Genomic DNA, 112,717 nt, shown 5'->3' with positions numbered 1-112,717 from the left:
GATCCGGCCAATTGAAGGCGGTACCCTGTACCAGCAGAATCTTCTCCTGTAGCAGGAGATCGAGCACCAGTTTTTCATCGTCGTGGATATTGAATACTTTCGGATCGAGCCGTGGGAAGGCGTAAAGTGCGCCCTTGGGCACGGTACAAGATACGCCGGGAATGGCGTTGAGTTTCTCGACGGTGATATCGCGTTGTGCTCGTAGACGCCCACCGGGCAAGACCAGGTCATTGATCGATTGGTAACCGCCCAATGCGGTCTGAATGGCATGTTGTGCCGGCACGTTGGCGCACAGTCGCATCGATGCCAGCATATCGAGCCCCTGGACGAAGTCCTTGGCGTGATGCTTGGCGACGCCGCCGGAGAGGATCATCCAGCCACTGCGGAAGCCGGCACAACGGTAGCTCTTCGACAGCCCGTTCATGGTCACCACGAGTTGGTCGTCATCGGCTAGCGAGCCGGTGGATACGTGCTCGGCTTCGTCATAGAGGATCTTGTCGTAGATCTCATCGGAGAACACGACTAGCCGATGTTCACGTGCGATCGCCAGCAACTCGCGGATGACCTCAGGGGGGTATACCGCCCCGGTCGGGTTGTTGGGGTTGATCAACACGATGGCGCGGGTATGACTGGTGACCTTGCTGCGAATATCCGCCAGATCAGGCGCCCAATCGGCCTGCTCGTCGCACAGGTAATGAACCGGGCGCCCGCCGGACAGATTGGCGGCAGCCGTCCAGAGGGGGTAGTCCGGTGCAGGAATCAATACTTCGTCGCCGTCGTTCAGCAGTGCCTGCATGGCCATCACGATCAGCTCGGAGACACCGTTTCCGATGAAGATATCCTCAATACCAACGCCGGGAATCTCCTTGCGCTGGCACTCCTGCATGACCGCCTTGCGGGCCGAATATAATCCCTTGGAGTCGCAATACCCCTGGGCGGTGGGCAGGTTGCGCATGACATCCTGCAGAATCTCCTCGGGCGCTTCGAAGCCGAAGGGGGCAGGGTTGCCGATATTGAGCTTGAGTATTCGTTGTCCCTCGTCTTCCAGACGTTTGGCATGGTTGAGTACCGGGCCGCGTATGTCATAGCAGACGTTGTCGAGCTTGTGGGATTTGTGCAGTGAAGTATCCATAGGGGCGTCGAGATGAGTGTCCATTGCTGTCAGAGCGGCCTCGGCGATTATGTTTGAACGGTGTCTTTAGCGATACCGCCATTCACGGATTCCGGCGTCGGGATGTCCGCGGGCGTTTCCAGGGTCAAGCGCCCCAGTTTGCCATCACGCAGTTCATGTAGCAGCACTTCGGCGCCGCGGTGCAGGTCGACTTCGCCACCGGCGCGTAATCCCCCCCGTTTGGCGGCAATATCGCCGAGGATGGCGACTCCGTCGAATCCGGCCTGTGCGAGGAAGTCGATCTGCTGAGGCCCATCGCTGTCCACGCTTTCCGACTGCGGGTCCGGGGTATAGGGAGGCAGTGTCTTCAATTTGTAGCGTGTCGTCAGGGCGTCGGGATAACGCTTGGCTAGCTCGGCGGCGGTGATCGTGGCGACATCGACATAATCGATAGCGGTATCGCGGATCGCGCCACTAGCTGCCAGTCGGTAGGCGCAGGCCTGGTCTTCGATCTTCGGCCATAACACGCCGGGCGTGTCGGTGAGGGCAACTTGACCATCAATCCTGACCTTCTGCTGGCGCTTGGTCACTGCCGGCTCATTGCCGGTCTTGGCGATCTTTCGTTTGGCCAACCCGTTGATGAGCGTCGATTTACCCACGTTGGGAATCCCCATCACCATGACGCGCACGTCACGATCGGCCCGTACATGCCCGGCCAAGTCGCGGCACAGCTTGGGAATCTGCTTCAATTCCCTGGCGTTGGTGGTGGTGACGGCCAGCGCCCGCGTATGAGACTGGGCATCGAAGTGCTCGACCCATTCATTCGTGCGGGCCGGATCCGCCAGGTCGGCACGCGAGAGGATCTTCAACACGGGTTTGTGCTCGGTAAGTTCGGCCAGCATGGGGTTGGCACTGGAATAGGGGAGCCGAGCGTCAAGGACTTCAAGAACGACATCGATTTCGGGCAGTGTCTCCTGAATCTGACGTCGAGCCTTGTTCATGTGTCCCGGGTACCAGCCGAGCATGCTAACACTCCTCACGAGTCGCTATCGTCTCAATGCAATGGCCGCCCATCATAGCAGATGCGCGGCCGTTGGTATGGATTCCTAGTGGTGGTCATTCGTCGGGATGGAATGCAATGGCCACGGAGTTGATGCAATAGCGCAGCCCGGTCGTATCGGGTGGGCCATCAGGAAAGACATGCCCTAGATGGGCGTCGCAGTGGGCGCAAACGACTTCCGTGCGTTGCATGCCCATGGAGTCGTCAGAATGCTCTTCGATTGATCCACGCCCCAAGGGACGATCGAAACTGGGCCAGCCGCAGCCGGCATCGAATTTGTGTTCGTTCTCGAATAATGGCGCATGACAGCAGATACAGTGATAGATTCCCTGTTTCTTGCTGACTTGGAAGTCGCCACTGAAAGGCGGTTCGGTGCCTTGCTCGCGCGTGACCCGATATTGTTCCGGCGTGAGTTGATGGCGCCACTCGGCCTCGCTCTTTTCAATCTTCTTGCGCATGACGGCCCCTCTGGCTACGGACGAACGAAATAACTGACGCATAGGCGGTTGGCTGCGCCATTACTGCCCATAAAACAACGAGTGACGGTCCGATTTCCACCCCTCGTTGCATTAATCAGCGTAGCTCGTTATCACGTAATATCTCACTGTTGTAGTTGCTTGACAGCCCACAGGGGGCTCAGTAATATACGCGCCATCTCGAACGCGAGGTGTTGCGTCCCATTCGTCTAGTGGTCCAGGACACCGCCCTTTCACGGCGGTAACAGGGGTTCGAACCCCCTATGGGACGCCAATCGAGTCCGAGGTGCAGTAAGTGGTTCATGCGGGAATAGCTCAGTGGTAGAGCATCGCCTTGCCAAGGCGAGGGTCGCGAGTTCGAATCTCGTTTCCCGCTCCAGCTATGCTTTGCGAAGGCCGAGTTGGACAAGTGAGGGTCGCGAGCTGGTGCGCCAGCCCGGTCGTATCACGTTCCCGCTCCAGCTATGCTTTGCGAAGGTTGAGTTGGACGAGTGAGGGTCGCGAGCTGGTGCGCCAGCCCGGTCGTATCACGTTCCCGCTCCAGCTATGCTTTGCGAAGGTTGAGTTGGACAAGTGAGGGTCGCGAGCTGGTGCGCCAGCCCGGTCGTATCACGTTCCTGCTCCAGCTATGCTTTGCGAAGGTTGAGTTGGAAAGGTGAAGGTTGCGAACTGGTACGCCAGTCCGGTGAATCGACACCCAATCGAATCATGTTACCGCGCCAGATATCGGAACTTGGCTGCGTCCCATTCGTCTAGTGGTCCAGGACACCGCCCTTTCACGGCGGTAACAGGGGTTCGAACCCCCTATGGGACGCCATCCGTTACATCTCTTGCATGGTCAGATCGCGGGAATAGCTCAGTGGTAGAGCATCGCCTTGCCAAGGCGAGGGTCGCGAGTTCGAATCTCGTTTCCCGCTCCAATTTTCACTCAACGTTAGTCAAGGTGAGGGTCGCGATCTGGTGCGCCAGCCCGGTCGTATCTCGTTTCCCGCTCCAGCTATGCTTTGCGAAGGTTGAGTTGGACAAGTGAGGGTCGCGAGCTGGTGCGCCAGCCCGGTCGTATCACGTTCCTACTCCAGCTATGCTTTGCGAAGGTCGAGTTGGACAGGTGAGGGTCGCGAGCTGGAACGCCAGCCCGGTCGAATCACATTTCCCGCTCCAATTTTCACTCAACGTTAGTCAAGGTGAGGGTCGCGATCCGGTGCGTCAGCTCGGTGGTTCGCCTCCCGATCGACTCACGTTCCCGATGTTATTTCCTATCTTGCTTGCCGTCTTTTTCGTTGCCAGGTGATACGCTGTCGTGCGTTCAGGTGTGACGCTTTCGATGACGGAACCAGAAGGGCATTGATTTCTGGAATTCTGCCCGCATCCTTAGTGACCTAATTGTTTTATTCGCGGAATGATAGAGGTTCTTGATGGCCGAACCGGCGCTATCCATTCGTGGGCTGACCAAAGTCTACGGCAATGGTTTTCATGCCTTGAAAGGCATCGACCTCAATGTCGCTGAAGGCGATTTCTTTGCGTTGCTGGGCCCCAATGGCGCCGGCAAGTCGACCACTCTGGGCGTGGTATGTTCGCTAGTGCAGAAGACGGCAGGCGAGGTATCGGTCTTCGGTATCGATATCGATGAGGATTTTGCACGTGCCAAGTACCATATCGGTGTGGTTCCCCAGGAATTCAATTTCAATCAGTTCGAAAAGGTTGAGGACATCATCCATTCCCAGGCAGGTTACTACGGCATGTCGCTACGCGAAGCCAAGCCTCGTGCTGAACGGCTGCTCAAGGACCTGGGACTGTGGGACAAACGCAAGGGAAGTGCGCGTATGCTTTCCGGGGGCATGAAGCGTCGCTTGATGATTGCGCGTGCGCTGATGCATCGTCCCAAACTGCTGATTCTGGACGAACCAACGGCCGGTGTGGATATCGAGTTGCGTCGCAGCATGTGGGACTACATGCGGCGTATCAATCGTGAGGAAGGCACGACGATCATCCTGACGACACACTATCTCGAGGAAGCCGAAAGCCTGTGCCGTAACATCGCTATCATCAACCATGGGGAAATCGTTCAGAACACCAGCGTGCGTGAGTTGTTGGCTCAGTTGCATGCGGAAACCTTCCTGCTCGATCTGGCGCATCCCGTTGACACGGTGCCGACCATCGCCGGTTTCGACGTCACGCTGTCGGAGCCATCGCAGTTGTCGGTCTCGGTCAAGCGGGGGCAGCGACTCAATGACGTTTTCACGGCACTCAGCGAGCAGGGGGTGAATGTGGTGTCGATGCGTAATCGTGCCAACCGGTTGGAAGAAATGTTCGTCTCGATGGTCGAGGATGATAACGACCAGCATAGCGAATCGAGGCCTCGTATCGATGACGAGGAATCCGAGCCGGTTGAAGGTACGGAGGTGCGTCAATGAACCCCATGCAGATTGTTATCGCGCTGTGGACCTTGGTCGGCAAGGAAGTGCGTCGGTTTACTCGTATCTGGCCTCAGACGCTGCTTCCGCCATCGATCACGATGACGATGTATTTCATCATTTTCGGTAGCTTGATCGGCTCGCGCATCGGCGAAATGAGTGGCTTTGATTACATGGATTACATCGTGCCGGGTCTGATCATGATGTCGGTGATCACCAACAGCTACTCGAACGTTGCCTCATCGTTCTTCTCCAACAAGTTCCAGCGCAGTGTCGAAGAGATGATGGTGTCGCCGATGCCCAACTGGGTCATTTTGACCGGTTTCGTCGCCGGTGGGATGGCTCGCGGTCTGGGAGTCGGTTTGATTGTCACTGTGGTATCGTTGTTTTTCACCCGATTGCCGGTGGAGCATGCCTTGCTGACGCTACTGGTCGTGGTGATGACCGCCACGCTGTTCTCCATCGGGGGGTTCATCAATGCACTGGTGGCCAACAAGTTCGATGATATCTCGATTGTGCCAATCTTCGTGCTCACGCCACTGACCTACCTGGGCGGGGTGTTTTACTCGATCGATCTGCTGCCGGGATTCTGGCAGGGCGTGTCGATGCTCAATCCCATTCTCTATATGGTCAACGTATTCCGCTACGGCTTCCTGGGTGTTTCGGATATCCCGGTAGGTGCCGCATTGACTGCGATCGCGGCCTTTATCGTGGTGTTTTTCGCCGTTGGACTGTGGATGCTGGATAAAGGGAAAGGCATCAGGAACTGAGCTTGTCATGTTGCCCATCGCACATGTGCATTGAACGGAAACCATGACTATGAACCGACCATCCTCTCTGTCGGATGCTCCACTGGGGCGAGATTCCGCGTACCCCGAGCGTTACGATCCCGGGCTGTTATATCCGATTGTGCGCGATGACAATCGTGCCTTGTTGGGCATCGACGCTACGTCGTTGCCTTTCATCGGTGAGGATGAGTGGACCGCGTTCGAACTTTCCTGGCTGGATCGACGTGGGAAGCCCAGAGTCGCCATTGTCCGCTTCACGCTACCGGCGACGTCCAGCCATCTCATCGAGTCGAAATCCTGGAAGCTCTATCTCAATAGCTTCAATCAGACCGCCTTCGATGATTCCCGGGCAGTACGCGATACGCTGGCGCGCGACTTGACGACTGCCGTCGGAGCCTCCGTGTCGGTCGAGTTGTTTCGTGTCGACGATGAGGCGTTACAGACTCAGCGTTTGCCTGGCGATTGTCTCGACGATCTGGACATCACGATCGACCAGTACACCCCGACTCCCGCACTCTTGGCGTCGAGTGCCGAAATCGTCGAGGAGAGCCTCCATTCGCACTTGCTCAAATCCAATTGCCCGGTGACGGGTCAACCCGACTGGGGCAGCCTCTTGATTCACTACCGAGGCCCACGGCTGGATCGCGAAGGACTCCTCAAATACGTGGTGTCGTATCGCCGGCATCAGGATTTCCATGAAAATTGTGTGGAGCGTATCTTCTGCGACCTGATGGCTCATGCACAACCGGAACACTTGCTGGTGTTAGCGCGATATGTGCGACGGGGCGGTCTGGACATCAACCCGTGGCGAGCGACACCTGGAATGCAGCCACCCAGCGCATTGCGTCTGGCTCGACAGTAGGGCGCTAAGATAAGCTGGGCATCATTCGTATGAGGAGACGCCGATGGATGCCATGACATTGCTGGAAGAACGTCGTTCGATGGGCAAGTTGACCGGGCCGGCGCCAACCCGGGAACAACTCGATACCATGTATCGTGCGGCGTTGCGTGCTCCGGATCACAAGGAACTGACCCCGTGGCGTTTCATTGAAATCACCGGTGATGGATTGAGCCGCCTGGGGGATCTATTTGCGGAAGCCGAGTCGCGCAAGTCCCCAGGTATTGAGGCACAAACGCTCGATACCGCTCGCAAGAAGCCGCTGCGGGCGCCACTGATGATCGCCGTGATCGCCAAGGTCGCACCTGATGTCGAGAACGTTCCCAAGCAGGAGCAGGTTCTGTCCGCCGGATGTGCCGCCTATGCCATCTTGCTTGCCGCTTATGCCCAGGGATTGGGCGCCATGTGGCGCACCGGGCACTATGCTTTCGATCCCACGGTAAAGGAGGGCCTGGGTGTATCTGAACAGGATGAAATCGTCGGGTTTCTCTATATTGGCCAGCTTGGCGGACGTCATAAACTGCTGACCGAGCGTGACCCGGAAGAATACGTCGAGCGGTGGACGTGATACCGCACCCTTTGCCGTTGGCTGTCGAAAATCGACTTGCAATCCGAGAGTTAGCTCGCTACCATGTGCGCCGTTCTGACGCCGGGCGCGCCCTGGTCACCGGAACGCAAAAAAGACGGAGAGGTGTCCGAGTGGTCGAAGGAGCGCGCCTGGAAAGCGTGTAAGTCGAAAGGCTTCGAGGGTTCGAATCCCTCCCTCTCCGCCACAGAATTGAAAAAAGCCGCTGATTTCAGCGGCTTTTTTATTGGTAATCTATTTTTGATCCACACCTTGACCCACACCTTGCTCCTAGCTTCCACTAGCTCTTACAGGACGCTATTAGACTGACGTGATCAGACCTGAAACCTCTCCCTCCGCTAGCAATGGTGTCAGTGGGTAGCTCTGGGGCTGAATTAGGGCGGCGCTCCCGCCGCGAGAACCTACCAACTCGGGAAGAGTCTATTCTTCGCAGTTTATGTTTGTGTCCTGTTTACGCAATCGTGTCATGAAAATAGTGTCTACCGAGTCTATGGTTCTTGTAATCGGTTTCTCTATAACAGGTGGCTTACAACCGTTCTGTTGTGGTGAACCGCGTTGAGGCGATTCATCACGTGTTATGCCGATTAACGCTGAACCGAGAGATCCGGCACACTCACCGGTGTGCTGGTTGCCGGGTGGTATCCACGCGATGCAAAGGAGAATGACGATGTCCTTTACCTACAACCGCCTCGACAAGAATGATGTCGCTCTGTTGATGGTCGATCATCAAGCAGGCTTACTGTCATTGGTACGCGACTTCAGTCCGGACGACTTCAAGAACAATGTCCTGGCGCTAGCCGACATTGCCAAGTTTTTCGATATTCCCACGATCCTTACTACAAGCTTCGAGGACGGACCCAATGGACCGATGGTGCCGGAGCTCAAGGAAACCTTCCCGGATGCGCCATACATCGCTCGTCCGGGACAGATTAATGCCTGGGATAATCAGGACTTCGTCGACGCCATCAAGGCGACAGGCAAGAAGCAACTGCTGATCGCCGGCGTGGTGACTGAGGTCTGTGTGGCTTTCCCGGTCCTTTCCGCTCTGGAGGAAGGCTATGAGGTCTTCGTTGTCACCGATGCTTCCGGTACTTTCAACCAGACCACGCGGGATGCGGCATGGGATCGCATGTCCCAGGCCGGTGCCCAACTGATGACCTGGTTTGCGATAGGTGGAGAACTGCACCGCGATTGGCGGAATGATATCGAAGGCTTTGGTGGTTTGCTGGCTAGCCACCTGCCTGCCTATGCCAACTTGATGCAGAGTTACTCACAGCAGGCGAAGGTCTGATCGGCACCTGGGAGGCTATGTCAGATGAGCAACCTCGTGAATGATGGCGATCTGGGATCGTCACTTGACTGTCCGGTAGTCGACGGCACACGACAGATCCAGCATGTGTCGCCGCGCTCTGCTGAAGTCGGTGGAATTCCTATCAATCGAGTCTTGCCCTCCCGACAGCGTCGGCTGGTCGGGGCTTGGTGTTTTCTGGATCATGCCGGACCTGCAGTGTTCAAAGGTGATTCCCGCGGCATGAGCGTCGGCCCCCATCCCCATATCGGTCTACAGACCTTCACTTGGATGATTCAAGGCCGGGTTCTCCACCGCGACAGTCTCGGCCATGAACAGGTCATTCGACCGGGGCAGGTCAACCTGATGACGGCCGGTCGAGGAATCAGTCACACGGAGGAGTCCGTGCCGGGCGAAACGGATCTGCATGCCGCACAACTCTGGATCGCTCTCCCGGCGGCCTATCGTCATACCGAGCCCCGCTTTGATCATTACCCGACGCTTCCGCACTGGCAAGACACAGGGGTCGATATCACCTTGCTGACGGGAGAATTCATCGGCCGCCAGGCTCCCACGCTGACCTTTTCGCCCTTGGTGGGACTGGATCTGGCTTGCCGGGAAACCAGTTCGTTGCAACTGCCGTTAAGAGGCGATTTCGAATACGCAGTTTTGCCGTTGGAAAATACGCTGGATATCGAGGGCAGTGTCTTCGCGCCCAACGAACTGGCGTATCTAGGGCGGGGACGACAGGGCGTTACGCTCAGTCTTTCCGCGGGAAGTCGGGTCATTCTGGTCGGAGGGGAGCCGCTCGACGAGGAGATCCTGATCTGGTGGAACTTCGTCGGCCATAGCAAGGCCGAGATTGCCGAGGCGCAGCGTGATTGGGAGGCCGGCAGCGAGCGCTTTGGGAGTATCCCACACTATGTGGGTGATCCGTTGATGCCGCCCCCCTTGCCGTGGAAAACCTAACGTCAGTCCTCGGTGACACGAGGCCACTGTAACATCAAAGGTGAGCCAGCACGGTTTCGGCGCTGCTTGCTTCCACGCCCTTGGCATCAATGCCCAGATACTCGATGACACCGTCATTGGCGATCAGGGCGAAGCGCTTGCTGCGGGTTCCCATGCCACCGCCTGAAGCATCCATGTCAGTGCCCAGCGCTCGTGCGAACTCGGCATTGCCGTCGGCCAGCATGGTGAAGGCCCGGGCATTCTGATCTTTCTGCCAGGCATCCATGACAAAGGCGTCGTTGACGGCCATACAGGCGATCGTGTCCACGCCCTTGCCGAAGATCTTGTCGGCATTGATCACGAAGCCCGGCATATGGGTGTTCGAACAGCCGGGAGTGAAGGCGCCGGGGACGGCAAATAGCACCACACGCTTGCCGGCGAACAAGTCACCCGTGGAAATATCCTGAGGGCCTTCGGCTCCGTTGGTCTTGATCGTGACGTCGGGAATCCTATCACCTTTGGCGATTGTCATTGCAGCATCCTTATGCGGGATATGGGAGGCGAGCGAACCGGCCTTTGGTCGGTTGCTGCTTGCCCAGTGTGACGTTTTAGGACGATTTCGCCAACACTTGCGGCGGTGGCCCATGGTCCATCAACAGCCATGTGCACTCAGCAACATACGTCCCTGGGGGCACGAGCAGCCAGTGTCGGACGGCATGGGCACGGTATGGAGAGGCAGAGATAGTTTTTCGTTATGGACCTCGAATGTAACGATAGCTCTACTCAAGGTTCCAGCATCACGGCCGTTAATGCGTATAGAGCTAATGTGGGGATGCATGAGGCATGGCATGCATGATCCAAGGGATCAGCAATAGACAGTACGACGAGGAGCTAGGGATGCCAGAGGCACAAGTGGTTTGCCAACGCAACAATGTGCGGGTCGTCGGCCGTGGATCTCACGTGATGATGCTGGCGCACGGTTTTGGCTGCGATCAAAGCATGTTCCGATTCCTGCAGCCTGAACTCGAGCGGCATTTTACACTGGTCCTTTTCGACTACGTCGGCGCGGGCGGCTCCGACCTGGCTGCCTTTGATGCCGAACGCTACTCCTCACTAACAGGATATGCTCAGGATATCATCGACATTCTGGAATCCCTTGAATTGCACGACGTGACGTTCGTCGGACACTCAGTCAGTAGCATGATCGGCCTATTGGCAGCTCAGCGCGTCCCCACGCGTTTTGCTCGCTTCGTGATGCTGTCGCCTTCGCCGTGTTATCTCAACAAGCCGCCGGATTACCCGGGCGGCTTCGAATACGATGACCTTCATGACTTGATCGATCTGATGGACAAGAACTATCTGGGTTGGGCCAGTCACCTGGCACCGCTGGTCATGGGGCCGGAAGCGTCAGGAGAGCACGTCCGGGAACTGGCCAACAGTTTCTGCACGACGGATCCGTTAGCGGCAAAAGTGTTTGCGCAAGCCACGTTCTTCTCGGATTATCGCTATCTGTTACCTGAGACGCGTCACCCGGCGTTGATCTTGCAAAGCCGGCAAGACACGCTGGCGCCCCCGGCTATCGGGCGATACATGCACGAGAGAATGCCGCTCAGTGAACTCGAGATCATCGAGGGCGAGGGCCACTGTTTGCATGTCACGCATCCCGAGCGGGTATGGGCTGCGATGAATGATTATTTCAGCAACCATGAAGCGGGGAGAGAGAACAACGCATGAATGCCTTGCCTTTGAATCTGGATGCGTTTCCCTGTGGCTGCTTGATAACGTCCGGCACCAAGACATCGCAACAGCGTGAGGTGGCATACGCCAATACCTATGTCCATGAGGTCTTCGGCTTTCCTGACGAGGCCCTCATCGGTAAGTCGCTTGCGTCATTGCTCACTCCCGCATCCGTGATCTTGTTCGACAGCTATATGTTGCCGATGTTGATGAACGATGGGTACTGTGACGAAATCCTGCTCGAGATTCGTGCTTATCATGGCGAGAAAGTCCCCATCGTAGTCAACACCAGATTATATGATCCGCAGGGAGGTCGCATTCATTGGGCTCTTTTCAACGCTACCCAACGTAATCGACTGTATCAGGAATTGCTTGAACGTCGCCGGCAGCTCGAAGAAAAGGCAGCTCAACTAGAGACCCTATCGAGTCAGGATGAATTGACGGGGTTGTTGAATCGTCGTGAACTTCTCAAGCGTGCCGACATGATCCTGGCACAGGCCATTCGTGCGTATCAGACTGCCGGCGTGTTGCTCGTGGATATTGATTATTTCAAGGAGATCAACGACTACCTTGGCCATGCCGAAGGGGATCGGGTGCTGGCGGCGTTAGGCCGTCGGTTTCGCGAGCTGGGTCGTCAAGCGGATGTGATCGCTCGCTACGGTGGCGAAGAGTTTATCTTCGTATTGGGAAACACGCACCAAGATGGTATATGCGCCCTGGCCGAGCGTCTGCACGCCATCGCTCGTGACATCCCCATCGGGCATAGTACCCTGACCATCAGCATCGGCATCAGTCTGAGCGAGGGAGCCGAGGCTCCAACCTTTGATGAGTTGTTTCGCAAGGCCGATAGGGCCTTGTATCTGGCCAAGTCAGAGGGAAGAAATACGACCCGGCTGTATCGCGAATCGGCGTTCGGTTATGTTGACAAGACGCATGTCTGATTCAGAAGGGACGCTTCGCCTGGCACCACGCACTCGAACCAGGAATCAATACCGGCGCCATGGAAAAAGTCATCCGTATAGCACGTATCGGCGACGATTCAACTCACGTCGCTACCTTGGCCGAATGGGCTCATACCGAGTGGGGGTGTCTGCACCCTGAGCGATCTCTCGACACCGCCATCGCGGTATTTCGTACTCAGTGCGGTTCAGGGGGAGTTCCTTCAGTGTTTGCCGCCCTGCACGATGATACGCCGGTCGGTATGGCCAGCCTTGTCGCCGACGACATGAGCGATCGCCGCGACCTGAGCCCTTGGTTGGCCTCGGTCTATGTGCTACCTGCATGGCGTGGTCGGGGCGTCGCTTCGCAACTAGTACAACGCGTCGAGGAAGAGGCTTACGTGTATGGTCATGGGGGCTTCTATCTCTACACCCCGGACCAGCAGGCGCTTTATCGACGCTTGGGCTGGCGTGACCTGGAGAATCGCGACTACTGTGGCGAGAGGGTAACCATAATGCGCCGTACCCCATGACACCCTAGATAGTGCAGCCCAGCTATGCTCCCGGAGCTGCTTGCTCCAGAATCGCCTTGGCATGATTCCGTATTTCATCGCGCCAACCAGCGGGCTCGTTTACCTGGATGTTGACGCCCATCCCCATCAGCCACCAGAGGGGCTGCTGATCGTCGGGGACCTTGGCTTCCAGCCATTGCCAGTCGCTATCGGGGAGGGGTGTCAGTGTTTGCTCTTCGGTAAGAGGAGTTTTTCAATAGGGGGCGAAGGTGTCCGGAAACGGTCGTCAGGTCAATCCGGACACCGAACGTCATGTGTTGATGATGACTTCAGTCAGTCTCACGTAACTTTTTATATTCCTGCTGCATCCATACCCGGGGGTCAATGTTCCATAGGCTTTTGAAGCCTTTCAGGAACAGCCCAAGGAATATCAAAGGCAATACCAGAGTCTTGATGAAAAATATCGCCATCAAGTTGATTAACGATGAAATAGAGCTTTCAAGTTTGCTTTTTATTCTTCCTAGATCAGCGGCCTCTCTTATGCTATCGATTCGCCCTTTGAAGCCAGAGAGAAAATTGCCATCTCGTCCAGACAGGGCGCTTTCCTTGTGAGTTATCTCGTTTTCGATGGCTTCGAGCTGTTTCGTGGCACTATCGAGTCGGCTGGTACGTTGAGCGAGCTCATCTTCCCGCTGGGATTGTGTTTCCAGTAGTGACTCGTGTTTCTCCGTACGGTTGAAGACATTGACTTTGTCGATGACATTGAGGTCTTCCTCAAGCTCATAAACTGCATCTCGCGCTTCCGTGAGTTCCTTTCGCGATTTATCAACGCGCTCTTGGATTGCATTGATCTCTGATCGAACCTCCTGTTTATCAACAGAGAGTGATTCGATATCGGAACGTATCGCTTGTTTCTCCTCGCCGCTCAGGTCGGAGTCCATTTGTAACTGATTAAGGTCCTCTGACGCTGCCGCCGATTTTTGATCGACACTGTCAATTTCATTTTGTGCTAGATCATCGACAAATGCTTGGCTGACGATGCCATTGCATAGTACAACCAATACGATCAGAATACGTATGAGTGCAATGAATGAAAAAAATCGCATGAATAAAGAGGCATGCTTACCATTGCGGATATAAAGGCTAGCAATGAAAAGAGCACCAAAAATTGTTGTTGCGATTTTAAAGAAATTGGCTGATACGATTTCGATAAGAAGCTTTTGTCCAAAAAGAGAGCCGATTGCCAACTTCATGGCGCTTGAATATTGCTCTACCAAATCGTTGATCGGTTCAAGGGTTTGCCCGACCTGAATGGCAAAACCTCCTACAAAAGAGAATTCTACCTGAATCGATTGAAGTGTCGATATGATGGCATTCAGGCCTCTTGCCGTGGCAAAAGCGGCTAATGCCATGACAGTGGATGAGTCGATATATTCCTGAGCTAGTCGGTCCAGTATGCCGATCCAGGAAATCGCAATGATGAACAGCGCGACACCGGAAAGAAACCAGCATTTCTGATTATCATCGATTCTGGTATTCATGAAGACTCCCTTTCTAATGAACTGAATGCGGATATGAGGCGCTATCGGCGGAAGGGGGGATAACTGTAACTAGACCACGGTCATTGATGCTATATGCCCTGATCACCGCGATCGTCATGGTCGCGTTATCGTGACTCTGATGGCGTGGATCCGCCACCTCATCGACAAGGCGGTTTGATTGCCACTCCAGAATGAAATCCACATAGGGTGGCGGTGGCGCTTCTCCCGGCAGTAGCGAGTCGGGAGCGGGATCACCCAGCGGTTCGAGCGAGCGTATGTAGTGATACAAGGCCTGTGAGTCGTCCGCTGTCATGTGGTTCAGGCTGAACCAGGGCATGGGCGGTCGCGTGCGATGTATGCTCTGGTCGATGAGCCGGTCCGGATCGCACTCTTTCTCCGTACGTGCTTCCCCGGCTACACTGACTCGGCATATGTGACGACAGGAGGCGTTATGACGGGCAAGAGGATCGGCCCGATAGCCGTGGCCCTGGGCTTGGCCATGCTGTTGTTAGGAATTGTTGCTGCGCGTTTATTTCTTTTTGTAGGCGTTGCGGTCATCGTATTGGGATGTGTGCTCTGGCTGACACGACCCAACCGTACCAAGCACGAGGAATAGGTGGTGTCAGCCCGTTTGGGCTACCCTGAAAGCGTATAACTAGATAACCAACAATGCTGGAGGGGAGTCTCTCATGCGTCGTATCTCATGGATCGCGTCCGTAGTGACGGTCGCCGCCGTATGCCCGGTATGGGCCGAACCGGATGTGGAACCGGCCAACCTCGAACCGGGTCAGTGGGAATTCGCCAGCCACACCACGGTGGAAGGTGACATGCAGATTCCTGATCAGAACGATACGCAGCAGCAATGTCTGACTCAGGAAGAGATCGACGAGGCAAGCATCGTCATGGTAGACGATCGGGACGAATGCGAGCTGGTCGAGATGGATTCCCATGCTGATGGTATGACCTATCGCATGGAGTGTCAGGGCGAAGGGGCGGATGCCACGATCAGTGGAGAGATGCACTTTTCCGGTGACCGTGCCGAAGGCACCATGCTGGTCGAAAGCATGACGCCGGCGGGTGAACTCGTCATGAATACCCGCATTGAGGGGCGTCGAGTGGGTGACTGCTAGTTGTCACCCCGCGGTGGCCGTTGTCCCTACATCGGCACTATCCGGTGCTTCCGGCAAGTGTCTGACCCATTCAAGCGCGGGTTCCCGTTCGGCATTGGAGAAGGTCCGCACTTCCAGCGGTTTGAACAGCCGATTTTCCAGACGTGCAAGGGGACGAACCCAGTGTCGATCGGTAACGACTGCCGCACGATAGAAACGCCGCAGGTCGCCTAGCTGGGTGAGTCCATAACCCAGATCACGCAATACAGCGGTGAGCGTCATCCAACGCATCGCATCGATCTCGGCATAGAGGCTGATACGCGCTTGTGACTCCTTGAGTCCTTCAATGGCATCGATCACATGCTGAAGATCGCCTGCGGTGACACGACCGCTGGCGCGCAGCGCCACCACATGGGCGGCGCCGGGGGGAAGCAACTCGATCATGGGGCATCTCCTCCTGCAAACGATAGCTACCCTTAGCATAGCAGTCACTAGACGCCGCTGTGGTCGAGCTCGGAGTCGCTGTCCGGGGTGTCAGCCATCTCCTTTGCCAGGCGTCGTCTAACGGTGCCGGGCGAGCTGGTTCGCCGGGCCAGCAGGTCGTATGCGACCGGCACGACGAACAGCGTGAAGAGGGTGGCGGCTGCAACACCACAGAAGATGACGATACCGATCACCAGACGTGTCTCGGCGCCGGCACCGGTGGAGACGATCAACGGGATGGAACCGGCCATGGTGGTTACGGCGGTCATCAGGATAGGCCGAAGGCGGGTCACCGAGGCTTCCATCAAGGCGTCGCGGAAGTCGTTGCCTCGATCACGCAACTGATTGGCGAATTCGACGATCAGGATACCATTCTTGGCGGCCAGGCCGACCAGCATCACGAGCCCCACCTGGCTATAGATGTTCAGGGACTGACCGCTCAGGAAGAGGCCAAGCAAGGCGCCGAACATCGCCAGAGGGACCGTCAGCATGATGACGAAGGGATTGATGAAGCTTTCGAACTGGGCGGCGAGCACCAGAAATACCACCAGAGCACCAAGGACCAGCAGGAATCCGGTCGCCCCGCTGGCTTCCTGATAGTCACGAGACGCCCCCTTGACGTCGGTTTGTGCTTCACCGGGAAGTTCTTCGTCGGCGATCCGCTCAAGGTAGGTCAGGGCCTCACCCAGTGGGTACCCATCGACCAGTTCGGCCTCCAGAGTAATGGCCCGAACTCGGTTGAAGCGGTTCAGGGTGCTGGGGCCGGCGAAATTTTCCAGGCTGACCAGGCTGGCCAGTGGGATCAACTCCCCACTGCGATCCGAACGCACCCGGATATTGTCGAGTGCATCCGGGCTACGCTGATTGTCGCGCTCTCCCTCGAGAATGACTTCATATTCCTGGCCATCGTCGACATAGCGGGTGACGTTGCGGCCTCCGAGCAGCGTTTCCAGCGTTCGTCCGATCTCGCTGACCGTGACACCGAGGTCGGCCGCTCGCTGGTAGTCGATGTCGACACGTAACTGCGGTTGGGTCTCCTGGTAGTCGCTATCGAGAGCGGCCAGGCGTGGATTGTCCTCGCGGATTCGCGCGAACATGATATCTCGCCATTCGGCCAGTTCCTCGTAAGTGCCGCCGCCGAGCACGAACTGTACCGGCTTTTGTATGCGTTGGCCGAAGCCTTGAGGCATGATCGGTGAGGCTGTGACACCAGGCAGACCATCCAGCTTCCGACGAACGTCCGACATGATTTCCCAGGCCGAGCGTCTATCGCTCCAGTCGGCGAGGTTGACGATGGCGAAACCGTCATTGAAGTTTTCGATGTTGCCATAGCCACGGGGGGCACGGACGACGACACGCTCGATCTCGCCATCGTCGACCATGGACATCAGACGAGCTTCGATCTCGTCCATGTAGTCGACCATGTAATCGTAGCTGGCGCCTTCCGGGCCGTTGACCATGATGAAGAAGTTGCCACGGTCCTCCTGTGGGGTGTATTCGTTGGGCAATTCGTTCGCCAGCCACGCGGTTCCGGCAATCAATGCCACGAAGGCGGCCAACATCAACAGGCGTGCTCGGAGTACCCAACCGAGCAGGCGTCGGTAGAGGCGCTGGCTGAAATCCAGCAAGCCATGTACCGCCTTGGCCAGCTTGCCCTCGTGCATGTTCGGGCTGAGTATCTTGGAGGCCATCATCGGTGTCAGCGTCAAGGCCAACAGGCTGGAGATGGCGACAGCGGCGGCCAGTGTCAACGCGAATTCCGAAAAGAGACGGCCGATATCTCCCTGCAGAAAGCTCAATGGCACGAACACGGCAATCAGAACCAGCGTGGTGGCAATGACCGCAAACGAGATCTGACGCGTGCCCCGAAATGCCGCCACGAGGGCCGTTTCACCGTATTCATGCATTCGGCGGTTGATGTTCTCGAGCACGACGATGGCATCGTCGACGATGAGACCGATGGCGAGAACCAGCGCCAATAAGGTCAGCAGATTGATGGAAAATCCCAGCACGGCCAGGGCAATGAAGGCACCGATCAAGGCGATTGGAACGGTCACTGCGGGTACCAGGGTCGTACGGAAGTTGCCCAGGAACATGAAAATGACCAGTACGACCAGTCCCATGGCGATGAACAGTGTCATGACGACCTGATTGATGGCTCCGGACACGAATACCGAAGAATCGAAGTTCATGCGTAATTCCATGCCTTCGGGCAAGGTGCCCTTGAGCCGCTCCATTTCCGCCTGGACGCCTTCCGACAGTTCCATGACATTGGCGGTGGACTGCTTCATCATGCCGAGCCCCACCATGGGCACGCCATTGCCGCGGAATAACGAACGGTTCTCTACCGAGCCGATCTCGACGCGGGCGATATCCTCCATGCGTACGAGGTGACCCTCGTCGCCTTCATCGACCACTAACTGTCGAAACGCTTCCGGCGTCGCGAAGCTGCGTGGCAAGCGTACGATGAACTGCCGCTCCTCGGACTCGATGGAGCCTGCCGGCAGCTCGACGTTTTCATTCTGCAAGGCATCTTCGACGTCACCAGCGGTCAGGTTGCGAGCCGCCAAGGCGTTGCGGTCCAGCCAGATGCGCATGGCATATTCACGTCCACCGCCGACGCGTACCTGGGCGACGCCTGGTTGCACCGAGAATCGGTCGACCAGGAAACGGTCGGCATAGTCAGTCAATTCCGGGATCGTGTACGCCTCCCCCGAGAGGCTGAGCCAGACCACGACCTCACTGCTGCTATCCGCCTTCTGCACTTCCGGAGGATCGGCTTCATCGGGCAGATTGTCGCGCGCGCCTGAAATGCGATCGCGGATATCATTGGCGGCGGCATCGATATCCATATCGAGCCCGAACTCGATCGAGATGTCGGAACGACCGTCTTCACTGGATGACGTGATGATCCGGATGCCTTCCACACCGGCAATCCGGTCTTCCAGCACCTGGGTAATGCGAGTTTCCACGACACTGGCCGAGGCGCCGGGATAGCGGGTGTCGATGCTTACGACCGGTGGGTCGATGGAGGGGTATTCCTGCAGCGCCAGACGTTCGAGTGCCAGCAGGCCAAAGGCCACGATCAGTGCAGCAATGACGGTCGCGAGGACCGGTCGCTGGACGGAAAGATCGGACAGGCGCATCAGGTGTCATCCTCATCAGCGCGATGGCGTTGGAGAATCTCGCGGATACTGGTCTCATCGTCGGCAATGCCCAGCAGCTCGACCTGATCACCTTCACGAACGCGTTGTACACCGTGACTGACCAGTAGTTCGTCCTCGGTAACGCCCCCGGTGATCTCCACCTGACCTACGCGTCGCTCACCGATGCTGACTTCACGCTGTTCGATACGGTTGTCGTCGGCGCTATCGATCACCAGTACGTACTGCCGCTCCCCGCGCGGAATCAATACTGACTCGGGGACGACCAGCGCATCGCGAACCTGGCGTTCGAGCGTGGTGATCATCAGCATGCCGGGGCGCAACAGACGATCCGGATTGTCGATCTCGGCACGAATCATGACGCTACGCGTCGTGGGATCGATGCGGGTGCCAATGCTTGTCACTTCACCGCTGAAGGTCTGCTCATCATAAGCCGCCGTGGTGGCAACGATCTGCTGGCCCCGCTCCAGAGTGGAGAGAAAACTCTCGGGCACGCTGAAGTCGAGCTTGACCACATCCAGCTTGTCCAGCGTGGTCAGTTCATCGCCGGGGGTAACCAGAGTGCCGGGGCTGATGTTGCGAAAACCGATCACGCCACTGAAGGGCGCGCGTATTTTATGATCCATGAGTCGCGCGTCGATTTCATCGATTTGCGCCTCGATCTGGCGTAATTGAGCTTGATTGTCCTCGACATCGGCGCGTGACCCAAGATTGCGGGACTGCATCTGAGTCGCGCGCGACAGTGCGTTCTGGCGTTCATCCCGTTGGGCCTGGGCAGAACGCAACTGTGCCTGCTCCTCACCATCGGCAAGTTGAATCAGCAGGTCGCCGGCTGCCACCTCATCGCCACTACGGAAGTTCACCGTTTCAACCATTTCGGTCACGGTGGCGGAAATCGTGACGCTCTCGTCGGCACGCAGCGTGCCCAGCGCTTCCAGTGGGTCCGACCACTGGCTCATCTCGACCTGGGTCCCGATGACGGGAGTGCGGTTCCGTTCCTGCGCGTCGACGGATGCGGCGAAGAGTGTTGCCACGCACAGGACACTGGCCAGGCAAACGATACGGTGTGAAACGGTCGAAATCGGGGCGTACATAGAGTTCGTCGTCATGACTGTTATTTAGTGGGTTGCAGCATACTCTCTGCGCGGTGCAAACAATGTGATAAAAATGCACAGGTTTTGCGGCCAGTTATCTGTATAGCTATTGTACAGGTCGTGTCAGGCGGCGCGACTGTCTTGTATGAGGCATGCTCGACGAGGTTTCGGACAACGCTTAGACTGGCGGCTTCATGCCCCGGTCCGAGTGACGGGGAGCCGTTCGACAGGGGGGACTCGCCCTGCCAAGCATGCCGAGGGTACATGACGAATCCTGATGTCGTAGTGATCGGCGCCGGCGCCGCTGGGCTGATGTGTGCCTTGACAGCCGGCTATGCAGGGCGGTCTGTCATGTTGCTGGACCATGCCAACAAGCCAGGCAAGAAGATATTGATGTCCGGGGGCGGTCGTTGCAATTTCACCCATATGGCCACGTCGCCGGCCAACTTCTTCTCCACCAACCCGCATTTTTGTATCTCGGCACTGAAACGGTATCGGCCGGAACATTTTCTAGAATTGGTCGAGCGCCATGGCATCGACTATACGGAAAAGACACCTGGCCAACTGTTCTGTCGCGATTCGGCCAGGCAGATCGTCGAATTGCTGCTGACAGAATGCGAATGGGCGGGTGTCGACCTTCGGCTGAAAACGACGGTGGCATCCGTCGAACGCCTGGGTGAGGGCATGGTCCTGCAGACATCGCTGGGTCGAATCGAGGCAGGAGCGGTGGTGGTCGCCACGGGCGGCCTGTCGATTCCCACCATGGGGGCGACAGGGTTCGGCTACGATCTTGCGCGTCAGTTCGGGCTGGCTGTCACCGATACCCGCGCCGCATTGGTGCCCTTTACCCTGACGTCAGGCTGGAAAGCGCGGGCTGCGGACTTATCGGGTGTCAGTACGCCGGTAGTCGCTCGTTGTCGTGATGGCGAGTACCATGAACCGATGCTGTTTACCCATCGAGGCTTGTCCGGGCCGGCCATGTTACAGATTTCCAGTTATTGGCAACCGGGCGATGAGCTCGAGGTTGATTTGTTACCCGCGACGGATGCCGCTGAGGAACTGGCCGCTGCCCGGCAAACGACACCCAAACGACGACTGACGACCTGGCTGGGCGACCATGTGCCACGACGCCTGGCCTTGGCATTGGCAGAGTGGTATGGCAAAGACCCGCTGCTGGCCGAGTTGTCCAACGCGCAACTCGAGGCGTGGCGTGAATGTCTTCAGCAGTGGCGTATCAAGCCTGCCGGTACGGAAGGCTGGCGGACGGCTGAAGTGACCATGGGAGGCGTTGAAACGGCGTCGATCTCTTCGCAGACATTTGAAGTCAAGCATCTGCCGCAAATGCGTTTCATAGGGGAAGTGCTGGATGTTACCGGGGAACTCGGAGGATACAATTTCCAATGGGCATGGGCGTCGGGCGTGGCATGCGGTCAGGCGTTGTAATGGCCTACACGGGCACCACGACTAACCCAACAATTTTCGCATCCGCTTCATCAGCATCCAGACAGTGAAGCCTCGTCGGCCATAGCGCAATAGCGTGTTACGGTTTTTCACGCCCCGCCAGAGTACCAACCCGCTGATGGCATAGATGGGCGCCTTCCAGCGCATGGCCTCGTGCCAGACATCATCGATACTCCGGCTGGCGTCATGCCAGCGATGCGCATCGACCAGCATATCGATGCGCTGCTGCTCGATCCGCGTTTCCAGAGCCGCCTTGCGTTGTCGACGATGCTGAGCCGGCGATGAATTACGACTCACGGTCTGCCTCCATGAGGTCGCGGTCGGTAGCCAACTGCTTGAGCGTGCTTTTCAGCAGCGTGGGGCGGCGTGCCTGGCGACGTACCCATAGCGCCAGTCCGAGACCGCTGACAAGGAACACGGCGGCACAGCCGCCAATGGCTTCCAGACGGTAGCTTTCCCAGAAAATCACCACGATGAACAGGGTCAACACGGCCAGCCCGAGCAACAGGAGCAACAGGCTGATACCGGCCAGCAGTAACAGCGTAATGAGTCTGGCGCGTTCTTCCTCGAGCTCGACAACGGCGAGACGCAAGCGCGTCTCGCCGGAGCTCAGCAGGCTGCCGATCAACCGTTTGGTGGCGTCGAACAGACGCTCTGCCGGTCCTTGGCGATCCGTCATCAGCGCCGCCCGATCAGCATGCCGATGATGACTCCTGCGGCGGCCCCGACACCGACACTGGTCCAGGGGTTATCGTGAACATACTTGTCACAGGCGTCGACTTGCTCACGCATGCTGTCGCGGGCTTCTCCATAGACCTGTCCACCGCGTGCTTCGAGCCGAGAACGAGTGTCTTGCAGACGTTTTTCGGCGCGTTCGCGCAGCTCCTTGATGTTGTTGCGTGAGTCATCGGCGGTGGCGTTCACCAGCTCTTCGACGGTCTGGCTGAGATGGCGCAGATCGGCTTTGAGTTGTTCGGTACTGGCTTCGGTATTGGGCTTACGGCTTGCCATAAGAGTCTTCCTCTGACGGTGAATAACGTTCACAGCATAGCAGTTATGGCACTAACGTGAATGGGCGCCTGACGACGCTGGCGACGTCATCGAGCAATACTGCTGCCGCTGAACAGAGGGTTAAGGCTGAAGCCCAGACTGAGGCGATGGTTGCGATTGTCGTAATCGATCAAACTCTCGCCATAACCGTTGTAATACTGGATATGGCCGCGCACGTTGCCGAAGAGCGGCCATGAGTAATCCAGTTGTGCTCCCATATTCCCCGCACCGGGATTGCCCCGAACCATCAAACTGGCTTCATGATCATCATTGAGTCGTCGCGCCACGGTAACATCGCCATAGCCCATGTACTTCTCGATGTCCGGGTTGTCGTCGTTGCTACGCGACTCCGGTACGCGCCAGTGGGGCGCAACGCTGACTGACCACTTACCGCGCTGGAAAACGCTATCCAGGTAGACGCGGTTCCAACTGCGTGATTCGTCGCCCGATTGCCCGTTGGATTGGTGATTGATAGCGATGCGGTTCTGAGTGTTCGTCCAGCCCAGCCATTGCCAGTCGTTCTCGAAACTGATGAAGAACTCCGGTTCGAAGTTGGTTTCGCGAAATGGCGATGACGCCTCTGAATTGTAAGCTTGCCACCAGCTACGCTGGGTGTAGGCGAAGTAAAGGTCGCCATTCTCGCCAAAGATGTCGTCGGCCATCGAGAATTTTGCGCTGAACTGGAACATGACCTCAGCGTGATCGGCATCGACACCATCATTGGCAGCGCGAAATTGGGTGTCATTCGGATTGGTATTGTAACTCCACAGCATCAGGTAATTGCGCCGATAAGTGGTGATTGAGAACGGGTTGCGTTCCGACTGCTCTTCAAGAAATCGGCGTTGATTCGCTTCCTGTACCGCCTCATCCACTTCATCACTCTGCTGCGCCAAGGCAGGAAAGCAGGCAGTGAGCGAGATGATCAGCCCCAGAGAAAAAGTGAAAAGTGGCTTTACAGTGGCCATGTGAACATCCTGTCGTTAGGCAAAAAGCGTTGATGCCCTGTGTTTCTACCATGCCGTTACGTCAAGTCAATCATTGCCGTCGGGCATGCAGCAAGAATTCTCGATTGCCGTCGCCACCCTGGATAGGGCTCTCGATCCAGGCTAGCACATCAAGCCCGAGGTCACGGCAGCATTGATGAAGCTGTGACTCGACCGTGGCATAGGCAGCGCTATCCGTGACGATTCCGCGTTCATTGACCTGACCGGGTCCCAGTTCGAACTGGGGCTTGACCAACGACAAGAGTTGGCCATCCGGTCTCAGTAAGTTGGCGAGCTGTGGCAGGATTAATGTCTGCGAAATGAAGGAGACGTCCATGACCGCCAACTCGCAACCCCGAGGAGCATAGTCGGCCAGCAAGGCGTACACGCGTGGGTCGTCGCTCATACGGCGTGCGTTGAGCCCCTCCAGTACGGTGACACGCGCATCGGCAAGCAACGCGGGAACGAGCTGGTCGTGGCCGACTTCGATACCGATCACATGAGCGGCACCATAGTGAAGCAGACAGTCCGTGAAGCCGCCTGTCGATTGCCCGACATCCAGTGCCACCATTCCCGTCGGGTCGATGGACTGCCGCTCTATCAGGGCTTCCAGTTTCAGCCCGGCACGAGACACGTAACGGTCTTCCGGATCGTCGGCGATGTTCAGCCGGCAATTCTCATCCAGAGACTCACTGGCTTTGGCAAGGACACGGCCAGTGTCCGCCAGGCTGACTCGGCCATGGCGGATGAGGCGTTGGGCGCGTGCTCGTGAGCGTGCCAGACCTTGGCTCACCAGTAGTTGGTCGAGTCGCTGCATGCATCTCTCGTGAGTCGGCCAAAACACCATTATACCGATAACGTCCCGCTTGGCAGCCTTTTCATGCGATCATGAGGACCGTTAGGCAAGTAACAAAAGGAGAAGACGGGTGGCAAGTGCCTCAGTGGGAGCGTTGCTCAAGGCATTGGCCGTCGGGGGCGTTGGCGGTGTGATTTTCGATCAGACGGGATTGCCGTTGGCGTGGATGCTGGGGCCTCTGGTAGCCAATTTGATCGTCTCGGCGCGTGGCGTTGATGTCCGGGTTCCCGAACGATTACGGGAAGTCTTCCTCGGCGTACTGGGCATGGTGTTGGGAAGCCGGGTGACGCCTCAGTTGGCCGAGCGCGTACTGGATTGGCCGTTGTCCGCGGCCTTGCTGTTGGTCGGTGTCGCGATCTCGACGGGGGTAGCGTCGGCCTGGTATCGCTATCGTGGTTTCGATGCGGTCAGTGCCTGGTTCGCGTCATCGCCTGGCGCCATGACGGCGATGATCATGATGGGCGATCGCAGTGGCGGTGATCCGCAGCGGATCGCCGTCGCACAATCCCTGCGCGTGGTGTTGGTCGTGCTGATTCTACCGCCGCTGTTCTGGGCATTCGAGGGCGGCGAGGCCGCAGATAACGCAGTCGCCATGGCAACCCGCGATCTCTGGTTGTTGCTGATCCTGCCGATACTGATTCCCCTGGGGCGTAAGCTGAAAGTGCCGACCCCGGCCTTGTTGGCGCCATTGGCGTTCACGGCAATGCTCAGTGGCTTCGGCGTGGCTAGCCTTCAGTTACCGGACTGGGGCATGAATCTGATGCTCTGGGTATTGGGTAGCGCCATTGGGTCGCGGTTTCACGGCCTGTCGGGGGCCCGCTTCGGACGTTACCTGTTCGAGGCATTCATCGCGACGTTGCTGGCCCTGGCGGTGCTGGGCGTATTCGCGGAGTTGATTCATCGGAGCGTGGGGGTTCCGAGGGATGTGGCGTTGCTGGCGCTGGCCCCGGGCGGGATCGGTGAAATGGCAATCCTTGCCGTGGCGCTCGATCTCGACCCGGTGTTCGTGGCGTTTCACCATCTTCTCCGCATGGTCGCCCTGATGATGGTGGCGCCATTCTGGGCACGCTGGTTACAACGCCGTTTTCCACCATGAGGGTCGAATACGCGATGCCTCGTTACGCAGTCAGGGTCGATGGGAATTGTCGACGGCGGTTTGCAGTGACGCGGCCGGGACTCTATCGGCGCCCCAACTGCGGTGGACATAGCCGGTAACCCGGTCGAGTTCCTCTTGCGTAATGCTCGCCGGTTCGCCACTTTCCAGCGGGTCGTGGTGGAAGATGTAAAGTCGCGATGCAAATTGCTCGAAAGGCAGCGAGGCCTCTCCGAAGCGTTCACCATTGCCGGCGGTACTGACCTTGACACCATCGCCCCAATCCTGGCCGCTGTCGTTGTTGGGGTTGTAGAAGTAGGCACGCATCACATCGCTGGGATCCAGTGCCACACGCAGCAGGCTGATGGCGTGCCAGCCAATGAAACGCGCCGAGTTGTCGGTCACGGCAATACCGGCGGGCTGGGGGTGGATCAAGGGCTGATTGCCGTTGTAGTAGGGGTGGTAACTGGCATAGAAGTGGCGCAGAAAATCCTCGAGATCCGTGATCTGACCGGTTGCCACATCGACGTTGATGCGAAACCCGCGACCGGACCACCATCCATGAAATTCGGGATTCACCCAGCGGTGCGGATCGCCCTCTCGGCCGATACAGCGACGTCCCATCTCGGCATAGATGCGATCGAGGTGCGGAACGACCAATAGCGAGACCGGATCCAGGTCGATGGGCAATTCCTTGGCCACACCTGACAGACTGGCCATCGACGAAATCGGCTGCCCCTCGAAATGCATGATGATCTCGTCGTCGCGAGCCGCCCAGGCCACCATCTGCAGCAGGTAATCAGGATCGTTGTAGGCCCACATCGATAGTGCGCGTGCCGACTGGCAGGTCGGATTGTTGCCCTGGCCGATACCCAGCGGCATACCAAGCATGCATAGAACGCCTTCCAATAACCTGGCTCGGGGGGAGACGACATCGCCATAAGCGAGTGTCAGGCGTTCCTGAGACCAGGCAGACAACGGCAGGGCGACCTGGCGCCATAACGCTGGTGCCACGGGGGGTTGATAGAGAATGCCGCGTTCCAGCATCAGGGCCAGGCCATATATCCCCTGTGCCGTGGCTGGATGGACCGACTCCTCGATGATCGCTTGAATGAGCTGTCGGTAGCACAGCAGGCAATCACGCCCCGTCGACGAGAGGCCGAGGGCTTCCGACAGCAGATGGTCGCCCTGGTCGAGCAGGTGCCGGATCAGGATCGCATGGTAGGGCGATACCAGGCCAGTATCGTGCATGGCGCGTGCAAAGCCCGTGGCTTCATACTGCAAGGCACCATTGTCCATGCTGGCAAGGCGCTGTGCATAGACGTCGACGCCGGGATCTTCACGGCAGGCTTGCGTGGCCCCGAACAGGCTGCTGATCAATCGGTCGGCACCCTGTCCGCTGGTCCCCAGGTCGATATCCGGGTCGAGACGACAAGCGGCGATCTGGGTGATCATGCGCTTGACCGGTTCGACCTGGATGGGGCGTTGCTGGAGGATGCGCCATATCTCATCGATCAGCTTGTCCATGACATGTTCATAGCCAATACGCTCGGCCAGATGGGCGAACAGCGATCGGGTGATCGTGGCCAGGCGGCCTTGTGTCTCGCGTTCCGCTTCACTCGGGGCGGAAAACAGCAGCTCCAGGTTGATGGCGAGTACCTGGGTCAGGTAGTGGTGTGCCTGCTCGCTGGAGACTTGAGGGTGCGCGTATTCCCCCATCGCCACCTTGAGCAGGCGTAGTTCGCTCAAGGCTTCGAGTATGACGGTATCGGTGTCGGGACTCTTCAGCGAGAGTGTCGTCAATGAGGGAATCAATGTCTGCGGATGGGCCCAATCGGTTCCCGTGAAGAGACCGGCGTCTTCCAGAGTCTGGGCGCGTGCCTCGAGCGCCGTCCCCCCCCCTTCAAGCAGCATGATGCGCCGCGCGGTATCGAAAATCCGGCGTAACTTGCCGGGTTTGGCGAAGTCCGGGGCGTCCGCCAGGATGGCGATGGCGTCGTCGAGCTTGTCCAGCAACGGCTTGAGTCTGGCGTCATCGCTGGATGCGTCATGGTCATGCGTCGTCACGCCCACTCCTCGTATTAACAGGCTTGTTCTCTAGGATTATACATAGAAATCCAGAGACTCCTGATGTTTCAGCAGATCCCGCATCGTATGGGGATCTTCACCGAAGAAGTAGACTAGCCCCCAGTGGGTCCCGAAGGCCGTGCGTTTGGTTACGGTCTCCTCTTGCGGTGCCGTCAGTTCATGCGATTCGAAATAGAGGTGATCTTCGGTCTCTTCCGGGATTTCCAGGCGACTGACCACACGTCGGCGTGGGTAGACGCCGAAGCAGCCGGCATGCCCCTTGGCGTCGACCACCTCGCGGGGAAAGAAGGCCGTGATCTCCTCCTCGGTCGTCTTGGGATCGAACGCGAGGATCAAACCCTGGTAGGCATTGAAGCCGTAAGCCCGCTCCAGAAGTTCGAACACCTTGAAGCCGGGGGGCCGATAGGCCACTTCCCCGAAGTACATTTCGCCATCGCTGGTAACGAAGTACTCCGGATGGATGAAGCCGAAATCGATATCGAACGTCTTGATCAATTTTTCGATCTGGGCGGTGATCTGCGCACGATACTTCTCCAGCTCGGGCGTTGCCGGCACGAATACCGAGTATCCCAGCGTCACATACTCGGAAATGTTCAGGAAGCGAATCTTGCCATCGTGGATCCATGCCTCGACCGCGAACTCCCAACCGTCGAGGTGAGATTCCATCAGTACCGGAAACTCTTCCTCGGGGATGGTATCGACTTCATCAGGCGTGCGGATGACGCGGTGCCCGAGGCAGCCGGCCTTGTCGAATGCCTTCAGATGAATGGGATCGTTGGGGTCGCCGTCGAGCTTGAGTAGCGTCTGATTGACGCGCTTGAGGAAGCGGATGACATCGTCATGATCATGAGCTTCCTCGAAAATGCCGACACGAATGCCACCCAATTGCGCACGGCGTTTCATCAACGCCTTGTCGCGTAGCAGCAATGATTGGCCATAAAGACGGGGGTTGTCGAGCAGGACGGAATTGATGGCGCCGGCCCATTCGACGGTTTCCTCGAATAGTGGGATGGCGACGTCCACTCCCATATCCTGCAGCGTCTGGGCGATTTCCATGGAGCGGTCGTTGAGTCGCTCGAAATCCCACGGAACGTAGGGGATGTCGTGTTCCTGGCAGTACGCTTCCGCCCATGGCGGAGCGACGACGACATAGCGCCTGTCGAAGTTTTCGGCGGCTTCCACGGCATTGAGGCTCCAACCGAGAAACGCGACATAACCCTTGTTCGGATCCTTCTTCATGCTGTATGTCTCCCGATGGATAGCATTCAACAATCAAGCTACACCTCTTGGCGATGTATCGCCATGACGGTATCCCTTCAGGACGTGAGAGTAGCGTGGTCGGCAGCGACTTGGCGTCCGGCGGCGTTTGGGCTATTGCTCGTGCGGGAACCGACTGTTATAGTGCGCTTCCCTCGGATAAGCCGTTGATGTCGCGGCTATCCCCGAGAGCATTAGCCATCGGCTAATGGTGTTATGGTGGCCCTCGTCGGTCCTCCCGCAACGCTAAACCGCAAACCCCGCCAGGCCCGGAAGGGAGCAACGGTAGTGGTGGCTGCGTGTGCCGGGATGCGGCTGTCGGGGGCCGCCTCCTTTCAAGGCCGTTATCGCCTCTGGCTATTGGCTTGTTTACCTCCCTTTGCAAACGCATGATGCAGGCTTGTTGCCATGCATGGCGCAGTGGCTAGCGATCGACCGGCGCCAGTAGGTAAGTGAGTATTTCCTGATCAATCATGTCGGATTGGCAGGCGTGCGTCACGGCCAGATCACGCCAGTCACGAGCCACTGTCGGGTCGGGCGTGTGCGGCTGGAAGTCCGGATCGATGATGGCGATACGCGAGCCGGCGAGCCGTAGGTCTGGCCGGTGGATGTCCAGCGGCTGGTCACGACTCGGGCAGGGGTGGTGTGCCAGCCATTCGTATACGCTCACGATATCCTTGCCGGCTTGGGCAGGATACAGGATTGCCTGGGCCGGGATGTCGATACGTTCCAGTAACGCGAGATAGTTGACGGTATGTTCGCAGGCTAGCGTCCAGCGGTGCTTGTCCGGTTTGCTGGTGGGCAGAAAATGTCCTCCCACACAATGATAGGCGGCATGGGCCAGCAGGAACCGTCGCATCTTCGCCGAAAGACGGGCAATGAAGTGGACGTTGGCGAACAGGTGATGGCCATCGGTCATCAGGGTGGGTAGGCGGCTGTCGATCACGGGAACCGGGTCCAGCGACCGAGTCAGCGCCCCCGTGAAGGGATGCGCCGCGAGCAGGCTGTCGCAGTCGGCTTGCCACGCCGTTCGTTGTCTCTGTTTCACCATCCGTTCAGTGGCGGAAGGCGCACGAGGCGTCTCCATGCCGCCTTGGCGGTCCTTCAGTATGGTCGGTGCATTCTCGGGCATGATGATCTCCTGGTGACTGCAAGCATTCACATCTCGTTCCAGGCTCGTGTCATCGGCATGCGTATTCGCAGTTATCGGCGGGCGACTTCATGCCGATGGGCTGCTATTCTTTACGCTCATGTTGCCGCAGTACGTTGTCGTTATAGCGAGACGGCCAGATGGTGGCTGGGTCGACGCCGATCGCATTGGCGATGAGACGTTCGCCCTTGGGCCAGGGGCGATCCAGGGCCACGGATAACGTGGTCGCTTGTCGATAACCGTGGTGAGCGGCCAGCTTGCGCAGCGTCCAGCCGGCCTTGTGAAGGGCCGCTACGATATCGGCACGATGCCAGTCCCCAGAGGCCGGTTTTTTTACTCGCTGTTTTTCGTTCATGACGGAAACGGTGCAATAGTATGAAGCTCTATGCAATCACAAATAGATGTTTATTGCTATCCATATGCGTAATTCATTGATTGTATTTTTATTGATCATGATATATCAATGGCTTGGAGTCCGACGTGGCGCATCAATCCGTTAAGTCCCGCAGTCATGGCCTTCAAGCTTGGGATGTCGAGGGGTTCTGCCTACGCCTTCGTCAGGCGATGGGGGAGCGGTCGGCATACGCTCTCGAGCGAGACACCGGTATTGCACAAAGTTTGATAAGAAAATATTTGAGCGGATCGTCATTGCCAGGGGCTGACAAATTGGTGGTTCTGGCCAGTGCCCTGGGGGTCTCGGTGGGGTGGCTGGCGGCCGGTGAAGGCTCGCTGCCCGGCGAGGAGGCGGCGAACCGCTCGCTTCACGTACCGGAGGGCACACCGTCGGGTGTCTGTCAGCAAGGCCGGGAGTATCGTCCGGGCAATGATGCCGGGCAGGTGCCGACCGTCGTTTATGCGCGCATCATGGAGCCCTTGCTCGCATTGACCGACGACGAGGCCCAACGCGAGTGGGTATTGCAGCGCGCCATCAATGTCATCCGCGCTCTGACCCAGGATCGTCCCGCCTTGATGGAAGCATTGAACCGTAATGACCTGGAGAAAGCGGTATCGCTGGCGGTAACGGTGCATGCGGCATCAGATTCATGAAGCGAGCGTCGTTGCATCGAGAAGAGGAGCTTTCCGCCTTTGTTTCCAGTCGCTAGAATGACGGGTTATCGTTCGGCACGTCACGTTATCATCGACATTCGCCGTTTCACTGGGGCCGTATAGCGGCCGCATCGCTGAAGGATCCCGCGCCGCATGAGTTATCAGGTACTGGCACGTAAATGGCGTCCACGCACGTTTCATGAACTGGTCGGGCAGGAGCATGTCCGTCGCGCACTCGTCAATGCGCTCGACCAGGGGCGTCTGCATCATGCCTACCTGTTCACGGGGACCCGTGGCGTCGGCAAGACCACGTTAGCGAGAATCCTGGCCAAGTGTCTGAATTGTACGGCCAATGGACGCGGCGATGAAGGCGTTACGTCGATGCCGTGCGGCGAATGCGAAAATTGCCGCACGATCGACGAAGGGCGGTTCGTCGACCTGATCGAAGTCGATGCTGCCTCTCGCACCAAGGTCGAGGACACCCGCGAACTCCTGGATAATGTCCAGTACGCGCCGACCCAAGGGCGCTACAAGGTGTACCTCGTCGATGAGGTGCACATGCTGTCGTCGCACAGTTTCAATGCGCTGCTCAAGACGCTCGAAGAGCCGCCGCCCCACGTCAAGTTCCTGCTTGCCACGACCGATCCGCAGAAATTGCCGGTTACGGTACTGTCGCGTTGTCTGCAGTTCAGCCTCAAGAACATGCCGCCCGAACCGATCGTCGAGTATTTGCGTCAAGTGCTTGATGCCGAGTCGGTGCCCTGCGAAGAAAGTGCGCTCTGGTTGCTGGGCAAGGCGGCGAATGGCTCCATGCGTGATGCCATGAGCTTGACCGATCAGGCAATCGCCTTCGGTCAAGGGGAAGTACGGCATGCCGATGTGTCGGCAATGCTGGGGACTCTGGATCATCGCCACTTGCTGGCCTTGATCGAGGCGCTGGCCGATGTCGATGCGCAACGCGTGCTGTCTGAAGTCGCTGCATTGGCCGAACAGGGACCGGATTTTGCCGGTGTACTCGACGATCTGGTCGGCATACTGCATCGCCTGGCCGTAGCGCAGATGGTGCCTGAGGCTTTGGACAATAGTCATGGCGATCGTGATACCTTGCTGGCGATGGCGGCACGGTTCACTGCCGAGGATGTACAGCTCTACTACCAGATTGGTCTGCAAGGGCGCGGTGACATGGAACATGCCCCCGATCTGCGTTCGGCGCTGGAAATGACGTTGCTGCGAATGCTGGCGTTTCGGCCTCAAGGCGTTCCCAAGCCGGCCAAGACGCCACTACCGTTGAATGCGTCACCCAGTTCGACGCCAGCACCGGACAAACCGGCTCCCTCTGCGGAAGCCGATCCGGTGACGGAAGCGCATGAGGCGAACACGGAGGCATCGGATGCGCTGTCGGCGCCTGCCGACGAACCATTGCCGACATCGACTGTCAGCGAGTCGGAAGCCTTCTCTGCCGAACCGGAAACAGACGTATCGGTGGCGGAGAGCACAGGTGCCGAGGAGGCGGTGTCGGAGGGGCTCATGTCCGAAGTGGCGGCGCGCGAGCCACTGGCATCGGATGCCCCGGTGGCGGAACCGTCCGTGGCCGAGCCACTGTCCGACCCGGCAATGAGCGAACCGTCTGATGCCCAAGCTACCGACCCCACGATGACCGAGTCGGCGCTGGCAACGGTAGCGGAGCCCGAAACGGTCTCAGCGGAACCCGCGTCGGCGTCGGGCGAGTTTGGTCACGACGACTGGCTGACACTGTTCCAACGGCTCGAACTCGGTGGACTGACCCGCAACCTGGCTGCGCATTGTGTGGTCGAAAGTGATGATGGCGATACATTGGTCATGCGACTGGATCCGTCTCAGGCAGCGATGAACGCCGACATTCATGTCGAGCGCATTCGCAAGGCACTGGCCGATGCTGGCGTCGAGCGGCAGTTATCGATCGTTGCCGGCGAGTTATCCGGCACGGTTGAAACACCGCGTGCCTTGGCACAGCGGCATGACGCCGAACAGAAAGCGCGTGCGGTTGAAGCATTGCATCGTGACCCGCATATCCAGAAGATGCAGGAGGCGTTCGGTGCACGGTTGATGGAAACCACGGTGCAAACGCAACCTCAAGCGGATGAAACGCATACCAACGGGGCATGATACAACGGCCCGCTGATCCACTCTCGAGAGGTGCTAGCCATGATGAAGGGCGAAGGAATGGGCAACCTGATGAAACAAGCCCAGGAAATGCAGGAAAAGATGCAGCGTGTCCAGGAAGAGGTCGCGGAGGCTGAAGTCATTGGCGAAGCGGGGGCCGGCATGATCAAGGTCACCATGAACGGACGCCATGATGTCAGCAAGGTGGATATCGACCCCAGCGTCATGCAAGAAGACAAGGAACTGCTGGAAGATCTGTTGGGGGCCGCCGTCAATGATGCCGTTCGCAAGGTCGAGGCCAATTCCCGCGAAAAGATGGAGGAGGCTACGGCCGGTCTTAATTTGCCACCCGGTTTCAAGATGCCTTTTTGATGAGTTTCTCGCCTCTGGTCGAGCAATTGATGGAGTCGCTCCGGGTGCTTCCCGGTGTGGGGCCAAAAAGTGCCCAGCGTATGGCGATGCACTTGCTCGAGCGTGATCGCGACGGTGGCAGGCGCATGTCCTCGATACTTGCCGAGGCGCTGGACAAGGTAGGCTATTGCGCCCGTTGCCGTACCCTGACCGAAGAGGAGATATGCGGTCTGTGTCGTCACCCGCGGCGAGACGAAAGTGTCCTGTGCATCGTCGAATCGCCTGCCGATATGCTGGCTTTCGAGGAAGCCGGCGGTTATCGGGGGCTGTACTTCGTCCTCCATGGCCACTTATCGCCACTGGACGGTATCGGTCCCGAAGACATCGGTCTGGACCAACTGGAGGCGCGTCTTGACGAAGGCGGCGTCGAGGAGATCGTACTGGCGACCAACCCCACTGCCGAGGGCGAAGCCACTGCGCACTATATTGCGGCTCAGCTGGCCGGTCGAGATTTACGCGTATCGCGGCTGGCTTATGGCATGCCGATGGGGGGAGAACTCGAATACGTCGATGGCGGCACACTGAGTCGCGCTTTCACCGGTCGTCAACCTTTTCAAAGCGACTGACAGCCGTTTTGCCACCCGGAATGAATATGCCCTTGATCCCCGACATCCATTGGATTGACACCGCTGACGCGCTGGATGCGGTTTGCCGTGAGCTTGCGCAGGCCGATACGCTGGCGCTGGATACCGAGTTCTTTCGTGAATCGACATTTCATCCTGTGCCTGCCCTGGTGCAAGTCACCGCCGGTGGGCCTGTCTACTTGATCGACCCGCAAGCTGTCGCGGCGACCGATGCCTGCCGGGACATGCTTGCTCAGGGTCCCATCAAATTGCTGCATGCCTCCAGTGAGGACCTCGAAGTGCTGGGCGCCTGGGCCGGGGTGACAGTATCGCCATTGATCGATACGCAGCTTGCCCAGGGGTTGCTTGGTGAAGATCCGGCCATGGGGTACCAACGTTTGGTGGCGCACTGGATCGGGGAGTCGCTACCCAAGGATGAGACTCGCTCCAATTGGTTGGAACGCCCGCTTTCCGATGCCCAGTGCCAGTATGCCGCTCTTGACGTGGTTTATCTGCTGGAGATATGGCAGGCACAGCGAGAATCGCTGCTCGCACTGGATCGCCTGTCATGGCTGCAGGACGATTGCGATGCCCTGGTGTCGCAGGCGGGCCGTGACGACCGTGATGATGCTCTATGGTACCTACGTCATCGCCAGTTATGGCGGTTGTCACCGCGTCAGATCGAGGCCTATCGGCGTATGACGGCGTGGCGTGAAGGAGAGGTACGCCGTCGTGATGTGCCGAGAGGGTGGTTGGTCAGCGACAAGCTGTTATTCGCTATCGCTGAAGGTATGCCGAAAAACCGCTATGAGTTGGCGGCAGTGGAGGATGTCAAACCGTCTCTGGTCAAGCGGGAGGGTGATAGCCTGCTGGCGTTACTGAATGAAGCGCGTCAGGTGCCCGACGCGTCGTTGCCCAAGGCGCTGCCTTCGCCGTTGAGTGGCGATTTCAAGAAACGCATCAAAGCACTGAAATCGGTAGTCAATCAACAAGCCAGTGAGCTGGGCGTGGCACCGGAATTACTGATGCGTCGCCGGGATATGGAAGCGTTGGTGGCTGCCAGCTTGCATGACGATCCGTTACCTTTACCACAAGGATGGCGGGGTGAACGTTTGTCTCCGGCGCTGCAGACAGCACTGGCTGATGGAGTTCCTGCATGACGACCGACCGTTTGATATGCGAAATCTTCAAAAGCCCGCGCAAGGAGGCAATGTATCTCTTCGTTGACAAGCGTGAGGGGCTGGAGCGAGTTCCGGGTGCGTTGCTCGAGCGTTTCGGTTCACCAGTTGCCGTGACGACATTGTTGTTGACCCCCGACAAGCGGCTGGCTCGAGTCGATGCGAGCGAGGTGATGGAGGCCGTTGAGGAGCAAGGTTTCTATCTGCAGATGCCGCCTGACACAGAGGCGGTTCGGCTGGATCCGTATCGCGTTCCGAGTGGGGGGCAGGACTGATGCGTGAACGCTTCTGGCAACGGTTTGCCTTGAGCGAGCTCACCCACGAAGAGTGGGAGGCCCTTTGTGACGGTTGCGGCCGGTGCTGTCTGCTCAAACTGGAAGATGACGATACCGGGGATATCGCGACCCTGGACGTGGCCTGCCAGTTACTGGATCTCGGCACTTGCCGGTGTAGCGACTATGAACATCGTTTCGAACGTGTGCCGGGCTGCACACAGTTGACGCCGGAACGAGTCGGCGACTTTCGTTGGCTGCCCCCTTCCTGTGCGTATCGCCGTGTCCATGAAGGCCGTGGTCTGGCCGCTTGGCACCCGTTGATCTCCGGCGACCCTCGCAGCGTGCAGCGTGCTGGTATCGGGGTCTCTCACTTTGCCGTTTCCGAACCCGATGTGCCGGACGAAGAACTGGACGACCACATAATCGCGGTGCTCCCCATCTCCCAGTAATGGGAAATTCCTCTCCCTGGATATGATGTCGATCATGTTTTCATGACCACATCGGTATGGACTTCTACTGCCTCATAATCAGTCGCTTTTCCGATGGTGAACTCGCGCCACTACCGCGATGCTATCAAGGTGTGTAACGGTATGTTGTCCAGTGTGTCTGGACAGCACAATGCGCGGGTATCGATGGGCAAGGTGATCATGAGAGGTGGGTCATGGAACGCTGGACAACATTAACGTTATCAGCATTGCTGATATTGGGAACACCTACCGTTTGGGGACAGTCTTCGTCCTGGGATGCCGGCGATGTTTCCGACGACGAGCTTTCCGAGATCATGGATGATCGCCTGCCGGCGCCTGCAGCCGGAGGGGGAGCAGGTGGTGGGGGAGGAGGCAGTGGCGCGGGCGGTGGTGGCTGTGGTACCGGAGGGCTGGACGGTGGAGGAGGCTGCGGTGGCGGCTCTTTCATGGTTAGCGTATCGACGGTGCCCGGGAGTCCTGTGCCCGGTGATACCGGCAACGACAATGGCAACTCGTCAGGCGGCGGGCCTGGACCGGGTACCGGAAATGGCGGGTCTGGTGGCGGCGGCAATGGGGGTAGCGGAGGAGGCAGTGGTGGTGCCGGTGGCGGCAATAGTGGCGGTTCAGGTGGGGGTGGCAATGGCGGTGGCGGTGGCAACAGTGGTGGCGGGGGTAGTGGCGGCGGTGCCAATGGCGGCGGCGGCGGTAGCGCCAGTGGTGGCGGCTCAGGTGGTGGTGCCAACGGTGGCAGTGGCGGTAGCGCCAGTGGCGGCGGCGCAGGCGGTGGTGCCAACGGTGGCGGTGGAGGAGGTTGAGCTGCGCAGCGTCGTAAGCCACCTCCTGCCGCCATGCCCATCCGGGCTATGTCAGGAAGTCGAGATGTCGGCTAGCCCCAGGGCCCAGAGTATGAAGGCATCTTGGCGGGCATTGTCCCGCCAGGCCTGAAAACGGCCCGAGGCTCCGCCATGGCCGGCTTCCATCTCGGTATGTAGAAGGATAGGGTGCGGCGTGGCCGATTGCCGGGCGAGTTGCAAGTCATTCAAGCGAGCATACAGTTTGGCAGCTTCCCAGTAGGGTACGCGGGAATCATGCCAACTGGCCTGCAGGAACAGGCTCGGATAAGGGCGATCGACGAGGTTGTCCAATGGCGAGTAGGCGGCGATGCGCTGTCTCACGACTGGATCGCTGGGATTGCCCCACTCCGTATACTCGGCAGTCGTCAACGGTAGATCCGGATTGTCCATCGTCCGCAGGACGTCCACGAAAGGCACGTCGAGCACGGCGGCACAGAACGCGTCGGGAGCGAGGTTGAGGCTGGCCCCGACCAGCAGGCCGCCGGCACTGGCACCATAGGCGACGATGCGTTCACTGTCGGCCAGCTCGCTGTCTATCAAGGCCTCGCGCGCGGCTAGAAAGTCGCTGAAACTGTTCTCCTTGTGCGCGAGTTTGCCGTTCAGATACCAGGGCTCTCCGCGCTCGCCACCCCCCCGCACATGAGCCACGGCGAAGGCAACGCCGCGATCGAGCAACTCCAGGCGAGCTATTGAAAACCAGGGGTCCAGTGCTTCGCCATACGCCCCGTAGCCATACAGTAGGGTCGGCAACGGTCCCTGGCCTAGATGATCGCGTCGAGCCACGATGGACACCGGAATGCGTTCACCATCGGGAGAGGTCGCCCAGAGCCGTCGAGCCGTCAATTGGTCAGGCTGCAGGTTCCCGTGGACGGCTTGCCGTTTCAGCAACCGGCGTTCGCCGGTATCGAGACCGTATTCCAGCCACTGTAGCGGTTGAGTGAACGACTCCTCTTGCAGTCGCAGGTATCTTGTCTGAAAGTGCGGCGTCTCTCCAAGGTGTTGACTGCAAGGGGTGTCAGGCAAGGGCAGGAGGGTATCTCGGGTGACGCTGTGGTCGGAGGCGAACTCGATGGTGCGAAGCCGAACCTGTGCCTCATCATGATCGCGTTCGGTGAGAACGAGTCCCCAATCAAAGGCGTCCACGCCTTCCAGTGTATGGGTACTCCGGTGCTCGATCAGCGGTAGCCAGGTATCGGGATGCGCTTCCTCGGCCCTGTCCAGTCGGAAGTGTGGGGCCGCTCGATTGTTGAGAACATAGAAGTGTCCCGGTCGATGTTCCAGGGCATATTCGACGCCAGGTTCACGTTGCCGGAAACAGAATGCCGGTGTTGCCGGCAAGGCCGCGGGAATCAGATGGCATTCGGTGGTGTCCTTGGAAGCACTTTCCACTACCAGCCACTGGCGAGAACGTGTCTTGCCCAGGCCGATCCAGAACTCGGGATCGGGCTCCTCGAGAATGCAATGCGACGCGGCATCGTCTATCGTCAAGCGCCAGACGCTGTCGGGCCGTTGAGTGGTGTCGTAACGGGTGAAGAGCAACGTTCTGTTGTCCTCGGCCCAGATCAGCTCCGGGCCGATATGATCGAGCAACGCTCGCGGTTGTCCATCGGGTAGCCGTTTGATTAGCAGCGTGAAATACTCGTCACCTAGTGTGTCTTCGGTCCAGGCGAGCCATTGCTCATCCGGTGAAATCGCCATGTCGCCGATTTCCAGAAACGACCGATGGCTGGCACGAGCGTCTAGGTCGAGAAAACAGCATGTCTGCCGATAATCCTCATTGGGATGCCGCCACCAACTGGGATAGTCGCTGTCAGCGGTGGTTTCGCTCCAATAGGTATAGTGGTCAAGTGGCGTGGTCAGGCTGGTAACGGCCAGGTCCCGGCGTGCCAGATGCCCTTGGTACAGTGATTCGGCCAGTGGCTCGAGCGGTGTGAACCAAGTGTCACTCTGGACGTTGGCCGCATCGAGAAACGCTCTGACCATCGGGTCATCGCGTGCTTCCAGCCAAAGCCAATGGGGATCTTCCACACGGCGGAAAGAGGCGACGGGATGGTTCGGGGATGACATGTCATTGTCATGAGACGGCTGTGCTTTCATAAGGTGCGGTGTACCATGGGAAATAGCGCCTACTAAGGAGAGACAGAGTATGTTGATTTCCGATTCTATGCCCTTGTTGTGGGTTGCCTATATCTTACTGTCGGTCATCGTATTGGTCACCGGCTATCTGGGGATACGTTTTGTGCCGCAACTGCCTCGCTTGATAGTGGCTGGCGTCGTGGCTGGTTGCTTGTGGATGCCATGGGTGTTTTCGCTGCCACTATTGGAGAGCGAAAGTGCGACCTATGACGGCGTGGCACCGGCCATTGTCGTGGCGACAGTCGATTTTCTGCAAGGAACCTCGATGGCGGTGCCTTTGACAATGGTGGGGTTGGGCGCCTTGCTGGGCGCATTGGCGGGCGTGGCGCTATGGTGGTCATGGCGTCGTCGCAGTAGCGAACCGGCGGAACAACGTGGTGCATCACCCAAATCGGATGGAAGTGCCGAGCACCAGGAACGCCGTGAGCCGGTCATTGGATGAAGGGGGTAGGATGCGCGTGCTGCTAGTGGCCATCGTGTGGTGTCTGGCCTGGATGTCGATACCGCTGATGGCCCAGAGTGAGTCGGGATCCGCGGCGTCCATCCTGACGCGGGACGCAGGAAGCTTGACTGTGGATGACGACCGGCCGGTACCGGATGTCAGGGTCATTTTCGATGTCTCGGGGAGCATGCGCGATAACGATCCGGAGCAGTTGAGCGTCAGTGCATTGGAACTGTTGGTCGCGCTGCTGCCTTCCGGGATTCACGGCGGTATCTGGCGATTTGGAGAGCGGGTCGACAAGGCCCAGGCGGTGGCTCCCATCGATCGTGACTGGCGTGCCCAGGCACAGGCACTGGCTCCCTCTCTGGTCGATTACCAGCAGTTCACCGATATCGAAGCGGCGGTGAGGGCCGCCGCAGAGGAAGATGGCGGTCAGGGGCAGCGACACCTGATTCTCTTGACCGATGGCATGATCGATCTCCCCGCTGACGATCAGCGCAGCGATGATGCGTCGCGCCGGGTGCTACTCGACGAACTTGCCCCTCGTCTGGCCGAACAGGGAACGGTCATTCACGCGATTGCCTTTTCCCCCGAGGCCGATCTGGCGATGGTCCAGCGGCTTGCGCAGTCCTCCGATGGCTTGGCGACCCTGGCTGAGACCCCCGATGTACTATTGAGTTCGTTCCTGAATATCCTCGAGCGCATCTTCCCCTCTGACCAAGTACCGCTGGAAGACGATCGTTTCGTCATCGATTCCGACGTGGAGTCGTTCTCGGCGCTGTTGTTTCATGAACCCGACGAGTCATCGCCAACGCTGGTCGGACCTGATGGACAGCGTTACCGCAGAGGCGATGATCTGCCAGACGATATTCGCTGGCAGAGCGAGTCGCGTTTCGATCTGATTACGATTCCCTCGCCTGAGGAGGGCGAGTGGCATGTGGAAGGTGATGTCGGAAGCGACAGTCGTATCAGCGTCGCGTCATCGCTGGTTCTGCGTACCTCGCCGTTACCGCCCACGTTGTATCTCGGGTTCGATCTACCGGTCTCGGCCTGGCTCGAAGAGGACGGTGAACGAGCGTCGGATCTTCCCGAAGGGCTCGAGATAAAGGCGGAACTGTTCGACATGGAAGACGAAATCCAGTCCGTCAGCCGGTTGGAGCATGATGAAGACGGACGACGCTTCGTCGGAATGTTGCCTGCGCCGGAACGTACCGGCAATGCGCGCCTGGTCATCACCGCCGACGCTGAAGGCTTTCAGCGGCAACGCGTGCAGGCAGTCAATGTGCTGCCACCGATCAGTGCCAGGATCGATGAACAAGGCAAACGAGTGGAGTTGATTGCCGAGCATCCCGGCATCGCACGCGACAACACGGAGTTACGTGCTCAACTGCAGGGGGAATCCCTGGACATAGAGGCGGTCGATGAACGCCGCTGGGTCATGGAGCTTCCGGAACTGGATGCCGATGTCAGTGTGCCGCTACTGTTCAATGGTACCGTCCAACTCGAAGGCGAATCCCGCGAGTTGACGTTACCTGATCTGGTGCTCAATCCCGATGGCCGTATCGGGCTTGGCGGTGCACGTATCGGCAACGATATCATCGAAGGACAAGCGCTGGCCGGTGAGGAGAGTGGGGAGTCGACAGCCACCACGAGTAACGACGACACGGCTCGTCACTGGCTCGATGAGTTGACGACGGATCTCAACGATGGCGTCGAGTCGATGTGGCTGTCGACGGTGCCACGTATCGAGCGCCTGGGGCGCCAGATAGGGCTCGAACCTCGCCTGGCTCGATGGTGGCCCTGGTTGTTGCTGGGCGTGTTGGCGTTGCTGGTAATGGGGGGCTTGGCCTGGCGGCGTGTCAGCGTCCGTCGTCGGGCTGCAACGCGGGAGGAACCCCATGTGTGAGTTGCTGGGCATGAGCGCCAACGTGCCCACGGATATCTGTTTCAGCTTCACCGGTTTCCTGCATCGCGGGGGTGGTACGGGGCCTCACCGCGACGGATGGGGTATCGCTTTCTATGAAGAGGGTGGGTATCGCGATTTCCGCGATCCCCACCCCTCCGTCGACTCGCCGATCGCTCGTTTGATCCGTGATTACCCCATCAAGTCGAATGTCGTGATCAGCCATATTCGCCAGGCCAATGTCGGGACGATTCGACTGGCCAATACTCACCCATTCACCCGTGAAATGTGGGGGCGGCCGTGGGGGTATGCTCACAATGGTCAGCTCGCAGCGTGGCAATCGTTGCCGCTCTCCTACTATCGCCCGGTCGGGGACACCGACAGTGAATATGCGTTCTGTTTCCTGATGGGCGAGTTACGACAACGGTTTCCCGATCCTCCAGACGACCCCGATGCCATGTGGCAAGTGCTGCATGAACTGTGTGAACGCCTTCGACATCTGGGGGTTTTCAACTTACTGCTATCCGACGGGCGTTATCTCTACGCGTATTGTGCGACCAAACTGGTCCATATCACCCGGCGTGCACCGTTCGGCAAGGCCAGTCTGTCGGATGCCGAATTGAGCGTTGATTTCGTTGAGCATACGACGCCTGACGATGTGGTATCGGTACTGGCGACCGAACCGCTCACCGACAATGAGCAATGGACACAAATGGCGCCCGGGGAATTGCTGGTCTGGCAGGATGGTGAGATTCAGCGGCGCTTGACGTCATTGAACTAAATGGCAAACGAAAGTTTCAATCGATCGTTTTACACTGTTGCCAGCCGTGCGATACGTTAGGCGAACAGCCATATCGAACGTATTGATACTCGGTGAATAATAAAACGATCAGCGATCGGTGCAGGAGATGGATCGCTGACATGTCATGGAGATAGCCCATGAGTAAGCATGCCAACGCCCCCATCCTGTCGGGCCCGCCGATTGAAGGTCTCGATGACTATACGTCGATCCTGGACGTGTTCAAATCCTCGGTCGAACGTTTCGCGGACAGGCCGGCATTCAGCTGCATGGGACAAACCCTGACCTATGCGGAGCTCGATCGTCTGTCAGGCGACTTCGCTGCTTGGTTGCAGAACGAGACAGACCTTGAGCCAGGCGATCGCATCGCCATTCAATTACCCAATGTCCTGCAATTCCCCGTGGCCGTCTTCGGTGCGCTGCGTGCCGGCCTGGTCGTGGTCAATACCAATCCGCTCTACACCGAACGAGAAATGGCCTACCAGTTCAGCGATTCAGGGGCGAGGGCCATTCTGATTCTGGCCAATATGGCCGACAAGCTGGCACATGTACTCGACAGAACGATGATCGAACATGTCGTTGTCACCGAGTTGGCCGATCTGCACGGACTGCCCAGACGGTGGCTGATCAACTCCGTCGTCAAGTACGTGAAGAAGATGGTGCCGCGCTATTCGTTGCCTTCGGCGTTTTCGTTTCGCCATACCCTCGCCCGTGGGCGGAGGTCGTCGCATCGCGATGTCGAGTGCGAGACCACGGATATTGCAGCTCTGCAGTACACCGGCGGTACCACGGGCAGGGCGAAAGGCGCGATGCTGACCCATCGGAATCTGATCGCCAACATGCTGCAGGCGCGTGCGGCGATTGGGCCGGCGCTGGGCGAGGGATGCGAGACCATCATTGCACCGTTGCCGGTCTATCATATCTATACGTTCACGGTGAACTGCCTGTTCATGGTCGAGACCGGCAACCATTCGGTATTGATCACCAACCCGCGCGATCTCGATACGTTCGTCAAGACGTTGCGGTCACAGCCTTTCAGCGGTTTCATCGGTCTCAATACCTTGTTCAATGCACTCTGCAACCGTGATGACTTCAGGCGTCTCGACTTTTCGTCCCTCAAACTGACCATCTCTGGTGGCATGGCGTTGACTCAGCCGGTCGCTCGCCGCTGGGAAGAGGTGACAGGCTGTCCAGTCGCTGAAGGCTATGGATTGACCGAGACGTCGCCTGTGGTCAGCTTCAATCCGGTGAATGCCATTCAACTGGGTACCATCGGCAAGCCGGTCGTCGGGACGTCGGTCAGGTCCGTGGCACCGGACGGGAGCGATCTGCCATTCGGTGAAGCGGGGGAGCTGTGCGTTAGAGGGCCGCAAGTGATGAAAGGCTATTGGCAGTGCGATGATGATACCGCCCAGGCCATCGATGCTGATGGCTGGTTTCACACCGGCGACATCGCTGTGCTGCAGGAAGATGGCTATATTCGCATCGTCGACCGCAAGAAAGATATGATCAATGTGTCCGGCTTCAACGTGTACCCGAACGAGATCGAGGATATCGTGGCCGGTCATCCGGATGTTGTCGAGGTAGCCGCAGTCGGGGTGTCCGATGATAACGCCGGCGAAGCGATCAAGCTGTTCGTAGTGTCGCGTAATGCCGAACTGGATGCGGAGTCATTGCGCGCCTGGTGCAAGGAACAATTGACCGCTTACAAGGTGCCGAAGTACGTGGCCTTTCGCGATGAGTTACCCAAGACCAACGTGGGCAAAGTATTGCGTCGCGAGCTCCGCGATACCGCCGATTGACGACGCGTCGGTCAGGGGAAGATTAGGCGCGTCGCCTCGTGGAGCGTTACAATGACGTCTTTGCACTCCTGGTGAGTGTGGTTCGTTGTCGTTTCGATCGAAAGAGGTTCGCTTGAGCACCACGACTACGCGTCCTGCCGATTCCCATGCACAACCCCGTATCGATGCACTATCCGCACGGCTCGACGAGGCGATGCTGCGCGATGCCCATGAGTTTCGCCGTCGCTTGTCGGGGCTGCGGCGTCGGGCGCGCGACGGCAAGCCCGTAGACCGGGGGTTGAATGATATCGAGCACCGCTTGGAGCGCTCGCTGGCGGCGGTAGAGCGTCGCTCTCAAGCGACCGTACGGCTCGATTATCCTGAAGAACTTCCGGTTGTCGAGCGGCGCAAGGATATCCTCGAGGCGCTGAACGATCATCAGGTCGTGGTGGTCGCGGGAGAAACCGGGTCGGGCAAGACGACGCAGTTGCCCAAGCTGTGTCTGGAACTTGGTTTGGGGCGTCGCGGGCTGATCGGTCATACGCAGCCCAGGCGTCTGGCCGCGCGTTCGGTGGCTACCCGGTTGGCCGAAGAGTTGCAGGTTCCCTTGGGTGAGCAGGTCGGATACCAGGTGCGCTTCACGGACCAGACTGGCGACGATACGCTCATCAAGCTGATGACCGACGGTATTCTGCTGGCCGAGACTCAGCACGACCCCGATTTGTCGCGTTACGAAGCGATCATCATCGATGAAGCGCATGAACGCAGCCTCAATATCGATTTCCTGTTGGGTTACCTCAAACGGCTGACTCAACGGAGGCCGGACCTCAAGATCATCATCACCTCGGCGACCATCGATGTCGAGCGTTTCGCCGCCCATTTTGGCGAGCGGGAACCAGCACCCGTCGTGGAGGTCAGTGGTCGTACCTACCCGGTGGAAACCCGCTATCGCCCGCTGGTTCGTGATGCCGACGATGAAGAGGATCGCACTCTGCAGGAAGGGATCCTGCATGCCGTGGAAGAGATTCAGTCCATCGAACGGGAAAAGGGCTGGCTGCACGGTCCGCGCGACGTCCTGGTCTTTCTGCCTGGCGAGCGCGAGATTCGTGAGACTGCCGATACGCTGCGTCGGGCCCAGTTACGCGATACCGAGATCCTGCCGCTTTACGCCCGACTCTCCAATAGCGAACAGAACCGTGTCTTCGCCTCGCATAGCGGCCGGCGTATCGTGTTGGCCACCAACGTGGCCGAAACGTCGCTGACGGTTCCCGGTATCCGCTATGTGATCGACCCCGGACTGGTGCGAATCAGCCGCTACAGCTATCGCGCCAAGATCCAGCGGCTACCGGTGGAGCCTGTCAGTCAGGCTAGCGCCGAGCAGCGCAAAGGTCGTTGTGGCCGCATTGCCGAGGGCGTGTGTATCCGGCTTTACGATGAAGACGATTTTCTGGCACGTCCCGCATTCACCGAACCCGAGATTCAGCGTACCAATCTGGCGTCGGTGATCCTGTCGATGCTGTCGCTGAAGCTAGGCGACATCGAAGCGTTTCCGTTCGTCGATCCCCCCGATCGACGCTTCATCAAGGACGGCTTTCGGGTGCTGTTCGAGCTTGGAGCCGTGGACGCGCGTCAACGTTTGACAGCGACCGGCCGTCGCCTGGCTCGTCTCCCCATCGATCCGCGTCTGGCTCGCATGCTGATTGCCGGGGCCGAGAACGATAGCCTGCGTGAGGTGTTGATCGTGGTCAGTGCGCTGGCGATCCAGGACCCGCGCGACCGCCCGGCGGAGAAACGCCAGGCTGCCGATCAGGCTCACCGGCGCTGGGACGATCCCGACTCCGACTTTGTCGTTTGGTTGAACCTATGGGATGGCTTCGAGACGGCACGAAACGAGCTATCCGGCAATCAATTGCGCCGCTGGTGTCGTGACAATTACCTCAACTATGTGCGTTTGCGTGAGTGGCACGACACCTTCCGTCAATTGCGTCAGTTACTCCGCGACATGGATATCGAGGTGCCGCCGGCACAACCTGCCGCGACCACGTCGACGGACGGTACGGCCAATGTGGGCGAACAGCAGCATCGAAACACCGTCAGGTTGCATCAGTCGCTATTGACAGGGTTGCTGTCGAATATCGGCCAGTGGTTGGAGAATCGTGACTACTTGGGGGCACGGAATCGCAAGTTTCTCATTCATCCCGGCTCGGGGTTGGCCAAGAAGCGTCCCAGGTGGCTGATGGCATTCGAGCTGGTGGAAACGTCGCAACTGTTTGCCCGCCAGGTGGCACGTATCGATCCCGCCTGGGTCGAGCCATTGGCCGGTCATCTGGTCAAGCGAAGCTACAGTGAGCCGCACTGGGAAATGAAGCGTGCCCAGGTCGTGGCTTTCGAGCAGGTGACACTGTTTGGTTTACCGATCGTCGCTCGGCGTAAAGTGCATTACGGTCCCATTGCCCCGGCCGAGGCGCGTGAACTCTTTATTCGGCGTGCCCTGGTCGAAGGGGAGTACCGCACGCAGGCGGAGTTCTTTACCCATAATCGCGCCCTGATCGGGGAAGTCGAAGACCTGGAAGATCGTGCACGTCGCCGGGATATCCTGGTGGACGAGGAGACGTTATTCGCCTTTTACGATGAACGTATTCCGACGGATATCGTCAATGGCAAGGGCTTCGAGCGCTGGCGTCGGGAAGCGGAGACGGAGACACCCGATATTCTCAAGCTCGACAAGGCCGCTCTGATGGCCCGTGAGGCTGAGGATGTCACTGTCGAGCAGTATCCTGACGAGCTGAACCTCGGCAGTGTTCGTTATCCACTGAGTTATCATTTTCGGCCCGGCGCCTCGGATGATGGTGTGACACTGACGGTACCGGCCGCGATGCTGTCGCAATTGCCGCGGGACCGCCTCGAGTGGCTGGTGCCGGGGCTGTTGCGGGAGAAATGCATCGCGCTGCTCAAGGCGCTGCCGAAATCCGTGCGTCGCCAGGTCGTGCCGATTCCAGATTGGGTGGATGCCGCCCTGGAAGCCATGCAGCCCGATGATGTGCCGCTGACGACAGCACTGGGTGAGTTTCTGCGTGTCAAGACCGGTCTGCGTCTATCGCCGGATGACTGGCGGGTCGATCAACTCGATCCTCACCTGGTGATGAATCTGCGTGTGGTCGATCAGCACGGCAAGGTGTTGGGCGAGGGGCGGGACCTCGATGCATTGATTCAGCGCTTTGAGCATGCGGCCAGCGAAGGTGCCAAGTCGTTGGCCAGCCAGGCCCAGGTGGATCATCAGCTCGATGACTTACCCTCGACACCGCTACCCGAATCGCGGGTGACGACGCAGGCAGGGATTCGTGTGGAAGCCTATCCGGCACTGGTCGATGGAGAGCATGGCCTCGGCGTCGAACTGTTCGATCACGCCGAGAAGGCGCGTGAAGCGCATCGACAAGGTATCAAGCGTCTTGCCATGCAGCGCTTGCCGGATCAAGTGCGCATGCTCAAGCGACTTGACGGACTCGAGCGTTGTGCGTTGCTGTTCGCCAAGGTCGGCAGCAAGCAGCAGTTGATCGATGACGTGGTATCGGCCACGTTCCTGCAAGTGGTCGCAACCGATCCTCTGCCACGCTCTCGGGAGGCGTTGTATGAGCGGCTCGACGCGACCCGGGCGGGGCTGGTACCGCATGGAGAGCATCTGGTTTCCGTCCTGGAAAAGGTGTTGACCGGTCATCTGGCAGTCACCAAGGCGTTGAAAGGGAATCTGAGCCTGGCGTTGGCACTGGTATACAGTGATATCAAGGCACAGATGCAGCGTTTGATTCACCCAGGGTTCGTGGTCGAAGCGGGTGGTTGGCTGGAACACTACCCACGCTACATGGAGGCGGCTTCCATTCGTCTGGAAAAAGCGCCGCGTGAGCGTCAGCGCGATCAGATGTTGATGCAGCGAATACAGGATTTCGAAACGCGTCTGGACGAGCGACGTAAAGCTGGCCGGCGACGTGGTGTCGAGGATGCGCGGCTCGATGAGTTCGGCTGGTGGATCGAGGAGTTGCGCGTCTCGTTTTTCGCCCAGCAGTTGGGAACCTTGATGCCGGTTTCCGAGAAGCGGTTGGAGCGTCGATGGTCGGAAATCACGGGATCATAATAATTCGCTGACTATGCAGTTCTGCGCTAGGGTAGCAAGCAAAGCAAGACGCGAGGAAGATGGTCACTAGGATGCGATAATCGCGATGTACGAGATAGGACAACATAAGGTGAGTCGATGACACGCAAGGGAACGCCTGGGAACGTGAATATCCGTCAACTAGGTCTATCATTGCTGGGAGCGGTGCTGCTGACGGGGTGTGCCAGTCAGCCAGCCGAGGAAGATCGTCATCCCGAGGATCCATGGGAAGGCTTCAATCGCGGCGTGTTCGCTTTCAATGAGGTGATCGACCGCTATGCGCTCAAGCCTGTGGCGCAGGGTTATGATGCCGTGGCGCCTGAGCCGATACAGATTGGCGTCGGTAATTTCTTTTCCAACCTGGGAGAAATCCGTACCGCGCTGAATAGCGTCCTGCAAGGCAAACCAGGCAATGCCGGTGTCTCAACGGGGCGGTTCCTGGTGAATAGCATCGTTGGCGTGGGTGGGCTGCTCGATTACGCTACCCCCATGGGGCTGACAGTCCATGACGAAGACTTTGGACAGACACTCGGCGTATGGGGGATGGAGTCGGGGCCCTACCTGGTCCTACCGTTGCTGGGCCCCAGTACGGTGCGTGATACGGCCGGCTTGCCTGCTGACATGTACACATATCCGCTGACCTATATCGACGATGACCCGACACGCTATGGTCTGACGTTTCTGCGTGTCGTCGATGCCCGTGCCGGATTCCTGGAGCAGGAAGAGTTGATCCGTGGCGACCGCTATAGCTTCATTCGTGATAGCTACCTGCAGCGGCGACGTTTCGAGATTAGTGATGGCGAGGCGGGTGACGATCCCTTCGCCAGCGATGAGTTCGACTTCGATGATGACGATTTCGACGATGCCTTTGCCGACTAGTGCGGGGATTCCATGGCAAACCAGCGACGTTTGATCGGTATTATCGATCGGCCGGGGCTTGATCGCGATGCGTTGGCTGAAACCATTGCCAGGGGGGAGTTCGCCGTCGTCGCGGCGGAGCGTATCGAAGATCTGCCCATCGAGACCGAGTTGATCGTGGCGCATTCGCGGGCCGTTCCCGCACATGAGTGGCCGGCCCTGACGGCCCGATTGCCGACGATGGTCGTCAGCGAATCGCGGCTTGACAGTGATCTGCTCAAGGCGGTGGATGCCGGCATGGTGGATTATATTATCGACCCGCTGCGGCATGGTGACATCCTGCGCCGCATGATCGGCAAGGTGATCGACAACCGCCGCCTGGCCGAGGAACACGAGCAGGATCGGGTGAATCTCGCCGAACTCAATGAAACGCTGGAAACGCATTTGGCCATGCTGCGTCTCGACCAGCAGGCAGGTGGACATATACAGCGCAAGTTACTGCCGGTGCGTCCCCAGACGATTGCGGGAGTGACCTATGACTATTGGCTTGCGCCGTCGCTTTATCTGTCCGGCGACTTCCTCGATTTTCATCGCTATGACGAACGATTCAGCGTATTCTATTTTGCCGATGTGTCGGGTCATGGCGCGTCGTCGGCTTTCGTGACCGTGCTGCTCAAATACCTCTGTAACCACTGGTTAGGGGAGTGGGACGGTCAGGATCCGGAACGCTTGCCGCCGACTTGGCTTGACAAGCTCAATCAGGAATTGATGGATACCGGTATCGGTAAGCATGCGACCCTGTTCGTTGGCGTTATCGACCATGCGCGTCGCTATCTCCATTATTCCATGGGGGCCCAGATGCCTATGCCGCTGCTGGTCGCCGATGGCGAGGTAAGCACGTTACCGGGGGAAGGCATGCCGGTGGGCTTGTTTCCCGGTGTTGAATATCCCAGTCTGGGTATAGCACTGCCGCAGGATTTTCGGCTGTGGCTGTGTTCGGATGGCATACTGGAGTGTCTGTCGGGCGATACGCTTGACCTACGGCTCAAGGAACTCGAGCGTCTGGTGCTGACTAGTACGGATCTGGTGGCACTACGGGGAAGCTTGGCGCTCGGTGACGTGCCGGATAATGACGAAGACGCCGTTATTCAACGTGCACCGGGGCATGAAGAGCTTCCGGATGACTTGACGATCATGACGTTGAATGGGTTTGGCGATGATAATGCATGAAGGGCGACTGAAGGCAGCATTCGATTCGGGTGTCTTCGTGCTTAAATTATGTGGCGATGTACGGCTGACCCTGTGTGCCACTCTGGATCAGCAGGCCGCTCGGCTGGCCGAGACGCCGGGACTCAAGGCGGTCATGGTTGATTTGCGTGAGGCAACCAATGTGGACTCGACCGCATTGGGATTTCTGGCCAAGGTCGCGATGGCGGTGAAAGGGCGCCTCGAGCAACCACCGACGATCGTCGCCGACAACCCCGATGTCCAGCGCATGCTGGATGTCATGGGCTTCTCGCACTTTTTTACCCTGGTCGAAACACCGCTGACCGAGCCGTCGGAGCTGGACGAGCTTCCACAGATCGAAGCGGATGAATCGGATCTTCAACAGCGCATTCTCGAGGCCCACCGTATCCTGATGCGCATGAACGAACATAATCGCGAAGAGTTCCAGCCACTGGTGGATCTGCTCGAAGCACAGAAAGCCCATGACCACGTAGAGTGAATCGTGCACGCCTCTCCCGGCCCTGGGCGTCTGGTGAATTGTCTTTTCCGCTAGTCGGCGAAATCGGCTATCATTAGCGCCCTATCTTTTGTTTTCTGCAGGCCAAGGAGTGTGCCCCTTGTCACTCAGCGCGCGTCGTGTCGCCTTGTTGGTGGCTGCCAATACGGCATTGGCCCCATTTGCCATTGATGCCTACCTTCCCGCTATGCCGGCCTTGGCCGAAGCCGTGGGAGCCAGTATCCATCGCACCGAGCTGTCGGTCAGCGTGTTTCTGTTCGGCTTTGCGCTGGGGCAGTTGACCTGTGGGCCGTTGTCGGATCGCGTGGGGCGTAAGCCAGTATTGTTGGGGGGCCTGACGGTCTTCATGATTGCCAGTCTGGCGATCACTCAGGTCGAGTCGCTCTATACGCTCTGGGCATGGCGTTTCGTCCAGGCGCTGGGAGGCGGCGCCTGTGTGGTCAATTCCGCGGCTATCGTGCGCGATTGTTTCAGTGGCCGTGAGGCAGCCAAGGTCATGTCGACCATGGCGATGATCATGATGCTGGCGCCATTGGCGGCACCCGCGGTAGGCAGTGGTTTGTTGTATCTAGCGGATTGGTGGTTGGTGTTCGTCTTTCTTGCCGTCTATGCCGCCTTTCTGATGTGGCTGCTGAAAACGCAACTGCCCGAAACGCGAGATCCGAACCTGCCGGCAGCCTCGCCGCAGCAAGTATTGCGCAACTACCTCAGCGTGCTACGGCACCGCGAGGCGATGGGCTACATCTGTGCCGTGGCGATGGCCTTTGCCGGCATGTTCGCTTTCGTGACCGCCTCGCCGTTTATCTATATGGAATATTATGGGTTATCTCCGGCCGTCTACCCGTTGGTATTCGGGGCGAACGTGGTCGTGATGGCATCTTCCAACCGTCTCAATATCCGTCTGTTGCGCCGTCGTAGCCCGCAGCAGAACCTCGCCCTCGGCCTGGCCATCCAGTGGGTCGTTGCGATGCTGCTGGTTGCGTTGGTGGCTGCGGGACTGGATTCGCTATGGACGGTGGTGCCGTTGATCATGCTGTTCATGGGGGTGATGGGACTGATCGCCCCCAATGCCATCTCGTCACTGCTGGATCACTTTTCCCACATGAGTGCGACGGCAACGGCATTGCTGGGCAGCATCCAGTTCACGAGTGGTGCCCTGTCCGGTGTCCTGGTAGGCGCGTTCGAGATCGAGAGTGCCTGGCCGATGGTATTGACGATGCTGGGGGTTGCGTCGATCGGGAATATCGGATTGCGAACCTTGGCAGGGCGTGCCGGACGTGACTGATCTCGGTGTCAGTCCATTCATGTCCGTGCTGGACATGGGCCTGGTGACCTGGCTGGGATGCAGTGCCATTCTATTGCTGGGATCGTTCGTACAGCGAGCCACAGGATTCGGACTGGCGGTGGTGGGAGCACCTCTCATGCTGCCGCTGGAGCCGCGGCTGGTCCCCGTGGTACTGGTGATGTTCGGATTGATGGTGTCGTTGATGATGCTGCGGCAGTACCGTCATGAGATTCGTCTCGATGCTATCGGCATGGCTCTGGTTGGCCGGATCCCGGGCACGGTTCTTGGTACCTGGTTGCTATTGATTGCGCCATTGGCAGTTCTGGAGACGACCATCGCCGGTATCGTACTGTTTGCCGTGGCCGTGAGCCTGGCGCGTTTCAGTCTACCGGTCACTCGAGGCACCCTGTTCCTGGCCGGGGTCCTGTCGGGGATTTTCGGTACGGTATCGGCGATCGGAGGCCCTCCGATCGCCTTGCTGATGCAGCGCTTGCCGCCGGATAGCATTCGCGGCAATCTCGCCGCCTTCTTCACGGTCAGCGCCACCATGACTCTGTGTGCACTGGGGCTGGTCGGTCATATCTCCCTGTGGCACATCGGCTTGGCGGTCACATTCGTTCCGGCGATTCTGTTAGGTAACGGCCTGGCCAAAGTGCTGTCACCGCGCATGGATCCTCGTATCATCCGATTGGGTTCGTTAGCCCTCTGTACGACCGCCGCCATCGGGTTGCTCATCTAAAACATCGATTCATGTCGCGTTTGTCATGAAGCTGTCATTTTCTGTCGGCAATGTGTGCCTTGCGAAGGTTGAACACTTCATTGACAGGAGTTACTCGCATGAACCGCATCCTCAAGACTACTGCTATCGCTGCGGCTGCCATGAGCGTGGCCAGTGTTGCTCAGGCCCGTGATCAGGTCCGTATCGTCGGTTCCAGCACGGTCTATCCATTCGCTAGCTATGTGACCGAAGAATTCGGTGCCGTGACCGAATATCCGACGCCGGTCATTGAATCCACCGGTTCCGGTGGCGGCATCCGCCTGTTCTGTGAAGGTGTTGGTGAAGGCACGCCGGACATTACCAACGCGTCTCGCCGGATGAAGCCTTCCGAACTCGAGCGCTGTATGGACAATGGCGTCAATGACGTGACGGAAGCCATGATCGGGTATGACGGTATCGCTTTCGCTCAGTCCAGTGAAAACGACGCCGTCGAGTTGACTCGTGAGCAGATCTTCCTGGCGGTGGCCGCTCAGGTGCCTCAGGATGGCGAGTTGGTCGATAATCCTCACCAGACCTGGAGCGATATCGACTCGTCGCTGCCGGATCGCGAGATCTCGATCTATGGTCCGCCGACGACTTCCGGTACGCGTGATGCGTTCGAAGAATTGGTCATGGAAGCCGCGTCCGAAGGCATGGATGCTTATGGAGGCGAAGGCTACACCGATATCCGTGATGACGGCGCCTACACCGATGCCGGCGAGAACGACAACTTGATCGTTCAGCGCCTTATCGAAGACACCGAGGCCTTCGGCATTTTCGGTTACTCGTTCCTGGAAGAGAACAGCAATTCGCTGATCGGTTCCAGCATCGATGGCGTCGAGCCGACACCTGAAGCAATCAGCAGCGGTGACTACCCGGTCTCTCGCTCGCTGTTCTTCTACGTCAAGAATCAGCATGCTGACGACGTGCCGCCGATGTACGAATATGTCGACATGTTCATGAGCGAGCAGATGATCGGCGATGGCGGTTACCTGATGGATCTCGGTTTGATTCCGTTGCCGGAAGACATGCGTGAGCAACAACGTCAGGATGTATCGGATCGCGATACCCTCGAGGTCGCTGACCTGGAAGAGTGAGTGTGGCGACTGCGTGCTGACGAGGCCGGCAGCCTTCGCTGCCGGCCCGTTGTCGTTAGGTGCCTGATATCAGGTTGATTCATCCGAGAGAGACCCAATGCAGACCAACCAGATTTTCCTGCTATTCTGCGGCATTCTGCTGCTACTGGGATTGGTAGCGTTTTTCCTGGGACGCGCCAAGGCGGCTCGCGTGCGTGGGGCAGGAATCTCAATGTACGCACAACCTGACCAGTACGCTTGGTTCACGGTGTTGGCCACCGCTGGGCCGGCGTTGGTAGTCAGTGGCGTTGGCGCGTTTCTCATGCTGCTGCTGGGTGCGCAGATTCCAACCACCTACTTGTTGGTTGGCAGCCTGGCCATAGCGGCAGGGGGACTAGCCATCGGTGTGCTCCAGATCCGTCCCGACTTCCATGCCCGTCAGGCCATCGAACGAGTGATTCGACTGCTACTGGCCGGTGCGGCGCTGATTTCGATTTTCACGACGTTCGGTATTCTTTTCTCGATCATTTTCGAGGCTATCCGTTTTTTCCAGAAGGAGAGCCTCTGGGAGTTCATCACCGGCACCACCTGGTCGCCGGGAGCCAGCTTCCTGGAAGCCGCCGGGCGCGCCGAAGAGGGTGGTAGCGGTGGCCAGTTCGGTTCGATACCGTTGTTTGCCGGCACCCTGATGATCACGTGCATTGCCATGCTGGTGGCCATCCCCATCGGTTTGATGTCGTCGATCTACATGTCGGAATTCGCGCCGCATAGCGTACGCAATATTGCCAAGCCGATGCTGGAAATCCTGGCAGGGATTCCGACCGTCGTATATGGCTTCTTCGCTGCCATTACCGTGGCGCCGGTCATCGTTGATGTCGCCGGGATGCTGGGCCTGGATGCGGCTTACAACAATGCGGTCGCTCCGGGCATCGTGATGGGGATCATGATCATTCCGTTCATCTCTTCGCTGTCCGATGACGTCATCAACTCGGTACCGGACAGCATGCGTCAGGGGGCACTGGCGCTGGGGATGACCAATGGCGAAACCATCAAGTACGTGGTATTGCCTGCCGCATTGCCGGGCATCATCTCGGCGTCATTGCTTGCCGTATCGCGGGCTCTCGGCGAAACCATGATCGTGGTCATGGCAGCAGGCATGCGTCCCAATCTGACAGCCAATCCGTTAGAAGACATGACGACGGTTACCGTCAGTATCGTGGCAGCCCTGACCGGCGATCAGGAGTTCGAAAGTTCGGCGACACTCTCGGCGTTTGCCCTGGGGCTGGCGCTATTCGTGGTGACGTTGACGCTGAATATCGTGTCGGTAGTGATGATTCGCCGCTTCCGCGAAAAATACCGCATCAATGACTTGTGATCGACGAGGTCTAGTGAAGCAATGAGCCAATCCTTCGATGAAATCACTACGCAACTCAAGCGCCGTCATCGCAAGTCAGCCCGTCTCAAGTGGTTGTCGATGGCATCGCTTGGGGTAGCCCTTCTGTTCCTGATCGTGTTCTTCGCCGATATGCTCAACAAGGGGTTGCCGGCTTTCCAGCAGGCCATGGTGCAAGTCGAGGTCAACTATAACGAGGATGCCGAGACCATGGGCAGGGCGGCCCTTGAACCGGATATCGCGCCGCTGGTCAGTCGCAGTTTCGAGCGGCTGATCCCCGGCATGATCCGTGATAATCCCGACTTGCTTGGTACGACGGAAACACGTTGGGTTTTGACCAACAGCGATGTCGATCAGTACTTGAAGGGCCATCGCAACGAGTTGAGTGAGGACGAACGCGCCGCCATCGACGAACGGGTCGAGAACGAGCAGGTGGAGATGAAGTTCAATACGACCTTCTTCACGCATGGCGACTCCAAGATGGCCGAGCGTGCCGGTATTATGGCAGCGGCCGTCGGCACCATCATGACCATGCTGGTAACGCTGGCAGTCGCGTTTCCGATCGGCGTCATGACGGCTATTTATCTGGAAGAATTTGCCCCGGACAACCGCTTCACCCAGGCCATCGAAATCAATATCAACAATCTGGCAGCGATCCCCTCGATTCTGTTCGGTCTGTTGGGCCTGGCGGTATTCATCAACTTCTTCGGTGTGCCGAGGTCGTCTCCCATGGTCGGTGGCCTGACCCTGGCGCTGATGACGCTGCCAGTCATCATCATCTCGACACGGGCGGCCTTGCGCAGTGTGCCGGACAGTATTCGTCAGGGCGCGTTCGCTGTCGGATGCTCGCGTTGGCAAGTGGTGCGCGATCACGTTCTACCGTTGGCATTGCCAGGCATCATGACCGGTTCGATCATCGGCCTGGCCCAGGCAATGGGCGAAACCGCTCCGCTCATTATCGTTGGGATGGTGGCCTTCATTCCCGATGTCTCGGCATCGTTCACCCAGGCGGCCACTGTGTTGCCGGCGCAAGTCTTTACCTGGGCGGGCGAACCTGAGCGGGCCTTCGTCGAAAAAACCGCCGGCGGCATTCTGGTACTGCTTGCCGTGCTGATTTTCATGAATGCGACAGCCGTGCTGTTGCGCAAGAAATTCGAGCGCCGTTGGTAATGACGGCGCGTTGGACTAGGAAATACGATCATGAATAGTCAAGTGGCCGAGCGAGAGATGACCCCCATGACCAGTCAGCGAGCCGGGCAGCCGGTGACACGCAATGAGCAGGTGAACCATGATCTGAGCGTACGGGTGCGCGACTTGAATCTGTGGTATGGTGAAAATCAGGCGCTGCACGACGTCAATATCGATGTGTTTCAGAAGACGGTTACGGCGCTGATCGGTCCTTCCGGGTGTGGCAAATCGACGTTTCTACGCTGTCTGAACCGCATGAATGACCTGATTCGTGACGTACGCATCGACGGTTTGGTGGAAATGGACGGCCGTGATGTCAACGAACCCAAGATGGATGAAGTTGCGTTGCGTCGCCGTGTGGGTATGGTATTCCAGAAACCGAACCCGTTTCCCAAGTCGATCTTCGAGAATGTGGCTTATGCGCCACGTATGCACGATCTCGTCAGCCGCAGGGCCGATCAGGATGAGCTGGTGGAGCGTTCGCTGCGTGATGCCGGCTTGTGGGAAGAGGTCAAGGACAAGCTCCATCAACCCGGGACGTCATTGTCGGGGGGGCAGCAGCAGCGTCTCTGCATCGCTCGTGCCATCGCCGTGCAGCCCGACGTGATCCTTATGGACGAACCGACGTCGGCGCTGGACCCGATTTCTACAGCCACCATCGAAGACCTGATGGACAAGCTCAAGCAACAGTTCACCATCGTCACGGTTACTCATAACATGCAACAGGCAGCCCGTGTCGCTGATTACACCGCCTTTTTCCATCTTGGTGAACTGATCGAGTACAACGATACCAAGACCATGTTCTCCAACCCCTATACCAAGAAAGCCGAGGATTACATTACCGGTCGTTACGGTTAACGCCTGTTCAGGCGAAGCGGGTTCCGCTTCGCCATGTTGCGTGACGTATCAGGATCGTGACTGTCATCGTTATGTCACGGCGGCGCTGTATATATGCTAATGTGTATATATGGTTTGAGAGATATCTCCATGACGAAGCAACGCGTACTGTTCCTGTGCAATCAGAATTCCGCCCGTTCGCTGATGGGAGAAGCCCTCTTGCGGCACCTGGGCGGCGATAGGTTCGAGGCGGTCAGCGCGGGTGTCGATCCCGACCGTCCGCATGAATTGGCCCTGGCGGCACTGGACGAGCTCGGCATCGATACGCAAGGCTTAGCGTCCAAGCCACTCGATGATTATATCCATCAGCATTTCGATGCCGTCATCGTCCTGTGTGACAAGGCGCAACAGCACTGTCGTCAATGGCCGGGCGAGGTCGAGGAGCGGCTCTTCTGGGATATCAAGGATCCGCGCTTGAACTCCACCAAGGATGCCTATGCCAAGACGCTGCAGGAAATTCGTGCGCGGCTGCGTCTATGGCTCAGCATAAAGGCTCGCGATGACAACCACACTGCATGACAGCCCGGCGTCATTGACACCCGGGCGCCTGTTCAAGTGCCTGAGCGATGACACTCGCCAAGCGATCATGTTGCTGGTCCACACCGAGGGAGAGCTCTGCGTGTGTGAGTTGACCCATGCGCTTGAGCTTTCCCAGCCCAAAGTATCGCGCCACCTGGCCCAGTTGCGTCGTTGTGGCCTGCTGCAGGATCGGCGTGAAGGACAGTGGGTGTATTACCGCTTGATGCCGGGAATGCCCGAGTGGGCATTGGATATCTTAGCGTCTACCGCTCGTGGCGCCGATTCGGTTATCAGCTCATTGCAACGGCGCTTGGCGATGATGGGACAACGCCCGGAACGACGCCAAATATGCTGCTGAATGATCGACGTTTGCCAAGTCTCTGTTGTCGATATAGGAGTTTCTCATCGTGACGTTACGCGTCGGTATCAACGGTTTCGGGCGCATTGGCCGTTTGGCATTGCGCGTGCTCTGGGCGCATCGCTCTCGGGAAGCCATCGACATCGCCCGTATCAACGACCCGGGCGGCGATGCGGCGACCTTTGCCCATCTGCTGGAATTCGATTCGGTTCACGGTCACTGGTCACCGGGCGAGGGTGTCGCCGCCGACGACGAGGCGATCATTGTCGATGGTATCCGCTTGCCATTCACTGCTGATGACGAGATTGGCAGCGGCGACTGGTCGGGTTGCGATGTCGTGATCGAGGCCTCCGGTGTGATCAAGAAGAGTGCGCAACTGACGCCCTATTTCGATCAACAGGTAGCGCGGGTCGTCGTCACCGCACCGCTCAAGGACGAGGGAGTGCTCAATGTCGTCATGGGGGTCAACGACGATGCCTACGATGCTGGTATCCATCGTGTCGTAACGGCGGCAAGCTGTACCACCAACTGCCTGGCGCCGGTGGTCCAGGTGATTCACGAGACGTTCGGTATCCGTCATGGTTCGATGACGACGGTACACGACATTACCAATACCCAGTCGATCCTCGATACCCCGCACAAGGATCTGCGTCGGGCACGGGCCTGCGGCATGAGCCTGATTCCCACGACCACTGGATCCGCCAAGGCGATCACGGCCATTTTTCCCGAGCTGGAAGGCAAGCTCAACGGTCATGCCGTGCGGGTACCGCTGACCAATGCGTCGCTCACCGACATGGTATTCGAACTGGAGCGCGAGACCACGGTCGAGGAGGTGAATGCGGCCCTGCAAACCGCGGCGAACGGTTCGCTGGCTGGCATCCTGGGATACGAGGAGCGGCCACTGGTGTCGGTGGACTATCGCACCGATCCGCGCAGCTCGATCATCGATGCGCTCTCGACCATGGTGATCAATGGTACCCATGTGAAGCTCTATGCCTGGTATGACAATGAGTGGGGCTATGCCAACCGCACCGTGGAACTGGCTCTGAAAGTGGGGCGGAGTCATTAACATGCTGGCGGCACGACTCAGGACACTGCCGTTCGAGGTCCGTCAGTATCTGCTGATCACCGGTAACTATTGGGCCTTCACCCTGACCGACGGCGCGTTGCGGATGCTGGTGGTATTGCACTTCCACCAGCTCGGCTATTCACCGCTGGAAGTGGCCATGCTGTTCCTCTTCTATGAGGCGTTTGGGGTGGTGACGAATCTGGTTGGCGGTTGGCTCGGAGCCAGGCTGGGGCTCAATCGCACCATGAACGTGGGGCTGGCGTTGCAGATCGTCGCGCTTGGCATGTTGATGGTGCCGTCCGCGGCGTTGACCGTTCCCTGGGTGATGGCGGCTCAGGCCTTGTCCGGAATCGCCAAGGATCTCAACAAGATGAGTGCCAAGAGTGCGGTCAAGGTGCTGGTACCCAAGGAGAGCGCCAACGCCCAGAGTTCGCTGTTTCGTTGGGTGGCACTGTTGACCGGTTCCAAGAATGCACTCAAGGGGGTCGGATTCTTCGTCGGTGGCCTGCTGTTGACCCTGATCGGCTTTCGCGGTGCCGTCATCGCCATGGCGGTCATGTTGCTCGTCGTGCTGGGGTTGTCCTTGTGGCGGTTGCGTGCCGACCTGGGACGCCAGCAGCAGAAACCCAGGTTCCGGGAAGTGTTTTCCAAGTCGCGGGCCATCAATGTGCTGTCGGCAGCTCGGATGTGTCTGTTCGCTTCGCGGGATGTCTGGTTCGTCGTGGCATTGCCGGTCTTCCTGTACGACCAGCATGGCTGGAGTTACTGGACGGTCGGCGGACTGCTCGCCCTGTGGGTGATCGGCTATGGGGGCGTACAGACCCAGGCTCCGCGCCTGACTCGTTTGATCAAGGGAGATGCGCGCGCCATGACTGTCGGTTGGGCACTGGCGCTGGCCGGCTTGCCTGCTTTGCTGGCCCTGTTGCCTCTGCAGGCGGTGGCTTGGCTGGTGGCCGGATTGCTGGCGTTCGGCGTGCTGTTTGCGATCAATTCCAGTTGGCACAGCTACCTGATCGTCCACTATGCGCGTGCCGATGGTGTATCGATGGACGTCGGGTTCTATTACATGGCCAATGCCATGGGACGCCTGTTGGGTACGATGCTGTCGGGATGGCTCTACCAGGTGCAGGGACTCAGCGCCTGTCTGTGGGTGGCGGCGGCGCTGGTGGCGCTCAGCGCAGCGCTGGCCGTGGCGCTGCCGCAAGAGTCTGTCCGGCACGAGGCTGGACAGGACGCCGTCAGCGAGTAGGCTGGCACACTCACGATGCCGCCTGGAGACCTGCATGCCGACCTTGTTGATCTACATGGCCGCCGCCATAGCCGAAATCGCCGGTTGCTTCGCCTTCTGGAACTGGTGGCGGCTGGATAAATCGATCATGTGGCTGCTTCCCGGCATGGCAAGTCTGGCTCTGTTTGCCTGGCTGCTCAGCCTGTCGAGTGCCGACTATGCCGGGCGCGCCTATGCTGCCTATGGCGGAATCTACATTCTGGCCTCGCTGCTGTGGCTATGGATCGTCGAGCAACGTACGCCCGATCATTGGGATCTGCTGGGCGCCATGATTTGTCTGTTGGGGGCCGGGGTGATACTGCTCGCCCCACGTGCCGCCTAGCTTTCCAGGCAACGTATCACCCCGGAAATGCCTGGCGGGTACGGTTGGCAATGCGTACCAGGGCCAGCATCAGCGGCACTTCCACCAACACGCCGACGACCGTGGTCAGCGCCGCGCCGGACTGCAGGCCGAATAGTGCGATCGCGGCGGCTACCGCCAGCTCGAAGAAGTTACTGGCACCGATCATTGCGCCGGGAGCCGCGACGCAGTGGGGGACCTGCCAGACTTTTGCCCATCCATAGCCGAGTAAAAAGATCAGCAGAGTCTGCACGATCAAGGGGATCGCGATCAGTACGATATGCAGTGGATGGGACAGGATCACCTCGCCCTGGAAGGCGAACAACAGTACCAGGGTCAGGATCAGACCGATGGGGGTGACCGGACCAATCCGTTTCATGAACACGTCATCGAACCAGGCCTGTCCGTGACGGGCGATCAGGGTACGTCGGGTGAGATAGCCGGCCGTCAGCGGAATCACGATGTAGAGAATGACGGAGAGCGCCACCGTGTTCCACGGCACGTTGATGTCCGAGAGGCCGAGCAGCAACACCACGATCGGTGCAAAGGCGAATAGCATGATCAGGTCGTTGAGGGCGACCTGCACCAGGGTATAGGCGGCGTCGCCGCGCGTCAGGAAGCTCCAGACAAAAACCATGGCGGTGCAGGGGGCCGCTCCCAACAGGATGGCACCGGCCAGATACTGGCTCGCCTGTTCAGCGGGGATCAGCGGCTCGAACAGCACCATCAGGAAGAACCAGGCGATGGCGAACATGCTGAACGGTTTGATGAGCCAGTTGACCGTGGTAGTGATGATCAACCCTTTGGGCTGTCGTCGTACGCCCAGTATCGAGGTGAAATCGATCTGCACCATCATCGGAAAGATCATGGCCCAGATCAGGATGGCCACCGGGATCGACACCTGGGCGTATTCGAAACGTGACAGCGTCTCGGGCACCGCCGGAGCGAACTGGCCGAGCAGCACCCCGGCGACGATCGCCAGAGCCACCCACAGTGACAGCAAGCGCTCGAACAGTCCCATACCGTCGCCGGTGGTTGGAAGGTCGGTGTTCTGTTGTATCGCGTGTCGATCAAGTGACATGAATCGCTCCTGTACGGGACGCCAACTACATCGCGCGTTGATTGACTCGCTGCGAGACGTCTTCGGCGCTTTCCCTGCGTTCGGAATAACGGTCGGTTAGATAGTCGCTGCGATCGCGGACCAGCAGCGTGAATTTCATCAACTCTTCCATGACATCGACGATGCGGTCATAGAAGGGCGAGGCCTTCATGCGATCGTTATCATCGAACTCCAGGAACGCCTTGGGTACCGATGACTGGTTGGGAATGGTCAACATGCGCATCCAGCGGCCCAGCACGCGCAACTGATTGACCGTATTGAACGACTGCGAACCGCCACAGACCTGCATGACCGCGAGTGTCTTGCCCTGGGTCGGGCGGACGCCTCCCAGCGTGAGCGGAATCCAGTCGATCTGGGCTTTCATGATACCGGTCATCGAACCATGGCGTTCCGGAGAGCACCAGACCATGCCTTCGGCCCAGGTGGCCAGTTCGCGGAGTTCCTGAACCTTCGGATGCAACGCGTCCTCGCTGTCGGGCAGTGGCAACCCCTTGGGGTCGAATATCCGAGTGTCGGCACCCATGGCGGTCAGTAACCGCGCAGCTTCTTCCACTGCCAGACGGCTGAAGGCACGTTGCCGCAGCGATCCGTAGAGCAACAGGATGCGAGGCGGGTGTTGTGACGGCCGGGCCCCGAACAACGTATTGGCATCCGGGATGCGAAACAGGTGGTCGTCCAGATTCGGGATATCGTTCATGAGCGCTTCCTGGCAGGAATATATGGCTAAAAGCATATATGCATGGACGTATATAAACAAGGCGACTCGTACCCAGCCAATGGTGAACGACTTGAAGGTAGTCAGGGTGAATGATAAAACGTCGAGCGGGAGATGGCATGCCTCCCGGCCCAAGCGCCGAACCATCACGTTCGTGATTGATGATGCCTGCGCAGCGCGCTCCGGGTGCGTGTGCAGGCACCAGTGTGCGTCCGCTGCGTGTTTCCCATCCATCGACACGAGGACGACACGATCATGGGACTTTCGATACTGGCCATCAGCACCGGCGCCGTGTTGGGCGCCAACCTGCGTTGGGGGCTCAGTCTATGGCTCAATGCCTTGTTTCCCGCTATCCCGCCCGGAACGCTGATTGCCAATTGGTTGGGGGCCTGGCTGATCGGCCTGGCGTTGACCGCGGTTGCCTATCTGCCTCAGTTATCGCCGGAGTGGCGGCTGTTTCTGGTGACCGGTTTCCTGGGGGCACTGACGACGTTTTCCACCTTTTCCGCCGAAATGTTCGCCAACCTGCAGGCGGGGCGATGGGGAGCGGCATTGCTGGGAATCGGCCTGCACGTCGGAGGATCGTTGCTGATGACCGGGCTTGGTGTCGCGACCTTTGCCGGCGTGAGAGCACTGGTCGGGACGATCAAATGAGTCATCATCGTTACCTGGAAAGGTGACATGACAGGGAGGTCGCATGTCATCAAGCGGTAGTTTGACGCTGGAACGGATCGGTAGCGGCGAACTGGCGGGTATCGATCTGACAGTGCCTGGCTAGTCCTCAAGCTCCACGGCGATAGCCGTTGCCTCGCCACCACCGATGCAAAGCCCGGCAATACCGCGTTTTCCGCCGGTGACCCGCAAGGCGTTGATCAGGGTGGCGATGATGCGCGAGCCCGTCGAACCGACCGGGTGGCCCTGGGCGCAGGCACCACCGAAGATATTGACCTTGTCGTGGGGGAGGTTCAGGCCGTCCATTGCCAGTAGGGTGACCACGGCGAATGCCTCGTTGATTTCGAACAGGTCGACGTCATCCACTTGCCAGCCGAGGTTGTCCATCAACCGGCCGATGGCGCCGACCGGGGCAATGGTGAACTCGCTGGGATGCCGCGAACGCGTGGCATGACCCAGCAGTCGTGCGATCGGTCGAATGCCGTGGGCGTCGGCGGCTGTCTGACTGGCGACGAGCAGGGCCGAGGCACCATCGGAAATCGAACTGGCGTTGGCAGCCGTGATGGTGCCGTCTCCGGCGAAGACCGGCTTGAGCTGGCGGACCTTGTCGAGTCTGGCCTGGAAGGGCTGTTCATCATGATCGACGCTGTGTTCTCCCTGTCGGGTGGTCACGGTGACCGCTGCCATTTCGCCACTCAGATGGCCGGCATTGTGTGCTGCCATGGCACGTTCCAGTGAGGCAATGGCGAAGTCGTCCATACGCTCGCGCGAGTAGCCGCGTTCGTCGGCAACCTGCTGGGCGAACTGGCCCATCAACTGACCGGTATCGGCATCCTCGAGGCCATCGTGGAACATGTGGTCCTTCAACTCGCCATGCCCCAATCGGTAACCCGTACGTGCCCTGAGGAGCAGGTGAGGGGCATTCGACATCGACTCCATGCCCCCGGCCAGCATGATGTCGCCACTACCGGCACGGATCAGGTCGTGGGCCAGCATCGCGGTTTTCATGCCCGAGCCGCAGAGCTTGTTGATGGTCGTGGCGCCGCTGGCATCCGGGATGCCGGCCTGGCGCATCGCTTGACGCGCCGGTCCCTGCTTGACACCGGCGGGTAGCACACACCCCAGAAAGCCTTCGTCGATCGCATCGGCAGGGAGGTTGGCTCGCGTAAGCGCGGCGCGAATCGCCACAGCAGCCAGGGCAGGGGCCGTCAGGCTCGACAGGCTGCCTTGCAGACTGCCCATCGGGGTGCGGGCTGCGGCAAGAATCACTACGTCATCACGTGACATCTCGAATCTCCGGAGAGTCTATACTCTCGTTGACCCCGCATGGGGGCGATGGTTTTTTCAAGCATAATCATGCAAACGCTTGTGTAAATAGGATCAATGTCGTGACGGGTGAGGGCAACGACGATGCATATCCGGAACAATACCTTTCTGATCACCGGGGCTGCCTCGGGCCTGGGTGCCGCTACCGCTGAACGCCTGGTGGCCGGCGGTGCGCAGGTGGTGCTGTGCGATCTCGATGAGCGCATAGACGATCATGCCCGACGACTGGGGGATGCGGCTCTGGCGGTGCAGGGGGATGTCACCCGCGAAGAGGATATGCAGGCGGCCGTGGACAAGGCCGTGATGGCCGGTGAAGCGAACGAACTGCATGGCGTGATCCACTGTGCCGGTATCGTCAGCGTGGCCAAACTGGTCGATCGCGAAGGGCAGCCCGCCGATCTCGCTGCCTATGCTCGGACGATCCATGTCAATCTGATCGGCACCTTCAATGTACTCCGCCTGGCAGCCGCCGCCATGACCGATAATACCCCGAACGACGAGGGCGAACGTGGCGTGATCGTCACCACGGCGTCGATCGCGGCATTCGATGGTCAGGTCGGGCAGGCCGCCTACAGTGCGTCCAAGGCCGGGGTCGCCGGTATGACGCTGCCGCTGGCGCGGGAATTGGCCCGCCATGGGATCCGTGTCATGTGCATCGCTCCCGGGATTTTCGAGACCCCGATGATGAGTGACCTGCCCGACGAGGCTGTCGCCGCGCTTTCCTCCGCCGTTCCCTTCCCCAAACGTCTTGGAAAACCGTCCGAATACGCACAACTGGCCGAACAGATCATCACCAACCCGATGCTCAATGGCGAGGTGATCCGCCTTGATGGCGGCATCAGGATGCAGTAAGGAGAGACGCTTTCGCCCTCCACGATGACATCTTGTGCCGCTTCCTGCCCTGTTGGGCGTTATTCCCGGGTGCGGGGCCACCCCTCACCCCTGTCAGACGGTGCGCCTCGCGTCGTGCCACCTAGCTGCTTGGCATGATCATAGGGCAGCCACGAGTCCACGGAAGGGCCAGCCTTCGCTGATGAGGGACTCCCGACAGATCAGTCACTTGCCTCCCTGAAGCTCACCAGGCGGTGCTTCTCTTCGTCCCACAGGACCAGCCGCACCGATGCGAGGCTCTGCCATAGGGTGAGGCGGCCGATACCACGCAGTTCGGGATAATCGCGCAGCACATCGGGCAGGCGGTAAAAGGGAATACGGCTGCATAGGTGATGGACATGGTGCACCCCGATGTTCGCGGTAAACCAACGCAAGATGCCGGGCAGGTCATAGTGTGAGCTACCGTGCAGCGCCGCCTCCTGGAAGGTCCAGTCAGGGTCGTGCTCCCAGAAGGTGTCCTCGAACTGGTGCTGGACATAGAAGAGCCAGACACCGATCGTTCCGGCGAGCAGTGTGATCGGCAGTTGCACGAGCAGGAAGGGGCCGATACCCACCAGCCACATCATGGCGGCGACGAGGACCAGGATGGCCACATTGGTCGTCATTGTGCTCAGCCAAGGCATCCAGCCTGCGCGCATGAAGCCTACCGGCAATCGATTGTCTAGCAGGAATAGGTACGCAGGGCCGAGAGCGAAGAGGACGAGGGGATGACGATAGAGGCGGTAACGCAGCCTCTCGTTGCGAGGCAGGGCGCTAAACTCCTCGACCGTCAGGGTGTCGATGCCACCGATACGCGGGCGGTCGAGATTGCCGGAATGGGCATGATGGTGCCTGTGGGTATGGCGCCAGAAGTCGAAGGGGGTCAGGGTCAGCACGCCGATCGCCCGTCCGACCCAGTCATTGGCGCGCTTTGAGGGGAAGAAGGCGCCATGGCTGCAGTCATGCTGGATCATGAACAGGCGCACGAGAAAGCCGGCGGCGGGCAGGGTGAGCACCAGGCCGAGCCAGTGGCCGGCGCCCAGTGCCGCCCAGCAGAGGGTCCAGAGGAAGGCGAAAGGAATCAGCGTGACCAGCAGTTCGACGACGCTGCGGGCGATGCGTGGCGTGCGGTAGTCTCCCAAGGCACGCATGAGGGCGCGTGGTTCGCTGGTGAGGTCATGTTTCTGCCCTGAGGTTTCCATCTGCGGGCTCCTGTCGGATCCAGTACGCCATGCCGTGGTCTGCGGCCTCGGTGGGACGTGCCTGGACGTTCGCGGGTGGTTCATGATGCACCGAGGGAGAGTGAGGTGTATGTGCGATTGCGTACACTGATAATGCATGGTGCCGGGAAAGGTTCCACCCTGCCGGATGCGTTGATGCCTTCGATCCTGCCCGAAGCGGGATATAGGCTAGGGGTTGTCGAAGACCCGACAGCCTCCGAGATGATCGATTTCGTCTTCTTTCTCAAACGAACGCTTGACTACTTAAGGGTGAGGCCCTAATTTCAAACATGTGTTTGAGTGTGGTTTGGCCCCACTGCCTCGCCGATGATTCCAGGAGTGTTCGAAATGCCCGACTATCAGGCCCCCCTTCGCGATTTGCGTTTTGTCATGGACGAAATGTTCGCTTTTCCCTGTCATTACGCCCGATTGCCGGGTGGCGATGAGGCGACGCCGGATATCGTCAATGCGATCCTGGAGGAAGGTGCACGTTTTACCCGTGAGGTGCTGTTACCGCTCAACCAGAGTGGTGACAGGGAGGGGTGTCTGCTGGAAGGTGGCGAGGTCAAGACCCCCAGGGGCTTCAAGGCGGCGTATCGACAGTACGTTGATGGCGGATGGCCGGGGCTCTCCGCCGAGCCGGAATTCGGTGGGCAGGGGTTGCCACACTCGCTGGGTATGGCACTTTCCGAGATGATCTGCGCCACCAATCTGGCATGGGGAATGTATCCCGGCCTCTCACAAGGTGCCGCCGACGCCTTGCGTCATCATGGTAGCGATGCACAGAAGGCGACCTACCTGAGCAGGCTGGTCGAGGGTGAGTGGACCGGCACCATGTGCTTGACCGAACCGCACTGCGGGACCGATCTGGGCCTGATCAAGACGCGTGCCGTCCCCACCGACGACGGTGCCTATGCGATCAGCGGCACCAAGATTTTCATCTCTGCCGGCGAGCACGATCTGGCCGAGAACATCGTCCATCTGGTGCTGGCCAAACTACCTGATGCGCCGGAGGGCTCCAAGGGCATTTCCCTGTTCGTGGTGCCGAAATTCCTGCCGGACGCGGCGGGCAGTCCCGGCGAACGCAACGGGGTCCTCTGCGGTTCCCTGGAACACAAGATGGGAATTCATGGCAATTCGACCTGTGTCATGAATTTCGATGATGCCGAAGGGTTCCTCGTGGGCGAACCACACAAGGGCCTGGCATGCATGTTCACCATGATGAATGTGGCACGTATCGGGGTCGGCATTCAGGGGTTGGGGCTCATGGAAGCGAGTTTTCAGGATGCGCTTGCCTATGCGCGGGATCGCTTGCAGATGCGGGCATTGTCGGGTGCCAAGACGCCCGACAAGCCGGCTGACCCGATTATCGCGCACCCGGATGTTCGTCGCATGCTGTTGACTCAGAAGGCCTTCGCCGAAGGGGGGCGCATGCTGGTGATGTATACCGCCCGCATGGTCGATGTGGTCGAACACGGCCAGGATGCCGACGAGCGTGAACGGGCCGAAAGTCTGTTGGGCTTGCTGACACCGATCGTCAAGGCGTTTCTGACCGAAGTGGGCTTCGAAGCGACCAATGAAGGCGTCCAGGTGTTCGGCGGCCATGGCTACATTCAGGAATGGGGCATGGAGCAACGAGTGCGGGATGCCCGCATCACTCGCCTCTATGAGGGCACGACCGGCATTCAGGCACTCGACCTGCTGGGCCGTAAAGTGTTGATGAACCAGGGCGAGACGCTCAGGATCTTCACCAAGGAGATTCACAAGTTCTGCCAGGCAGAAGCGGACAATACGGCTCTCGAGGAGTTCATCGAGCCACTATCCAGGCTCAATGCCGAGTGGGGCGAGCTGACCATGGGCATCGGCATGAAGGCGATGAACGATCGTGAAGACGTGGGGGCGGCGAGTGTCGACTACCTGATGTATTCGGGCTACGTGGCTCTGGCATACCTGTGGGCACGTGCCGCCAGACAGGCACATGAAGCGCTCGGCGGGGACGAGGATGCCTTCTACCGCGCCAAGCTCGATACCGCACGTTTCTATTATCAGCGGCTGTTGCCCCGCACACGCGCTCATGCTCAGGCGATGCAGGCGGGGGCCGAGTCGCTGATGGCCATGGACGCCGATGCCCTTGGCCTGGGATTCGCTATCTGACTGATCCCGGTCTTGCTGTCTTGGGTCAGGCGCTATGACATTTGTGCTCCCGGCGGCCGGTTGGCCGCCGTTTTTTTGTTCCCGCCTCGGGGCTAGCCGAAATCCATTTGGTTAGTCTGAAAATCATTACAGCGTTAATATCGCTATTCTCTTATGCCTTTACTAGAATAGTCATGAGAGCTACGACTAAAGGCTTAGCTTGCGGTACATCCATTTCGCCTGGATCCTCGTGCCTGGCGCGATGTCAGCCAATGGCGGAAATGACGTGCCGGGTGATCCGTTCTGTCCTACAAGGAAGGAGACAACTACGCCATGCCACGATCTCGTTCGCCAAGATTGGGCGCCATCGTCCTTCTGGTGGCCTCGCTCGTCGGGGCTGCCATCGCGCTCTATGCGTATTTCACCCCGCTTACCGGGGTGACAGGTACACTCGGCGCGCTTGTCGCCATTCTGGCCACCATTGCTTTGGCCATCATGGCGCTCATCTTGCCTGCCCTGAAAGGGAACGCCGCGCGCAACGCCTGGCGCGTGCTGATCTTGCTGGGTCTCGCCGGTACCTTCTTCGCAGGATTCCTCCTGCACCAGTGGTGGATCTGCGTGGCCATGGTCGTCGGCCTGATCGGTCTGATTCTCGACATGGCCCTTGCGACTCGTACTGCCCGTCCTGCCCATTCATAAGGAGCTGATTCATGCCGACACATCGATCCACCGCACGGCGCTTCGGTTCGAGCGCGGCGCTGGCGCTGTTATTGACGCCCACGGCGCTGCTGGCGCAGGATCAGTCCTCCGCGCAAGACGCTTCGAATGGACAGGAAAGTGGAGCGGCGGAAGATCAGGCCCGGGATGAAGCGGTCCCGCTGGTTCCCGGCACACCAACCTGGGACAGTTTCCACGGCCAGCTCAACGCACAGAAATACAGCCCCCTCGACCAGATCGACGCAGACAACGTCGGCGATCTGGAAAAGGCCTGGGAGATTCATACCGGCGACGTTTCCGATGGTTCGGGCGATCTGCCGCCCACCGTCTGGTCGGCGACACCGGTATTTGCCAACGATACGCTGTATATCGGCACGCCGTTCTACCGTATTCTTGCGCTCGATCCCGCTACCGGCGAGGAAAAATGGAGCTTCGACACCGAGTCCACGCTCGAGGCGATGACCCAGCCTGCGCTGAAAAGCCGCGGCGTCGCCTACTGGGAGGCCGATGATCCGGTCGAGGGTGAGTCCTGCCAGAAGATCGTTTATCTCGGCACGATGGACGCACAGCTATTCGCCGTCGATGCCGATACCGGCGAGAAATGCGAAAGCTTCGCTGATAACGGCGTGCTCGACGTCAATCAATGGAACGACACCAACAACAAGTGGCCACTGTCGCTGTTGCAGCCGCCGACCGTGGTGGGTGATCACCTTGTTCTCGGCTGGGCCGGCAAGGATTGGGCGTTCGAGCAAGCGCCTCCCGGCACCGTGTTCTCCATCGATGCCCGCACCGGCGAGCGCGAGTGGACCTTCGACGCGCTGCCCGAGGCGATGCGCGAGAAAAGCGGTACCGCCAACGTGTGGACGCACATGTCCGCCGACGAGGAAAACGGTCTCGTCTACCTGCCGGTCTCCTCACCCTCACCCAACTACTGGGGTGGCAACCGCACCGAGGAAGCGCCCCTGGCGACCTCGACCACTGCGCTGGATGTCGACACCGGCGAGGTCGTCTGGTCGCGTCAGTGGGTGCACCACGACGTCTGGGACTACGATATCAACGCCGCGCCGACGCTGATGGATATCACTGTCGATGGCGAGGAAATCCCCGCGCTGGTTCAGGCCACCAAGATGGGCTTCCTGTTCGTGGTCAACCGCCTGACCGGCGAGGACGTCTGGCCGATCGAGGAACGTTCGGTGCCGCAGGGCGACGGTTCCGTCGACGGCGAAGTATACGCAGAGACACAGCCGTTCCCGACCAAGCCCGCGCCGCTGCTCGACCAGTCCGAGAAGCCCGAGATATGGGGGCTAGCCGACGCGGCCAGTTTCGGTCAGTGCTCGGCGCTGTGGGACGACCTGTCGTACGAAGGCATGTATACCCCACCCACCACCCAGGGCGAGGGCACACTGGCCTATCCCGACAGCGCTGGTGGCGTGCAATGGGGCGGTGTGGCGTTCGACCCCGTCAGCCAGACGGCCATCGTCAACACCTCGCATATCGTGCAATACGTGAAGCTCTACGACCGCGATGCATATGAGAAAGCCGACAGCGGTTCGGGCAATGAAAGCGGCTTCGCCCCGCAGGAAGGTGCGCCTTACGGCATGCGCCTCGAAGTGGCACTGAACTGGCTTGGTATGCCGTGCTGGGAACCGCCCTTCGGTGAGCTCGTGGCGCTCGACATGACCACGGGTGACGTCAAGTGGCGCCGCCCGGTGGGGGCTTCGCAGCAGTACGGCTTCTTCATGCCCGAAAGCTGGGGGTCGCCCACCATCGGCGGGCCGGCGGTGACAGCGGGCAACCTGGTCTTCATCGGCGCCTCGATGGATGCCAAGCTGCGCGCTTATTCGCTCGAGAGCGGCGAAGAGCTGTGGGAAGATCAGGCCGAAGCGCCTGCCGTCTCGAACCCTGCCGTCTACGAGTATGAAGGCCGCGAATACGTTGCCTTCATCGCGGGTGGCAACTCGATCCTGAAAGACCAGGTCGGCGATCAGGTCGTCGTCTACGCGCTGCCGGAAGACGAATAAACCCGATAACCAACCGTCGAAGCTGGGGTGGGTCCACGGACCCACCCCAGTTTTTTTGTGGGCAATGGGGGAGGTGCGACTTGTCGGTGCCCCGAGAGTCTCGCCATACTGCGGCCTTTACTCGTGCCTCAATGGTGATGCGCAAGGAGTGCCGATGACTGCTCAGCAACGCCTCGTACTGACTCGCGCCGATGCCCGACGCCTGCTGGTTCGCTACCACTTCCGGCCGGCATCGCTGGCAGCGATCATTCAGCGGTTGGGCACCATCCAGTTCGATCCTCTGGCGCCGGTCGGCACCAATCCCGACCTGGTTCTGCAGTCCCGGGTAGCGGGATATCGGTGGGGTGAGTGGCAGCGTGCTGCCTATCAGCAACGGATGCTGGTCGATGGCTGGGACAAACAGGCCAGTCTGATCCAGCCCGAAGCGTGGTGGGCCCAGGCGCCATTCCACCGGCACTTTGCTCAGCGCTGGCGCCATCGCGGTGTCGATATCGAGTCTGCGGAGGCCCGTGCGTTGATCGATGAGGTCGAACACCGCGGTCCCGCCACCAGTCTCGAATTGGGCGATCAACAGTCCGATCCCGCACTGCGAGGGAGCTGGTATGGGCCCAAGCGTTCACGCCACCTGCTCAAGGCGCTGTGGGATTCGGGGCGGCTGATGACTCACCATCGCGTGAACGGGCGTCATGCCTACGATTTACCTGACCGCGTATTGCCGGAAGGTGCCATGCAGGGAGATGCCTCGGAGGACGATGCCCTGCAACGCTTGGTCGTCCGTCGCGTGCAGGCCGCCGGATTGTTGCGGCCTACTGCCGATGCTGCCGTCTGGTTCCTGCCCTGCAAGCGCGACGAACGCAATCGTATCGTCGCAAAGGCGCTGGCCGAAGGGGAACTGATCGAACTCGATGTGGCGGGTGAACGCTACTGGGCTTCGCCTGATGCGCTTGCGACACTCGAAAATGGCGCCGAGTCGTCCGATCCGGCACGTGATGAGGTACGTTTTCTCGCCCCGCTGGATCCGCTGATGTGGGACCGCGGTGCCGTGGCCAGGCTGTTCGGTTTCGATTACGTGTGGGAAGTCTACAAGCCGCAAGATCAGCGTCGCTGGGGCTACTATGTGTTACCCGTGCTCTGGGGCGATCGTTTCATCGCCCGTTTCGATGCCCGCTGCCAGCAAGGCACGCTGACCATTCTCGCCTGGCACTGGGAGCCTGATATCGACCGGTCCCGGCTCCCCGAGGGGCTGATCGAGGCGTTGCAGCGTGCCGCGCGCGATTTCCTCGACTACCTCGGTGCCGAGCGTGTCGTATTGCCGCGCGGTCTGGGCCGAGAGGGGAGGCGGGCCTGGCAGCGGGCAGGCAGGTGATGCATACAGGATTGGCTGTCGTGAATCCTGAACCATAAGGAGCCTCCGCAATGAATGCTCAATACCCAAAGCAGAACTTTCCGGTCAGCGACGTTCGGCGTTATCTGGAACCGGGGCCGGTCGTGCTGGTGTCCTCGGCATGGCAAGGGGAGACCAACATCATGACGCTGGGTTGGCATACGGTGATGGCGTTCGTTCCGGCGTTGATGGGATGCATGATCTCGGCGGGCAATCATAGTCACCGCATGATCGAACGGAGCCGGGAGTGCGTGATCAATCTACCGACGACGACATTGACCGATACGGTCGTGGGTATCGGCAACCGTTCCGGCGATGCGATCGACAAGTTTGCCGAGTTCGGACTGACGAAAGGCGAGGCCAGTGTGGTGTCCGCGCCTTTGATCGAGGAGTGCCATGCCAATTTCGAGTGCCGACTGTACGATGACGCGTTGATCGACGAGTATGGCTTTTTCATCGTCGAAGTGGTCAAGGCGCATGTGGCCCCGACGCCAAAGCATCCTGACACGCTACACTACAAGGGCGATGGCATCTTCATGGTGGCTGGCGAAACGCTCGACCGTCACGAAGGATTCACCAAGGTAAGTTGACCGGCCATTGCCCGGCCGGTCGTTGAGGGCTGTTTGCTGTCAGGCGGCGCTTTCGGCGACCTGGTGCTCCAGCTCTCGGGCCATTTGGCTGTCGAGCCCCAGGGCGGAGGACAACTGGTCCAGCCAGGCCCGTTCCATGGAGTTGTCGTCATCGATCATGGCGACACTGGCCAGGTACATCTCCCGAGCCGCTTGCGGTGAGTCGGCCTGTTTCATCAACTGATCGAGAATACCCTTGGCGTTCATACCGCTCTCCGTGAAGACGAAAAAGTAACGCGAGCTTGTCCGCACATCGTACCGCTTCCTGCTTGGAACCTTTGGGCGGCATCGAGTTCGATCAACCCCGGTCAATAATCGATGCCACGACGCGCCTGAATGCCGCTGTTGAAGGCGTGCCTGGTTTCCTGCATCTCGGTGACGGTATCCGCCCGATCCGTCAGGTCACGGTGGGCATTGCGCCCGGTGATGATCACCGTCTGTTCGATGGGGCGATGCTGCAAGGCGGTCATGACCCGTTCGATATCCAGGTAGCCGAATTTGAGCATATAGGTGATTTCATCGAGTACCACCAGGTAAACCGACGGATCGGCGAGCATCCGCTCTGCTTCATGCCAGACTTCCAGGCAAGCCTGGATATCGCTTGCGCGATTCTGGGTCTCCCAGGTAAAGCCGGTCGCCATCACCTGGACTTCGAGGTTATCGTCCTCGCTCAGACGCTCGCGTTCGCCGCACTCCCACGCGCCTTTGATGAACTGCACCACGCCGACCTTATAGCCATATCCCAACGCCCGTGTCACCGTACCCCACGCTGCCGTGGTCTTGCCCTTGCCGTTACCGGTAAACACCATCAGCAAGCCGCGCTGCTCCGTCGCACTGGCCACTCTGTCATCGACATGCGATTTCAGTTTCTGCATCGAACGCTTGTGGCGCGTTTCACGATCGCTCATCGAGCCTCCCGAATAGAAAACGGTATCGATGACAACAGATTACGCCAGTGAGCCGCACTGGGTCATCCTTGTCAGCGGGGTGGGGTAAATTTTCCTTTGTGTACGGTCCGCTTGGTGACATGATGCGCGCATCTGGTCGGTGCCAGTCTGGCGGTTCTCGGCGTGGGGAGTGGGGCATGGCGTTGGTTCTGTTCGTGGTAGGGTTGGTTTTCCTGATCATTGGTGCGGAGGCGCTCGTCAGGGGGGCCTCGCGGATGGCGGGAGCGATGGGGATCTCGCCGTTGGTGATCGGGTTGACGGTGGTCGCGTTCGGAACCAGTTCGCCCGAACTGGCCGTTAGCACCAAATCGGCCTTGGTTGGTCAGGCTGACATTGCCGTGGGCAATGTCGTCGGCAGCAATATCTTCAATGTGCTCTTCATCCTGGGAGTGTCGGCGTTGATCGTGCCACTGGTAGTGGCGCAGAAACTCCTGCGGCTGGATGTCCCCTTGATGATCGGCCTGTCGGTCTTGACGCTGGTGTTCGCGTACGACGGACAGTTCAGCCGGCTCGATGGCGTGATTCTGCTACTGGGCCTGGTGGTCTATGTTGCCTTTCTCATCTACGCGAGCCGTCAGGAGAGTGCCGCGGAACGACAGGAAGATGCCAATGCGCTCGTTGACAGCGCTGCCGGCGGTTTCGGTTGGTTAAAGAACATGGCACTGGTCGTGGTGGGCCTGGTGTTGCTGGTGCTGGGGTCGCGCTGGTTCGTGGACAGCGCTGTGGCCTTTGCTCAGTACATGGGGATCAGCGAAATGGTCATCGGCTTGACGATCGTCGCCGCCGGCACCTCGCTCCCCGAGGTCGTGACATCGATCATTGCCGCGCTTCGTGGAGAACGGGATATCGCCGTGGGCAATGTCGTGGGTAGCAATATCTTCAATATCATGGGCGTGTTGGGTCTGGCGAGCCTGATGGCACCCGCGTGTATCGAGATCTCGGCAGCAGTGATGCACTTCGATATACCGGTGATGATTGTGGTGGCATTCGCCTGCTTGCCAATCTTTTTCACTGGCGGTGCCATCAGTCGTGGCGAAGGGGCAGTGCTGCTGGCTTATTATGTGGCATACACCGCCTACCTTGTGTTGTCCGCGTCTCGTCATGACGCTTTACCGATAGTCAGCACGGCATTGATGTACTTCGCCATTCCGCTGACCGCCCTGACCCTTGCCATCATTGTCTGGCGTGAGTGGCGAGGGAGAGGCTGACCAGTCAACGTTGATGCAAGGCAGTCGGCGAGGCCAGCATGGGTAGGCGGATCCGTACCTGCAGGCCTCCGAGCTTGGCACGATCCAATCGGAGCTCGCCACCGTAGAGCGCGACGAGATCGGCGACGATCGCCAGCCCCAGTCCCGACCCGGAACGCCGTTCGTCGAGTCGAGTGCCGCGTGTAATAGCGGTATCGCGCTGGGCCTGATTCATTCCCGGACCGTCATCGCTGATGGTGAAGACGATACGGTCGTCGTCGCGTCGGTCGGTAAGCTCGATCGCGTGTCGCGCCCAACGCAGGGCGTTGTCGAGCAGGTTGCCGATGATCTCCTGCAGGTCCTGGCTGTCCATGTGCAGGCTCAGCTCGGTCGGCAAGCGGCAGTCGAGAGACAGTTCGCGTCGTTCGGCCAGGGGAGACAGACCCTCCAGTAACGGGGTAAGGATGTCGTTGACATCGATGGCACCGAACCAGGCCCCGTCGCCGGCTGCCGAAGCGCGGGCGAGGTGATGGCGTACGGCATCGTCGATGCGTGTCAGTTCGGTTTGCAACGACTGGCGTTGCGGTTCGGGCAGTTGGGGCAGGTTCAATCGGATCACGCTCAAGGGGGTCTTGAGGGCATGAGCCAGATTGCCGGCGGTATGGCGGCTGCGTTCGATCAAACGACGGTCGTGCGTCAGCACTGCGTTCATCGCCGTGGCTGCCACCAGGGCACGTAGACGAAACAGCACTTCGGCGGTTTCGAATGGCTTGGTCACGTAATCGTCGGCCCCCACGGAAAAGCCCGCTGGGCGTCCTGTCATCTTGGCTATCTCAATGGGATGCCCCTGCGGCGTCGCCACAGTGCCAGTCCGGTGGCCACGATCAGCCAGGCATAGAGATTGGCGCTGAGATCGTCGAGGACGATGCCGACACCGCCCGCCACGTTTTCCAGTCGTGCGGCGGGTGGCGGCTTGAGGCCGTCGAGGACACGACTCAGAGCAAAGGCACCGACCATCACGACAGGCTGTCGCGCTGCACTTTGACCTGCCAGGACGACCGGGAATGCCATGAACTCGTCGGCGACGATACGGCTATCGTCCTTGCCGCCCAGCGTCTCGGAAGCGGTGTGGCAGATGGGTATCGCGACTATCAGCAGCGCCGTGGCGGTCAGCCACTGTACTCGACGCGAATAACGCAGCATCCACCAGGCAATCAATAATCCGGGAAGTGCTCCGAGTGTTCCAGGAAGCAGCGAGGTATTGCCTAACCCAAAGCCGGTGGCCAGCCAAGTGATGATATCGGTCATGGGATGCCTGATGATTGCAACATGAACGTGACATGATTCGTGCATGGTAATCGAAGTGAGTCAGTTTGGCGCATTCTACCAACGACACCAGGATAGCAGCAGGACCGATCAGGGGGCGCCCATGTTGCGTGAACAGGCCAGCTATCGAGTGACGGAAGTGTTCAAGGCATTTCTGGTACTGGGGCTGACTTCCTTCGGTGGGCCGATCGCCCATCTGGGGTATTTTCGTGCCGAATTCGTGACTCGGCGTCAGTGGTTGGATGAAAGCGCGTATGCCGATCTGGTGGCGTTATGTCAGTTCCTGCCTGGCCCGGCGAGCAGTCAGGTAGGTTTTGCTCTGGGGTGGTTGCGAGGCGGCCCCTTGGGTGCTGCGGCGGCATGGCTGGCATTCACTCTGCCATCGGCCATCGTGCTGGTGCTGTTCGCCATGGGAGCGTCACTGATGGAGGGGGCGATAGGTCGAGGTATCGTCCATGGTTTGAAGGTGGTAGCAGTGGCGATCGTTGCCCAGGCGGTCTGGGGGATGACGAGGAATCTATGCCCCGATCGTCGGCGTGCGACCATGGCACTGGCGGCTGTGTTGATCGTGATAACGGTGAGTGGACCCGGCGGTCAGATAACGGCGATTCTGATGGGTGCCCTGGTCGGATGGTGGCTTTGCCGTGATGATAATGTCGCCGGTGGCGAGACGCTGCATTTTCCGGTGACCAAACGTGCAGGCGGCATGGCCCTGGCGGTATTCGGCGGTCTACTGGCGGGGTTGCCATTGTTGGCGCTCTTTTCGTCCAGCCAAGGACTCTCTCTGCTGGATGCCTTCTATCGTGCCGGTGCCCTGGTCTTCGGTGGCGGACATGTCGTTCTGCCACTACTTCAGGCGGAAGTGGTGCAGTCCGGCTGGGTCTCTTCGGATGTTTTCCTCAGCGGTTATGGGGCAGCGCAGGCAATACCGGGGCCGCTGTTCACCTTCTCCGCCTATCTTGGCGCGATGATGCAGACACCGCCTGCTGGTGTCCCGGGAGCCGCGATCGCATTAGTGGCAATCTTTCTACCGGGCATGTTGTTGTTGATTGGCGTGATGCCGTTCTGGAATGCCTTTCGTCGTCTGGCGGGTGCGCAGGCGGTGATGCGCGGTACCAACGCTGCTGTCGTCGGTATCCTGGGAGCGGCACTGTATGAGCCTGTCTGGACGACGGCGATTGTGAGCGCCTCTGAATTCGCGTTGGCGCTGGTCGCCTTCGTGCTTCTGGCGGTATGGAAAGTGTCACCTTGGGTCGTTGTCGTGATCTCTGCCTTGGGCGGAATCGCCATAGGGGCCGGCTAAGACAATATGCTCATCCCAAAGGTAGACCGAAGTGCGGGCCGGGACGCAACGCATTGGAGACCAGGTGTCTGGTGTCGCATGGCGCAGGTTGGAACGAGGGAAACGATGTACGTGTGTTTCGAGATAAGGCCTGGGTGATGACCGCGGCAGTCGCCGGGGGTGCAAAGATGAATCCCTGGCCTTGATGACAATCCAGTTTCAGCATGGCCTGGCTTTGCTCTTCCGTTTCAATGCCCTCGGCAAGAATCGTGAATCCCAGACTGGCTCCTACGCCGGTGATGGCGCGGATGATGGCCTGATCACGGTCATCATCAAACACGCCCTGGATGAAGGTACGATCGATTTTCAGTGTATCGATCGGTAATTCCTTGAGATAACTGAGCGACGAATAACCGGTACCGAAATCGTCGATGGCCAGTGACACCCCCATGTTCCGAATGTCTCTCAGTCGCTCGATGGTGTCGTGGTCGAAATGCATGAGAGACGTTTCGGTAATTTCCAGTTCGAGGTAGTCGGGAGGGAGCCCGCTTGCGTTGAGGATCGTGTGTAACCGCGACGTGAAACCTTGTTGGATGAGTTGTGGCGCGGCGATATTGACAGCGATACGACCGAACTCCAACCCGGCATCCAGCCAAACGCGCCCCTGATGGCAGGCTTCCCGTAGTGCCCATTCGCCAAGGGCGGCGATCATGCCGGTACGTTCGGCCAGCGGAACGAAGACACCTGGCGATATCATGCCTTCCCGGGGGTGCTGCCAGCGTGCTAGTGCCTCGAGACCGAGCCACTTGCCGGTGCGCAGGTCAACCAGCGGCTGATAGCAGAGGTGAAGTTGTTCCCGACGTAGGGCGTCGCGCAAATCATTGCCCAGGCGAACTTGGAGCATGGCCTGGTCGGTCAGTGATTTTTCGAAGAAGTGATAACCAAGATCTTCTTTCTTGGCCCGATACATAGCCGCATCGGCGTGTTGGATAAGCTCATCGGCGCGCACGCTGTCATCGGGATACATGCTGATACCGATACTGGGGTCGGCGTGGAGTTTCCAATTGTCGAACTCAATGGGAGGCTGCATGATGCGTAACAACCTTTCTGCCGCTCTGGCTGCCTCGTCGGGATGCTCCAGATCCTGTATGAGCACGATGAATTCGTCGCCTGCAAAGCGCGCTGCCGTATCTTCCTTGCGGATGAATTGGGTGAGCCGGAGCGCAAATTCCTGAAGCACTCGATCGCCTGCCGTGTGTCCGAGGCTATCGTTGATGGTCTTGAAATCGTTCAGGTCCATGAACAATACGGCCAATCGCTTATGCTGGCGTTGGCTGCGCGATAGCGCGGTACTCAAGCGTTGTCGGAATAGCGTGCGGTTGGGTAGACCGGTCAAGGCATCGGTATTGGCGATGTGTTCAAGCATACGCTGGATCGCTTTCTGACGGTCGATCCAGGCGACAAGCAGACTGAGACCAAGAATGAGACCCGCGAAGCCACCGATGGTGGCTGCCATGGCACCGTTGGAAAGTATCGGGGCCTGAGTCATGGTCATGGCGGTATCATAGAAGCGTGACGCTCCCATGGCGGTGTAGTGCATACCGGCCACTGCGAAGCCCATGAAAATACCTGCAACGAGTCGCAGACCATTCTCTGAGAACTCTGCCAGGGTGCGTACACGGAAATGCAGATACAGCGCGGCGAATGCCAGCAGGAACGCGACGATTATGGAAAGGATGAAGAACGCAACATCGTAGCGCAGGCCGGGCATGTGCATGGCTTCCATGCCGATGTAGTGCATACTGCCGATGCCTGCCGCCATCAGCAGTGCGCCCAGCACAAGACGTAACATTTGTGGCGATGGGTGCGCCATTAAATGCAGAGCCACGCCACTTCCGAGGATCGCTGGAAACAGCGATACCACTGTCAATCCTAACGTATACTCCATGTTCTCGTGCCCTTGCACGGAAAAGGCGAGCATCGCCGTAAAATGCATGGCCCAGATACCACAGCCCATGGTCACTGCACCGCCGATATGCCACCACAATCGGATCGCAAAGGAGCGCGATGCGACCATGCGGTCGGCAAGCATCAAGCTGGTTAGGCCTGCAAAACAGGCAATGGCAATGGAAAGTGCGACAAGTAATGGGTCATAGCCGCCTTCCAGGAGAGGGCCCAATTCAGGGTCAACCTCATCAAAGCGCCAAAACTCCATTTCGACTCCTGAGTTCCCCGCGTCGGTAGTTACTTCGCTATTTATCGTTGTTTATTTGCTATTTATCGTTGTCTAACAGGAGTTGTGATGATGGTCACTGTGTGCTGTGTCGTATGCGCGTCAGGGAAATACGATATGACTGCCTGGCTGTTCCAGATAGCCCTTGATGTCTCTGGTTCCGGTCTACGTTGCACTTGAACAGGCTCGTCGGGTGGCCTAGTGCTTCCTAAGTCAACGTAGCCAAATATGTCACAGATGGCGAACTGGCAGTAGATAAAACTTTGCAGAAATGATCATCGCTGGAGTGACGACTCAGGGATAACCCAGTGCCTGCCGGATCGTCTCGATGTGAAATGTAATCCAGCGGGGGTTGATGGCCCCCCAGTCACGGATGACATAACGTCCGATATTGTGCGGTGCGCCCGGCTGAGGCTCGAATTCACAGACGATGTCCAACTCCGCCAGGGCATTGATGGTGTCCTGAGCTGTGCGTCGAGGCATACCGGTGACCTCGGTGATGGCTGGCACACTATCGACACCGCTATCGATCAAGTGGGCGACATAGAGGCGGCGATAGAAGCTCGACTTGGTCTTGCTAATTGGCATCGGCACGTCCTTGGTGGCAACGATGAGCCTCTATAGCCTAGTTGAATAAGTCCCCTTGAGCACGAGGTGGGCGAAATGCACGGGTATCTAACCCCATGTCGGCGCGTTCGTGCATACCAAGCCGCCGACTGGCCTTGGTGAAGCGCTGTGCCAGCAGATCGGCAAACGCTCCCTGGCCGCGCATCCGATGGACGAACCGCGAGTCGTAGGTGTCTCCGCCACGACACTGGCGCATCAGACTCATTACCTTGGCGGCACGTTGCGGATAGTGCTGTGTCAGCCAGTCTTCGAACAGGGGAGCGACTTCCCGCGGCAATCTCAGCAGCATCCAGGCTGCGCTGCGTGCACCGGCACGGCTGGCTGCTTCCAACAGGGCTTCGAGTTCGTCATCGGTAAGTCCGGGTATGACAGGGGAAATCAGCGTTCCCACGGGAACACCGGCAGTATTCAGCTCTTGCATGACCTTGAGGCGTGCTTGGGGCGAGGCCGTACGGGGCTCCAGCGTTCGCTTGAGTTCGGTATCGAGGCTGGTGAGACTGATGAATACCCGCACCAGATTGTGTTCCGCCATCGTTGCGAGCAGCTCCAGATCACGCAGGATCAACGCGCTTTTGGTGACGAGGGTAACCGGGTGCCGACATTCCAGGAGCAGTTCGAGTAATGCGCGTGTCGTGCGATGTTCGGCTTCTATCGGCTGATAGCAGTCGGTGTTGCCGGACAGGTTGATCGGACGGCACGTATACCCCGGTCGACACAGCTCTTCACGCAGTTGATCGACCAGGCCGGTACGGGCAATCAGACGGGTTTCGAAATCGAGCCCAGGTGACATGTCCCAGTACGCGTGGCTTGGGCGTGCATAACAATAGATACAGCCATGCTCGCAACCTCGGTAGGGGTTCAGAGAACGGTCGAAAGGCAGGTCGGGAGAACGATTCCAGGCCAGGGCGCTCTTGGCCTTTTCCTCGCGAACTTCGGTAGCGAGGCGTGTTGGGGCCGCTTCTTGCCACCAGCCATCGTCTATCGCTTCGCTATGGGTCGGCGAGAAGCGGTTGTGGGGATCGTATGTCGCTCCGCGTCCCTTGCGGGCTTGACTCGGCTTCAGTGTGTTCGGCGACATGGCAGCCTCTTCTTTATTGCTGTATATAAATACAGTATATGCAGCAATAAAGCATCATGCCAATGCCGACCGGTGATTTCCGTATTGGATGACGGGAGCGTGCAATGCAAACGCAGGGCGGTCGAATCGTTGTGGTGCGACCAACTGTTGCTATTGTACCCGGATGGCGAGGCCTGCTGGGGACCGGCGACCCGCATGCTGGTGCCCGATGCGCTGGAGCGACTCTATGATCAGCCACTGGTGTCGGCAGAGATCGACGGCAGTCGGGTATTCGTTCCGGCAAGCTGATCTGGTCTCCAGTCGACGCGGCATCTGTTATCCAGTACTCGGCAAATAGTGGGTGAAAAGGCCCGGGTCGTCACTGATGACGGCATCCGCCCCCCATTGCCAACAGGGAGTGAAGGCGATTGGGTCGTTGGCGGTATAACAGAGCAGCCGATAGCCTGCCTGTTTGATTTCCTGCACCCGTTTCTCCTTCAAACGTCGCCAGTCGAGATGAAGACTGTAGGCATTGAGACGTTCGGCGATAGCTCGCCACTCTTTCGGTGGCTGGTCGTAGAGTAAGCCGAGTCTCAGGCGGCGACCATCGGACTCCAAGCGACGCGCGCTCTCGAGTGCCTGGCGGTTGAAGGATGAGACGATCAAGCGACTGGCGGGTAGCGCTTCCAGGGCCATGGGCAGTGCTGTGTCGGTCAGTATCTTGGGATCCCGGCCACGGTTGACCTTGAGTTCCAGGTTGACACTCATGCCTAACTCATTCAGCAGGCCGAGCATCTCCGCCAGGGTGGCGATTCGCTCACCGGCAAAGCGGGGATGAAACCAGGCGCCGACATCGAGGGTCTTGGCGGTTTCGCGGTCGAACTTGAATAACTTGCCGCGGCGATTGGAGCAGCGTCGCACGCCGGCGTCGTGCCAGATGACCGGCGTGCCGTCTCCCAGCAGTTGTACGTCGAGTTCCACCCATTGGCAGCCGCTGCGATGAGCGGCACGAACTGCTGCGAGGGTGTTTTCCGGGGCGTGAGCGGACAAGCCGCGATGCGCTACGGTGTAAGGTAATGTGGAGTCGCGCAGCATCATGATGTCGTGGAAGTCTCCGTCGTGGTCAAGCGATGGCCATGGTCGGGATCAAACACATGCAGTCGTTCTCGATCGGGGGCAAGCCACAGTCGATCGCCCTCATTGAGACGTCGTACACCATCGAACCGCACGACCAATGGTTCCGTCTGACCTGCCAGTGTCGCGTAGGCCAGCGTATCGGCGCCCAGTGGTTCGACGAGTTCGACCTGAACCGTCAACGCCTGGGGAGATTCCTCGACGGGTACCAGATGCTCCGGTCGGATACCCAGCGTGATGTCACCATGTACGTCGACCGGGGAGGTCAATTGACTGCCGCAAGGCAGTGTCAGCGTATCACCGTCAGCGTTGGCATTCAGGAAATTCATGGCGGGCGAACCAATGAAACCGGCCACGAACGTGGACGCCGGTTGCTCGTACAGTGTCATGGGAGTCCCGAGTTGTTCGATTCGGCCTTCGTTCATCACGATCAAACGATCGGCGAGTGTCATGGCTTCGACCTGGTCGTGAGTGACGTAGACGGCTGTCACTCCCAGACGTTTTTGCAGCCGACGTATTTCCAGACGCATTTGTACCCGCAACTTGGCGTCGAGGTTGGACAGCGGTTCATCGAAGAGGAAAACCTGGGGCTCTCGAACGATGGCTCGTCCCATGGCGACCCGTTGTCGCTGGCCGCCGGACAGCTGACGCGGGCGCCGGTCGAGCAGGTCCTGAAGGCCGATCAACCGCGCCGTTTCCTCGACCTTGCGGCGTCGCTCCTCCTTGGGGATACCTCGATTCTTGAGTGCATATTCCATGTTGCCGGCTACGCTCATGTGTGGATAGAGCGCGTAATTCTGGAAGACCATTGCAATATCGCGCTCGACGGGTTCCAGTTCATTGACCCGCTTCTCGCCGATATAGAGGCTGCCCTCGGTAATGTCTTCCAGTCCGGCAAGCATACGCAGTAGCGTGGATTTGCCACAGCCGGATGGTCCGACGACGACCAGCAACTCGCCATCGTCGATGGTCAGGTCCAGGCCGTGCAGGGCGACGAAGCCGTTGGGGTAGGTCTTTTTCAATCCATCGAGTCGTAGTGTTGCCATGGAGTCTCGCTTATTTCTCGGTGTCGACCAATCCCTTCACGAAATAGCGCTGCATCAGCACGATAACGATGATGGGAGGGAGCATGGCCAGTAGCGTAGTGGCGGTGACGGTATGCCACGGCACAAGGTTGTCTGCCGAGGTCAGCATTCGCTTGAGACTGATGACGACCGTCATGTAGTCGGATTCCGTGGTGATCAACAAGGGCCATAGGTATTGGTTCCAGCCGTAGAGGAACATGATCACGAACAACGCGGCGATATTGGTCTTCGACAATGGCAACAGGATGTCGCGCAGGAAACGCCAGGGACCGGCGCCGTCGACGCGAGCGGCTTCGAGCAGTTCCGGCGGTACGGTGAGATAGAATTGCCGAAACAGGAACGTCGCCGTGGCGCTGGCGATCAGGGGCAGTATCAAGCCCGAGTAGGAGTTCAGCATGCCGAGGTCGGCGACCACCTTGTAGGTGGGCATGATGCGAACTTCCACCGGCAACATCAGGGTGATGAAAATGGCCCAGAAACACAGCATGCGCATTGGAAAACGAAAGAATACGATGGCATAGGCAGCCAGAATGGCAATCGTGATCTTGCCTACGGCGATACCCAACGCCATGATCGTGGAATTGAGCAGCAACCGGGTGGCATCCGTGCCGAGTCGACTGACCGGGTCACTGAGTACGGCCAGGAAATTGCCCAGCCCTTCGCTGCCGAACCATAGCGGAGCGGTCCCCGTATACAGCGATGATTGAGTATGGGTGGCAGCGACGATGGCCATCCACACGGGCAGGAAAAACACGATCACACAGAGTATCAGGAGCGTGTGACTGGTAATGTCGAGTCCTGGGCGGCGGTAGCGCATTGAGACGACCTTTTCAGTATTGAACCTTACGTTCGATGTAGCGGAATTGCAGCAGAGTCAATAGACCGACCAACACCAGGAGAATGACCGACTGGGCGGCGCTCAACCCTAGATCATAGCCCTCGAAGCCATCTTCATAGACTTTGTAGACGAGGGTGCGCGTCGCGCCACCGGGACCGCCGCCAGTGGTGGCATCGATAGTGCCGAAGGTTTCGAAGAAGACATAGACGCTGTTCATCACTAACAAGAAGAAGGTCGTGGGGGAGAGCAGGGGAAACGTAATGGTCCAGAAACGCCGCCAGGGGCCGGCGCCATCAATCGCAGCCGCTTCCAGCAGGCTTTTGGGTATCGACTGCAAGCCGGCCAGGAAAAAGACGAAGTTGTAGCTCATCTGCTTCCAGATCGATGCCAGAATCACCAACAGCATGGCTTGTCCGCCGTTGACACGGTGGTTCCAGCCGATTCCCAGGCTTTCCAGTCCGGCACTGAGCAGGCCGAGGTTGGGATCGAACATGAACATCCACAGTACCCCGGCAACTGCAGGGGCGACGGCATATGGCCATATCAGCAGTGTCTTGTAGCCACTGGCGCCATGAATGACGCGGTCGGCTTGTACGGCAAGCAACAGTGCCAATCCCATGGCACCCAGTGCGACGGTGGCGCTGAACAAGGCGGTGACGCCCATGGCGCGAAGATACTCGCCGGAGGTCAGCACTCGGCTGAAGTTCTCGAACCCGACGAATTCACGGCCGAGACCGAAAGGATCTTCAATATAGAATGCCTGGACGATGGCTTGGGCAGCCGGCCAGAAAAAGAAAATGGCAATGATGGCAAGCTGAGGTGCCAGTAGAATCCAGGGGGTGAAACGATGGCGTTGGAATGTAGCCATGGATACCTAACGACGCAAAGGGATGAATAACGGAATCATGACGTTGTCATGGTGTTGACGCCGGGCCAACGGCCCGGCCCTGCACCGCTGATATCAGGAATTGGAGCGCTGAAAGCGTTCAAGCAGGTCGTTGCTACGCTCGACGGCGTTATCCATGCCTTCCTGGACATCCACATTGCCGTTGAAGATGGTTTCGAGTTCTTCTTCGACCACGTCGCGGATCTGTATCATGTTGCCCAGACGAATGCCCTTGGAGTTCTCGGTCGGTTCGACGCTGGTCATCTGCTTGATGCTGACGTCGGTGCCGGGATTGTCTTCATAGAAGTTCTGTTCCTGGCTCAATTCATAGGCGGCTTCGGTGATCGGTAGATAACCGCTGAACTGATGCCAGTCTGCCTGCACTTCCGGTGATGACAGGTAGCTGAAGAATTCGGCGACGCCTTCGTAGACCTCGTCACTCTTGCCTTGTGTGACCCATAGCGAGGCACCGCCGATGATGGAGTTTTGTGGTTCGTCGATCACCTCGGACGAATAGGGTAGGCGTTCCACGGAAAACTCGAAGTCCTCGGCGTTGGCGCGAACGCCGGCAAGCGTTGCGGACGAGGCCATCAAGAGTGCACAACGCCCGGTATAGAAAGCGGGAGCGGCTTCATCGAAACGGCCGTCGTAACGAAAGCGGTCATCTTCCTGCCAGTCATTCAGGCGCTGGATGTGGTCGACGGCAGCGGTTTCGTTGATCTGTAAGCGGGCATTCATGCCGCCGAACCCGTTCTGGTGGCTGGCGAAGGGAATGTCGTGTCGTGCTGAAAAGTTCTCGAGCTGAATCCATGAAGGCCAAGTGGTTGTCATGCCGCATTCTGCCGCACCGGAATCGACGACCTGACTCAATGCTTCACCCAACGCTTCCCAGGTGTCGGGAACGTCTTCGACTCCCGCTGCGTCCAGAATGTCGCGATTGGCATAGACGACAGGGGTGGATGAATTGAAAGGCAAGGACAACATATCGCCATCGTTGCTGGTGTAATATCCCGTGACTGCCGGTAGATAGGCATCCGGATCAAAGTCTGCGCCGTGATCGGCCATCAATTCATGGACCGGGTAGGTGGCGCCTTCCGCCGCCATCATCGTGGCCGTGCCGACCTCGAATATCTGTACGATGGCCGGCGCTTCACCGGCGCGGAAAGCGGCAATCGCACTGGTCATGGTTTCGCTATAGTCACCACGGAAAGAAGGCTGGATCTCATAGTCTGACTGGCTGGCATTGAACGCCTCTGCGATCTCATCGACCTTGTTGCCCAGTTCCCCGCCCATGGCGTGCCACCATTCGATTTCGGTGGCAGCATGCGATGAGAGCGAGAGTGAGGCACAGGCGACGCCCAAGGCCAATGCCGAGGTGGGGAAGCGAATCATGGCGTACTCCTTGTTGCTCGTTGCCAGCGTCCCGACGCCGGGACAACTGGTCACGAAGTTGCCGGGGGTGTTGTCGCATTGCCTGAGCAATGGCTTATCTAAATTAGGGCAACAACATGACAGCTAGATGAACCCTGGCCCGGGGAGCCTGTTACGCCATCCGGTTCGCGCGCCGATGCCGGTGCATCGTTCGCGGGGTTCAACGCGCCAGCCATCCGCCATCCACAGCCAACGCATGGCCATGTACATAATTGGCGGCATTCGAGCACAGAAAGATGACGGCGCCAGCGAGATCATCCGGGGTTCCCCAGCGTCCGGCCGGAATGCGCCCGAGGATGTCAGCGCTGCGGTCGGGATCGTCACGTAGGGCCTGGGTATTATCAGTCGCCATATAGCCCGGGGCGATGGCGTTGACGTTGATACCGTACGGCGCCCACTCATTGGCCAGCAGCCGCGTCAGGCCAAGAATGCCGCTCTTGCTGGACGTGTAGGAAGGCACACGAATCCCTCCCTGGAAGGAGAGTACCGAGGCGATATTGACGATCTTGCCACCACGTTGGCGTTCGACGAGGTGGCGTGCCACTTGCTGAGACAGGAAGAAGGCGGCCTTGAGGTTGACGTCGATGACGGCATCCCAGTCGTCTTCCGTGAATTCCAACGCCGGTGCACGCCGAATCGTCCCGGCATTGTTGATGAGGATATCCAGTTGCCCCGCCTGATTGACGGCCTGTGCCACGATATCGCTCGGGGCGTCGTTTCCCAGTTCGGCATGTATGCCATGAAAACGCTGCCCCTGCGCCTCGATGGCCTGGCGAGTCTCATCCGCTTCGCTGCGGCTGACACCGACGACATCGGCCCCGGCATTGGCCAATGCGATTGCCATGGCCTGACCGAGCCCCTTGTTGCAGCCCGTGACCATGGCAACGTTTCCAGATAACGAAAACGGATTCATGAAACACTCCTTCCGATAGTGGTATTCGCGGTTATCGATCCCGCTGAGGCACGTCGATCTCGAGGTGTTGGGGGTTCGTTCACTGACGCCGTGTGGCGGCGATCAGCACGCTGGCCCCTATCAAACTGCCGGCGTCGGCACGATGAATCAAACGGCGCAGTTTGCTACCCAGAAGCTGTCCGCCGGCTGTCGCCAGCAGTGTAGGCTAGGTCACTGAGCACAATTCGTGTTCCTTCGTTCATGCACTGATGCAAACATATCAGTTATAGCTCATGTCCATCAGCCAGCTACGATGGCATCATTGGCTATTGCCATACTGCGTCGGGTGGCCATCCATTGGCGCCAATAGATCATGAACGCAATGGAGCCAGTGTAGACCAGACATTCCTGCTCCGGTGAGACGAGGACGAAACATGGCTGGAACGATACGGCCGCCGGCCGATGACGATGTGCCGGTACTGGTCGCGTTAGCGGAGGCATTGGGCTATCCCTGCCAGGTGTCCGAAATGCGCGAGCGGCTGGCTTTTCTTGATGGCCGGTCGGGGCATGTGGTGAGGGTCGTCAGCGATGATGCCGATTGTCCACTGGGCTGGATTCATGCGTTCGAAAGTGCCCAGTTGACGGGGGGACCGTTTGTCGAGATCGCGGGGCTCGTCATCGATGACCGGGCACGTGGCATCGGACTGGGAAAATGCCTGGTTGACGCCGTTGCAGCCTGGGCGAAAGCGCGTGGCATCTACCGTTTGCGTGTCCATTCACGTGTCAGTCGCACCGGTGCACATCGGTTCTATCGCCGGCTCGGATTTGAGCAAACCAAAACGCAGCATGTCTTCCAGCATGATTTAAAGGGGGCCCCCGTGGCTACCGAGGTACGTTAAGGCCTGTCTGGAAAATCGACTTGACCTTCCGGCCTGGTAGCGCTTGCATGAGAGACCTATCTGGAAGCCACATGAGGAATGTTCGCCATGGCAAAACGCATTCAGTTTGCTCGCACCGGAGGGTCCGAGGTGCTCGACTATGTCGATGTCGAGCCGAAGGCCCCTGACGCGGGTGAAGTTCGCATCAAGAATGAGGCGATAGGGCTGAATTTCATCGATATCTATTTTCGGACCGGCTTGTATCCGGCGCCGTCGCTACCTTCAGGCTTGGGCACTGAAGGTGCGGGAGTCGTCGATGCCGTCGGCGATGGAGTGGCTCATCTCAAGATTGGTGATCGAGTCGCCTATGCGCAGGGGCCGCTCGGGGCGTATGCGGACTTTCACACTCTGCCGGCCGACAAGGTCGTGGCGTTGCCCGATGATGTCGATGTGGAAACGGCTGCCGGCAGCATGCTCAAGGGCCTGACCGTGCAATACCTGTTGCGTCAGACCTACCCGCTGGAAGGTGGCGAGACGATCCTGTTTCATGCCGCTGCAGGGGGCGTAGGATCGATCGCATGCCAATGGGCGCGTGAGCTGGGTGTCAAGCTGATTGGTACCGTGAGCTCGCAGGACAAGGCGGAACTGGCCAAGTCCAATGGTGCCTGGGCAACCATCGATTATACGCGGGAAAATGTGGCCGAGCGTGTCCGTGAGCTTACCCAGGGCGAGATGTGTGACGTCGTTTATGATTCGGTCGGTAAGGATACCTGGGAAACGTCGCTCGACTGCCTCAAGAAACGCGGTTTGATGGTTAGTTTCGGCAATGCCTCCGGGCCGGTCGAAGGGGTCAATATCGGTATCCTCAACCAGAAGGGCGCGCTGTTTGTGACTCGTCCCAGCCTCAATGGCTATGCCGATACCCGCGAGCGGTTGGAGATGATGGCCAATGACCTGTTCGACATGCTCGAAAGTGGCAAGGTCAAGATCGATATCGCTCAGCGCTTCGCACTCTCGGATGCCGGCAAGGCCCAGGACGCGCTGGCCGCTCGCAAGACCACCGGCTCCACGATTCTGATCCCGTGATGTGAGTCACGAGTCATGGGTAGCGAGTGACACGGGCGACTCGCTACTCGATGTCTACATACGCCCCGAGCTCGCGCATTCGCGATTCGAACCGAGTGACATTATCGACCAGTTGGTCCGGTCCGTAGGCTACGCACTCGGCGAGTATGGCCTCGATCAGCGTGATGGCGGCAAGAATCGAGGGGAAAAAGTGCGGTGTCGAGGTGGCGATATTGAAGGTGATCCTGGCTCCCGGCACCAATGGCGACCGCAAGGTGTCCGTGATGATGATCGTCTCGACACCGTTTGCGCGTGCGATCTCCAGGGCACGTACCGTCTCTGCGCAATACGGGTCGAAGCCGAAGGCCACCAAGAGATCTCCCTCGCCGAAGGGCGCGAGCTCAGTCAATAACCCGCCTTCCTGTCCGCGAATCAACTGGATGTTCGGCATCGCGATACGACCCACGTAGGCGAAGTGGTAGGCGCAGGCGAAGGTATCGCGAAATCCGACGACGGCCACTCTCCCTGCAGCCAGCAGCCGTTCCGCCGTGTTACGGACTTTGGCCTGAACGTCGGGGGTGAACAGGCGGCCGATGTTATCGAAAGCCGAATCGCCGACATCCAGAAATACCTGGTTATCGGTGTTGGCCTGTGCTTTCAGGCTCGAGGCTCGGCCGGAGAGCTCGATGGGGCCTGCCTGCATTGCCGCCTGGAAGACCGCCCGAAACTGCTCGTAGCTGTCGAATTCCAGTCGTTTGGCCAGACGCATCAACGTCGATGGTGTCACTCCGGCGGCCGTGGCCGACTTGCGAATCGACTGGAAAGCGATGTCTACCGGGTGATCCAGTACATAGCGGGTTGCCAGTTTGAGTTGCTGACTCAGCTCGGGATAGCAGGCGGCCAGTGCTTGATTGATGGCATCCAGGTCGCTCGTCGTGTTGCCACTGTCTGACTGCATATTGACCTTCCTGAGTGTCGAGACCGGGCATTCTGCCCATGGCGCGCAAAAAACGCATTGTATCTGAAGTGAACCGCCATTAGCGAAACAATTGAATCGTTTTTATATAAACACCGGAACGTTCGTGTTGACAGCGAGGTATGTCCCTCGTAGCATCACGATTGACACATTCGTATCAATATTGAATTTTTATTGATCCTTTTGTTGCTTTCGTGACGTTTTCCGGCCTCGCTCGCCAAGGAGACCCAATGCCCCACCTGGCCTATGAAACGCTGATCGTCGAGCGGCATGGACCGGTCGCCGAGATCCGTTTCAACCGTCCGCAGCGCCTGAACGCCGTGATCGAGACACTGTATCGAGAGCTGCTGGAGGCCCTCGACCAGGCAGAATCGGATCCCGAGATACGGGTCGTGACTCTGACCGGCGAAGGCCGTGCCTTCTGTGTCGGGGCTGACATGAAAGCCCATGGCGCGGCGCAACGCTCGCTGTATGAGCGGCGGCAATACCTGCAACTCGGCAATGACGTCTGTGAACGCATTCAGCGCTTGACGCTTCCTGTCATTGCTGCCGTCAACGGCTATGCCCTGGGAGCCGGTGCGGAAATGGCCGTCGCTTGCGATTTCATCGTCATGGCCGAGGAGGCGCAGATCGGTTTCCCCGAAACCGGCATAGGCACCTGTGTCGGGGGTGGCGTCTCCAAACTGTTACCGCAACTCGTGGGGCTGACCAAAGCGCGTGAGTTGCTGTTTACGGGGCGCCGAATCAACGGTGAAGAGGCGCAACGTATCGGCCTGGCAATAACCAGCGTGCCAAGCGATGCCCTGTCGGATGCGCACCACCGATTGGCGGACACGCTCTCTTGTCAGGCACCGGTGTCGGTGGCCATGCTCAAGCGTCTGGTCAATCAGGGCAGTCATTCCGAGCTGTCTTCACAGCTGCAGCAGGAACTGGATGCGGTCTTTACCTGTTCCACCACGGCCGATTGGCAGGAAGGCGTGGATGCCTTTGCCGAAAAGCGCTCACCATCATTTCGGGGGTGTTGAGTCATGAATCCGATGGAACACCCGCCAGTGACCGATCGTAGTCCGTTGCACGATTTCCTGGCGCCGAATGCCATAGCCGTGGTTGGCGCCTCGCAGGATCCGACCAAGCGTGGCTACAAGGCCATGCTCGGATTGGTCACAGACGGCTTTGCCGGCGCCATCTATCCGATCAATCCCAAGCTGGAGCATGTGCTGGGTGTGCGTGCCTACCCGGACCTGGCCAGTCTTCCTGGACAGATCGATCTGGCGTTGATCTGCACGCCGGCGCACACCGTTCCCGTGCTGCTGCGGGGTTGTGGCAAGGCCGGCGCCAAGGGTGCAGTGATCCTGGCCAGCGGTTTTGCGGAAACCGGGCCGGCAGGCGCCGAACTGGAGCGTGAGGTACTGGCTGTTGCACGTGACGCCGGTGTGAGAGTCATCGGTCCCAATACCTCCGGAATCTTCAATCTCCATCATCGGGTCAATCTGCTGGCACTGGAGAATGTCCGTCCAGGCGATATCGGTATCGTTTCGCAATCCGGCAACATGCTGTTGTCACTGGCACTGGAGGCCCAGCAAAACGGCCAGGTTGGCTTCAGTACCTATGTGGGGCCCGGCAATCAGACCGACATCGGCTTCGACGATTATCTGCGTTATCTGGGAGAAGACGACAAGACCCGGGTGGCGACCCTGTATGTCGAAGGATTCCGTGATGGTCGACGCTTCTTGGATGTTGCCAGGCAGGTGTCGGCCGTCAAACCGGTCGTGGTGTACAAGTCGGGCAGTACCGAACTCGGTCGGCAAGCGGCCAGTTCACACACGGGGGCCCTGGCGGGAAGTTACGCCATGACGGTCGATCTGCTTCGCCAGTCCGGTGTGAGCGTAGTGCAATATTCCGATGAGATCCTGCCCGTGGCGGAAGGTCTGGGATTGCTGCAGCAGGCGAGGGGCAAGCGCGTGGCCATTCTCGCCGATGGTGGCGGGCAGGCGACCATTGCTTCCGATCGTCTCGCCGAAGCGGGTCTACAATTGGCAACCTTGAGTGATGTGACGCGCCAGCGCCTGGCCGAGGTGTTGCTGCCCCAGGCGTCATTGGCCAACCCGGTGGATGTCGCCGGCTCGAGTGATGCCACCCCCTCGGTCCTGGCGGACTGTATGGCGATTCTGGCCGATGACGATGCTGTCGACAGCGTGTTCCTGGTCGGCATGTTCGGCGGCTATCACTTGCGGTTCGCCGAAGAACTGCTGGGGGACGAGATGCGAGGCGCCGAGACCATGATCGAACTCGACCGCCGGACCGACAAGCCACTGGTGATCTACAGCCTCTATGCGCCGGTTAAACCGCCGGCGTTGCGACGTTTGCACGAAGCCGGGCTGCCGGTCTATCACTCCATCGAGCATGCGGTTCGGGTGCTGGCCGCTCTGGGAGAGCGGGGGGAATACCTGCAAACCACGACATCATCCGAGTGGGCGACGACGGTGATACCACATCCTGAGCAACAGACGGTTCTTGCACGAGCACACCAGGAAAAACGCGATTTGCTCGAGCCGGAGGCCAAGGCGCTTCTGGGCGCGCACGGCATACAGGTCCCGAACGAGACAGTGGCGCGTCATATCGATGAACTCGGCACGATCGCCAGGGAGTTCGGCGATCGTGCGCTGGCGATGAAAGTGGTCTCGAAGGACATCCTGCATAAATCCGATGCTGGCGGCGTCCAGCTTGACCTCAATGGCGAGCCGGCATTGCGCGAGGCGTATACCCGGATGCTCGCATCCTGTCGGGCCCAGGTCCCGGAGGCCGATATCGAAGGCGTACTGATCACTCCGATGGCGCGCAAGGGCACCGAGGTGATCGTTGGGATGATTCGCGACCCGATCTTCGGTCCCGTGTTGATGTTCGGGTTGGGCGGCATATTCGTCGAGGTGCTGGAAGACGTGGCATTCCGGGCCATTCCGTTGTCGCGGCAGGATGCCCGTTCAATGGTATCGCAGATCAAGGCCAAGAAGGTGTTCGAGGGAGTGCGTGGCGCGGCGGCGATCGATCAGGAGGCGCTTGTCGATCTATTGATGAAGGTATCGTCGGTGGTTACGGCGTATCCCGAGATCGAGTCGCTGGACCTCAATCCGGTCATGGCCTATCCGTCGGGGTATGCCGTGGTGGATGCACGCATCATCGTCGACAGGACGGTGTCTGTTCAGTCGGAGGGAGAAACCGCATGAGGCAACCCACGTTACAGGATGCCCGATTGTCGCTCGACTCACGCGTCGCCACCTTGACGCTGGATCGCCATGACGTGCGCAATGCGCTGACCGGCACGCATCTGATCGATGACATCGTGGCAACGGCTGCCTGGGCCAACGACAGTGAAGAGGTATCGGTGCTGGTCATCACCGGCGCCGGTTCGAGCTTTTCGGCCGGCGGCAACGTCAAGGACATGGCGGAACGGCGGGGCGATTTTGCCGGCAACCCTGCCGAGGTGGCCGAGCGTTATCGTCGTGGCATCCAGCGAATCCCCCTGGCCATGCAGGCTCTGGAGGTACCGGTGATCGCGGCGGCCAATGGCCCGGCGATCGGTGCCGGTTTCGATCTCGCCAACATGGCCGATATCCGCATCGCGTCGAGCCGTGCCAAGTTCGGTGAGACGTTTCTCAATCTGGGCATCATCCCGGGAGATGGCGGCGCCTGGTATCTGCAACGTTTGATCGGTTACCAGCGTGCCTTCGAACTGACCCTGAGTGGCCGGGTGATCGATGCCGAAGAAGCCCGGGAACTGGGAATCGTGCTGGAGGTCGTTGCACCTGACGCGTTGACGGAACGTATCGATGAACTGGCCGGACGGATCGCTGAGCAACCGCCCAAGGCGACACGATTGACCAAACGTCTGATGACGATGGGACAGCGCATGGAGCTCAAGGAGTTTCTCGATCTATGCGCGACCTTCCAGGGCATGTGCCACAACGAACCGGAACATCTCGAGGCGGTGAACCGGATGCTGGACGCCATGAAGAAGTCGACGTAGTGGTTTGACCCGAGTTGCCGGGGCAGCGATGATGCGCTCTGCATCTGCAGAGTGAACCGGTGAGTTTGGTCTATGTCATGGGAAGGCTGGCTGAATGCGCTGTTGCCGTATGAGTGGTCGCTGTTGGCTATCGTTTTCTACGTTGGTCTGGCGGTACTGTACTGGCGTGGCGCCGCGGTGTATCGCCGCCAGGGGGAAGCGCCTGCGCGGTGGCGCTCATGCGTCTTCTGGACAGGACTGGTGCTGGGCTATGTCGTCATGCATACCCAGTTCGACTATTACGCCCAGTTCATGTTCTTCATGCACCGTATTCAGCATTTGGTATTGCATCACGTTGCTGCCTTTCTGATCGTCTTGGCGAATCCGTGGCAGATTCTGGCGGCCGGCTTTCCACCGGGTCGCGTCAAGCAGCAATTGGCGAGGTGGTTGGCATCATCGCCGATACAATATCTGTACCGTGGACTGCAATATCCCCCCGTGGCCGGGTTTTTATTCGTCGGGCTGGTCTACCTGTGGCTGATTCCCGATGTCCATTTCCGTGCCATGCTGAGTCATCCGCTGTATCTGGTGATGAACTGGAGCATGCTGCTTGATGGTCTGCTGTTCTGGTGGTTGATCCTGGATCCCCGGCCACAAGCATTGCGTCTTGCCTGGCGCTTGGTGTTGCTGTGGTTCGTGACCGTGTTGCAACTCGTGGTGGGCGCTTACATTGCATTGAGTCGTTCCGAGCTCTATGACATTTACGCGCTTTGTGGCCGGGCCTGGCCGATCGATCCACAACAGGATCAGGTATTGGGTGGCATCCTGACCTGGGTTCCTCCGGGGATGATGTCGGCACTGGCCGTTCTACTACTCATCAGGCGGGTCATGCGCAATCAGGTGTCGTCTGTCGCCGGCTGACTGGGCCCCGTGGCCGTGGTCAACCGCTCCGGATGTCAATGTCAGCAACTGTCATGGTTGAAAGAGCAATCAGGAGAAGGGAATGGTCAGAGCCTTGTGTGTCGCCTCGGTGCTTTTCTTGTTGGCCGGCTGTGGTGGGACGTCGCCCGACTGGAACGGCCGGGACGTGACAGGCGTATTGCCGGATCTGCGTTTCGAGCTGACCGAAGAGAGTGAGCGTGATGTGACGGCGAGTCGTTATGAGGGCAAGCCGGCCCTGGTATTCTTTGGCTGGACCAACTGCCCGGACGTGTGCCCGGGAACCTTGCGAAGTATCGACAAGGCCATTCAAAGCCTGCCAGACGGTCAGCAGGATGAGGTGAACGTACTCTTCATCAGTGTCGATCCCGAGCGTGATACGCCACGGCAACTGCGTTCTTACACCGATGGCTTTGGCCCTCAGTTCATCGGTTTGACCGGCTCGCAGTCGCAATTGTCGTCACTGACCAAGCGTCTGAGGGCGACGTATGGCTACGGTGACAGCGATGAAGAGGGCAATTACGAGGTGTCTCACAGCATGGCCATTTACGGTTTCGATGCCGATGGCCAGGCGCGGGTCATGCTCGAAAGCAACCGACCGACCGAAGACATCGCCGAGGATATCGAGCGGTTGCTTTCGCTGTCATGAGCGGATCAGGCGATATCGTGCTCGACCACTTTGTCGCGATGCAGGGCAAAGGCGTCGAAGGCGAAATCGTCAACGGTCAGCATATCCAGTACCCGGGCCTCGAAGTCCCGCATGAAGTCGGCATCCTCCTCACTGATGAGACCGGTTGCGTAGGCGGCTTCCAGCCGCTGTTCCGGATGTAGCGCGTCGGCGTCGATCTCTCCCTTGCTATACGCCTTGTCGATGCGCCGGTAAAGCGGCTCCGCACGTGGGTAGTCTTCCAGCAGCGCGTTGTAGCGTGCCAGCGGATTGTCGCGTTGATCGCTACCTTGATAGTCCCAGGTATTGTCGAGCAGCTTTTCACGCAACATGGTGGGGCGCGATACCGCCTGAGCAATCTCCCGAGTGAGGTCGTCCGTGGGTTGGTGCCAGTGGCGGCCCAACGGCATGACGATGCGTGCCAGGACGCGTGCCATTCCTCGGTTGGGGAAGTTGTCGAACAGCTCGACGAAAGCCTGTTCCGCGCGGTAGAGCAGGAAACGGCAACTGTAGTGGAGCAGTGTGGCTTCGCCTTCCACATTGTCACTTTCATGCCACTGTTTCAGCACCATGGACGTGAGATAGAGGTTGGATAGTACATCCCCCAGTCTGGCCGACAGCATCTCACGGGACTTTAGCCTGGAGCCGAGGCTGGCCATGGCTGCATCGGCACAAAGCCCGAAGCCTGCGGAAAGGCGCGCGACGTCTTGCGCGTAGGGGGCGGCCACTTCATCGAACGGCGTCGTCGTCTTCCCGATACCCAGCCCCTGGGTCAGGGCCCGGGCGGCATTACCGAAAATCAGGCCGGCATGGGCAAAGATCGCCTTGTCGAAGGCCTGAACGTCGTTGGCGTCCTTGGCGGCCAGTTCATCGAGGACATAAGGATGGCAACGGATGGCCCCTTGCCCGAAGATCATCAGGTTGCGGGTCATGATGTTGGCACCTTCCACGGTGATGGCCACCGGATTGGCACTGTAGCCGATGCCGAGATAGTTGCGGGGACCCAGCGTGACGGCTTTGCCTCCATGAACATCCATGGCATCCGCCAGCACCCGCCGCTGGAATTCAGTCAGTTGGCTCTTGAGGATGGCCGAGGGAACGGCCGGTCGTTCCCCATGATCGATCATGTTGGCTGTCTGCAGGACGGTGCTCTGAGCGATATACGTCAATGCCGCCATGCGCGCCAGCGGTTCCTGAATCCCTTCCATTTCGGCGATCGGAAGATTGAACTGGCGTCGCAAGCGGGCGAAGCCTCCGGTCCATCCCAGTGCATATCGTGCCGTTCCGGTTGCCCCCGACGGCAGCGTGATGCAGCGTCCGACCGACAGACACTCGACCAGCATCCGCCAGCCCTGTCCGGCCATCTCCGGTCCACCGATGATCGTATCGATCGGAACGAAGACATCCTTGCCCTTGATCGGCCCGTTCATGAAAGGACTGCCGATGGGGTGGTGACGTCGGCCGATGTCAATGCCGGGTGTTTGTCGCGGAATCAGCGCACAGGTGATTCCCAGATCCTGGGTATCACCCAGCAGACCGTCCGGATCGAACATGCGAAAGGCCAGACCGATAACGGTGGCGATGGGCGCCAGAGTGATCCAGCGTTTCTCGAAATTCAGCCGCAGGCCGAGAACCTCCTGGCCGTCGATGACCTGCTTGCAGACGATGCCGGTATCGGGCAGGGCCGTGGCATCGCTACCGGCCCGGGGGCCGGTGAGGCCGAAACAGGGGAGTTCACGCCCATCGGCGAGGCGCGGTAGATAATGGTCTTTCTGCTGTTGGGTGCCGTATTTGAGCAGCAACTCACCCGGCCCCAGCGAGTTGGGCACGCCGACCGTGACCATCAGGGTTTCGTTGACCGCCAGTTTCTGGAGAACCAGGGATTGAGCCTTGGCGGAGAAGCCCAGGCCGCCGTACTCCTTGGGAATGATCATGCCGAAGAAGCCTTCGCGCTTGAGATAGTCCCAGAGTTCGGCCGGCAGGTCGGTACGCTCTCGTGCGATTTCCCAGGCATTGCACATGCCGGCGGCGACATGGCATTGATGATCGATGAAGGCCTGCTCTTCTTCGTTAACGCCATCGAAGCGCTGGTTCATCAACTGGTTCCAGTTCGGACGCCCGGTGAAGAGTTCGCCATCCCAGCCGACACTACCGGCATCCAGTGCGGCGCGCTCGGTATCGGAAACGTTGGGAGCCACTGTCTTGAAAAGCGAGAAGAGTCGAGGAGTCAACCATCGACGACGTAGGGCCGGTAGGCCGCAGGCGGCGATGATGGCGGTAACGATCAGCAGGATAACGCCTGTCAGGGGGGCACCGATGAGTATGCCGATGAGGCCGGCGATCCCCGTCATGCCGGTGGCGGCTATCGATCCGGCTTCACGACGCATGATTACGAGCAAGCCAATGATCGTCAGAATGATGAGCAGAAGTGGGAGCATGCGAGACCTCCGTGCTTGGCAGGAGCACCATCAGCGGGTGAACCGTCCGTTGGGTCTAACGGTCGTTTGAATTAGCTAGGCTAGTGTATTTCTGGCGTGCTGACTAGGGGGCGTTAAAAAGCCCCGACGTCGCGGGGCCTGACAAGGGGAAACAAACGCATGATGATGGCCTCAGCGTTGCGGGGAATGCTGAGCTGGTGTGTCATTGGCCACATAGTATGGTGCCGTGGAGCGAGGAAGCGGTTCATGGCCCCGGATCTTGTCGGCCATCTTCTCCGCGAGCATGATCGTCGGCGCGTTGAGGTTACCGGTGGGTATCACCGGGAACAGCGACGCATCCACGACTCGCAGACTTTCAAGCCCATGGACGCGTCCCGCGCCATCGACGACCGACTCTGCGTCATTGCCCATACGGCAAGTGCCACAGGGATGATAGGCGGTCTCTGCATGGGCGCGCACGAAAGCGTCCAGCTCGGTATCGGATTGCACTTCGGGCCCTGGCGAAATCTCGCGACCGCGATAGGGATCCATGGCCGGTTGAGCAATGATCTCGCGCGTTTTTCGGATGGCATCACGGAATTCCTGCCAATCCTTGTCGGTAGACATGTAGTTGAACAGGATGCTGGGAGCGGCTTTGGGATCGCGCGAGGTCAGGCGAACCCGGCCCCGGCTTTCCGAGCGCATCGAACCGACGTGCGCCTGGAATCCATGCGCCTGCACGGCACTCTTGCCATTGTAGCTGATAGCGATCGGCAAGAAGTGGTATTGCAGGTTGGGCCACTCTTCGGTGTCATCGGTGCGAATGAAGCCGGCTGCTTCGAACTGGTTGCTGGCGCCGACACCAGTCCCCATGAATAGCCATTCGGCCCCGATTTTTGGCTGGTTGTACCATTTCAAGGCCGGATACAACGAAATCGGCTGTGTACATTCGTACTGGATGTACATCTCCAAGTGATCCTGCAGATTCTGGCCTACGCCATTGATGCCGTGAACCACGGGGATGTCGAACTCCGTGAGGTGGTCGGGATCGCCGACGCCGGAACGCATCAGAATCTGGGGCGAAGCGATTGCGCCGGCGCTGAGCAGGACTTCTCGGCGAACGTAGGCGTCGGTCGTTTCGCCCTTGTGTTGAAAACGCACGCCCACGGCGCGTCTGCCTTCGAAAAGGATGCGGTCGGTCGTCGCCCGGGTCAGGATGGTCAGGTTGGAGCGCTGCTTTGCCTGGTCGAGATAGCCACGCGCAGTCGAGGCGCGACGGCCGTTAGGCGTGACGAAACGGTCCATTGGACCGAAGCCTTCCTGTTGATAGCCGTTGACGTCATCGGTACGCGGGTATCCCGCTTCGACACCTGCCTCGATAAAGGCGTGATAGAGCGGGTTATTGCCCGGTTTGGGAGTGGCAACGCTGACTGGCCCGTCACCGCCATGATAGTCATTGGGACCGATGTCGCGGGTTTCGGCCTTCTTGAAATAAGGCAAGCAGTCGGCGTAAGCCCAATCGTCGAGGCCGGGATGCTTGGCCCAGTTGTCGTAGTCGAGGGCGTTGCCGCGAATGTAGCACATGCCATTGATCAGTGATGAACCGCCCAGGCCCTTGCCACGACCGCATTCCATCTGGCGGTTGTCCATATGTGGCTCGGGGTCGGTTTCGAAGGCCCAGTTGTAACGCTTGCCTTGCAGAGGGTAGGCGAGAGCGGCGGGCATCTGGGTCCGGAAATCGAAACGGTAATCCGGGCCACCGGCCTCAAGAAGCAGTACCTTTACGTCCTTGTCCTCCGTCAGGCGCGTGGCCAACACGTTACCGGCTGAGCCGGCGCCGATAATGATGTAGTCGAATTCGCGAGCCTGCGACATCGACAAGCCCTCCTGTCAGTCGGAAAAAATGGGGTGGCCGACGTGAGAAAGCCCCACGTCGGATTCATGTCATAGCGTATCGGGTGTACTGGAGCGCGGCGCTAGAACACGGACTCGAAAGGCCCCATCTCCAGTTGCACGGATTTGATCTGGGTATAGTGATCGAGTGTCGACATGCCGTTCTCGCGGCCCACGCCGGATTGCTTATAACCACCGACCGGCATTTCGGCGGGGGAGTCGCCCCAGGTGTTGACCCAGCAAATCCCTGCTTCAAGGCGGTGAATGGTGCGGTGTGCACGATCCAGGCGCTCCGTGAACACGCCGGCGGCCAGCCCGTAGTGGGTATCGTTGGAGCGACGTATGACGTCATCTTCATCATCGAAGGCCAGTATCGACATCACAGGCCCAAAAATTTCTTCCCGTACGATACGCATGTCGTCGGTACAGTCGGTGAATACCGTCGGCGCAGCCCAAGCGCCCTTGGCGAAGTCACCTTGGTCCCAACGGTCGCCGCCGATCAGCACCCTGGCACCTTCCTGTTTGCCGAGATCGATATAGGAGAGCACTTTTTCCTGATGTTCGAAGCTGACCAGCGGACCGAAGTTGATGCCCGGATCACGCGGATCGCCAGCCTTGATGCGTGCAACGCGCTCCTGGATCTTGTCTTCGAAGGCGCTCTTGATCGAGCGATGGACGAAGACCCGTGTACCGTTCGTGCAGACCTGACCGCTGGAGTAGAAGTTGGCCATCATGGCGGCGTCGGCGGCCCGGTCGAGGTCGGCATCGTCGAAGACGATCAGGGGGGATTTGCCGCCCAGTTCCATGGTGACGTCCTTGAGGCTGGAGCCTGCCGCTGCAGACATCACCTGCTTGCCGGTACCGACTTCGCCGGTGAAAGAAATTTTGTCGATGCCATCATGGTTGGTCAGCATCTGGCCGACACGGCCATCCCCCTGAACCACGTTGAAAACACCGTCCGGGAGTCCCGCTTCCGTGAATATTTCCGCTAGTTTCATGGTCGTCAGCGGGGTGATTTCACTGGGTTTGAACACGACGGCATTGCCTGCCGCCAACGCTGGGGCGGATTTCCAGCAAGCGATCTGGATGGGATAGTTCCAGGCGCCGATGGAGCCGACGACTCCCAAGGGTTCACGCCGGGTGTACACGAAAGATGTCTCACGCAGGGGAATCTGCGTGCCTTCGATGGCCGGAGCGAGGCCTGCAAAATATTCCAACGCATCGGCACCGGTCACGATATCTACGGCAGTGGTTTCACTGATCGGTTTGCCAGTGTTGAGCGTTTCGAGTTCGGCGATGTCATCGTTGTGTTCGCGTAATAGCGCCACGGCACGGTGCAGGATGCGCGCGCGTTCCATGCCGCTCATGGCCGCCCAGAGCCGTTGCCCTTCTCGTGACGAGGCGACAGCCCTGTCGACATCGGCCTGCGATGCCTGCTGAATGTCGGCAAGTACCTCGCCATTGAAGGGGTTGGTGACAGTAAAGGTCTCACCGGAGGTGGCATCAACCCGCCGACCGCCGATATAGAGTTGCTGGGTTGCGAATGTCGTCATGGCATCCTCCTGAATAGTGGGCCAAGAGCTACGAAGCCCTCTCGGTCGTTTGTGCGAGTTGCTTGTCGAGATAATCGTAGGCCAGGTGTCGGGTGCGTTCGACATCGAGGCCTTCCGGAGCCAGTGCGCCGCGCAGCCACAATCCGTCGATCATGGCGGCCAGCCCTCTGGCGCAGTGTCGGGCTTGCTGTTTCGACATGCATTGCCGAAATTGGTGGCATAGATTGGAGAAAAGTCGTCGGTCGTTGACGAATTGGAGTCGTTGCAGGTCGTGTTTGTGCATGCTGCTGGCCCAGAACGCCAACCAGGTTTTCATGACCGACTGGCTGACCTGACTGCGATCGAAGTTACCATCGATGATGGCGCGGAGATGATCGCGTGGCGATTGCGATGTCAGATGATTGCGCCGTTGGGCCACGGCCTGACCGAGATCCCACAATATCTGTCGCATGGTGGCCTCGAGAAGGCCGTCCTTGCCACCGAAATAATGGCTGATGATGCCGGCCGACACGCCGGCACGGCGGGCGATACGCACGACTGTCGCATCGGCGAGGCCGACATCATCGATGGCTTCCATCGTGGCCTGAATCAGTTGACGGCGGCGAATGGGCTCCATTCCGAGTTTAGGCACCGCAAGTCACTCCTCTGTTGAATGTCGTCCGGTCGATTCCACGGCCAGGTTGCGTTTTACTGATAAGGAGTCGGGCTAGCCATGAAGGACGACTTCGATTATGGTGAACAGTATGCCTCTTTTTTATTGAACGTTCAATCAATAAAAAGGGTGTATGCAAAGTCTCTTGTACATTCGCCCTTTGCAAGCACATGTACAAGTACCGAAAGTCTTGGCTGTTGATGGCCGTCTTGAGGCAACAGCCTGAACTGAAGGTGTGATATCAGGAGCGATAAACCCATGCATAAGATAAATACGACGTTCAAAACCTCCTTGTTAGCGTTAGGCACGGGGGCCGTTACGCTGAGTGCAGCGCCATTGATGGCCCAGGAGCCGGAAAGCTGTGAAACCGTACGCTTTGCAGAAGTGGGATGGACCGACATCACGGCCACAACGGCGCTGACGAGTGAGGTTCTGGATGCACTGGGCTATGAACCCCGTATCGATACCGTCTCCGTTCCGGTTGCCTACTCGGGCATGGTCAGTGGGGATTTCGATGTTTTTCTGGGAAACTGGATGCCGTCCATGGAATCCATCAGCGATCCCTATATTGAAGACGGTGACGTGGACCGTGTAGGCGTCAATCTGGAAGGGGCCAAATACACGCTGGCCGTTCCGCAGTACGTGCATGAGGCGGGTGTCACTTCCGTCGAGGATCTGAATGAGCATGCCGAAGAGTTCGGCAGTCAGATCTACGGTATCGAAGCCGGCAACGACGGCAACGAATTGATCCAGAACATGATCGATGACGATGCGTTCGGTCTCGGTGATTGGGAACTGGTCGATTCCAGTGAAGCCGGCATGCTGGCAGAAGTGCGTTCCAAGACTGGCAGCGAAGACTGGATCGTCTTCCTGGGTTGGGAACCGCACCCGATGAATACCAACTTCGACATTGCGTATCTCGAAGGAGCCGATGACTACTTCGGACCGAATCTTGGTGGCGCGACTGTTTACACCAATACGCGTGCCGGTTATGTCGATGAGTGCGGTAATGTCGGCGAACTGTTGAATAACCTGCAGTTCACGTTGGAAATGGAAAACGAGCTGATGGGCGATATCATGGAAGGCAGCGCCGATCCTCGTGAATCGGCCCGTGCCTATCTGCAGGAGAATCCCGAGGTTCTCGACGAGTGGCTCGATGGTGTCACGACTCGCGACGGTGACGACGGTCTCACGGCCGTTAAGTCCGAATTGGGCATTGATGAGTAATTGATGCATCGCGGACTTGCCTTCGTGCAGGTCCGCGTGCATAATTCGCCTCCGTCGCCGGACGTGGCAAGGATATAGGCGGCGATGGCTACGTAGCTCAGCTGGTTAGAGCACATCACTCATAATGATGGGGTCCCCTGTTCGAATCAGGGCGTAGCCACCAGCGGAATATCGCGGTGCCCGTATGGCTGGCCCAGCGGGCGCTTCTTTTTTCGTCTCAACGGCTTCCGGCATTTTCGCCCTTGACCTGAAAGACGATATCCGTATACTGCCACGCGTGTTCCGGGATGTTCCCCGATAGCTCAGTTGGTAGAGCAAATGACTGTTAATCATTGGGTCGCAGGTTCGAGTCCTGCTCGGGGAGCCAACACCGAAACACCGTCCATAGATCGTATCGTCTATTCCCCGATAGCTCAGTTGGTAGAGCAAGTGACTGTTAATCACTGGGTCGCAGGTTCGAGTCCTGCTCGGGGAGCCAGCCTTTCATCAGCGATATGATTTCCTCGTGATGGAAAAAGTCCACCAGCCGTTTAGCAGTCACGGGACCGATACCTGTATACTGCTGCCATTGTTCACGCGTTCTAGCTTGCAGTCGCGATAGGCCTTCCAGACCGTTCACCTGATCGAGAACACGCACGCCTGCCGGTGGCATGCCTAATGCCTTTATCCAGGTGGCGAGCGGCTTGTTGCGAGCAGCCTGGAAACTGAGCCGCCAATTTGTTGCCCGGGCGCTTCCCACACCGGGCAATTCCTCTAGCTGTTCGCTACTCAGGTCCTGCCAGTCGAGCAGTGAGTCGACCAATCCGGCGTCGACCAGCGTTTCCCAGCTACCTTTACCGATGCCGGTCATGTCGAGTCCCGTCTGGCTTGAAAGCCAGGTCAATCTGGCGAGAAATTGTTCTCGACACCCCGGTGTGAGCCTCAGGCAGCTCAGTTCATGATAACGCTCGGGGTCGGGTGGCGTGATGGGTGGGCGTGGTTCGGTCGCTATCAACACTTGGTCCAGCGTTGGAATGGTATGGCCGGCAAGCGATATGCTGACTTGATCGCCGGGTCGAACGTCGAGAGTTCGCCAGTGGTCAACCGATCCGAGACTGACGCGGCTTATCGTCCGGCTATTGAGTTCAATGGGGGCGAGGTGAGCCATTGGCGTGATCTTGCCTGTACGCCCGATCGTGAAGGAAATGTCGCGAACGAGTGCCAGACCTTGCCTAGCGGGATACTTCCAGGCAACCGCCCATGCGGGAGGCGATGGTTGCCAGGTGTCGCTGCTGGGGCGCCTTGACTGACGTATCACGATGCCGTCGGTGGCGAAAGGCAGTGCCTGCCGATACCAGTGGCGCCGCCACCGAATCACGTCTGTCGCTTGGTCGATCGGCTGGCTGTATCTGGCACTGTTGTCGAATCCCCAAACGGTCAGTTTCTCCAAACGCTGGGCCATGTCGTTGGGGCCATTGGGCCAGTCCCACACGAACAAACCGATATCATGGGCGATGCCAGGTTGCCATGCGTGCCTTGCCATGAGTCCAATGATGGCGCTGCGGGCGCCATCGCTTCCCATGCGGGCCTGTACATGAGCATCGCGACGTTGATAGAGCTCGCCCTGCAGCACGACACGGGAGGGTGCGTCGTTGGGTAGCCGCTGCGGTGCGGAGTCGATATACCGGAGTCGTTCCGTCCAGTCTTGTCCGAATGTGCCGTTACCGCGGCTTATCGCCCGTTCGAGTCGTCCGTGCTGATAGACGAGAGTGACAGCAACGCCATCGACTTTGGGCTGCACCCACAGGTCCGCATGTCGTCGCCGTTCGACCCAGTCAGCCATGGCCTCCCGGTCAGCTAACTTGTCCAGCCCGGTCTGGGGGATGGGGTGCTTGATCTCGTCATGCTGGGTGCGAGTGAATGTATCGGGGAGTGCGGTATCGGCGAGACAGGCTTGCCAGTCGTCCAGACGACGGCGGGCCTGCTCGTAGATGCCGTCGGGCACGCGGCGTTCACCTTGTCGATAATAGGCTTCATCCCACTGGGCCAGCTTGGTCCTCAGGCTCTCGACGGCCTGTTCGGAAGGGGGATGGGAGCCTGCACAGGGTGGTTGGGCCGTAGCTGACAATGGTGCCATGCCTGCCCATAGCAGCACGAAGCAGAGTCTGATGTCCGGGATCATCCATGGCAGGCGACGCGCTTTCGAGAAGCGAGAACGGTAATGAGATGGCATGCAGCCCTCCTTGGCTTATGCATCACGTCCTGAATTGTGGCGCCTTGTCCGTTCCAGCTCGGTTCAAGGCTGTTGCGACAACTGGGCGTAGTCCAGCAGGATCTCGGCACTTTCTAGAGTCTGGGCTCGGTCGATGGGTTCACTGTCCGGGCCATCGACCGTATCGAGGCCGTTTTCGCTCTCCGTGTCATCGTTACTATCCTCGCCGCGGGCTTCCCCCCAGTCGTCGATCGTTTCCATGCCGAGAGCCTGACGACGCTGGTTTTCCAGTGAAAGCTGCTCGCGTTCCTGCGCTTCCATCTCTCGCTGTCGCTGTTCGCGGTTGAGGCTGACACTGGTATGTTGTTCACGCAGACGCTTGGCGAGTTCCGCTTGACGCTGCAGGTAAACGAAGTTGGGGTCGTTGGCGATCCGCTCGTCATGGCGAGCCTCGAGCTCATCGAGATACTCTTCTGGCGTACCATAGAGTCGGTACTGCACTTCGCGTACCGTGTCCCATTCCAGGGCGTTGTCGAGACTGCTTTCGCCAATCTCGTCCGGGTCGATCAGGCTCGGGTAGGCAATGTCGGGTTCCACGCCACGGTGTTGTGTGCTCTCACCGGAGATGCGATAGAACTTGGCACGGGTCAGTTTGATTTCACCATGGCTGAGTTCGTTCATGGTCTGGACCGTACCCTTGCCGAAGGTGCGGCTACCGAGTACCAGCCCGCGGCCGTAATCTTGAATCGCCCCGGCAAAAATTTCCGATGCCGAGGCGGATAACCGATTGACCATTACGCCGAGGGGGCCTTCGTACATGACACCCTGTTCGGTATCGCCGTAGAGACTGATACGTCCGCGTGCGTCGCGAACCTGAACTGTGGGGCCGCGATCGATGAAGAGGCCAATCAAGGAATTGGCTTCCTGCAGGGCGCCGCCGCCGTTGCTGCGCAGATCGAGAATGATGCCTTCGACTCCGGTCTGCTTGAGCGTCTCGATTTCATTGGCGACATCTCGGGTGGTACTGCGATACTCTTCCTCGCCGGCTTGCCAGGCATCGAAGTCCACGTAGAAATTGGGGATCTCGATGATACCGATCTGTTGAGTTTCCCCGTCTCGCTCTACCTCGACGACTTCGCTATTGGCGGCTTGGTCTTCCAGATTGACGGTATCGCGGGTGATTTCGATCGTTTCCGTCCGGGTGATATCGACGGCTTGGGCAGGGACGATTTCCAGCTTGACGACCGACCCCTTGGGCCCCCGGATCAATTCCACGACGTCATCGAGTCGCATGCCGATGACATTGACCATTTCGTCGCTGTCTTCCTGCCCCACGGCCACGATGCGATCCGCCGGCTCGAGTTTGCCGGACTTTTCGGCCGGTCCGCCGGGAACGAGGCTGGAGACCTTCACATACTCGTTTTCGGTTTGCAGCATGGCACCAATGCCTTCCAATGACAGGCGCATCTGGATGTCGAAGGATTCTCCCTGACTGGGAGACAAGTACTCGGTATGAGGGTCAATGCTGCCGCTGACGGCGGCCATGAAGAAGCCGAGAACATCTTCGCTGTTGGTCTGCTCCACGCGGGTCAACTGGCCCTCGTATCGCTGGCGCAGGCTCTCCTCGATGCTGTCGTCTTCCTGATCGTTGAGCGATAAGGTCAAGGCGGCATTCTTCAGCCGTTTGTCCCATAATTCATCGAGATCCTCCATGCGCCTGGGCCAGGGGCTATCCTCGCGATCGAGCTCCATGCGCTCGTTGCTATCGAAACTGAAGTCGAGACCTTGGTCGATTTCGTCGAGAATCCAGTTCAACCGGTCTTCCTGACGCTCCTGAAAGCGTGCATACAGTTCAAAGACACGGTCGAGTTCGCCACTGAGCAGCGCGTCGTCCATCTCGGTTTCCAGATCCTGGAACGCGTCGATATCTCGGCGCAGCAGGTAGGCACGCTGGGAGTCCAGAATATTCAGGTAACGGTCAAATGCCTGTTGAGACCAGTCGTCATCAAGGCTGACGTCGGCGTAGTGGCCGTAGCGTAGCGAATCGGCAACTTCAATTGCGGCCTGACGTTGCTCCTCAGAAGGCTCAAGCGGTTCCGCGACCGCCATGCTGAATGGCAGCATCAGAAAGATGATGCTGGCCGTCCGTTTGGCTGCACTCAGGCTCATCGAAGCTCTCCCGAATTCATGTACACTTTCTTCCCTAGACCCGCGGTTCGGTGTGCGAGTTGCGCCTGCCGAGCTCGCATTGTAGCAGCCTGTGTCGCAAGACACAGACCCCATCGATGAGGAACTTATGCCCCACGACCAGACAATGGAACCTTTGCTCGACTTTTTGCAGCATTCCCCTACACCTTGGCATGCTGTGGCAAACATGTCCCGGCGTCTCGAGCAGGCTGGATTTCGTCGCCTGGAAGAGACGGACTCCTGGCAACTGTCACCCGGGGAGAGGGTCTTTGTCACGCGTAATGATTCCTCCCTGGTCGCGATGCAGTTACCGAAGGATCGTTTGACGGCATTGCGAATGATCGGGGCCCATAGCGATAGCCCGGGGTTACGACTCAAACCCAACGCGGCTCAGACTGCCCACGGATGGTTACAGCTTGGTGTCGAGGTCTACGGCGGCGCCTTGCTGGCGCCTTGGTACGACCGCGATCTGAGTGTCGCCGGACGTGTGCATGTGCGGCATGACGATGGCGAGATCAGCCCGGTGTTGATCGATGTCCGGGACCCCATTGCCATGATACCCAGCCTGGCGATTCATCTCGACCGAGAGGCGAACGACGGTCACTCCATCAATCCGCAGACTCAGATGTCTCCGGTCATGTTGCAGGGTGGGGGCAAGCAGGACTTCGAGCATCTGCTCGCACGGTGGGTGCGCGAGCAACACCCATTGCAGGATGTCACGGCACTGGGCTTCGAGTTGGCGCTTTATGATGTGCAACCCCCGGCTCTGGTCGGCGTTGACCGGGAGCTGCTGGCCAGCGCCAGGCTAGATAACCTCTTGTCTTGTTTCATCGGGCTGGAAGCGTTGCTCAACAGTGATGGTAGCCAGGGGGCCGTGCTGGTAGCCAATGATCACGAGGAAGTCGGTAGTGCCAGTGCCTGTGGAGCCCAGGGGCCGTTTCTGGGCGATGTATTGAAGCGAGTCAATGAACAGTTGGGGGACGCCGGCGACGAAGGCTATATCCGTTTGATCCAGGCATCGCGGATGATTTCGTGCGATAACGCGCATGCCTTGCATCCGAACTTTGCCGATAAGCACGATGAAGGGCACGGACCGACACTCAATGGTGGCCCGGTGATCAAGGTCAATGCCAACCAGCGTTACGCTACCAATAGTGCAACAGCGGCGCTGTTTCGTGATCTCTGTCGTGAAACCGACGTGCCGGTACAGACCTTCGTGACTCGTGCCGATATGGGATGTGGTAGCACGATCGGCCCGATCACCGCGACTGAAGTCGGGGTCCCGACATTGGATGTGGGGGTGCCTCAGTGGGCGATGCACTCCATTCGCGAGACGGCCGGGGTAAGCGATGTCGACTATCTGACGCGTGCGCTGACGGCTTTCGTCGATCGCCGCGAGTTGATATGACCGCCGGCAAGGACCAACGACAAACCCCGCCGGTTGTCCGGCGGGGTAGAAGCCTGGTGGCTACGCCCTGACTCGAACAGGGGACCCCATCATTATGAGTGATGTGCTCTGACCAACTGAGCTACGTAGCCAACGGGAGCGCATCCTACTGCCAAGGATGGAGGGCGTCAAGCGCAGAGCAACCCGGTCGCTGTCAGGGTATGGCAAGGGAATGGCTGGACACGGTCGAGGTGCGCCGGAGTTCGCTGGGCGGTTGCCCATAGGTTCGTCGAAAGGCATGTGATAGCGCGCTCTGGTTGGCAAATCCGGTATTGGCCGCGACTTCGGATATAGGTAAGCGAGTCGTGGTCAGTAGATAGCGCGCCGAGCCGAGTCGTTGTTGCAGCAGGTACTGATAGGGCGTCAGGCCGGTTTGTGTGCGGAAGCATTCGCTGAAGTGCGCTTCACTCAAGCAGGCTTCGGCAGCCAGGTCGGCCACCGTCAGACGCTTGTGCAGGTGATGCTGAATGAAGCGATCCAGTGCCTTGATGTCGAGCCGGCGCGAGTGTCGTGTCGGTAAGTGGGGGTGCAGACGTGTGTGCAGACAACCCAGAAACGTCGTGGCAAGCATGTCGCCCGATACGCTTTGCGATGGACCTGACTGACCATGGGATTGGGCAAGCTCGTGGGTCAGAAAGTCCATATACAGTTTGAGTGGTTCATCGAGGGCGAAGAAGCGTGGAGCATCGAACAAACGCGTCAATTCGTGATTTGGGCCCGTCAGTGCGGGAGCATCCAGCGGCAGGTCTAGAATCAATTGGTGGTTCTCACCGATGCCTTCATAGTAATGCACATGGTTGGCCGGGACGATGCAGCCCGACAGGGACGCAATGGAGCCACCCAACCCCTCTATTTCGAATTCGGCGTTACCTTTCAATCCGATGACGATCTGATGGAAGTCGTGTGCATGGTGTTTGGTGGTATTGTCGAGGGGGATCAAGCGGATGGCACTAGGCATGCGTCACCTCATCGGCCAGTGAGTCTGCGTATTGTCGTTATAGCCATGCTGGGCTTGTATGCGCCTACCGGTATGAGGATATCATAACCCGACTGTGTGCCGTTCCGGAGATGTCAGGAACGATGCGGATCCTGGCGCAATGCATCGCGTGCGGCCAGATGATCGCGCAGTATGGCCAGCTCCTGGCGCCCGGTTCGCGATAGTAGCGAGCCGCCATGCGACACTTGCCAGGGTCGCCCGTAGTCGCTCATGAGTTGTTGAGCGCGTCGTCGAACCCCTTCAAGGTAATCGTCGTGACGTACCGGATACCCGACAATGGCGTTCCACTCAGTCTCCGTGACATAGCCGTTGAGCGTCTTGTCGAAGACCGCCAGCAGATCTTCGGGTTCTGTGCGGTAGCGTGGCGTTCGAGACACCAATAGAATGCCGATCATTGTGCCGAAGACAAGCAGGCAGACGGCGAATACCAGCAGAAAAAGTGCCATGACCGAAGCCTATATTCCGGTTCGCGTTCTATGCCGTTTCATTCACTAGGCCCTCGATCGCGAAGCGGTATCCATGCGGCATGGAGGTTGGAGAGGGCGCAACATTGGCTACCCTCCAACTACTCCGACTCGCCTATGATTCTAACATGACAATGGCGTCATGCAGAGGACACGATTATCGAACCGGGCTCGGCGTCGGCGAGGACACTGCGTGCCCATGCGTTCTCTCCAAATGCTGTCGTTGCGGCTGTCGAGCTCGAGTTGTTCACCTGGAACGACTAGGTGCTGCAGGGTGGTCAGTTCGTTTCACTAACAGGCCTGAAGCCATGTGCCGAAACGCTTCGATAGCGTTTGGCAAAACCGATCGCGGCTCTTCGCTTGCCGCTACCCATAAGGCCGCGTTCAGCGCCGCACCGTTGAGAAGGTGAGCCATGGCGTCGACGTC

Annotated in this window: 106 protein-coding genes, 9 tRNA genes, 1 other RNA gene, 1 pseudogene and 1 riboswitch (2 of these 118 only partly in view); of the genes and pseudogenes, 69 read left to right on the top strand and 48 right to left on the bottom strand. The window is 58.8% G+C overall.

Translation table 11 applies throughout. The features are described 5' to 3' along the window. From FVV99_RS12210 to msrB, 3 genes are all read right to left on the bottom strand, one after another. Positions 1-1,132: the 5' portion of a pyridoxal phosphate-dependent aminotransferase gene (locus tag FVV99_RS12210; protein ID WP_148254354.1), read on the bottom strand. It extends 95 nt beyond the left edge of the window; only the first 1,132 of its 1,227 coding nucleotides appear in the window; it begins with the start codon at positions 1,130-1,132; its stop codon lies beyond the left edge, outside the window. Between the two features lie 47 nt (positions 1,133-1,179). Continuing rightward, positions 1,180-2,136: a ribosome biogenesis GTPase YlqF gene (gene ylqF, locus FVV99_RS12205; RefSeq protein WP_148254353.1), complete on the bottom strand. Its 957-nt coding sequence runs from the start codon at positions 2,134-2,136 to the stop codon at positions 1,180-1,182. 91 nt (positions 2,137-2,227) lie between these two features. After that, positions 2,228-2,629, bottom strand: coding sequence for a peptide-methionine (R)-S-oxide reductase MsrB (gene msrB, locus FVV99_RS12200; RefSeq protein ID WP_148254352.1), 402 nt, complete (start codon positions 2,627-2,629; stop codon positions 2,228-2,230). Between the two features lie 216 nt (positions 2,630-2,845). On the opposite strand from msrB, the gene FVV99_RS12195 reads away from it, so the two are divergent. The 11 genes from FVV99_RS12195 to FVV99_RS12145 all read left to right on the top strand — a co-directional run bounded on the left by FVV99_RS12195 (position 2,846) and on the right by FVV99_RS12145 (position 9,590). After that, positions 2,846-2,921: transfer RNA gene (locus tag FVV99_RS12195), tRNA-Glu, on the top strand. Positions 2,922-2,951: 30 nt separating this feature from the next. Beyond that, positions 2,952-3,026: transfer RNA gene (locus FVV99_RS12190), tRNA-Gly, on the top strand. Positions 3,027-3,388: 362 nt separating this feature from the next. Then, positions 3,389-3,464 (top strand) — tRNA-Glu (locus FVV99_RS12185). 28 nt (positions 3,465-3,492) lie between these two features. Next, a tRNA-Gly gene (locus FVV99_RS12180) sits at positions 3,493-3,567 on the top strand. Positions 3,568-4,062: 495 nt separating this feature from the next. Beyond that, positions 4,063-5,061 (top strand): ABC transporter ATP-binding protein, encoded by a 999-nt coding sequence (locus FVV99_RS12175; protein WP_148254351.1) that lies wholly within the window; start codon positions 4,063-4,065, stop codon positions 5,059-5,061. Next, positions 5,058-5,831, top strand: coding sequence for an ABC transporter permease (locus tag FVV99_RS12170; RefSeq protein WP_148254350.1), 774 nt, complete (start codon positions 5,058-5,060; stop codon positions 5,829-5,831). Before FVV99_RS12175 ends, FVV99_RS12170 begins: the two co-directional genes overlap by 4 nt. Before the next feature lie 43 nt (positions 5,832-5,874). Further along, positions 5,875-6,711 (top strand): NADPH-dependent 7-cyano-7-deazaguanine reductase QueF, encoded by an 837-nt coding sequence (queF, locus tag FVV99_RS12165; protein ID WP_148254349.1) that lies wholly within the window; start codon positions 5,875-5,877, stop codon positions 6,709-6,711. Between the two features lie 43 nt (positions 6,712-6,754). Next, positions 6,755-7,315, top strand: a complete 561-nt coding sequence (locus FVV99_RS12160) for a nitroreductase family protein (RefSeq protein WP_148254348.1) — start codon at positions 6,755-6,757, stop codon at positions 7,313-7,315. Between the two features lie 117 nt (positions 7,316-7,432). Beyond that, a tRNA-Ser gene (locus tag FVV99_RS12155) sits at positions 7,433-7,520 on the top strand. A 480-nt stretch (positions 7,521-8,000) separates the two neighbouring features. Continuing rightward, positions 8,001-8,624 carry an isochorismate family cysteine hydrolase YcaC gene (gene ycaC, locus FVV99_RS12150; RefSeq protein ID WP_148254347.1) on the top strand — a complete coding sequence of 208 codons (624 nt, stop codon included), beginning with the start codon at positions 8,001-8,003 and terminating at the stop codon, positions 8,622-8,624. A gap of 24 nt (positions 8,625-8,648) precedes the next feature. Beyond that, entirely contained in the window at positions 8,649-9,590 is a 942-nt protein-coding gene (locus FVV99_RS12145) for a pirin family protein (RefSeq protein ID WP_148254346.1), read from the top strand. 34 nt (positions 9,591-9,624) lie between these two features. Here the strand turns inward: FVV99_RS12145 and FVV99_RS12140 are convergent, their stop codons facing one another. Further along, positions 9,625-10,101, bottom strand: coding sequence for a peroxiredoxin (locus FVV99_RS12140; RefSeq protein ID WP_148254345.1), 477 nt, complete (start codon positions 10,099-10,101; stop codon positions 9,625-9,627). A 365-nt stretch (positions 10,102-10,466) separates the two neighbouring features. Between FVV99_RS12140 and FVV99_RS12135 the strand changes: the two genes are divergently transcribed. From FVV99_RS12135 to FVV99_RS12125, 3 genes are read left to right on the top strand one after another with little or no spacing between them, the layout of a single operon-like run. Then, the gene (locus FVV99_RS12135) at positions 10,467-11,303 is read left to right on the top strand and encodes an alpha/beta fold hydrolase (protein WP_148254344.1); all 837 of its coding nucleotides are present in this window, start codon (positions 10,467-10,469) and stop codon (positions 11,301-11,303) included. Next, positions 11,300-12,247: a GGDEF domain-containing protein gene (locus tag FVV99_RS12130; RefSeq protein ID WP_148254343.1), complete on the top strand. Its 948-nt coding sequence runs from the start codon at positions 11,300-11,302 to the stop codon at positions 12,245-12,247. The genes FVV99_RS12135 and FVV99_RS12130 overlap by 4 nt, the downstream gene beginning before the upstream one ends. Before the next feature lie 59 nt (positions 12,248-12,306). Beyond that, positions 12,307-12,777, top strand: coding sequence for a GNAT family N-acetyltransferase (locus FVV99_RS12125; protein ID WP_148254342.1), 471 nt, complete (start codon positions 12,307-12,309; stop codon positions 12,775-12,777). 22 nt (positions 12,778-12,799) lie between these two features. On the opposite strand, the gene FVV99_RS12120 is transcribed toward FVV99_RS12125, so the two are convergent. The 3 genes from FVV99_RS12120 to FVV99_RS12110 form a co-directional block, all read right to left on the bottom strand. Then, the gene (locus tag FVV99_RS12120) at positions 12,800-12,982 is read right to left on the bottom strand and encodes a WCX domain-containing protein (RefSeq protein ID WP_148254536.1); all 183 of its coding nucleotides are present in this window, start codon (positions 12,980-12,982) and stop codon (positions 12,800-12,802) included. A gap of 103 nt (positions 12,983-13,085) precedes the next feature. Then, positions 13,086-14,297: a coiled-coil domain-containing protein gene (locus tag FVV99_RS12115; RefSeq protein WP_148254341.1), complete on the bottom strand. Its 1,212-nt coding sequence runs from the start codon at positions 14,295-14,297 to the stop codon at positions 13,086-13,088. A gap of 13 nt (positions 14,298-14,310) precedes the next feature. Next, the gene (locus FVV99_RS12110) at positions 14,311-14,634 is read right to left on the bottom strand and encodes a hypothetical protein (protein ID WP_148254340.1); all 324 of its coding nucleotides are present in this window, start codon (positions 14,632-14,634) and stop codon (positions 14,311-14,313) included. A gap of 114 nt (positions 14,635-14,748) precedes the next feature. Here FVV99_RS12110 and FVV99_RS18540 point away from each other — a divergent pair, with 114 nt between their 5' ends. Both FVV99_RS18540 and FVV99_RS12105 read left to right on the top strand, forming a co-directional pair. Then, entirely contained in the window at positions 14,749-14,913 is a 165-nt protein-coding gene (locus FVV99_RS18540; RefSeq protein ID WP_161598998.1) for a hypothetical protein, read from the top strand. Between the two features lie 73 nt (positions 14,914-14,986). After that, a complete protein-coding gene (locus tag FVV99_RS12105; protein WP_148254339.1) occupies positions 14,987-15,427 on the top strand; it encodes a DUF3617 domain-containing protein in 441 nt (146 codons plus the stop codon). Between the two features lie 3 nt (positions 15,428-15,430). Here the strand turns inward: FVV99_RS12105 and FVV99_RS12100 are convergent, their stop codons facing one another. From FVV99_RS12100 to FVV99_RS12090, 3 genes are read right to left on the bottom strand one after another with little or no spacing between them, the layout of a single operon-like run. Then, positions 15,431-15,850: a SpoIIAA family protein gene (locus FVV99_RS12100; RefSeq protein WP_148254338.1), complete on the bottom strand. Its 420-nt coding sequence runs from the start codon at positions 15,848-15,850 to the stop codon at positions 15,431-15,433. Positions 15,851-15,897: 47 nt separating this feature from the next. After that, complete coding sequence (locus FVV99_RS12095) at positions 15,898-19,035, bottom strand: efflux RND transporter permease subunit (protein WP_148254337.1); 3,138 nt, start codon at positions 19,033-19,035, stop codon at positions 15,898-15,900. Beyond that, positions 19,035-20,147, bottom strand: a complete 1,113-nt coding sequence (locus tag FVV99_RS12090; protein WP_148254336.1) for an efflux RND transporter periplasmic adaptor subunit — start codon at positions 20,145-20,147, stop codon at positions 19,035-19,037. The genes FVV99_RS12095 and FVV99_RS12090 overlap by 1 nt, the downstream gene beginning before the upstream one ends. Positions 20,148-20,411: 264 nt before the next feature. Here FVV99_RS12090 and FVV99_RS12085 point away from each other — a divergent pair, with 264 nt between their 5' ends. Beyond that, a complete protein-coding gene (locus tag FVV99_RS12085; RefSeq protein WP_148254335.1) occupies positions 20,412-21,590 on the top strand; it encodes a BaiN/RdsA family NAD(P)/FAD-dependent oxidoreductase in 1,179 nt (392 codons plus the stop codon). Between the two features lie 21 nt (positions 21,591-21,611). Here FVV99_RS12085 and FVV99_RS12080 read toward each other — a convergent pair whose 3' ends face one another. The 5 genes from FVV99_RS12080 to FVV99_RS12060 form a co-directional block, all read right to left on the bottom strand. After that, entirely contained in the window at positions 21,612-21,905 is a 294-nt protein-coding gene (locus tag FVV99_RS12080; protein ID WP_148254334.1) for a YqjK family protein, read from the bottom strand. Continuing rightward, on the bottom strand, positions 21,895-22,287 hold the full coding sequence (locus FVV99_RS12075; protein ID WP_148254333.1) for a phage holin family protein: 393 nt from the start codon (positions 22,285-22,287) through the stop codon (positions 21,895-21,897). Before FVV99_RS12075 ends, FVV99_RS12080 begins: the two co-directional genes overlap by 11 nt. Further along, positions 22,287-22,619, bottom strand: a complete 333-nt coding sequence (locus tag FVV99_RS12070) for a DUF883 family protein (RefSeq protein WP_148254332.1) — start codon at positions 22,617-22,619, stop codon at positions 22,287-22,289. Before FVV99_RS12070 ends, FVV99_RS12075 begins: the two co-directional genes overlap by 1 nt. Positions 22,620-22,705: 86 nt before the next feature. Further along, positions 22,706-23,623, bottom strand: a complete 918-nt coding sequence (locus FVV99_RS12065; protein ID WP_148254331.1) for a phospholipase A — start codon at positions 23,621-23,623, stop codon at positions 22,706-22,708. Between the two features lie 70 nt (positions 23,624-23,693). Next, positions 23,694-24,458 carry a TlyA family RNA methyltransferase gene (locus FVV99_RS12060; protein WP_148254330.1) on the bottom strand — a complete coding sequence of 255 codons (765 nt, stop codon included), beginning with the start codon at positions 24,456-24,458 and terminating at the stop codon, positions 23,694-23,696. Positions 24,459-24,567: 109 nt separating this feature from the next. Between FVV99_RS12060 and FVV99_RS12055 the strand changes: the two genes are divergently transcribed. Then, positions 24,568-25,593, top strand: coding sequence for an AbrB family transcriptional regulator (locus FVV99_RS12055; protein WP_148254329.1), 1,026 nt, complete (start codon positions 24,568-24,570; stop codon positions 25,591-25,593). A gap of 30 nt (positions 25,594-25,623) precedes the next feature. On the opposite strand, the gene FVV99_RS12050 is transcribed toward FVV99_RS12055, so the two are convergent. Together FVV99_RS12050 and FVV99_RS12045 are read right to left on the bottom strand one after the other, a co-directional pair. Next, positions 25,624-27,657, bottom strand: coding sequence for a hypothetical protein (locus FVV99_RS12050; protein WP_148254328.1), 2,034 nt, complete (start codon positions 27,655-27,657; stop codon positions 25,624-25,626). A gap of 36 nt (positions 27,658-27,693) precedes the next feature. Further along, the gene (locus FVV99_RS12045) at positions 27,694-28,917 is read right to left on the bottom strand and encodes an ATP-grasp domain-containing protein (protein ID WP_148254327.1); all 1,224 of its coding nucleotides are present in this window, start codon (positions 28,915-28,917) and stop codon (positions 27,694-27,696) included. A gap of 245 nt (positions 28,918-29,162) precedes the next feature. Between FVV99_RS12045 and ffs the strand changes: the two genes are divergently transcribed. Beyond that, positions 29,163-29,259: signal recognition particle sRNA small type (gene ffs / locus FVV99_RS12040), an RNA gene on the top strand. Positions 29,260-29,359: 100 nt separating this feature from the next. On the opposite strand, the gene FVV99_RS12035 is transcribed toward ffs, so the two are convergent. Then, positions 29,360-30,067, bottom strand: a complete 708-nt coding sequence (locus FVV99_RS12035) for a DUF2201 family putative metallopeptidase (protein WP_148254326.1) — start codon at positions 30,065-30,067, stop codon at positions 29,360-29,362. Between the two features lie 103 nt (positions 30,068-30,170). Next, entirely contained in the window at positions 30,171-30,440 is a 270-nt protein-coding gene (locus FVV99_RS12030; RefSeq protein WP_148254325.1) for a helix-turn-helix domain-containing protein, read from the bottom strand. 125 nt (positions 30,441-30,565) lie between these two features. Between FVV99_RS12030 and FVV99_RS12025 the strand changes: the two genes are divergently transcribed. From FVV99_RS12025 to FVV99_RS18680, 8 genes are all read left to right on the top strand, one after another. Then, the gene (locus FVV99_RS12025; RefSeq protein ID WP_201745082.1) at positions 30,566-31,132 is read left to right on the top strand and encodes a helix-turn-helix domain-containing protein; all 567 of its coding nucleotides are present in this window, start codon (positions 30,566-30,568) and stop codon (positions 31,130-31,132) included. Positions 31,133-31,285: 153 nt separating this feature from the next. Then, the gene (gene dnaX / locus FVV99_RS12020; protein WP_148254324.1) at positions 31,286-33,277 is read left to right on the top strand and encodes a DNA polymerase III subunit gamma/tau; all 1,992 of its coding nucleotides are present in this window, start codon (positions 31,286-31,288) and stop codon (positions 33,275-33,277) included. A 39-nt stretch (positions 33,278-33,316) separates the two neighbouring features. After that, complete coding sequence (locus FVV99_RS12015) at positions 33,317-33,646, top strand: YbaB/EbfC family nucleoid-associated protein (protein ID WP_148254323.1); 330 nt, start codon at positions 33,317-33,319, stop codon at positions 33,644-33,646. Continuing rightward, positions 33,646-34,251, top strand: a complete 606-nt coding sequence (gene recR / locus FVV99_RS12010) for a recombination mediator RecR (RefSeq protein ID WP_148254322.1) — start codon at positions 33,646-33,648, stop codon at positions 34,249-34,251. The genes FVV99_RS12015 and recR overlap by 1 nt, the downstream gene beginning before the upstream one ends. A gap of 26 nt (positions 34,252-34,277) precedes the next feature. Continuing rightward, a complete protein-coding gene (gene rnd / locus FVV99_RS12005; protein WP_148254321.1) occupies positions 34,278-35,408 on the top strand; it encodes a ribonuclease D in 1,131 nt (376 codons plus the stop codon). Then, the gene (locus tag FVV99_RS12000; RefSeq protein ID WP_148254320.1) at positions 35,405-35,701 is read left to right on the top strand and encodes a YcgL domain-containing protein; all 297 of its coding nucleotides are present in this window, start codon (positions 35,405-35,407) and stop codon (positions 35,699-35,701) included. Before rnd ends, FVV99_RS12000 begins: the two co-directional genes overlap by 4 nt. Next, complete coding sequence (locus tag FVV99_RS11995; protein ID WP_148254319.1) at positions 35,701-36,150, top strand: YcgN family cysteine cluster protein; 450 nt, start codon at positions 35,701-35,703, stop codon at positions 36,148-36,150. The genes FVV99_RS12000 and FVV99_RS11995 overlap by 1 nt, the downstream gene beginning before the upstream one ends. A 212-nt stretch (positions 36,151-36,362) precedes the next feature. Next, positions 36,363-36,983 carry a hypothetical protein gene (locus FVV99_RS18680; protein ID WP_201745081.1) on the top strand — a complete coding sequence of 207 codons (621 nt, stop codon included), beginning with the start codon at positions 36,363-36,365 and terminating at the stop codon, positions 36,981-36,983. A 51-nt stretch (positions 36,984-37,034) separates the two neighbouring features. Here FVV99_RS18680 and FVV99_RS11985 read toward each other — a convergent pair whose 3' ends face one another. Continuing rightward, positions 37,035-39,089 (bottom strand): S9 family peptidase, encoded by a 2,055-nt coding sequence (locus FVV99_RS11985; RefSeq protein ID WP_236645401.1) that lies wholly within the window; start codon positions 39,087-39,089, stop codon positions 37,035-37,037. A gap of 79 nt (positions 39,090-39,168) precedes the next feature. On the opposite strand from FVV99_RS11985, the gene FVV99_RS11980 reads away from it, so the two are divergent. The 19 genes from FVV99_RS11980 (at position 39,169) to FVV99_RS11890 (ending at position 60,984) form a co-directional block, all read left to right on the top strand. Beyond that, the gene (locus tag FVV99_RS11980; protein ID WP_148254317.1) at positions 39,169-39,600 is read left to right on the top strand and encodes a hypothetical protein; all 432 of its coding nucleotides are present in this window, start codon (positions 39,169-39,171) and stop codon (positions 39,598-39,600) included. A gap of 10 nt (positions 39,601-39,610) precedes the next feature. Then, positions 39,611-41,506, top strand: a complete 1,896-nt coding sequence (locus FVV99_RS11975) for a vWA domain-containing protein (RefSeq protein ID WP_148254316.1) — start codon at positions 39,611-39,613, stop codon at positions 41,504-41,506. After that, complete coding sequence (locus tag FVV99_RS11970; protein ID WP_148254315.1) at positions 41,499-42,284, top strand: class II glutamine amidotransferase; 786 nt, start codon at positions 41,499-41,501, stop codon at positions 42,282-42,284. The genes FVV99_RS11975 and FVV99_RS11970 overlap by 8 nt, the downstream gene beginning before the upstream one ends. 158 nt (positions 42,285-42,442) lie before the next feature. Beyond that, complete coding sequence (locus FVV99_RS11965) at positions 42,443-44,104, top strand: AMP-binding protein (RefSeq protein WP_148254314.1); 1,662 nt, start codon at positions 42,443-42,445, stop codon at positions 44,102-44,104. 112 nt (positions 44,105-44,216) lie between these two features. After that, on the top strand, positions 44,217-48,212 hold the full coding sequence (gene hrpA, locus FVV99_RS11960) for an ATP-dependent RNA helicase HrpA (protein ID WP_148254313.1): 3,996 nt from the start codon (positions 44,217-44,219) through the stop codon (positions 48,210-48,212). 117 nt (positions 48,213-48,329) lie between these two features. Further along, a complete protein-coding gene (locus FVV99_RS11955) occupies positions 48,330-49,109 on the top strand; it encodes an MlaA family lipoprotein (RefSeq protein ID WP_148254312.1) in 780 nt (259 codons plus the stop codon). Between the two features lie 12 nt (positions 49,110-49,121). Beyond that, a complete protein-coding gene (locus FVV99_RS11950) occupies positions 49,122-50,318 on the top strand; it encodes a PP2C family protein-serine/threonine phosphatase (protein ID WP_148254311.1) in 1,197 nt (398 codons plus the stop codon). Continuing rightward, positions 50,305-50,814: an STAS domain-containing protein gene (locus tag FVV99_RS11945; protein ID WP_148254310.1), complete on the top strand. Its 510-nt coding sequence runs from the start codon at positions 50,305-50,307 to the stop codon at positions 50,812-50,814. Before FVV99_RS11950 ends, FVV99_RS11945 begins: the two co-directional genes overlap by 14 nt. Before the next feature lie 118 nt (positions 50,815-50,932). Beyond that, positions 50,933-52,117, top strand: coding sequence for a Bcr/CflA family multidrug efflux MFS transporter (locus FVV99_RS11940; RefSeq protein ID WP_148254309.1), 1,185 nt, complete (start codon positions 50,933-50,935; stop codon positions 52,115-52,117). After that, positions 52,110-52,856: a sulfite exporter TauE/SafE family protein gene (locus FVV99_RS11935; protein WP_330860395.1), complete on the top strand. Its 747-nt coding sequence runs from the start codon at positions 52,110-52,112 to the stop codon at positions 52,854-52,856. The genes FVV99_RS11940 and FVV99_RS11935 overlap by 8 nt, the downstream gene beginning before the upstream one ends. A gap of 98 nt (positions 52,857-52,954) precedes the next feature. Further along, on the top strand, positions 52,955-53,971 hold the full coding sequence (locus FVV99_RS11930) for a PstS family phosphate ABC transporter substrate-binding protein (RefSeq protein ID WP_148254308.1): 1,017 nt from the start codon (positions 52,955-52,957) through the stop codon (positions 53,969-53,971). 97 nt (positions 53,972-54,068) lie between these two features. Further along, entirely contained in the window at positions 54,069-55,325 is a 1,257-nt protein-coding gene (gene pstC, locus FVV99_RS11925; RefSeq protein ID WP_148254307.1) for a phosphate ABC transporter permease subunit PstC, read from the top strand. Positions 55,326-55,346: 21 nt separating this feature from the next. Beyond that, positions 55,347-56,513, top strand: a complete 1,167-nt coding sequence (gene pstA, locus FVV99_RS11920) for a phosphate ABC transporter permease PstA (protein WP_148254306.1) — start codon at positions 55,347-55,349, stop codon at positions 56,511-56,513. A gap of 93 nt (positions 56,514-56,606) precedes the next feature. After that, entirely contained in the window at positions 56,607-57,389 is a 783-nt protein-coding gene (pstB, locus tag FVV99_RS11915; RefSeq protein WP_201745099.1) for a phosphate ABC transporter ATP-binding protein PstB, read from the top strand. A 129-nt stretch (positions 57,390-57,518) separates the two neighbouring features. Continuing rightward, positions 57,519-57,947, top strand: a complete 429-nt coding sequence (locus FVV99_RS11910) for an arsenate reductase ArsC (RefSeq protein WP_148254305.1) — start codon at positions 57,519-57,521, stop codon at positions 57,945-57,947. Continuing rightward, the gene (locus tag FVV99_RS11905) at positions 57,928-58,305 is read left to right on the top strand and encodes a metalloregulator ArsR/SmtB family transcription factor (protein WP_148254304.1); all 378 of its coding nucleotides are present in this window, start codon (positions 57,928-57,930) and stop codon (positions 58,303-58,305) included. Before FVV99_RS11910 ends, FVV99_RS11905 begins: the two co-directional genes overlap by 20 nt. Positions 58,306-58,354: 49 nt before the next feature. Continuing rightward, positions 58,355-59,374 carry an ArsJ-associated glyceraldehyde-3-phosphate dehydrogenase gene (locus tag FVV99_RS11900; RefSeq protein ID WP_148254303.1) on the top strand — a complete coding sequence of 340 codons (1,020 nt, stop codon included), beginning with the start codon at positions 58,355-58,357 and terminating at the stop codon, positions 59,372-59,374. 1 nt (position 59,375) lies between these two features. Continuing rightward, on the top strand, positions 59,376-60,623 hold the full coding sequence (arsJ, locus tag FVV99_RS11895; protein ID WP_148254302.1) for an organoarsenical effux MFS transporter ArsJ: 1,248 nt from the start codon (positions 59,376-59,378) through the stop codon (positions 60,621-60,623). A gap of 34 nt (positions 60,624-60,657) precedes the next feature. Next, positions 60,658-60,984, top strand: a complete 327-nt coding sequence (locus FVV99_RS11890; RefSeq protein ID WP_148254301.1) for a YnfA family protein — start codon at positions 60,658-60,660, stop codon at positions 60,982-60,984. 16 nt (positions 60,985-61,000) lie between these two features. Here FVV99_RS11890 and arsB read toward each other — a convergent pair whose 3' ends face one another. Further along, positions 61,001-62,083 (bottom strand): ACR3 family arsenite efflux transporter, encoded by a 1,083-nt coding sequence (arsB, locus tag FVV99_RS11885; RefSeq protein WP_236645400.1) that lies wholly within the window; start codon positions 62,081-62,083, stop codon positions 61,001-61,003. A 25-nt stretch (positions 62,084-62,108) separates the two neighbouring features. After that, a complete protein-coding gene (gene arsH / locus FVV99_RS11880; protein WP_148254300.1) occupies positions 62,109-62,819 on the bottom strand; it encodes an arsenical resistance protein ArsH in 711 nt (236 codons plus the stop codon). A gap of 119 nt (positions 62,820-62,938) precedes the next feature. Then, positions 62,939-63,015, top strand: a riboswitch (Fluoride riboswitch). Positions 63,016-63,092: 77 nt separating this feature from the next. On the opposite strand from arsH, the gene crcB reads away from it, so the two are divergent. After that, positions 63,093-63,491 carry a fluoride efflux transporter CrcB gene (gene crcB / locus FVV99_RS11875; RefSeq protein ID WP_148254299.1) on the top strand — a complete coding sequence of 133 codons (399 nt, stop codon included), beginning with the start codon at positions 63,093-63,095 and terminating at the stop codon, positions 63,489-63,491. Between the two features lie 120 nt (positions 63,492-63,611). Here crcB and FVV99_RS11870 read toward each other — a convergent pair whose 3' ends face one another. Continuing rightward, positions 63,612-64,796, bottom strand: a complete 1,185-nt coding sequence (locus FVV99_RS11870; RefSeq protein ID WP_148254298.1) for an acetyl-CoA C-acyltransferase — start codon at positions 64,794-64,796, stop codon at positions 63,612-63,614. A 123-nt stretch (positions 64,797-64,919) separates the two neighbouring features. Here FVV99_RS11870 and FVV99_RS11865 point away from each other — a divergent pair, with 123 nt between their 5' ends. Then, a complete protein-coding gene (locus tag FVV99_RS11865) occupies positions 64,920-65,687 on the top strand; it encodes an SDR family NAD(P)-dependent oxidoreductase (protein WP_148254297.1) in 768 nt (255 codons plus the stop codon). Between the two features lie 200 nt (positions 65,688-65,887). Here the strand turns inward: FVV99_RS11865 and FVV99_RS11860 are convergent, their stop codons facing one another. Beyond that, positions 65,888-66,907: a fatty acid desaturase gene (locus FVV99_RS11860; RefSeq protein WP_148254296.1), complete on the bottom strand. Its 1,020-nt coding sequence runs from the start codon at positions 66,905-66,907 to the stop codon at positions 65,888-65,890. A gap of 117 nt (positions 66,908-67,024) precedes the next feature. On the opposite strand from FVV99_RS11860, the gene FVV99_RS11855 reads away from it, so the two are divergent. The 6 genes from FVV99_RS11855 to FVV99_RS11830 all read left to right on the top strand — a co-directional run bounded on the left by FVV99_RS11855 (position 67,025) and on the right by FVV99_RS11830 (position 73,770). Then, positions 67,025-67,207, top strand: a complete 183-nt coding sequence (locus tag FVV99_RS11855) for a hypothetical protein (protein WP_148254295.1) — start codon at positions 67,025-67,027, stop codon at positions 67,205-67,207. Between the two features lie 66 nt (positions 67,208-67,273). Next, positions 67,274-69,079: an acyl-CoA dehydrogenase C-terminal domain-containing protein gene (locus FVV99_RS11850; protein ID WP_148254294.1), complete on the top strand. Its 1,806-nt coding sequence runs from the start codon at positions 67,274-67,276 to the stop codon at positions 69,077-69,079. 312 nt (positions 69,080-69,391) lie between these two features. Then, positions 69,392-69,757: a hypothetical protein gene (locus tag FVV99_RS11845; protein WP_148254293.1), complete on the top strand. Its 366-nt coding sequence runs from the start codon at positions 69,392-69,394 to the stop codon at positions 69,755-69,757. Between the two features lie 11 nt (positions 69,758-69,768). Continuing rightward, positions 69,769-71,796 (top strand): pyrroloquinoline quinone-dependent dehydrogenase, encoded by a 2,028-nt coding sequence (locus FVV99_RS11840; protein WP_148254292.1) that lies wholly within the window; start codon positions 69,769-69,771, stop codon positions 71,794-71,796. Positions 71,797-71,950: 154 nt separating this feature from the next. Further along, complete coding sequence (locus FVV99_RS11835; RefSeq protein ID WP_161598996.1) at positions 71,951-73,162, top strand: DNA glycosylase AlkZ-like family protein; 1,212 nt, start codon at positions 71,951-71,953, stop codon at positions 73,160-73,162. A 50-nt stretch (positions 73,163-73,212) separates the two neighbouring features. Then, entirely contained in the window at positions 73,213-73,770 is a 558-nt protein-coding gene (locus FVV99_RS11830; RefSeq protein WP_148254290.1) for a flavin reductase family protein, read from the top strand. Positions 73,771-73,809: 39 nt separating this feature from the next. Here FVV99_RS11830 and FVV99_RS11825 read toward each other — a convergent pair whose 3' ends face one another. Together FVV99_RS11825 and cobO are read right to left on the bottom strand one after the other, a co-directional pair. Then, positions 73,810-74,016: a DUF533 domain-containing protein gene (locus FVV99_RS11825; protein WP_148254289.1), complete on the bottom strand. Its 207-nt coding sequence runs from the start codon at positions 74,014-74,016 to the stop codon at positions 73,810-73,812. Positions 74,017-74,117: 101 nt separating this feature from the next. After that, on the bottom strand, positions 74,118-74,717 hold the full coding sequence (cobO, locus tag FVV99_RS11820) for a cob(I)yrinic acid a,c-diamide adenosyltransferase (RefSeq protein WP_148254288.1): 600 nt from the start codon (positions 74,715-74,717) through the stop codon (positions 74,118-74,120). Between the two features lie 176 nt (positions 74,718-74,893). Between cobO and FVV99_RS11815 the strand changes: the two genes are divergently transcribed. Further along, positions 74,894-75,964: a calcium/sodium antiporter gene (locus FVV99_RS11815; RefSeq protein WP_148254287.1), complete on the top strand. Its 1,071-nt coding sequence runs from the start codon at positions 74,894-74,896 to the stop codon at positions 75,962-75,964. A gap of 4 nt (positions 75,965-75,968) precedes the next feature. Here the strand turns inward: FVV99_RS11815 and FVV99_RS11810 are convergent, their stop codons facing one another. Next, on the bottom strand, positions 75,969-76,766 hold the full coding sequence (locus FVV99_RS11810; RefSeq protein ID WP_148254286.1) for an ATP-binding protein: 798 nt from the start codon (positions 76,764-76,766) through the stop codon (positions 75,969-75,971). A 5-nt stretch (positions 76,767-76,771) separates the two neighbouring features. Further along, positions 76,772-77,251: a phosphatidylglycerophosphatase A family protein gene (locus tag FVV99_RS11805; RefSeq protein WP_148254285.1), complete on the bottom strand. Its 480-nt coding sequence runs from the start codon at positions 77,249-77,251 to the stop codon at positions 76,772-76,774. Between the two features lie 121 nt (positions 77,252-77,372). On the opposite strand from FVV99_RS11805, the gene chrA reads away from it, so the two are divergent. Beyond that, positions 77,373-78,572: a chromate efflux transporter gene (chrA, locus tag FVV99_RS11800; RefSeq protein WP_148254531.1), complete on the top strand. Its 1,200-nt coding sequence runs from the start codon at positions 77,373-77,375 to the stop codon at positions 78,570-78,572. A gap of 10 nt (positions 78,573-78,582) precedes the next feature. On the opposite strand, the gene FVV99_RS11795 is transcribed toward chrA, so the two are convergent. From FVV99_RS11795 to FVV99_RS11785, 3 genes are all read right to left on the bottom strand, one after another. Then, the gene (locus FVV99_RS11795) at positions 78,583-80,766 is read right to left on the bottom strand and encodes a putative bifunctional diguanylate cyclase/phosphodiesterase (protein ID WP_148254284.1); all 2,184 of its coding nucleotides are present in this window, start codon (positions 80,764-80,766) and stop codon (positions 78,583-78,585) included. Positions 80,767-81,078: 312 nt separating this feature from the next. After that, positions 81,079-81,372, bottom strand: a complete 294-nt coding sequence (locus FVV99_RS11790; protein WP_148254283.1) for a winged helix-turn-helix domain-containing protein — start codon at positions 81,370-81,372, stop codon at positions 81,079-81,081. Between the two features lie 37 nt (positions 81,373-81,409). Continuing rightward, positions 81,410-82,489 carry a PA0069 family radical SAM protein gene (locus tag FVV99_RS11785; RefSeq protein WP_148254282.1) on the bottom strand — a complete coding sequence of 360 codons (1,080 nt, stop codon included), beginning with the start codon at positions 82,487-82,489 and terminating at the stop codon, positions 81,410-81,412. A 132-nt stretch (positions 82,490-82,621) separates the two neighbouring features. Here FVV99_RS11785 and FVV99_RS11780 point away from each other — a divergent pair. Further along, positions 82,622-82,777: pseudogene (locus tag FVV99_RS11780) on the top strand (ABC transporter ATP-binding protein); the annotation flags it as partial. A gap of 27 nt (positions 82,778-82,804) precedes the next feature. On the opposite strand, the gene FVV99_RS11775 reads toward FVV99_RS11780, so the two are convergent. The 6 genes from FVV99_RS11775 to kduD form a co-directional block, all read right to left on the bottom strand. Continuing rightward, a complete protein-coding gene (locus FVV99_RS11775; RefSeq protein WP_148254281.1) occupies positions 82,805-83,566 on the bottom strand; it encodes a glycerophosphoryl diester phosphodiesterase in 762 nt (253 codons plus the stop codon). After that, positions 83,563-84,648: a sn-glycerol-3-phosphate import ATP-binding protein UgpC gene (locus tag FVV99_RS11770; RefSeq protein ID WP_148254280.1), complete on the bottom strand. Its 1,086-nt coding sequence runs from the start codon at positions 84,646-84,648 to the stop codon at positions 83,563-83,565. Before FVV99_RS11770 ends, FVV99_RS11775 begins: the two co-directional genes overlap by 4 nt. 10 nt (positions 84,649-84,658) lie before the next feature. After that, positions 84,659-85,504: a sn-glycerol-3-phosphate ABC transporter permease UgpE gene (gene ugpE, locus FVV99_RS11765; protein WP_148254279.1), complete on the bottom strand. Its 846-nt coding sequence runs from the start codon at positions 85,502-85,504 to the stop codon at positions 84,659-84,661. A gap of 13 nt (positions 85,505-85,517) precedes the next feature. Continuing rightward, complete coding sequence (gene ugpA / locus FVV99_RS11760; protein WP_148254278.1) at positions 85,518-86,393, bottom strand: sn-glycerol-3-phosphate ABC transporter permease UgpA; 876 nt, start codon at positions 86,391-86,393, stop codon at positions 85,518-85,520. Positions 86,394-86,486: 93 nt separating this feature from the next. After that, entirely contained in the window at positions 86,487-87,803 is a 1,317-nt protein-coding gene (gene ugpB / locus FVV99_RS11755; protein WP_148254277.1) for a sn-glycerol-3-phosphate ABC transporter substrate-binding protein UgpB, read from the bottom strand. Positions 87,804-88,002: 199 nt separating this feature from the next. Next, the gene (gene kduD / locus FVV99_RS11750) at positions 88,003-88,755 is read right to left on the bottom strand and encodes a 2-dehydro-3-deoxy-D-gluconate 5-dehydrogenase KduD (RefSeq protein ID WP_148254276.1); all 753 of its coding nucleotides are present in this window, start codon (positions 88,753-88,755) and stop codon (positions 88,003-88,005) included. A gap of 413 nt (positions 88,756-89,168) precedes the next feature. Between kduD and FVV99_RS11745 the strand changes: the two genes are divergently transcribed. Together FVV99_RS11745 and FVV99_RS11740 are read left to right on the top strand one after the other, a co-directional pair. Then, positions 89,169-89,633 carry a GNAT family N-acetyltransferase gene (locus tag FVV99_RS11745; protein ID WP_148254275.1) on the top strand — a complete coding sequence of 155 codons (465 nt, stop codon included), beginning with the start codon at positions 89,169-89,171 and terminating at the stop codon, positions 89,631-89,633. An 87-nt stretch (positions 89,634-89,720) separates the two neighbouring features. Further along, the gene (locus FVV99_RS11740; protein ID WP_148254274.1) at positions 89,721-90,698 is read left to right on the top strand and encodes an NADPH:quinone reductase; all 978 of its coding nucleotides are present in this window, start codon (positions 89,721-89,723) and stop codon (positions 90,696-90,698) included. Positions 90,699-90,741: 43 nt separating this feature from the next. On the opposite strand, the gene FVV99_RS11735 is transcribed toward FVV99_RS11740, so the two are convergent. Then, positions 90,742-91,635: a MurR/RpiR family transcriptional regulator gene (locus FVV99_RS11735; RefSeq protein ID WP_148254273.1), complete on the bottom strand. Its 894-nt coding sequence runs from the start codon at positions 91,633-91,635 to the stop codon at positions 90,742-90,744. 248 nt (positions 91,636-91,883) lie between these two features. On the opposite strand from FVV99_RS11735, the gene FVV99_RS11730 reads away from it, so the two are divergent. The 5 genes from FVV99_RS11730 (at position 91,884) to FVV99_RS11710 (ending at position 97,244) form a co-directional block, all read left to right on the top strand. After that, positions 91,884-92,678 carry an enoyl-CoA hydratase/isomerase family protein gene (locus tag FVV99_RS11730; RefSeq protein WP_201745080.1) on the top strand — a complete coding sequence of 265 codons (795 nt, stop codon included), beginning with the start codon at positions 91,884-91,886 and terminating at the stop codon, positions 92,676-92,678. Positions 92,679-92,681: 3 nt separating this feature from the next. After that, positions 92,682-94,877 (top strand): acetate--CoA ligase family protein, encoded by a 2,196-nt coding sequence (locus tag FVV99_RS11725; RefSeq protein ID WP_148254272.1) that lies wholly within the window; start codon positions 92,682-92,684, stop codon positions 94,875-94,877. Next, the gene (locus tag FVV99_RS11720) at positions 94,874-95,677 is read left to right on the top strand and encodes an enoyl-CoA hydratase-related protein (RefSeq protein ID WP_148254271.1); all 804 of its coding nucleotides are present in this window, start codon (positions 94,874-94,876) and stop codon (positions 95,675-95,677) included. Before FVV99_RS11725 ends, FVV99_RS11720 begins: the two co-directional genes overlap by 4 nt. Positions 95,678-95,749: 72 nt before the next feature. Then, positions 95,750-96,577 (top strand): cytochrome c oxidase assembly protein, encoded by an 828-nt coding sequence (locus FVV99_RS11715; RefSeq protein WP_148254270.1) that lies wholly within the window; start codon positions 95,750-95,752, stop codon positions 96,575-96,577. Positions 96,578-96,659: 82 nt separating this feature from the next. Then, positions 96,660-97,244 carry an SCO family protein gene (locus FVV99_RS11710; RefSeq protein WP_148254269.1) on the top strand — a complete coding sequence of 195 codons (585 nt, stop codon included), beginning with the start codon at positions 96,660-96,662 and terminating at the stop codon, positions 97,242-97,244. Between the two features lie 5 nt (positions 97,245-97,249). Here the strand turns inward: FVV99_RS11710 and FVV99_RS11705 are convergent, their stop codons facing one another. From FVV99_RS11705 to betI, 4 genes are all read right to left on the bottom strand, one after another. Next, positions 97,250-99,700: an acyl-CoA dehydrogenase gene (locus FVV99_RS11705; RefSeq protein WP_148254268.1), complete on the bottom strand. Its 2,451-nt coding sequence runs from the start codon at positions 99,698-99,700 to the stop codon at positions 97,250-97,252. 171 nt (positions 99,701-99,871) lie between these two features. Next, a complete protein-coding gene (gene betA, locus FVV99_RS11700; RefSeq protein ID WP_148254267.1) occupies positions 99,872-101,554 on the bottom strand; it encodes a choline dehydrogenase in 1,683 nt (560 codons plus the stop codon). A 101-nt stretch (positions 101,555-101,655) separates the two neighbouring features. Further along, on the bottom strand, positions 101,656-103,125 hold the full coding sequence (gene betB / locus FVV99_RS11695; RefSeq protein WP_148254266.1) for a betaine-aldehyde dehydrogenase: 1,470 nt from the start codon (positions 103,123-103,125) through the stop codon (positions 101,656-101,658). Positions 103,126-103,153: 28 nt separating this feature from the next. Next, the gene (betI, locus tag FVV99_RS11690; protein ID WP_201745079.1) at positions 103,154-103,756 is read right to left on the bottom strand and encodes a transcriptional regulator BetI; all 603 of its coding nucleotides are present in this window, start codon (positions 103,754-103,756) and stop codon (positions 103,154-103,156) included. Between the two features lie 279 nt (positions 103,757-104,035). Between betI and FVV99_RS11685 the strand changes: the two genes are divergently transcribed. From FVV99_RS11685 to FVV99_RS11670, 4 genes are all read left to right on the top strand, one after another. Beyond that, the gene (locus FVV99_RS11685; protein ID WP_148254265.1) at positions 104,036-105,004 is read left to right on the top strand and encodes a choline ABC transporter substrate-binding protein; all 969 of its coding nucleotides are present in this window, start codon (positions 104,036-104,038) and stop codon (positions 105,002-105,004) included. 86 nt (positions 105,005-105,090) lie between these two features. Further along, positions 105,091-105,167: transfer RNA gene (locus FVV99_RS11680), tRNA-Met, on the top strand. 128 nt (positions 105,168-105,295) lie between these two features. Then, positions 105,296-105,371: transfer RNA gene (locus FVV99_RS11675), tRNA-Asn, on the top strand. A 35-nt stretch (positions 105,372-105,406) separates the two neighbouring features. Next, a tRNA-Asn gene (locus FVV99_RS11670) sits at positions 105,407-105,482 on the top strand. Here FVV99_RS11670 and ligB read toward each other — a convergent pair. Both ligB and FVV99_RS11660 read right to left on the bottom strand, forming a co-directional pair. Continuing rightward, complete coding sequence (ligB, locus tag FVV99_RS19075; protein WP_407921348.1) at positions 105,441-107,120, bottom strand: NAD-dependent DNA ligase LigB; 1,680 nt, start codon at positions 107,118-107,120, stop codon at positions 105,441-105,443. The two genes, FVV99_RS11670 and ligB, sit on opposite strands and share 42 nt — an antisense overlap. A gap of 159 nt (positions 107,121-107,279) precedes the next feature. Further along, positions 107,280-109,364 (bottom strand): carboxy terminal-processing peptidase, encoded by a 2,085-nt coding sequence (locus tag FVV99_RS11660; RefSeq protein ID WP_148254264.1) that lies wholly within the window; start codon positions 109,362-109,364, stop codon positions 107,280-107,282. 127 nt (positions 109,365-109,491) lie between these two features. On the opposite strand from FVV99_RS11660, the gene FVV99_RS11655 reads away from it, so the two are divergent. Further along, a complete protein-coding gene (locus tag FVV99_RS11655) occupies positions 109,492-110,790 on the top strand; it encodes a M18 family aminopeptidase (protein WP_148254263.1) in 1,299 nt (432 codons plus the stop codon). Positions 110,791-110,844: 54 nt separating this feature from the next. On the opposite strand, the gene FVV99_RS11650 is transcribed toward FVV99_RS11655, so the two are convergent. The 4 genes from FVV99_RS11650 to FVV99_RS11630 all read right to left on the bottom strand — a co-directional run. Then, a tRNA-Met gene (locus tag FVV99_RS11650) sits at positions 110,845-110,921 on the bottom strand. Between the two features lie 62 nt (positions 110,922-110,983). After that, a complete protein-coding gene (locus tag FVV99_RS11645; protein ID WP_148254262.1) occupies positions 110,984-111,787 on the bottom strand; it encodes an AraC family transcriptional regulator in 804 nt (267 codons plus the stop codon). A gap of 113 nt (positions 111,788-111,900) precedes the next feature. After that, positions 111,901-112,272: a hypothetical protein gene (locus FVV99_RS11640; protein WP_148254261.1), complete on the bottom strand. Its 372-nt coding sequence runs from the start codon at positions 112,270-112,272 to the stop codon at positions 111,901-111,903. 265 nt (positions 112,273-112,537) lie between these two features. Continuing rightward, positions 112,538-112,717: the end of a TetR/AcrR family transcriptional regulator gene (locus FVV99_RS11630; protein ID WP_148254260.1), read on the bottom strand. The gene runs 447 nt beyond the window's last position; 180 of the gene's 627 nt are visible here — the last part of the coding sequence; its start codon lies beyond the right edge, outside the window; it ends in the stop codon at positions 112,538-112,540.

This window comes from Aidingimonas lacisalsi (genome assembly GCF_008079445.1).
GTDB lineage: Bacteria > Pseudomonadota > Gammaproteobacteria > Pseudomonadales > Halomonadaceae > Aidingimonas > Aidingimonas lacisalsi.
Note: the sequence above shows the minus strand (reverse complement) of the source record. Positions and strands in the feature narration are given on the sequence as shown.

Excerpts from the sequence above, each read along its gene's own strand:
- ylqF (WP_148254353.1), bottom strand. The coding sequence starts at position 2,136 with ATGCTCGGCTGGTACCCGGGACACATGAACAAGGCTCGACGTCAGATT.
- msrB (WP_148254352.1), bottom strand. The coding sequence starts at position 2,629 with ATGCGCAAGAAGATTGAAAAGAGCGAGGCCGAGTGGCGCCATCAACTC.
- FVV99_RS12175 (WP_148254351.1), top strand. The coding sequence starts at position 4,063 with ATGGCCGAACCGGCGCTATCCATTCGTGGGCTGACCAAAGTCTACGGC.
- FVV99_RS12170 (WP_148254350.1), top strand. The coding sequence starts at position 5,058 with ATGAACCCCATGCAGATTGTTATCGCGCTGTGGACCTTGGTCGGCAAG.
- queF (WP_148254349.1), top strand. The coding sequence starts at position 5,875 with ATGACTATGAACCGACCATCCTCTCTGTCGGATGCTCCACTGGGGCGA.
- FVV99_RS12160 (WP_148254348.1), top strand. The coding sequence starts at position 6,755 with ATGGATGCCATGACATTGCTGGAAGAACGTCGTTCGATGGGCAAGTTG.
- ycaC (WP_148254347.1), top strand. The coding sequence starts at position 8,001 with ATGTCCTTTACCTACAACCGCCTCGACAAGAATGATGTCGCTCTGTTG.
- FVV99_RS12145 (WP_148254346.1), top strand. The coding sequence starts at position 8,649 with ATGAGCAACCTCGTGAATGATGGCGATCTGGGATCGTCACTTGACTGT.
- FVV99_RS12140 (WP_148254345.1), bottom strand. The coding sequence starts at position 10,101 with ATGACAATCGCCAAAGGTGATAGGATTCCCGACGTCACGATCAAGACC.
- FVV99_RS12135 (WP_148254344.1), top strand. The coding sequence starts at position 10,467 with ATGCCAGAGGCACAAGTGGTTTGCCAACGCAACAATGTGCGGGTCGTC.
- FVV99_RS12130 (WP_148254343.1), top strand. The coding sequence starts at position 11,300 with ATGAATGCCTTGCCTTTGAATCTGGATGCGTTTCCCTGTGGCTGCTTG.
- FVV99_RS12125 (WP_148254342.1), top strand. The coding sequence starts at position 12,307 with ATGGAAAAAGTCATCCGTATAGCACGTATCGGCGACGATTCAACTCAC.
- FVV99_RS12115 (WP_148254341.1), bottom strand. The coding sequence starts at position 14,297 with ATGAATACCAGAATCGATGATAATCAGAAATGCTGGTTTCTTTCCGGT.
- FVV99_RS12110 (WP_148254340.1), bottom strand. The coding sequence starts at position 14,634 with ATGCCCTGGTTCAGCCTGAACCACATGACAGCGGACGACTCACAGGCC.
- FVV99_RS18540 (WP_161598998.1), top strand. The coding sequence starts at position 14,749 with ATGACGGGCAAGAGGATCGGCCCGATAGCCGTGGCCCTGGGCTTGGCC.
- FVV99_RS12105 (WP_148254339.1), top strand. The coding sequence starts at position 14,987 with ATGCGTCGTATCTCATGGATCGCGTCCGTAGTGACGGTCGCCGCCGTA.
- FVV99_RS12100 (WP_148254338.1), bottom strand. The coding sequence starts at position 15,850 with ATGATCGAGTTGCTTCCCCCCGGCGCCGCCCATGTGGTGGCGCTGCGC.
- FVV99_RS12095 (WP_148254337.1), bottom strand. The coding sequence starts at position 19,035 with ATGCGCCTGTCCGATCTTTCCGTCCAGCGACCGGTCCTCGCGACCGTC.
- FVV99_RS12090 (WP_148254336.1), bottom strand. The coding sequence starts at position 20,147 with ATGTACGCCCCGATTTCGACCGTTTCACACCGTATCGTTTGCCTGGCC.
- FVV99_RS12085 (WP_148254335.1), top strand. The coding sequence starts at position 20,412 with ATGACGAATCCTGATGTCGTAGTGATCGGCGCCGGCGCCGCTGGGCTG.
- FVV99_RS12075 (WP_148254333.1), bottom strand. The coding sequence starts at position 22,287 with ATGACGGATCGCCAAGGACCGGCAGAGCGTCTGTTCGACGCCACCAAA.
- FVV99_RS12070 (WP_148254332.1), bottom strand. The coding sequence starts at position 22,619 with ATGGCAAGCCGTAAGCCCAATACCGAAGCCAGTACCGAACAACTCAAA.
- FVV99_RS12065 (WP_148254331.1), bottom strand. The coding sequence starts at position 23,623 with ATGGCCACTGTAAAGCCACTTTTCACTTTTTCTCTGGGGCTGATCATC.
- FVV99_RS12060 (WP_148254330.1), bottom strand. The coding sequence starts at position 24,458 with ATGCAGCGACTCGACCAACTACTGGTGAGCCAAGGTCTGGCACGCTCA.
- FVV99_RS12045 (WP_148254327.1), bottom strand. The coding sequence starts at position 28,917 with ATGAAGAAGGATCCGAACAAGGGTTATGTCGCGTTTCTCGGTTGGAGC.
- FVV99_RS12035 (WP_148254326.1), bottom strand. The coding sequence starts at position 30,067 with ATGCCCGAGAATGCACCGACCATACTGAAGGACCGCCAAGGCGGCATG.
- FVV99_RS12030 (WP_148254325.1), bottom strand. The coding sequence starts at position 30,440 with ATGAACGAAAAACAGCGAGTAAAAAAACCGGCCTCTGGGGACTGGCAT.
- dnaX (WP_148254324.1), top strand. The coding sequence starts at position 31,286 with ATGAGTTATCAGGTACTGGCACGTAAATGGCGTCCACGCACGTTTCAT.
- FVV99_RS12015 (WP_148254323.1), top strand. The coding sequence starts at position 33,317 with ATGATGAAGGGCGAAGGAATGGGCAACCTGATGAAACAAGCCCAGGAA.
- recR (WP_148254322.1), top strand. The coding sequence starts at position 33,646 with ATGAGTTTCTCGCCTCTGGTCGAGCAATTGATGGAGTCGCTCCGGGTG.
- rnd (WP_148254321.1), top strand. The coding sequence starts at position 34,278 with ATGCCCTTGATCCCCGACATCCATTGGATTGACACCGCTGACGCGCTG.
- FVV99_RS12000 (WP_148254320.1), top strand. The coding sequence starts at position 35,405 with ATGACGACCGACCGTTTGATATGCGAAATCTTCAAAAGCCCGCGCAAG.
- FVV99_RS11995 (WP_148254319.1), top strand. The coding sequence starts at position 35,701 with ATGCGTGAACGCTTCTGGCAACGGTTTGCCTTGAGCGAGCTCACCCAC.
- FVV99_RS18680 (WP_201745081.1), top strand. The coding sequence starts at position 36,363 with ATGGAACGCTGGACAACATTAACGTTATCAGCATTGCTGATATTGGGA.
- FVV99_RS11985 (WP_236645401.1), bottom strand. The coding sequence starts at position 39,089 with ATGTCATCCCCGAACCATCCCGTCGCCTCTTTCCGCCGTGTGGAAGAT.
- FVV99_RS11980 (WP_148254317.1), top strand. The coding sequence starts at position 39,169 with ATGTTGATTTCCGATTCTATGCCCTTGTTGTGGGTTGCCTATATCTTA.
- FVV99_RS11975 (WP_148254316.1), top strand. The coding sequence starts at position 39,611 with ATGCGCGTGCTGCTAGTGGCCATCGTGTGGTGTCTGGCCTGGATGTCG.
- FVV99_RS11970 (WP_148254315.1), top strand. The coding sequence starts at position 41,499 with ATGTGTGAGTTGCTGGGCATGAGCGCCAACGTGCCCACGGATATCTGT.
- FVV99_RS11965 (WP_148254314.1), top strand. The coding sequence starts at position 42,443 with ATGAGTAAGCATGCCAACGCCCCCATCCTGTCGGGCCCGCCGATTGAA.
- FVV99_RS11955 (WP_148254312.1), top strand. The coding sequence starts at position 48,330 with ATGACACGCAAGGGAACGCCTGGGAACGTGAATATCCGTCAACTAGGT.
- FVV99_RS11950 (WP_148254311.1), top strand. The coding sequence starts at position 49,122 with ATGGCAAACCAGCGACGTTTGATCGGTATTATCGATCGGCCGGGGCTT.
- FVV99_RS11945 (WP_148254310.1), top strand. The coding sequence starts at position 50,305 with ATGATAATGCATGAAGGGCGACTGAAGGCAGCATTCGATTCGGGTGTC.
- FVV99_RS11930 (WP_148254308.1), top strand. The coding sequence starts at position 52,955 with ATGAACCGCATCCTCAAGACTACTGCTATCGCTGCGGCTGCCATGAGC.
- pstC (WP_148254307.1), top strand. The coding sequence starts at position 54,069 with ATGCAGACCAACCAGATTTTCCTGCTATTCTGCGGCATTCTGCTGCTA.
- pstA (WP_148254306.1), top strand. The coding sequence starts at position 55,347 with ATGAGCCAATCCTTCGATGAAATCACTACGCAACTCAAGCGCCGTCAT.
- FVV99_RS11910 (WP_148254305.1), top strand. The coding sequence starts at position 57,519 with ATGACGAAGCAACGCGTACTGTTCCTGTGCAATCAGAATTCCGCCCGT.
- FVV99_RS11905 (WP_148254304.1), top strand. The coding sequence starts at position 57,928 with ATGACAACCACACTGCATGACAGCCCGGCGTCATTGACACCCGGGCGC.
- arsJ (WP_148254302.1), top strand. The coding sequence starts at position 59,376 with ATGCTGGCGGCACGACTCAGGACACTGCCGTTCGAGGTCCGTCAGTAT.
- FVV99_RS11890 (WP_148254301.1), top strand. The coding sequence starts at position 60,658 with ATGCCGACCTTGTTGATCTACATGGCCGCCGCCATAGCCGAAATCGCC.
- arsB (WP_236645400.1), bottom strand. The coding sequence starts at position 62,083 with ATGTCACTTGATCGACACGCGATACAACAGAACACCGACCTTCCAACC.
- arsH (WP_148254300.1), bottom strand. The coding sequence starts at position 62,819 with ATGAACGATATCCCGAATCTGGACGACCACCTGTTTCGCATCCCGGAT.
- crcB (WP_148254299.1), top strand. The coding sequence starts at position 63,093 with ATGGGACTTTCGATACTGGCCATCAGCACCGGCGCCGTGTTGGGCGCC.
- FVV99_RS11870 (WP_148254298.1), bottom strand. The coding sequence starts at position 64,796 with ATGTCACGTGATGACGTAGTGATTCTTGCCGCAGCCCGCACCCCGATG.
- FVV99_RS11865 (WP_148254297.1), top strand. The coding sequence starts at position 64,920 with ATGCATATCCGGAACAATACCTTTCTGATCACCGGGGCTGCCTCGGGC.
- FVV99_RS11860 (WP_148254296.1), bottom strand. The coding sequence starts at position 66,907 with ATGGAAACCTCAGGGCAGAAACATGACCTCACCAGCGAACCACGCGCC.
- FVV99_RS11850 (WP_148254294.1), top strand. The coding sequence starts at position 67,274 with ATGCCCGACTATCAGGCCCCCCTTCGCGATTTGCGTTTTGTCATGGAC.
- FVV99_RS11845 (WP_148254293.1), top strand. The coding sequence starts at position 69,392 with ATGCCACGATCTCGTTCGCCAAGATTGGGCGCCATCGTCCTTCTGGTG.
- FVV99_RS11840 (WP_148254292.1), top strand. The coding sequence starts at position 69,769 with ATGCCGACACATCGATCCACCGCACGGCGCTTCGGTTCGAGCGCGGCG.
- FVV99_RS11835 (WP_161598996.1), top strand. The coding sequence starts at position 71,951 with ATGACTGCTCAGCAACGCCTCGTACTGACTCGCGCCGATGCCCGACGC.
- FVV99_RS11830 (WP_148254290.1), top strand. The coding sequence starts at position 73,213 with ATGAATGCTCAATACCCAAAGCAGAACTTTCCGGTCAGCGACGTTCGG.
- FVV99_RS11825 (WP_148254289.1), bottom strand. The coding sequence starts at position 74,016 with ATGAACGCCAAGGGTATTCTCGATCAGTTGATGAAACAGGCCGACTCA.
- cobO (WP_148254288.1), bottom strand. The coding sequence starts at position 74,717 with ATGAGCGATCGTGAAACGCGCCACAAGCGTTCGATGCAGAAACTGAAA.
- FVV99_RS11815 (WP_148254287.1), top strand. The coding sequence starts at position 74,894 with ATGGCGTTGGTTCTGTTCGTGGTAGGGTTGGTTTTCCTGATCATTGGT.
- FVV99_RS11810 (WP_148254286.1), bottom strand. The coding sequence starts at position 76,766 with ATGACAGGACGCCCAGCGGGCTTTTCCGTGGGGGCCGACGATTACGTG.
- FVV99_RS11805 (WP_148254285.1), bottom strand. The coding sequence starts at position 77,251 with ATGACCGATATCATCACTTGGCTGGCCACCGGCTTTGGGTTAGGCAAT.
- chrA (WP_148254531.1), top strand. The coding sequence starts at position 77,373 with ATGTTGCGTGAACAGGCCAGCTATCGAGTGACGGAAGTGTTCAAGGCA.
- FVV99_RS11795 (WP_148254284.1), bottom strand. The coding sequence starts at position 80,766 with ATGGAGTTTTGGCGCTTTGATGAGGTTGACCCTGAATTGGGCCCTCTC.
- FVV99_RS11790 (WP_148254283.1), bottom strand. The coding sequence starts at position 81,372 with ATGCCAATTAGCAAGACCAAGTCGAGCTTCTATCGCCGCCTCTATGTC.
- FVV99_RS11785 (WP_148254282.1), bottom strand. The coding sequence starts at position 82,489 with ATGTCGCCGAACACACTGAAGCCGAGTCAAGCCCGCAAGGGACGCGGA.
- FVV99_RS11775 (WP_148254281.1), bottom strand. The coding sequence starts at position 83,566 with ATGATGCTGCGCGACTCCACATTACCTTACACCGTAGCGCATCGCGGC.
- FVV99_RS11770 (WP_148254280.1), bottom strand. The coding sequence starts at position 84,648 with ATGGCAACACTACGACTCGATGGATTGAAAAAGACCTACCCCAACGGC.
- ugpE (WP_148254279.1), bottom strand. The coding sequence starts at position 85,504 with ATGCGCTACCGCCGCCCAGGACTCGACATTACCAGTCACACGCTCCTG.
- ugpA (WP_148254278.1), bottom strand. The coding sequence starts at position 86,393 with ATGGCTACATTCCAACGCCATCGTTTCACCCCCTGGATTCTACTGGCA.
- ugpB (WP_148254277.1), bottom strand. The coding sequence starts at position 87,803 with ATGATTCGCTTCCCCACCTCGGCATTGGCCTTGGGCGTCGCCTGTGCC.
- kduD (WP_148254276.1), bottom strand. The coding sequence starts at position 88,755 with ATGAATCCGTTTTCGTTATCTGGAAACGTTGCCATGGTCACGGGCTGC.
- FVV99_RS11745 (WP_148254275.1), top strand. The coding sequence starts at position 89,169 with ATGGCTGGAACGATACGGCCGCCGGCCGATGACGATGTGCCGGTACTG.
- FVV99_RS11740 (WP_148254274.1), top strand. The coding sequence starts at position 89,721 with ATGGCAAAACGCATTCAGTTTGCTCGCACCGGAGGGTCCGAGGTGCTC.
- FVV99_RS11735 (WP_148254273.1), bottom strand. The coding sequence starts at position 91,635 with ATGCAGTCAGACAGTGGCAACACGACGAGCGACCTGGATGCCATCAAT.
- FVV99_RS11730 (WP_201745080.1), top strand. The coding sequence starts at position 91,884 with ATGCCCCACCTGGCCTATGAAACGCTGATCGTCGAGCGGCATGGACCG.
- FVV99_RS11725 (WP_148254272.1), top strand. The coding sequence starts at position 92,682 with ATGAATCCGATGGAACACCCGCCAGTGACCGATCGTAGTCCGTTGCAC.
- FVV99_RS11720 (WP_148254271.1), top strand. The coding sequence starts at position 94,874 with ATGAGGCAACCCACGTTACAGGATGCCCGATTGTCGCTCGACTCACGC.
- FVV99_RS11715 (WP_148254270.1), top strand. The coding sequence starts at position 95,750 with ATGTCATGGGAAGGCTGGCTGAATGCGCTGTTGCCGTATGAGTGGTCG.
- FVV99_RS11710 (WP_148254269.1), top strand. The coding sequence starts at position 96,660 with ATGGTCAGAGCCTTGTGTGTCGCCTCGGTGCTTTTCTTGTTGGCCGGC.
- FVV99_RS11705 (WP_148254268.1), bottom strand. The coding sequence starts at position 99,700 with ATGCTCCCACTTCTGCTCATCATTCTGACGATCATTGGCTTGCTCGTA.
- betA (WP_148254267.1), bottom strand. The coding sequence starts at position 101,554 with ATGTCGCAGGCTCGCGAATTCGACTACATCATTATCGGCGCCGGCTCA.
- betB (WP_148254266.1), bottom strand. The coding sequence starts at position 103,125 with ATGACGACATTCGCAACCCAGCAACTCTATATCGGCGGTCGGCGGGTT.
- FVV99_RS11685 (WP_148254265.1), top strand. The coding sequence starts at position 104,036 with ATGCATAAGATAAATACGACGTTCAAAACCTCCTTGTTAGCGTTAGGC.
- ligB (WP_407921348.1), bottom strand. The coding sequence starts at position 107,120 with ATGGCACCATTGTCAGCTACGGCCCAACCACCCTGTGCAGGCTCCCAT.
- FVV99_RS11660 (WP_148254264.1), bottom strand. The coding sequence starts at position 109,364 with ATGAGCCTGAGTGCAGCCAAACGGACGGCCAGCATCATCTTTCTGATG.
- FVV99_RS11655 (WP_148254263.1), top strand. The coding sequence starts at position 109,492 with ATGCCCCACGACCAGACAATGGAACCTTTGCTCGACTTTTTGCAGCAT.
- FVV99_RS11645 (WP_148254262.1), bottom strand. The coding sequence starts at position 111,787 with ATGCCTAGTGCCATCCGCTTGATCCCCCTCGACAATACCACCAAACAC.
- FVV99_RS11640 (WP_148254261.1), bottom strand. The coding sequence starts at position 112,272 with ATGGCACTTTTTCTGCTGGTATTCGCCGTCTGCCTGCTTGTCTTCGGC.